An 82,313-nucleotide genomic window follows, 5' to 3' on the forward strand; every position below is an offset into this window, starting at 1 on the left:
CTGCGCCGCAGCGCGACCGACACTTAGCTTTTGTTCGGTGACCACGTCCTGCTCGACCGGCAGGATCAGTTGATCGGGCACTGTGCCGTGCCATTTTTTCGCACACACGTAATACAACGCTGCAGGAATCACCAGACCGATGATCCAGGAAATATCCACATCACCCAGAGCGGCCACCAGCGGACCGGTATAGAACTTGGTGGAAATGAACGGCAGCTGCACCAGCACACCGAACACATAGACGCTGATGCCGAGGATGTTCCAGCGGCCGTAGCGACCGTTCGGATCGGCCAGCGCCGGCACGTCATAACGCTCGCGAGTGATGCAGTAGTAGTCCACCAGGTTGATCGCGCTCCATGGCGTAAAGAACGCCAGCAGGAACAGGATGAAGGACTTGAACGCACCGAGGAACGAGTGCTGACCGAGCAAAGCCATCAGGGTCGCAGCACCGACGATGACCAGCACGAAGACCAGACGCTGCAAGCGCGTGACCTTCAGTTCACCACGGAAACCGCTGATGATGGTCGCAATGCACATAAAGCTGCCGTAGGAGTTCAGCGTGGAGATGGTGACCTTGCCGAACGCGATGCTGAAGTACAGCAGCGCAGCGGTGGCACCGGTACCGCCCAGACCCACGATGTAGGCCACTTCGTGACCGGCGAATTGCCCGTTGGCCGAAGCGGCGGCAAACACGCCGAGGATCATCGCCACCTGGGCGCCAATGACCGAACCTGCGCCTGCGGCGAAAAAGGTTTTCACCGAGGACGTCTTGCTCGGCAGGTAACGCGAATAGTCAGCCACATAAGGGCCGAAGGCGATCTGCCAGGATGCCGCGAGCGACACCGCGAGCAGGAAGCTGCTCCAGCTGAAGTGGCGGATTTGCAGGAGTGCGCCAACGTCAACTTGGCTCATCAGACGGCTGAACAGATAAACAAAGGCAATCACGCCAATGAGACTGGCAACACGGCCGATCCAATGGATCACCCGATAACCAAGCACCGTGACCAGCACGATGACACTGGCGAAAAGGAGGATGCCGACGGTGTCGCTGACGCCAAACAACTGGCCCAGCGCCTGGCCGGACAGCACGGTACCCGTTGCGGTGAAGCCCAGGTACATCAGGCAGACCAGCACGATCGGGATGGCCGCGCCATAGACGCCGAACTGGACCCGGCTGGAGATCATCTGCGGCAGGCCGAGCTTGGGCCCTTGCGCGGCATGCAGCGCCATGACGCCGCCGCCGAGCAGTTGACCGATCAACAGGCCGATCAACGACCAGAACACGTCACCGCCCAGCACCACGGCCAGGGCCCCGGTGACAATCGCGGTGATTTGCAGGTTGGCACCCATCCACAGGGTGAACTGGCTAAACAGACGACCGTGTCTTTCCGCTTCCGGGATGTAGTCGATCGAGCGTTTCTCGATCAACGGTTTGTTGCCTGCACGCTCGCTGTCAGCAGCCATGGTTCAACCTCTGTGGATTGTTATTGTGGGTTGGTGATCCCCTGTAGGAGCAAAGCTTGCTCGCGATGAGGCCGGCAAATTCAGCATCTGCATTGGCTGACACACCGCCATCGCGAGCAAGCATTGCTCCTACAGGTTTTGCGTTAAGCCGCGGTTTTTTATTTGCCGGTAATCATCGGCAGGTTCAGCCCTTGTTCCTTGGCGCAGTCGATCGCGATCTGGTAACCCGCATCGGCGTGACGCATAACGCCGGTTGCCGGGTCGTTGTGCAGCACGCGAGCGATACGCTCAGCCGCTTCGTCAGTACCGTCGCAGACAATCACCATGCCCGAGTGCTGGGAGAAGCCCATGCCGACGCCGCCGCCGTGGTGCAGGGAGACCCAGGTCGCGCCGCTCGCGGTGTTGAGCAGGGCGTTGAGTAGTGGCCAGTCGGACACGGCATCGGAACCGTCCTGCATCGATTCGGTTTCGCGGTTCGGGCTCGATACCGAACCGGAGTCCAGGTGGTCGCGACCGATCACGATAGGTGCAGACAGCTCGCCGCTACGGACCATTTCGTTGAACGCCAGGCCCAGCTTGGCGCGCAGACCCAGGCCAACCCAGCAGATACGTGCCGGCAGACCCTGGAAGCTGATGCGCTCGCGCGCCATGTCCAGCCAGTTGTGCAGGTGAGCGTCGTCCGGGATCAGTTCCTTGACCTTGGCGTCGGTCTTGTAGATGTCTTCGGCGTTGCCCGACAGTGCAGCCCAACGGAACGGGCCGATGCCACGGCAGAACAGTGGACGGATATAAGCAGGTACGAAGCCCGGGAAGTCGAATGCGTTTTCCACGCCTTCTTCTTGCGCCATCTGACGGATGTTGTTGCCGTAGTCGAAGGTCGGTACGCCCATTTTCTGGAAGTCCAACATCGCTTTAACGTGCACGGCCATCGATTGCTTAGCGGCCTTGATCACAGCGGCAGGTTCGGTCTTGGCGCGAGCGCGGTATTGGTCCCAGGTCCAGCCAGCAGGCAGGTAGCCGTTGAGCGGGTCGTGGGCGCTGGTCTGATCGGTAACCATGTCCGGGCGTACGCCGCGCTTGACCAGTTCCGGCAGAATTTCAGCCGCGTTGCCCAGCAGCGCGATGGAGATCGCTTTGCCTTCTTTGGTGTACTTGGCGATGCGAGCCAGAGCGTCGTCGAGGTCTTTGGCTTGCTCATCGACATAGCGGCTTTTCAGGCGGAAATCGATGCTGACCTGCTGGCATTCGATGTTCAGCGAGCAAGCGCCGGCCAGGGTTGCAGCCAGAGGCTGGGCGCCACCCATGCCGCCCAGGCCAGCGGTCAGTACCCACTTGCCTTTCAGGTCATCGTTGTAGTGTTGGCGACCGGCTTCGACGAAGGTTTCGTAGGTACCCTGAACGATGCCCTGGCTGCCGATGTAGATCCAGCTGCCGGCGGTCATCTGGCCGTACATGGCCAGGCCTTTGGCGTCGAGTTCGTTGAAGTGTTCCCAGCTTGCCCAGTGTGGCACCAGGTTGGAGTTGGCGATCAGCACGCGCGGGGCGTTGGCGTGGGTCTTGAACACGCCGACCGGCTTGCCGGATTGCACCAGCAGGGTCTCGTCGTCGTTCAGGTTGGTCAGGCTTTCAACGATCTTGTCGTAGCATTCCCAGTTACGTGCCGCACGACCGATACCACCGTAAACCACCAGCTCCTTTGGGTTCTCGGCGACTTCAGGGTCGAGGTTGTTCATCAGCATGCGCAGCGGCGCTTCGGTCAGCCAGCTCTTGGCGGTCAGCTTGTTACCGCGGGCAGCACGGATTTCAACGTCACGAAACTTAGTAGGTTTATTGTCAGTCACGAAAAGAACTCCTCAGCAATCAATCCAAACCAACCCAGGCAGTGGGCGAGCAAGCCAATGGGCATCAGTGCACACCGGCGAATCAGTGGACGATGGTTGAGTCCTCGTGACTCATACGCATACGTCTTTACTTGTACATACAAGCATATGCAATCAAGCGGCCAACTTATTGGATGAGCATTCAAGAAAACCTCCTGACAGGGCTGGAGAGCCCATGAATCAAGGGTTTTGACCAAGATGAAATTTTTCGCGGGGATTTTTTGATGGAGATGGATGCTGTTACCTGAGCGTGGTTTTGCGCCACGCTGGGGCGTTCGGTAACAAAGTGGTGCGCGGAGGGAAACGATCTGAGGGATAAAACAATATCGCGGGCAAACATGGCCCCCTGTAGGAGCCGAGCTTGCTCGCGATGGTCGTGAACGATAACGCGTGGAGCCAGATGCCCAGCGGTGCCCTTGGTTTTTTCGCGAGCAGAGCTCGCTCCTACAAGGGTGGTGTATCAGCGTGCGGACAGTTCGATCACGCAGCAGGCGCCGTTACTGGAGACTTCCAGCAGGCCAGTGTTACCGACAAGTTGCAGGCAATCATGACGCCCCAGCTGCGAAGCACTGTTACCAACCTTCACCTCCAGCGCATCGCTGACGCTGAACACCAGCAGCGTCCCGGTCTCACTGAAAAATCGCTGCTCGCCATCCAGCCATTGCAACCGAGCGCTATAACGCTGCGGTGCGTAAATCAGGTTGAAATCGCGGATCGGCCCGCCGAGCAAGGTGCAGGAGACTTGGCTCTCGCCACTGAAGGCAAACGGATCGATGGGTAACAATGGCCGCGTAACCTGTCCATCCACGGACAAGGTCATGCCCTCACCCTGCAGCACGGTGATGATCCGCTCGTAACCGGCGAAGGTGGAAAAGCCACCCGACTCACCGATGTCAGCAATCGACAGACGCCAACCGAAGCCATCCAGGCCGGTACCGGCGTCACGGGTGATTTCTTCAGTGCTGCCGCCGCCGTTCTTCCACGGCATGCGCGGGTAATCAACTGCGCGTAAAACCTTTGTATCAATCATTTATGAAACCGACCTTCCAGACGATGACGGGAACCGGGATGGATCAAACGGGCGGCGGTCACGGGCTGGCGACCGGACCAGGTACGCCGGCGAATCAGCAGGCACGGCTCGCCCTTTTCAATCTGCAGCAACTTGCATTCGGAGGGCTCAGCCAGGATGGCCTCGACCACGTGCTCGCCTTCGGTCAACGGCGCGACCTGGTTCAAGTAGGCGTAAGGCGTTTGCAGGGTGAAGTCCTGCTTGAGGTATTCCGGCGCCACCAGGGCGTTGACGAAACGGTCTTCGATTTGCACCGGAATATCGTTTTCGAAATGCACGATCAGCGAATGGAACACCTTCTGCCCTTCACGCATGTCCAGGGCCAGGGCGCGCTCGGAGCCTGCGGCCTCTTCTTCGAGGGTGATGACCTTGCACGTGTGGCGATGACCACGGGAGGCGATTTCGTCGGCGATGTTGTGCACTTCAAACAGCGCGGACTGGCTTTTCGGTTCGGCGACGAAGGTGCCGACGCCCTGCATACGCACCAACAGGCCGTCGGCGGTCATCTCGCGCAGGGCGCGGTTGATGGTCATGCGGCTGAAACCCAACTGGCTGACCAGCTCGCTTTCCGACGGAACGCGGTAGTGCGGCGGCCAGTTTCCACTGTCGATTTGCTGGGTGATCATTTGTTTGACGCGGGCGTACAAGGGCGCCGGACTGTCGCCCATGTTCGCGGCCAACGGAGAGACTGGAGGCGGAGTCGGCACGGTTAATCCTTGGTCGTTTAGGTGATGTTGCTAGCTTGCCGGAGTTTACCGGGCAGGCAAACGTCTGTATATGTATATACAAATAACACACGATGGGGTGCTGAACCATGTCCGCCTTCTTTGCCGAACGCGCGCTGCTGCCTAGTGGATGGGCCAACAATGTACGTCTTGAGGTCAGCGCCGATGGCGTATTGACCCATATCCAGGCCGATTCCCATGCAGATGGCGCCGAGCGGTTGAGCGGCCCGCTGCTGCCGGGCATGCCGAATCTGCACTCCCACGCCTTCCAGCGGGCCATGGCCGGGCTGGCGGAAGTGGCCGGCAATCCGAATGACAGTTTCTGGACCTGGCGCGACTTGATGTATCGCCTCGTCGGAAAAATCAGCCCGGAACAACTGGGCGTCATCGCCCGTCAGCTGTACATCGAAATGCTCAAGGCCGGTTACACCTCGGTGGCGGAATTTCATTACGTCCACCACGACAGTAACGGCCAACCCTACGTTGACCCGGCCGAACTGGCCTTGCGTATCAGCCAGGCCGCCAGCGCCGCCGGCATCGGCCTGACCCTGCTGCCAGTGCTCTACAGCCACTCCGGTTTCGGCGGCCAGACCCCGAACGACGGCCAACGTCGCTTTATCAACAGCACCGAGAACTACCTCAAGCTGCAATCGCGCCTGCAACCCCTGCTCGCTCAGCAGAAGGCCCAGTCGCTGGGCCTGTGTTTCCACTCGCTGCGTGCAGTAACGCCGCAGCAGATCAGCGAAGTGCTGGCGGCCAGCGACAAGCAGTGCCCCGTGCACATTCATATCGCCGAACAACAGAAAGAAGTCGACGACTGCCTGACCTGGAGCGGTCGTCGTCCGCTGCAATGGCTGTACGAAAACACCGAGGTCGATCAACGCTGGTGCCTGGTCCACGCCACCCACGCCAACCCGGAAGAAGTCACGCTGATGGCCAAGAGTCGCGCCATCGCCGGCCTGTGCCTGACCACCGAGGCCAACTTGGGCGACGGGATTTTCCCGGCGGTGGACTTCCTCGCCCAAGGTGGGCGCATGGGCATCGGTTCCGACAGCCATGTGTCATTGAGCGTGGTGGAGGAACTGCGTTGGCTGGAATACGGCCAACGTCTGCGCGATCAGCGGCGCAATCGCTTGTATGGTGCGGATCAGCCAATGGTCGGCCGTACCTTGTTCGACGCGGCGCTGGATGGCGGAGCCCAGGCGCTGGGTCAGCCGATTGGTGCGCTGGAGGTTGGCAAGCGTGCGGACTGGCTGGTGCTGGATGGCAACGATCCGTATCTGGCGACGGCGAGCGGTGACGGGATCCTGAACCGGTGGTTGTTTGCCGGTGGTGATCGTCAGGTGCGCGATGTTCTGGTCAATGGCCAGTGGGTTGTGCGTGATGGCCGGCATGCGGCAGAAGAAGAAAGCAACCGGGCTTTCACCCAGGTCCTGCGCGAACTTTTAGGCTGACACAAAAACAACTGTAGGAGCGAGCCTGCTCGCGATGGAGTATCAGGGACATAAATGTGTCTGACACACCATCGCGAGCAGGCTCGCTCCTACAGGGATTTTTGCAATCAGTTCGAAGTCTTCGCCATCTGCGTATCCGACGCCCGCCAGATCAGCCGCGTGGTGTCATAGCCCTGCTGACGTGCCTTGCTCAGCAATTCTTCACGCACGACACCGTTGACGGTCGGGGTGCGTGACAGCAACCACAGGTACCGACGACTCGGGTCGCCGACAATGGCGGTCTTGTAGTCATCGCTGACGTACAACACCCAGTATTCGCCCTTCGCCGTACCCGGAATCAGCCGGGAGAACCAGGTGTCGAACTCCACCCACAACTTATCGGACTTACCCGGCACCTGCGGATAAGCCGTACCCTTGACCTCTTCCCACTCCCACTGTGGCGTCAGGCAGCGGTTCAATACCGCCACGTTGCCATCGGGCTTGAGTGTGTAATGAGCTTCGGATTGCGCGCAGTCGCGCTGGAAGTACATTGGCATACGGGCCAACTCGTACCAGGTACCCTGGTAGCGCTTGAGGTTGACGCTGTTGACGGTTTTGGGCGCCAACGGATCCTGGCCAGAAGTGGCACAGCCAGCCAATACCAGGCTGGCAAAAAGCATCATCAATAACCGCTTCATTGTTTTTCTCCCGCGGGCGCGTGGCCCCGGTTTACTTCAGGCCTTGGCCGGAAAACATCAGCACTTTGTCACCGGCATACTGCACGCTGATAAAGCTGTTCTTGTCGCCCCAGGTGCAACTGGACATGCCGAGCGCACCCGAACAGTCGGCCGGTTTGCCCAGCAAGGTTTCAACCTCGGTCTTGGTCATGCCGGAAGAGAGTTTCGAGTAGTTTTCCTGATTGATCTTGCTGCACGCAGCCAACAACACGCAGAACGAAAGCAAGGCGATGGATCGCAGCGACATGGTGAAACTCCAGGGGCGAAGGGGATTGGCATGGCTGCCAAGCAGAACCTTAGAAGAGCAAACCCGTTTCTGGTTCCCTGGATGGCAGGGTATTTATAGGGCCGCTCGTCTGCCTTCCCGCGAATAATCAACCACTTTGTAAGGCTATTGGACATTTCGTCGGGTTTCGTCAAAAACGCCTAATCTTTGGCGCCATTCAGTCGAAATAAAAGGCAGCGCAATGCTCTATTCCGTGGCATTGCCCCCTTTTGTCGACACGCCTTTTCGCGGTAGCTCACTTAATGACCAGAAACATGAAGTTCAGCCACAAAATCCTGTTGGCTGCCGCCCTCGTGGTGGTTGTCGCATTCGCTTGTTTCATCCTGTTCAACGACTATCGCCAGCGCGAGACGTTGCGTAGCAGCACCGAAGCCTCGATGCAGGAACTCGGCAGCCTGACCACCAGTAACATTCAGACCTGGCTGGAAAGCCGCATCCAGTTGCTGCAATCGCTGTCCCAGCAGATCGCTGTGGATGGCAGCGCCCCGGCCAGCCTGAAACGCGCCATCGACCTGCCTGCCTATACCGGCAACTTCCAGCTGAGCTACTTCGGCGGCACCGATGGCGTGATGTTTTCGGTCCCGGCGGGCAACCGCGCGGCGGACTATGACCCGCGCGCCCGTGGCTGGTACAAGGCGGCCAACAGCGCGCAGCAGACCATCGTCACGGAACCGTACATCGCGGCGTCTTCGGGCAAGCTGGTGATTACCGTTGCAACCCCGGTGCAGCGCCAGGGCCAGATGATCGGCGTTGCCGGCGCCGACATTGACCTGTCCAGCGTCAGCGCGATCATTAACTCGCTGAATTTCGGTGGTCACGGCCATGCCTTCATCGTCGGCGCCGATGGCAAGATCCTGATCCACCCCGACAGCAAACTGGTGCTCAAGACCCTGACCGACGCCTACCCCAACGGTGCGCCCAAAGTCAGCCCGGGCATGAAGGAAGTCGAGATCGACGGCAAACGCCAGTTCATTTCCTTCACCCACGTCAATGGCGTGCCGTCGGCGGATTGGTATGTGGCACTGGTGCTGGACCAGGACACCGCCTTCTCGATGCTCAGCGAATTCCGCACCTCGGCGATCATTGCCATGGTCATTGCGGTGGTGATCATCATCGCCCTGCTGGGCATGCTGATCAGTTTCCTGATGCAGCCATTGCTGACCATGGGTCGTGCCATGCACGACATCGCCGAAGGCGAAGGCGATCTGACCAAACGCCTGACCATTCACGGTCACGACGAATTCGGTGCACTGGGGATGTCGTTCAACCGTTTCGTAGAACGTATTCACACCTCGATTCGCGAGGTGTCCTCGGCCACCGGTCAGGTCAACGAAGTGGCACTGCGTGTAGTGGCGGCGTCCAACTCGTCGATGTTCAACTCCGACCAGCAAGCCTCACGCACCAGTAGCGTCGCCGCAGCCATCAACCAACTCGGCGCCGCCGCCCAGGAAATCGCCCAGAACGCCGCCCTCGCCTCCCAGCATTCGAGCGATGCCCGCGCCCTGGCCGAAGAGGGTCAGCAGGTGGTGGATAACACCATCTCGGCGATGCACCAGCTATCGGCGAAGATCAGCGACTCGTGCGGCAATATCGAAACGCTCAACAGCAACACCGTCAACATCGGGCAGATTCTGGAAGTGATCACCAGCATCTCCCAGCAGACCAACCTGCTGGCCCTCAACGCCGCCATCGAAGCCGCGCGTGCGGGTGAAGCCGGGCGCGGGTTTGCGGTGGTAGCCGATGAAGTGCGCAACCTCGCTCACCGCACCCAGGATTCGGCGCAGCAAGTGCAGAAGATGATTGAGGAGCTGCAAATCGGCGCCCGCGAAGCCGTGGGCACCATGACCGAGAGCCAGCGTCACAGTGAAAGCAGCGTCGGTATCGCCAACCAGGCCGGTGAACGCCTGGGCAGCGTGACCCAGCGCATCAGCGAAATCGACGGCATGAACCAGTCCGTGGCGACGGCGACGGAAGAACAGACGGCTGTGGTGGAATCGATCAACGTCGACATCACCGAGATCAACACCCTGAACCAGGAAGGCGTGGAGAACCTGCAATCAACCTTGCGTGCGTGTGCCGACCTTGAGCAGCAGGCGGCGCGGTTGAAGCATCTGGTGGGTAGTTTCAGGATCTAAGGCGCTCTTGAAGGCCTCATCGCGAGCAGGGCTCGCTCCTACAGTGGATCTGTGTCGTTCACAAACCCCTTGTAGGAGCGAGCCTGCTCGCGATGGCGGCATCAGCAACAACAAAAAACTAGAAGCGAGACCCCGGCTTCGAAAGAAACTCCAACTCCTGCGCCGTACTCTCCCGCCCCAACACCGCATTGCGATGCGGAAACCGTCCAAACTGCGCAATCACTCGCTGATGCTTCTCGGCATAGTCCAGATAGTCGGCAAACAGCGCCCTGTCACTTTCCGGTTGTTGCTCCAGCAGTTCGATGTAGCGAGAGATGCATTCGTTTTGCACTTCGAGGTTTTCGCAGTGCTCGAACACCAGCAGGATGAACACCCGCTGGATCGGCTGCAGTTGCCGATCGAAATCTGCGGCAATGCCTTGAGCAACGAGTGCCTGGGCCCTGATGTCACCGGAAAAGGCTTTGGGGGTATCGCGAAAGAGCATGCGCGGCAATTGATCGAGTAACAGCACCAGGGCCAGCCAACCTTCGGGACATTGCGCCCACTCGGTCAAACCGCCGGCCAGGGCCTGCTCGACCTGGCCCCCGAAGCGCTCACGCGCTTCGAGGTCCTGGCTGTCACGCTTGCCGAACCATAACGTGCCCTTTTGCGCCGCCACTTCCTTCGATGATTCGCAGTTTCCGAACCACCATTCGAGCAACGGCTGCCAGGGCGCGATCATGATTTACTCCTTGTGGTACGCCGTGACGCGTGCAACTTCTTCCTTCGAGCCGAGGAACACCGCTACACGCTGGTGCAAGCCTTCTGGCTGGATGTCGAGGATGCGCTGGTGGCCGTCGGTGGACGCGCCGCCCGCTTGTTCGACGAGGAACGACATCGGGTTGGCTTCGTACATCAGGCGCAGCTTGCCCGGCTTGGATGGCTCGCGGCTGTCGCGTGGGTACATGAACAGGCCACCACGGGTCAGGATGCGGTGCACGTCCGCGACCATCGCCGCAACCCAGCGCATGTTGTAGTTCTTTTTCAGCGGGCCTGCGTCGCCTGCCAGCAGTTCGCTGACGTAACGCTGTACCGGCGCCTCCCAGTGACGCTGGTTGGATGCGTTGATCGCGAATTCCTGGGTGGATTCAGGAATGGTGATGTCTTCGTGGGTCAGTACGAAGCTGCCCATTTCACGGTCCAGGGTGAAGCCTTTGACACCGTCGCCCAAGGTCAGCACCAGCATGGTCTGAGGGCCGTAGATGGCATAACCGGCGGCAACCTGCTGGGTGCCTGGCTGCAGGAAGGCTTTTTCATTCAGCGCTTCGTTCTGGCTCAGGTGTTCGTTCGGGCAGCGCAGCACCGAGAAGATAGTGCCGACCGGGGCGTTGATATCGATGTTCGACGAACCGTCCAGCGGGTCGAATACCAGCAGGTAAGCGCCTTTCGGGTATTTGCCCGGGATCTGGTAGGCATTGTCCATTTCTTCGGACGCCATGCCGGCCAGGTGACCGCCCCATTCGTTGGCTTCAAGCAGGATTTCGTTAGAGAGTACGTCGAGCTTCTTCTGCACTTCGCCCTGGACGTTTTCAGTACCCATGCTGCCCAGAACACCGCCCAGGGCGCCTTTGGAAACGGCGTGGCTGATCTCCTTGCAAGCACGCGCCACCACTTCGATCAGGAAGCGCAGATCGGCAGGAGTGTTGTTGCTGCGGGTCTGCTCAATCAAATAGCGACTCAAGGTAACGCGGGACATGGAAGGCTCCGGAGAAATGGGGGGGCTAAAAACCCGCGCAGTTTAGCGCGAGTCGGTGCGCATTTCCTCCTATCAGACGTGATCGGTCGAAGAGAGTTCATGCGCGGGGATGAGCGTAGATGGAAATGGACCGAATGTGGGTCAAAGAGTAGTGGTCATTGCAGCATCTTTGTCGGCTGATCGACCGCTATCGCGGGCAAGCCCGCTCCCACAAGGACAGCGCTGTACCTGTGGGAGCGGCGGTGCGACGATTCGACTTGCCCGCGATCTGGCGCGCAGCGCCAGCCATTCTCAGGAGTTGGCTGGCGGTTTACGCAGCAGACTGAACGCCATCGCCGCCAGGGCCAGCACACTGAGCAGCAATACCGCCCACAGGCCAAATTTCTTCCAGTCGGTGCCAACCTGTGCCGGTACGGGCGCAACGACCGGGGTCACCATCGCCCCGCCACCGACCGAAGCCTTGCCCAATGTCGCCAGTTTCGCCGCGCTGTAATCCGGGATCAGCGTCGACAATGGCAGGCTTGCCGCCTTGACCGTCGAATTGCCCAGCACCAACGTATAAGGACCGGGCCCCCGCGCCAGAAACACCAGTTGCGTAGCGCGCACGGCAAATTTCAGCGTGGGTGCCTGCGTCCCTAACCCACCGCCACGCTCGTCCACCGCTAACTTAAGCTGCTGCACGGTTTGTCCCGATAACTGCAACTCGTTCTGCACCACATCCTGGCCGTTCTGGGTCAGGCGATACAGTAATCCACTGCTCAACGGCTGCCACGGCAGACTGCTTTCCCGCCGCCCGGACAAGTCTACGGGTGCCAGGCTGTTGGGCTGGTCCAACGTGACCTGAACGCGCTCGACATTCAGCCCCATCGGCAATTGCCAGATGTACTCACCGGCCTTCACGGCGCTTCCCGCCAACGCTTGCGACCAGACCAACGGCAGCGGCAGGCTGCGGGGGCTGGCGCTTTGCAGTTGCGCCGATGTCAGGATCGGCGCCGCTTGCGGTGTGTTCCACAGCAATCGCAGATAACGCGCCGACTGCCCCGGTAGACCGACTTCATGTTGCTCGACCCGTTCATCGGCAAGGGTCAACCGCGCCACTTGCCCTTCGCCCCAGGGCTGCCAATGCTGCAAATCGTCGCTGGCCTCGATGCTGAACCGCTGGAAACCGTCACGTTCACTGGTCCAGTCGAGAACCAGCTGCTGCAATGGCGCCTTGATAGCGCTGGCGTCGAGCAGCCAGCCACGCAACTCTTCTTCGCCTACTTCCAGCTGAGTGGATGGCTGAACTTCAACCAGCGTGCCATTGGCGCTCGATTGCACCCGTATGCTCGGTGCGCGCTCGGTGTCGTCCACCGAGTTGTACAGCGGAAACCATTTGACGTCGGTCAGCGTGCGATTTTCGTCGATCCGGGCGGTCTCCCGGGCCAGCGCGTAGGCCTGCACATCGCCGACAGCGTTGAACACGCGAACATCGCTGAGGTCGGTCTGCCGCGCATTCAGTTGCACCGCCAGGGGCAACTCAAGGCGATACCAAGGGCCTTCGCCGCTCACCGACAACGGTACCTGTGTGGTGAAATCCGCCGGTTTTTCCTGAGCGCCGACTGCCAGCGCCATGCCCATCGCAACAGCGCCCAACCAGCCCAGGTTCAGCTTCTGATTCAAGACGACACTCCTTCGGTTTTCGGGGCCGGTTTTTCAGGGACCGACTCAACCTCGATGCGTTTGGGCGGCAACGGGGCAAAATAACCCACCACCAGCAACAACACGCCAACGCCAATAAACGACACGATCCGCGCCAGCCCGCCACGGTTGCTCAATTCGACAAAGAACAGTTTGGCCACGACCACGCCGATCAGCGCGGCACCCATCAACCAGATCTCGCGACGGCCACGCAGATGACCGCCGATCATCAGACTCAGGGCCATCAAGGTCCAGACGATAGACAGGCCAGCCTGCACCCGCATGGATTCAAGTAGCGAATCGAGCTCGAACGGCACACCACTCCACTGGTGCGCCGTGCGCATGACCAATGCCGTGAAGAACGCGAAGAGCGAGACACCCGTGATTGCTGGTATGGCTTTAGCTGCAAATTCCCTGCCCACCCCAAGCTGGGCCACGACACTGCGGGACCAGACATAAACACCGAACAACGCAAACATCAGACCCAATTCCAGTGGGTTGACCAGCGGCACGTAAGGCAACGGTTCGGCTGCGCCGTTACTGAAGACGTTCGCCAACCAGAACCAGGCGAGCATCAACAACGCCAGCGGCGCAGCGGCGTACAGGCGGTATTCGCGGGCATAAGACGACACCGGCCACGGCCAGGCGCGGGGTGCGGCCATCAGCACCAGATACAGGCTTGGCAGAATGGCCCAGCCCAACCAGCGCCAGGCGTTGTATTGCTCGGACAACTGCAACAAGCCGTAACGCAACTCCAGGGCTAGCACCCCGATCAACAGCCAGCAGCCGAGTACATGAGCAGCACTCAATGCCAGCGTTGGCAACATCGACGCCAGGCGCCGCAGGGAGACGAAATGCACCCCGAACAGCGCCGGCCAGACCAGCCAGCCAAATTGGGCGGCCGGGTGATAACGCGAATGCCAGGCCCCCAGCAACACCAGTGCGCCAGCGGGTACCAGCACCGTGCACAGCAACCCCAGCGACGGCCATTTCAGACGCAGCGCCAATACCGTCCACAGCGCAACGCTCACGGCCACGACAATCAGCAACAACGTCGCTTGCAGCGGTAACGGCGCAAAGCGCAGCACTTCACTGGCCCACGCCAGCGCCCACCAGACCGCACCCCACACCAGCGATATCCGGGACAAACGCTGCAAACTCAAACGACCAAACCCCATGGCAGGATTGTCGATTTGCAAACGCCAGGCGCCCACCAACGCAGTCAGCCCCAGCATCAGCGGTGCCCAGAACGCGCCATGGGCCAATGGCCGCAACGCTTCACTGGACAGCGGCCACGATGCGAGGAACAACGCGCCACCCAACAATTGCACGGCAAGGGCGCAGAACAACACGGCCCGCGACGCGAGACGCAGGCTGACGAACAACGTCACCAACCCGGCCACGGCCCAACTGATCACCGTGCCGTGGCTAAAGAAAAACAGTGGCGCCAGCAAATAGAGGAACGCCAGGCCCAGACAGGCCAAAACCGGGATGCCTCGGCGCTCCCAGAGCCTGGTTTGCTCAGGCGACGCTTTGTGCAATTGGTAGAAACTGAACAACAGTGCGACACCCAGCATCAACGCGCCCAGTGAAGTGCCGTCCAGCAGGCTGCCCTCGCCGCTGCGCAGCTCGCTGAGAAACACCAGCGCCGAACCCAGTTGCAGCAACAGGGCAAAGGCCCGGGCCAACGACCGTTGCTGGCGCAGGCCGAGCCAGAAAATCCCTGCGCCTTCCACTGCCCATGCGGCGGTCGTCCAGCGCGCATCCAGCCCCAGCGGGATCGCCAGGCTGGTGAAAATCACCCCCAAGGCCAGGCAGGTTTCCCCCAGCAGCATTGCGCGGCCACCCATCAGCAAACGGGCCAGCCCCATGTAGATCATGCCCAGCGCCAAGGCACTGAACGCAGCAGCGAACTCCAGATGATGCACCAGGGCGAACTGCAACCCGAAACCCGCCAACGGCGGACCGAACAGCAGCGTGCCGTCGACGTAATCACCTTGGCGCGCCGACCAGCGCAACAGCGCTTCGCGGCTGTCACCCTCGGGCGCATCGCTCCTCTCCAGCAGCTTGCGCCGGGAGAACAGCAGGCCGATGGCCAGATACATCAGGAAGAACAGGATCAGGAACGGTTCGGTGCTCCACAGCAGCTCCGGTGCATAGGAACGCAAGCCCCAGGCGAAGCCGATGCCGAAGGTGCCGACAAAGCCGATGACATTCAGCAAGCGCCACGCCTTGAACCAGGCAATGGCCAGGATGCCGGCGTTGAGCAGGGCGAAGTAACTGAACAGTGCGATGTGGCTGCCGCTGCCAGTGGAGGCGAGTATCGGTGCGGCGAAGCCACCCAGTGCGGCAGCGGCCGCCAACCCGATGGCATCCTGGGTCACGGCGAGAATCGCCGAGAACACCGTGATTGCCACCAGAATGCCAAACGCCGCTGAAGGGTCGAGCAACGGATGCAGGCGCATCGCTGCAAACACCGTCAGGTACAACACAGCGACCCCGGCACCTTGCAGCATCAAGGCGTAGTTGTTGTTGCGTGCCCGCAACCACCAACCCAGCCCGAGCAGCCCCAGCGCCGCCGCCGCGACACCGGCGTAACGCAACTCGATCGGCACCACCATGCCTTCGGTGGCATAGCGCAGCAGGAAAGCCAGACCGAGGAACAACAGCACCACGCCGACCCGCAATACAGTGTTACCGCCAAACAGCCACCCGCGGGCAGCGCTGATGGCACGCTCGAAGACATTCGGACCGCGCGGGATGGCGGGTTGCTGCGGTTCGCGGGCGGCCGGCTGCGGTTTCCAGGGATCGATGGGTAGCGGACGGATGGCTTCGGCAGTGGAATCGAGTTCGGGCGGGAGTTCCCAGATCAACTCTGTGGGTTCGACAGAGGGATGCGCGACAACGGCGTCCGGAACTACCACGGTTTCGCTGACAACAGGTTCACTGGCTTCAGGAACGGTGACGCCCGGCATTTCCAGAAGGGCCAACCGTTGCTCGACCCCCTGCAGCGCCACCTGCGCCTGCTCCAGCAGACGACGTTGCTCACCGGCCTGCGATGCCAACCGGCCGATGCGAATGGCCTGGCCAATCGCCAGACCGAGCAGCGCACCCAGCAGCGCATCGCTGAACGACTCATCGAGTATCCAGCCCAGCACCAGGCCAATCAGCATGAACATCCATTGCATGGTCGATATCCCTAAGCGCAATCCAGAAAGATTAGCGTAAGCAGCCCCAAAAAGATTGCAGCCTTCGGCAGCTCCTACAGGGATTGTGCATTCCTGTAGGAGCTGCCGAAGGCTGCGATTTTTTCCGGCGCGCCTAGTATAGGGATCCGATCAGAGACTTACCCCAACGCCTTCCAGATATCCGTGGCGTACTCGCGAATCGTCCTGTCTGACGAGAACCACCCCATCCGCGCCGTGTTCAACACCGCTGAACGCCACCATTCCTTGGAATCATGCCAATGGGCCTCGACCCGCATCTGTGCGTTCCAGTAGGAATCGAAGTCGGCACAAACCAGGAAGCGGTCGTAGTCCACCAGTGAATCGATCAGCCCGGTGTAACGCGACGGATCATCGGGCGAGAACACCCCGCTGCGGATCGCCTGCAGCACGTCATTGAGCCGATGTGATGCAGCGATGTCCGGCACCGCGTTGAACTCGTGGTTCTGCTTGCGTGCTTCAACCTGCTGGGCGCTGAGACCAAAGATGAACATATGCTCGGCGCCGATGCGCTCGCACATTTCCACGTTGGCACCGTCCAGCGTACCGATGGTCAACGCACCGTTGAGACCGAACTTCATGTTGCTGGTCCCTGACGCTTCGAAGCCGGCGGTTGAAATCTGTTCGGACAAATCTGCCGCCGGAATGATGCTCTCCGCCAGGCTGACGTTGTAGTTGGGCAGGAACACCACTTTGAGCAGGCCGCGCACGGTCGGGTCGTTGTTCACCACCCGGGCGATGTCGTTGGTCAGCTTGATGATCAATTTGGCCTGGTGATAACTGGCCGCCGCCTTGCCGGCAAAGATCTTCACCCGCGGCACCCAGTCGATTTCCGGCTCGGCGCGAATCGCCTGGTACAACGCCACTGTGTGCATCAGGTTGAGCAACTGGCGTTTGTACTCGTGGATCCGTTTGACCTGCACGTCGAACATGGCCGCCGGATTGATCGCCACACCCAGCCGTTCATGAATGATATGGGCCAGGGCCTTCTTACTGTGCAGTCGTTGTTCGGCAAAGGCCTTGCGAAACGCGGTCTTCTCGGCAAACGGCTCCAGAGCGAGCAAGCACTCCTCGGGGTTGTCCAGCACTTCCGGCCCAAGGGCATCGACCAGCATCGAGGTCAATTCCTGGTTGGACTGATAGAGCCAGCGGCGGAAGGTGATGCCGTTGGTCTTGTTGTTGATACGTTCCGGGTAGAGTTTGTGGAGTTCGGAGAACACCGTTTTGCGCATCAGTTGCGTATGCAATCCGGACACGCCGTTGACGCTGTGGGAACCAAGGAACGCCAGGTTCCCCATGCGCACGCGACGGCCATTGTCCTCCTCGATCAGCGACACCGCGCGCAGCACGTCGAAGTCATGGATGCCTTTGGCCCGTAGCGAATCGATGTGCTGTGCGTTGATCAGGTAAATGATCTGCATGTGCCGGGGCAACATGCGCTCCATCAAGCCGACCGGCCAGGTTTCCAGGGCTTCGGGCAGCAGCGTGTGGTTGGTGTAGGACAGCGTATCGACTGTGATCTGCCACGCCGCGTCCCAGGCCACGTCATAGACGTCGACCAATTGACGCATCAGCTCGGCCACGGCAATCGAAGGGTGGGTATCGTTGAGCTGGATCGCTGCGTGGTCGCCGAGGGTCAGCACCGAGGTGTGCATGTTGCGATGGCGGCGCAGCAAGTCCTGCAGGGACGCGGCGACGAAGAAATATTCCTGGCGCAGGCGCAGTTCCTGGCCTGCCTCTGTGCTGTCTGCCGGATACAGTACCCGCGAGATACTTTCGGCCCGGGCAACTTCGGCGACCGCCCCCAGGTGGTCACCGGCGTTGAAACGCTCCAGGTGCAAGTCTTCCATGGCCCGCGCACGCCACAGACGCAACGTATTCACGCTCGCCCCGCGCCAACCGACCACCGGTGTGTCATAGGCAATGGCCCTGACGGTTTCCGCCGGGTGCCAGACTTGCCTGGACTTGCCGGCGTCATCGGTCACGGTCTCGACGCTGCCGCCAAAGCAGATCCGGTAAGCCACCTCCGGTCGCTCGAACTCCCATGGATTGCCGAAATCCAGCCAGTGCTCGGTCTGTTCCTGTTGCCAGCCGTCGACGATCGCCTGACGGAACAACCCGTGTTCGTAGCGAATGCCATAACCGTGACCGGCGATACCCAGGGTCGACATACTTTCCAAAAAGCAGGCCGCCAGACGACCGAGGCCGCCATTACCCAGCGCCGCGTCTGGCTCCAGCAGGCGAATACGCTCGATGTCGACACCGAGCTCTGTCATGGCCTCGCGCGCCACGTCAAGCAGGCCGAGGTTACTCAGGCTGTCGTAGAGCAGCCGGCCGATGAGGAATTCCAGGGAGAGGTAATAAACGCGCTTCTGACCTTTGCGGTAGATCTGCCGCGTGTGGTCCATCCAGTGCTCGACCATGTGATCACGCGCCGCCAGCGCAATGGCTTCGAACCAGTCATGGTCGAAAGCGTGATCCGGGTCTTTGCCCACCGCATAGGTGAGTTTGGTCAGGACGGCGTCGCGGAATGCGGCCACCTCTGCTTCGCGAACAAGTGGTTCTTGAGTCATCGATAGGACCTCGAGCGAGCTTGGAGTTGTCTGAGCCTAGACGGTCTGACAGGCGGTAGAGGCTCTGGTTCGGCAGTTTTTCCAGTTATGCGAATCGGGTCGGCAATTCATTGTCGGTTACATCAATCAATGCAGGGGCCGTGCCGGATTAGCGGTTCGTTGGGCGATGCAGAAAAAATCTGGCGAAAGGTTGTTCAAAAATCCACCAGTCCCGGTATGATCGCGCGCCCTGATGCATACGCCTGGTAAAACCCTCGATGATGAAGCCCAACCTGATTGCCGCAGCCGAGATCGACCGTCTCGATACCTGGGCCAAGTATTCGGCCCCTATGTGCGGCTCGTGCATCTCCAGCTGCTGCACGCTGCCAGTGGAAGTAAAGATCAAGGATCTGGTCCGTATCGGCGTGGTCGACGAATTCGAGCTGGGCGATCCACCGAAGAACATCGCCAAGCGCCTGCAGAAGGAAGGGTTGGTCGAACGCTTCAACCAGAAATCGGGCATCTTCACCCTCCAGCGCATGAGCAACAACGATTGCTACTACCTGGATCGTAAGAGCCGTCTGTGCACTATTTATGAAAAGCGCCCGGACACTTGCCGCAATCACCCGAAAATCGGGCCGCGGCCGGGGTATTGCGCTTATAAGCCCAAGGAAGTGGAGCGCGAGCGCAATTCGCGCTCCATCGAGCGGTTCTGATACATCCCAAGATTTTCGGCGGCTAATCGGCCGCCTTCGCTGGCAAGCCAGCTCCCACAGGGTTCAAGGTGAAACACAAATTGTGTGAACACCCATAATACCTGTGGGAGCTGGCTTGCCAGCGATGAGGCCGGCACAAACACCGCATAAACCCCAGACAAACAAAAACGCCCCCGGTCTCTCGACCGGGGGCGTTTTTTTAAGCCTGGCTAAATCTTACGCCTTGGCTTTCTTGGCAGCGCGGGTACGCTCGCTTTCGTCCAGGATCTTCTTGCGAAGACGGATGGACTTAGGCGTCACTTCACACAGCTCGTCGTCCTGGATGAATTCCAGAGCCTGTTCCAGGGTGAAGCGAACAGGTGGAACCAGAGCGATGGTTTCGTCTTTACCCGAAGCACGCATGTTGTCGAGCTTCTTGCCCTTGGTAGGGTTAACGCCCAGGTCGTTGTCACGGCTGTTCAGACCAACGATCTGACCGTTGTAGATTTCCTGACCGTGTTCAACGAACAGCTTGCCACGTGCCTGCAGGGTTTCCAGGGAGTAGGTCAGTGCCTTGCCGGTTTCAACCGAAACCAGAACGCCGTTCTGACGGCCGGACATGTCGCCGGACTTCATCACGTCGTAACGGTCGAAGATCGAGGTCAGGATGCCAGCACCGTTGGTCAGGGTCAGGAACTGGTTACGGAAACCGATCAGACCACGAGCAGGGATGTTGTATTCCAGACGTACACGGCCCTTGCCATCCGGCACCATGTTGGTCAGGTCGCCCTTACGCAGGCCCATCTCTTCCATCACCTTGCCCTGGGATTCTTCCGGCAGGTCGATGGTGACGTTTTCGTACGGTTCGTGCTTCACGCCGTCAACCAGACGGATGATCACTTCCGGACGGCCTACAGCCATTTCGAAGCCTTCGCGACGCATGGTTTCGATCAGTACCGAGAGGTGCAGCTCACCACGGCCGGAAACCTTGAACTTGTCAGCCGAGTCGCCTTCTTCAACGCGCAGTGCAACGTTGTACAGCAGCTCTTTGTCCAGACGTTCCTTGATGTTACGGGAAGTCACGAACTTGCCTTCTTTACCGCAGAAAGGCGAGTCGTTGACCTGGAAGGTCATGGAAACGGTTGGCTCGTCAACGGTCAGAGGCTTCATCGCCTCCGGGGTGTCCTGCTGGCACAGGGTGTCGGAGATGAACAGCTCGTCCATACCGCTGATGCACACGATGTCGCCTGCTGCAGCTTCTTCAACGTCTACACGGTGCAGACCGTGGTGACCCATCAGCTTCAGGATACGACCGTTGCGCTTCTTGCCGTCGGCGCTGATAGCCACAACCGGAGTGTTCGGCTTGACGCGACCACGAGCGATACGGCCAACGCCGATAACACCCAGGAAGCTGTTGTAGTCCAGTGCGGAGATTTGCATCTGGAACGGACCGTCACGGTCAACAGCCGGCGCCGGTACGTTGTCGACGATCGACTGGTACAGCGGGGTCATGTCGTCAGCCATTTCGTTGTGGTCCAGACCGGCAATACCGTTCAGGGCCGAGGCGTAGACGACTTTGAAGTCCAGCTGTTCTTCGGTGGCACCCAGGTTGTCGAACAGGTCGAAGATCTGGTCCAGAACCCAGTCCGGACGCGCGCCTGGACGGTCAACCTTGTTGATGCACACGATCGGACGCAGGCCGGCTTCGAACGCCTTCTTGGTCACGAAACGGGTTTGCGGCATAGGGCCGTCTTGAGCGTCAACCAGCAGCAGAACGGAGTCGACCATCGACATTACGCGCTCTACTTCACCGCCGAAGTCGGCGTGGCCCGGGGTGTCCACGATGTTGATGTGGTAGCCGTTCCAGTTGATGGCGGTGTTTTTCGCCAGAATGGTAATACCGCGCTCTTTTTCCTGGTCGTTGGAGTCCATCACGCGCTCGTCGTTGAGCTCGTTGCGCTCCAGGGTGCCGGATTGACGCAGGAGTTTGTCTACCAGGGTGGTTTTACCATGGTCAACGTGGGCAATGATGGCGATGTTGCGTAGATTTTCGATCACTTGTGTATCTCGATCAGAGGATTCGGTGTGCTGACAAGTCTTGGCAGCGATTAACAGTAGCGTCCGTGAAAGCCGTTACAGCTTGACGGTGGCATCGGGGGGCCGGTGACGCAGGCCACAGGCAAACAGCCCCGGGCACTTAGCTCGGTCGATAAACGCGCACATTGGCATGCCCCTCACTGAGCAAATGGTGGGCATGCAGGCGACTCATCACGCCTTTGTCGCAATACAGCAGGTACTGGCGAGTAGGGTCCAGTTCCTTGAAACGAGCGTTCAGTGCATAAAACGGCATCGTTTGTACCTCGATACCAGCGAGCTCCAGCGGGTCATCCTCGGCGGCATCCGGGTGGCGGATGTCGATGACGATCTGACCGGCCAGCGCGTCGCTGACTTCTTCAATCTGCAAGTCCTGGCCCAATTCATCGATCACGCGATCGATCGGCACCAGCTTGGCGTTCTCGAGCGCTCGCTCAAGGACAGCCATGTCGAATTCTTTCTCTTCGTGCTCCACGCGGTAGCGCTTGGCAGCGGTTTTCGGATTGACCGAAATGACCCCGCAGTACTCCGGCATGTGCCGGGCGAAATCAGCAGTGCCGATTTCGTTGGCCGTGTCGATGATGTCCTGCTTGTGGCTGGCGATCAGCGGGCGCAAGACCAGCTTGTCGGTCACGCAGTCGATCACGGACAGGTTCGGCAACGTCTGGCTCGACACCTGGGAGATCGCCTCACCGGTCACCAGCGCTTCGATGTGCAGTCGATCGGCAATCTCGGAGGAAGCGCGCAACATCATACGCTTCAATACTACGCCCATATGACTGTTATCGACTTTGCCGAGAATTTCTCCCAGCACTTCTTCGAAAGGCACACTGACAAATAACACGCGTTGGGAGCTGCCGTACTTCTTCCAGATGAAATGCGCGACTTCCATCACGCCCAGCTCGTGGGCACGCCCGCCCAGGTTGAAGAAGCAGAAGTGCGCCATCAGGCCGCGACGCATGATCTGGTAGGCCGCAACGGTGGAGTCAAAGCCGCCGGACATCAGCACCAGCGTCTGCTCCAGCGCGCCCAACGGATAACCGCCGATGCCATTGTGCTGGCTGTGGATCACGAACAACCGTTGGTCGCGAACTTCGATGCGGACTTCGATTTCAGGCTTTTTCAGGTCAATCCCGGCGGCACCGCACTGACGGCGCAACTGGCTGCCGACATATTTCTCGATATCGATCGAGCTAAATGGGTGCTTGCCGGCGCGTTTGCAACGCACCGAGAAGATCTTCCCGGCCAGTGCATCACCGTAGTGCTGCTTGCACTTCTCGACGATGTCGTCGAAATCGCCCAGCGGGTATTCGTCGATTTGCAGGAAATGCGCGATGCCCGGCATGCAGCTCAGGCGCTCGCCCATCTCCTTCAGGGCCTTGGGATCGCTGACGCGGGTTTCCAGCTCGAGGTTGTCCCACACGCCATTCACCACCACAGCCGGGTCCAGATCGCGGAGCACGGCACGGATGTTCTTGGCCAACTGGCGGATGAAACGCATCCGTACCGGGCGGCTCTTGATGGTGATCTCTGGGAAGACTTTTACGATTAATTTCATGGAAACAGCGCGCGCGAGGCCTGCCGAAAAAGGGGGGCGCGGATTATAGCGGAAATTGCTCAAGGTTTAACCAGTTAATGTACAGAAGGTTTTGCACGCACCAAAACAGGTCATTTTTCGATTTCGACGCTACATTAAGGGGCGAGATTTTCGGCTTTAAGACGCGTTGCACCTCTATAAGCGTGAAATTGGGGCAAAAAACCCATGCTGGGGCACTGGCATGCAATTTGCTCCCTTGTGAGGCAGGTTGCCTTGGCAGAGTATTCGCGCCGGCATCACAAACATTTAAGGGCATCCACTACCAGCCCTAATCCACCCGGAGGACACTATGTCGAAGTCGGTTCAACTCATCAAAGATCATGACGTCAAGTGGATTGATCTGCGCTTCACGGACACCAAAGGCACTCAGCACCACGTGACCATGCCGGCTCGTGACGGGCTGGACGAAGACTTCTTCGAAGTCGGCAAAATGTTCGACGGTTCCTCCATCGCTGGCTGGAAAGGCATCGAAGCCTCCGACATGATCCTGATGCCGGACGACTCCACTGCTGTTCTGGACCCGTTCACCGAAGAGCCGACCCTGATCCTGGTCTGCGACATCGTCGATCCTTCGAGCATGCTCGGCTACGATCGTGACCCACGCGCAATCGCCAAGCGCGCCGAAGAGCACCTGAAGGCCAGCGGCCTGGGTGACACCGTGTTCTGCGGTCCAGAGCCAGAGTTCTTCATCTTCGACCAAGTGAAGTTCAAGTCCGACATTTCCGGCTCGATGTTCAAGATCTACTCCGAACAAGGTTCGTGGATGTCCGACCAAGACATCGAAGGCGGCAACAAAGGCCACCGTCCTGGCGTCAAAGGCGGCTACTTCCCGGTTCCGCCGTTCGACCATGACCACGAAATCCGTACCTCCATGTGCAACGCACTGGAAGAAATGGGCCTGACCGTCGAAGTTCACCACCACGAAGTGGCAACTGCCGGCCAGAACGAAATCGGCGTCAAGTTCAACACCCTGGTGAAGAAAGCCGACGAAACCCAGACCCTGAAGTACGTTGTGCACAACGTTGCCGACGCCTACGGCCGTACTGCTACCTTCATGCCTAAGCCACTGTACGGCGACAACGGCTCGGGTATGCACGTACACATGTCGATCTGGAAAGACGGCAAGAACACCTTCGCAGGCGAAGGTTATGCCGGCCTGTCCGATACCGCCCTGTACTTCATCGGCGGCATCATCAAGCACGGCAAGGCCCTGAACGGCTTCACCAACCCGGCGACCAACTCCTACAAGCGTCTGGTTCCAGGTTTCGAAGCACCGGTAATGCTGGCCTACTCGGCTCGCAACCGTTCCGCTTCGATCCGCATTCCTTACGTGTCGAGCCCGAAAGCCCGCCGTATCGAAGCGCGCTTCCCGGATCCAGCAGCCAACCCGTACCTGTGCTTCGCGGCATTGATGATGGCTGGCCTGGACGGCATCCAGAACAAGATCCACCCTGGCGACGCTGCTGACAAAAACCTGTACGACCTGCCGCCTGAAGAGGCCAAAGAGATCCCACAAGTTTGCGGCAGCCTGAAAGAAGCCCTGGAAGAGCTGGACAAAGGTCGTGCGTTCCTGACCAAAGGCGGCGTTTTCAGCGACGACTTCATCGACGCTTACATCGCCCTGAAAAGCGAAGAAGAAATCAAGGTACGTACTTTCGTACACCCACTGGAATACGAGCTGTACTACAGCTGCTGATCCGGTAGCGCCTGCGCAAGCGGCGTGACAAAAAGAGGCCTCCTTCGGGAGGCCTTTTTTATACCCGCGATTCTATGACTGACAAAAATCCCTGTGGGAGCGGGCTTGCCCGCGATTGCGTATTGTCTGCCGCATTAATGCTGGCTGTGCCGACGTTATCGCGGGCAAGCCCGCTCCCACAGGGATTTGTGGTGATAGGGAGAGTTGGGCATATCCATATCCAATTGTTAACAAGCTGTGCCAACCACCGCCCCTGACCTATGCTGCCCCCCAATGCTTTTTCATTTCCGGTCGATTTTATGGGTCGTGGCTTTCTCTTCATCCTGCTGCTGATCGCCCTGCCCGCTGCAGCGCAGATCTACAAATACACCGACGCCGATGGCAATACCGCCTACAGCAGCCAGCCGCCGGATGGCGTAAAGGCTCAGCCGGTCGCATTGCCGCCACTCAACAGTGTCGAAACGCAGCCAACCGGCAAACCTGCGCCAGCCGAAGCCCGCGAACAGCCCCGCAGCGCCTACGAGGTGCTGGAACTCAGCGGCCTGCCCACCACTGAAGCCCTGCGCGCCAACAACGGCACGTTCACCGTCAACGTGCTGATCAAGCCACGCCTGCATGGCCCGCATCTATTCAGGCTGCTATTGGACGAGCAACCTTATGGCCAACCCGGCAACGTGCCGATCCTGCAACTGGTGAACATTGACCGCGGTCTGCACAGTCTCGCCGTGCAAGTGATCGATGGCGAAACCGTGATCCAGCAAAGCCCTACCGTGACCTTTACCGTGCAACGGGTGCACAAACCTTGAAGGCGTGGCTGCTGGTCACCTGCCTGATCGCACTGCCCGCATCGGCGGAGGTTTTCACCTATGTCGACGCCCAGGGCAATCGGGTTTTTACCGACCAGCCAAAATCCGGCAACGCCAAACGCGTACCGCTGACGACAAGCAATCGAATGCCCGCAACCGATATTGCCCCCGCCACCGCGACAGCAGGTAAACCCGAGAAGAAATCGCTGCCCCGCTACGACATGCTGCGCATCCTGGTGCCCGAACCAGACGCCACTGTGCGCAGCACCGCCGGCGAGATCATCGTCAGCGTCACCAGCGAACCAGGTCTGCAGCGGGGTCATCGCTATCGATTGCTGCTTGATGGTCAGCCCACCGCCGAACCTGGCCGAAGCCCGGTCTTTGCGCTGAACAACATCGACCGTGGCCCCCATCAGCTGTCCGTGGAGATCCTCGATGACCAGGGACGAACCGTCGAGCGCACCGCCAACCAGCCCTTCCACATGCAGCGCATATCCCTGGCCCAGAAACGCAAGGTCAATCCATGCGCCCTCAGTGACTACGGTCAACGGCCGGAATGCCCGCTCATCGACAAGCCCGCCGAAGAAAAAAACCATTTCCTGCCGTTCTTCTAACCTTGTTCAGCTTTGCGCACTATATTGGTGCGATTAGTTGCACCGCGCTCGAATTCCAACCCATTTTGGTTCGAAAGTACCCGCCAACGCTGACCGCACGCCACGCAATCGAGCGTCAAACGCCCGTTTCAGGCGCTGAGCGCTTCTTTTCGGAGCCTTGGTTTGGTTTTTGCAGTTTCCTCGCATCAGCTCTTTATTCATGCGCCAAAAGAGGTCCTGAATGACCATCAGCGACGCACTGCATCGTTTGCTACTCGACAACCTGACGACCGCCACCATTCTGCTCGACGCCGAATTGCGCCTGGAGTACATGAACCCGGCGGCGGAGATGCTCCTGGCCATCAGCGGCCAGCGTAGCCATGGCCAATTCATCAGCGAGTTGTTCACCGAATCCGCCGAGGCCCTGAATTCCTTGCGCCAGGCGGTTCAGCAGGCTCATCCGTTCACCAAGCGCGAAGCGATGCTGACCGCCCTCACCGGCCAGACCCTGACGGTGGATTACGCGGTCACGCCGATCCTGAGCAGTGGCGAAACGCTTCTGCTGCTCGAAGTCCATCCCCGCGACCGCCTGCTGCGGATCACCAAGGAAGAGGCGCAGCTGTCGAAACAGGAAACCAGCAAGATGCTGGTGCGCGGCCTCGCCCACGAAATCAAGAACCCGCTGGGCGGCATTCGCGGCGCGGCGCAATTGCTGGCCCGCGAGCTGCCGGAAGCAAGCCTGCGCGACTACACCAACGTGATCATTGAAGAGGCCGACCGCCTGCGTAACCTGGTGGATCGCATGCTCGGCTCCAACAAGCTGCCGTCGCTGGCCATGTGCAACGTCCACGAAGTGCTGGAGCGCGTTTGCCATCTGGTCGAGGCCGAAAGCCAGGGCTGCATCACCTTGGTGCGCGACTATGACCCGAGCATTCCCGACGTTTTGATCGATCGTGAACAGATGATCCAGGCCGTGCTGAACATCGTGCGCAACGCGATGCAAGCCATCAGCAGCCAGAACGAGCTGCGCCTGGGCCGCATCAGCCTGCGCACCCGCGCCATGCGTCAGTTCACCATCGGCCATGTGCGTCATCGCCTGGTGACCAAGATCGAAATCATCGACAACGGTCCCGGCATACCTGCGGAACTTCAGGAAACCATTTTCTTTCCCATGGTCAGCGGTCGTCCGGACGGTACCGGGCTGGGCCTGGCCATTACCCAGAACATCATCAGCCAGCACCAGGGCCTGATCGAATGTGACAGCCACCCCGGCCACACCACCTTCTCGATCTTTCTGCCACTGGAACAAGGAGCCACATCGACATGAGCCGTAGTGAAACCGTGTGGATCGTCGATGACGACCGTTCTATCCGTTGGGTCCTGGAAAAAGCCTTGCAACAGGAAGGCATGACCACGCAAAGCTTCGACAGCGCCGATGGCGTGATGAGCCGCCTGGCGCGCCAGCAGCCGGACGTGATCATCTCCGACATCCGCATGCCCGGTGCCAGCGGCCTGGACCTTCTGGCGCGGATTCGCGAACAACACCCCCGGCTGCCAGTGATCATCATGACGGCGCACTCCGATCTGGACAGCGCTGTCGCGTCCTATCAGGGCGGCGCATTCGAATACCTGCCCAAGCCGTTCGACGTCGACGAAGCGGTCTCTTTGGTCAAGCGCGCTAACCAGCACGCCCAGGAACAGCAAGGCCTGGAAGTCGCCCCGCCCCTGACCCGCACGCCGGAAATCATCGGCGAAGCACCGGCGATGCAAGAAGTGTTTCGCGCCATCGGGCGCTTGAGCCACTCCAACATCACCGTGCTGATCAACGGTGAATCGGGCACTGGTAAAGAATTGGTGGCCCATGCCCTGCACCGCCACAGCCCGCGCGCGGCTTCTCCATTCATCGCGCTGAACATGGCGGCGATCCCGAAAGACCTGATGGAATCCGAGCTGTTCGGCCATGAGAAAGGCGCGTTCACCGGTGCCGCCAACTTGCGTCGCGGGCGCTTTGAGCAAGCCGATGGCGGCACGCTGTTCCTCGATGAAATCGGCGACATGCCCGCCGATACCCAAACCCGTCTGTTGCGGGTGCTGGCCGATGGCGAGTTCTATCGGGTTGGCGGGCACGTGCCGGTGAAGGTCGATGTACGGATCATCGCCGCGACCCACCAGAATCTGGAAACCCTGGTGCACGCCGGAAAGTTCCGCGAAGACTTGTTCCACCGCCTCAACGTTATCCGTATCCACATCCCGCGCCTGTCGGACCGCCGCGAAGACATTCCGACACTGGCCAAGCACTTCCTCAGCCGCGCCGCGCAGGAACTGGCCGTCGAGCCGAAACTGCTGAAAAACGAGACTGAGGAATACCTGAAGAACCTGCCTTGGCCGGGGAACGTCCGCCAGCTGGAGAACACTTGCCGCTGGATCACGGTGATGGCTTCGGGTCGCGAAGTGCACATCGGCGACCTGCCACCTGAGTTGCTGAACCTGCCGCAGGATTCGGCGCCGGTCACCAACTGGGAACAGGCACTGCGCCAGTGGGCTGACCAGGCGCTGGCCCGTGGTCAGTCGAGCCTGCTGGACAGCGCGGTGCCGGCGTTTGAGCGGATCATGATTGAAACCGCTCTCAAGCACACCGCAGGTCGTCGGCGCGACGCTGCGGTCTTGCTGGGTTGGGGGCGTAATACCCTGACGCGCAAGATCAAGGAGCTGGGGATGAAGGTGGATGGCGGGGATGATGATGAGGGCGATGAGGGCTAAACAACCTTAGAGTTATCGTCGTACTTCAGATCCAATCGCGGGCAAGCCTTGCTCCCACAGGTGATACGCCAATTTTGAAATGGCGCCTCACCTGTGGGAGCAAGGCTTGCCCGCGATGCTTTTAAGGATCCAGTGCACCGCAGAAAGGCACCGTGAACCGCAATCGCGCACGATCACTGATCCGAAACCCCGCCTAAGTTCGCAACCGAACCCCTATCGAAAAAACACGAAAGCCCCGAATAACGGGGCCTTCAACGCATATACGCGACTTTTTGTTTCAGCTTGTTAAAACCTGGCACGCCCCCTGCAATAGTCTCATCAGTGGTTCAGATCACTACCCGGTTTCGGGGACCTTGGTACAGGCAGGCCGGGGATTCCCCTCTTTACATCGGGCTCACACCGCACAAGCGACGAGCCCTGCCGTTTTGGGGTCCTTGGTACAGGCAGGCCGGGGATACCCTCTTTTATTGCTCCCGGAGATGGATCTCCAGCCGCCAACGGTCATCGACCTCGCTGCCGGCCCAGTCGCCCTGCAGGGGACGGGCCGCCACCACCGTCAGCAATAAGCCCCCATCACTCAACCGCACTCGCCAGTTCACGCTCTTGTCGTTGAGCTTGAGTTGACCCTGCTGCGCCTTGCCTTGCGCTTCGAACAGCAAGGCGACGCTACCGTCGACGATCTCGCCATGGGTCTTGGGTTCGTTGTTGAACCACACCACCAGCCCGTCATTCGTCACCTCGACCTGCTGCAATTCGCTGGGGTCGGGCGTCGTCAGGCGACCGATCATCATCCCCACCATCACCCCGACAATCGCCAGCGAAGCCATCACTCGCGGGAATAGTTTCGAACGATTGTCGGGTTGCGGCGTAGAATGCCGCACATCTTTACCTTCGGAGCCGTGCATGTTTCACGTCATCCTTTTCCAACCGGAAATTCCACCGAATACCGGCAACGTTATCAGGCTGTGCGCCAACAGTGGCTGCCACCTGCATTTGATCGAACCGCTGGGCTTCGAGATGGACGACAAGCGCCTGCGCCGGGCCGGTCTCGACTATCACGAGTATGCCACCCTGCAGCGCCACGCGGACCTGGCCAGTTGCCTGGAAAGCCTGGGCAACCCGCGCGTATTCGCCTTCACCACCAAGGGCTCGCGGCCGTTCCACGACGCCAGTTTTGTGGAGGGCGATGCGTTCCTGTTCGGCCCGGAAAGCCGCGGGTTACCTGCCGAAGTCCTGGACGCCCTGCCCGCCGACCAACGCCTGCGCCTGCCCATGCGTGAAGGTTGCCGCAGCCTGAACCTGTCCAACACCGTGGCGGTCGCCGTTTACGAGGCCTGGCGGCAGAACGGCTTCAAATAGTCCGAAATCATTTTCGCCTGACAGAAACAATCGCGGGCAAGCCCGCTCCCACAGGTTTTGCACAATCCTGTGGGAGCGGGCTTGCCCGCGATTTTCAGCAGCGCAGATTATTGAACGGTCGGCGTCTCGCCCGCCGCCTGCATGCGCTGCAGCTCTTGCGCGTACAGCGCGTCGAAGTTCACCGGAGCCAGCATCAGTGCCGGGAACGAACCACGGGTCACCAGGCTGTCCAGCGCTTCGCGAGCGTACGGGAACAGGATGTTCGGGCAGAACGCGCCCAGGGTGTGGCTCATCGAAGCGTCGTCCAGGTTCTTGATCAGGAAGATCCCGGCCTGCTGTACTTCAGCGATGAATGCCACTTCTTCACCGTTCTTCACGGTGACCGACAGGGTCAGGACGACTTCGTGGAAGTCGTTTTCCAACGCCTTTTGACGGGTGTTCAGATCCAGACCGACGCTCGGCTCCCACTGCTGGCGGAAGATCGCCGGGCTTTTCGGGGCTTCGAAGGACAGGTCACGCACATAAATGCGCTGCAAGGAGAATTGCGGTGCAGTTTCTTCTTCGTTCGCAGCAGTGTTCTGTTGGTCAGTCATCGCAGATCCTTCTTGATCCAGGGGTCTTTTAGGTTTGCTTATTTTGGGTAAGGCAGTCAGGCCTTGAGCAACGCATCGAGCTTGCCGGCGCGCTCAAGGGCGAACAAATCATCACAACCACCTACATGGGTGCTGCCGATCCAGATCTGCGGCACGGACGTACGTCCGGCTTTCTGAGCCATTGCGGCGCGCACCTGTGGCTTGCCATCGACCTTGATCTCTTCGAAGGCCACGCCTTTGCTTGCAAGCAGGTGTTTGGCTCGCGAGCAATAACCGCAGTAATCGCTGGAATAGACGACGACGCTGCTCATATCACTTCACCAGCGGCAGATTGTCGGCTTTCCAGCTGGAAACGCCACCGGACAGTTTGGCGGCGGTGAAGCCGGACTTCATCAGTTCGCGAGCGTGGGTGCCGGCGGTCTGGCCCAGGGCGTCGACCAGAATGATGGTCTTGGCCTTGTGTTTTTCCAGTTCGCCGATGCGAGCGGCCAGTTTGTCCTGGGGAATGTTCACGGCGCCGACAATGTGACCGGCGGCGTAATCCTTGCTCGGACGGATGTCCACCACCACACCGGCGTCTTTGTTGACCAGAGCGGTCAGCTCGGCGGTGCTCAGGCTGCGGCCACCGCCTTGCATCTGATAGGCAATCAGCAGGGCCAGCAGTACGACGAAGATACCGACGAGAATGTAGTGGTTAGTGGCAAATTCAATCAGGTGAGCAACCATCGAAGGAGGTTCCAGGGCGTTAAAATGTCGGCCAGTATACACAGCCCCCATGGTGGGCCAAACCCCGTCCGGCGGTGACGTGGCCGGAACTTCGCTTTAAACTGCGACTCCCTTTTTCCATCGCCCCTTTTTAACTCAAGCCAGAGCGGATTCCATGACTACCACGCCCAAACCTTTGGTCCTGATCATTCTCGACGGCTTCGGTCATAGTGAAAGCCCTGAATCCAACGCCATTTTTGCGGCGAAGAAGCCCGTACTGGACCGCCTGTGGGCCACCGTGCCGAACGGCCTGATCTCGGGCAGCGGCATGGACGTCGGCCTGCCGGATGGCCAGATGGGCAACTCCGAAGTCGGCCACATGAACCTTGGCGCCGGCCGCGTGGTGTATCAAGACTTCACTCGCGTGACCAAATCGATCCGTGACGGCGAGTTTTTCGAGAACCCGACCATCTGCGCCGCGGTGGATAAAGCCGTGGCTGCCGGCAAAGCCGTGCACTTCATGGGCCTGTTGTCCGATGGCGGCGTACACAGCCATCAGGATCACCTGGTCGCCATGGCCGAACTGGCTGCCAAACGCGGCGCGGAAAAAATCTACCTGCACGCCTTCCTCGACGGCCGCGATACGCCGCCGAAAAGCGCGCAATCGTCGATCGAACTGCTCGACGCCACCTTCCAGGCGCTGGGGAAAGGCCGCATCGCCAGCCTCATTGGCCGTTACTATGCAATGGACCGTGACAACCGTTGGGACCGCGTGTCCCAGGCATTCGGCCTGATCGTCGACGGCAACGGCGAATTCAACGCCGCCACCGCCCAGGAAGGCCTGCAAGCCGCGTACGAGCGTGGCGAAAGCGACGAATTCGTCAAAGCCACTTCCATCGGCGAACCGGTGAAAGTCGAAGACGGCGACGCCGTGGTGTTCATGAACTTCCGCGCCGACCGTGCCCGCGAGCTGACCCGTGTCTTCGTCGAAGACGATTTCAAGGAGTTCGAGCGCAGCCGTCAGCCAAAACTGGCCGGTTTCGTGATGCTGACCCAATACGCCGCCAGCATCCCCGCACCGTCGGCCTTCGCCGCCGGCAGCCTGGAAAACGTGCTGGGCGATTACCTGGCGAAGAACGGCAAGACCCAGTTGCGTATCGCTGAAACCGAAAAATACGCTCACGTGACCTTCTTCTTCTCCGGCGGCCGCGAAGAACCGTTCCCGGGCGAAGAGCGCATCCTGATCCCGTCGCCGAAAGTCGCTACTTACGACTTGCAACCGGAAATGAGTGCGCCGGAAGTGACCGACCGGATCGTCGATGCCATCGAAAACCAGCGTTACGACGTGATTGTCGTCAACTACGCCAATGGCGACATGGTTGGTCACAGCGGCGTGTTCGAAGCGGCGGTGAAAGCCGTCGAGTGCCTGGACCTGTGCGTCGGCCGTATCGTCGACGCCCTGGAAAAAGTCGGTGGCGAAGCGCTGATCACCGCCGACCACGGCAACGTGGAGCAAATGTCCGACGAAACCACCGGCCAGGCACACACCGCGCACACCACCGAACCCGTGCCCTTCATTTATGTCGGCAAGCGTGACCTCAAGGTTCGCGAAGGCGGCGTACTGGCGGACGTGGCGCCGACCATGCTGAAGCTGCTGGGTCTGGAAAAACCGGCGGAAATGACCGGGAGTTCAATCTTGGTGTAATCGCCCGTCAAAACACTGCAAAACCCTGTGGGAGCTGGCTTGCCAGCGATAGCAATCTAACATCCAACATCTATGTTGAATGATCAGACGCGATCGCGGGCAAGCCCGCTCCCACATTGGTTTTGCGGTGTTTTTGAGGCCAGTTATCACACAGCCCCAATTGGGCGTTTTTTTTGCAGCGTGGGGCGGGCATACTAGGCTGTCCCTTTCCCTGGTGTCGCCCGCCTCTATGCTTCGCGTCCTGATAGCCCTTGCTCTGACTTGCCTGCTCCAACCGGCCTTCGCTGACGAGCGTGCGCAAACCCAACAACAGTTGGACGCCACGCGTCAGGACATTGCCGAGCTGAAGAAACTGCTGGGTAAGCTGCAGGAAGAGAAGTCCGGCGTGCAGAAGGACCTCAAGGGCACCGAGACCGAGATGGGCAAGCTCGAGAAGCAGGTCGACGCCCTGCAGAAAGAGCTGAAGAAGAGCGAATCCGAGCTGCAGCGACTCGATGCCGAGAAAAAAAAACTCCAGAGCGCGCGCACTGAACAGCAAAGACTGATCGCCATCCAGGCCCGGGCGGCCTACCAGAATGGTCGCCAGGAATACCTGAAGCTGCTGCTCAACCAGCAGAACCCCGAAAAATTCGCCCGCACCCTCACCTATTACGACTACCTGAGCCAGGCCCGCCTGGAGCAGCTGAAGAACTTCAACGAAACCCTGCGCCAACTGGCCAACGTCGAGCAGGACATCGCCAAACAACAGGCGCAGTTGCTGGTGCAGAAAAGCAGCCTCGACAGCCAGCGCGACGAACTCGACAAAGTCCGCCAGGAACGCCAGCAAGTCCTGGCCAAGCTCAATGACGACGTGAAGGCCCGCGACCAGAAACTGGCAGCCCGCGAGCAGGATCAGGCAGACCTGTCTAAAGTCCTTAAAACCATTGAAGAAACCCTGGCCCGACAGGCTCGTGAGGCAGAAGAAGCGCGGCAAAAAGCGCTGATAGCCCAGCAGGAAGCCGAAAAAAAGCGTTTACGTGAGGCCCAGGCGCAGGCAGATGCCAGCGACGATGCCCCACGCAAACCGGTTAAATCGACACCTGGCGCATTGGTTTCAAGCTCCGGCGAGACCTTTGGCGGACCTTTTGCGTCAACCCGCGGCAAACTTCCATGGCCTGTCGACGGTCGACTGTTGGCACGCTTCGGTGAAAGCCGTGGCGACGATGCCCGGACCAAGTGGGACGGTGTGATGATCGGCGCATCGGCCGGCAGTGCGGTGCATGCGGTGCACGGCGGTCGCGTGGTCTTCGCCGACTGGTTGCGTGGTGCGGGGCTGCTGGTGATTCTCGACCACGGCAACGGTTTTTTGAGTCTTTACGGTCACAACCAGACGCTGCTCAAGTCTGCGGGTGACGTGGTAAAAGCCGGTGAGTCCATCTCCACTGTCGGTAACAGTGGCGGGCAGGACACACCAGCGCTGTATTTTGCGATTCGTCAGCAGGGTCACCCGAGTGATCCGGCGCAATGGTGCCGCGCGCAAGGATAAGCGTGCCGCCTAATTCAGGAGTTCGTTCGACATGCTGCATTTGTCCCGCCTTACCTCGCTGGCCCTGACGATCGCCCTGGTGATCGGCGCGCCTCTGGCGTTTGCCGCTCAACCGGCCCCGACTGTCGCGCCTGCGGGTACTGCTGCGACCACCAAGGCACCATTGCCTCTGGAAGAGTTGCGCACCTTTGCCGAGGTCATGGATCGGATCAAAGCGGCCTATGTCGAGCCGGTGGACGACAAGACCCTGCTGGAAAATGCCATCAAGGGCATGCTCAGCAACCTTGATCCGCACTCAGCCTACCTGGGACCGGAAGATTTCGCCGAGTTGCAGGAAAGCACCAGTGGCGAATTCGGCGGCCTGGGCATCGAAGTCGGCGCCGAGGACGGGTTCATCAAGGTGGTATCGCCAATCGATGACACCCCTGCCTCCAAGGCGGGCATCCAGGCGGGCGACTTTATCGTCAAGATCAACGGCCAGCCAACCCGCGGCCAAAGCATGACCGAAGCCGTAGACAAGATGCGCGGCAAGATCGGCCAGAAAATCACCCTGACCCTGGTGCGCGACGGCGGCACACCGTTCGACGTGACCCTGGCCCGTGCGATCATTCAAGTGAAAAGCGTGAAGAGCCAGTTGCTGGAGTCCGGCTACGGCTACATCCGCATCACCCAGTTCCAGGTCAAGACCGGTGACGAGGTTTCGAAGGCCCTGGCGAAACTGCGCAAGGACAACGGCAAGAAGCTCAACGGCATCATCCTCGACCTGCGCAACAACCCGGGCGGTGTACTGCAAGCGGCGGTGGAGGTGGTCGACCATTTCATCACCAAGGGCTTGATCGTCTACACCAAGGGTCGTATCGCCAACTCCGAACTGCGCTTCTCGGCCACCGGCAAGGACGAAAGCGAAGCCGTGCCGATGGTTGCGCTGATCAACGGCGGCAGCGCCTCGGCTTCGGAAATTGTCGCCGGTGCCTTGCAGGATCAGAAACGCGCGGTCGTCATGGGCACCACCAGTTTCGGCAAGGGCTCGGTGCAAACCGTGCTGCCGCTGAACAACGAGCGCGCATTGAAAATCACCACGGCGCTGTATTACACACCGAACGGCCGCTCGATCCAGGCCCAGGGCATCGTCCCGGACATCGAAGTACGCAAGGCCAAGATCACCAGCGAGCAGGACGGCGACTACTTCAAGGAAGCCGATCTACAAGGCCACCTGGGCAATGGCAACGGCGGCGCCGACAAACCGACAGGTTCCAGCGGCAAGGCCAAGGCAATGCCGCAGGATGACGATTACCAACTGGCCCAGGCCCTGAGCCTGCTGAAAGGGCTGAGCATCACGTCCGGCCGTTGAGGATGGGTCTGCGCTTCATCCTCGTCCTGTTGTGCTGCCTGGTGGGTTCGGTTCACGCCGAACCCGCCGTGTCGACGCCTCACAAGGCCTACCTGAGCCTGATCATCGATGACCTGGGACAGAACCTGCCTCGGGATCGCCGCGTGTTGGCCCTGCCTGGCCCGGTGACCACGGCGATCATGCCCGACACACCCCACGCCACCGAATTCGCCCGCGAAGCTCATCGCGCCGGCAAAATCGTCATCCTGCACATGCCCATGGACCCGGCCACCGGTCCGTTCGCCTGGCATCCCGAGCTTTCCATCGAAGAGCTTGAGAAACGCCTCAACGCAGCATTCAAAATGGTGCCCTACACCGCTGGCATTAATAACCACATGGGCAGCCGCATGACCGCTCAGCCGGTCGCCATGGCGTGGCTGATGGCCGAGTTGCAGCAGCGCCACAAGTTTTTTGTCGACAGCCGAACCAGTGCGCAGACCGTGGCCGCACAACAGGCGCAGAAGATAGATCTGGCAAGTGTTTCGCGGGATGTTTTTCTCGATGACGAGCGTACCGAAGTAGCGATCTACACCCAATTGCAGATCGCGATCGACCTGGCGCGCAAGCAGGGTTCGGCGGTCATGATCGGCCATCCGTATCCGCAGACACTGGCGGTGCTGGAACGGGAATTGCCGAAGCTCAAGGCGCAAGGGATTGAGTGGATCGATATCCGGCAGATGATCAGCGTGCGCGGCAATCGCGCCATGAACGCTCACGGAAAAGACGGAATTTATCGGTAATAACCGGTTATACACCTATACATAGTTACCGCCTGGCGCCTTATCCGACTCCCGATATTGAGACCTGCAACAGGTCGCGGCCCTAAGCCGCTTTTCAATATCAGGAATGACTATGACCACCGAAAACAGTGTTACAACGCCTCCAAGGCAAATGGCGTCGATAAAAGTCGATAACCTGCTGATCAACTTTACAAGCGAGTTCCGGCAGGTCTGGGATTCCACGGGCTCCCGCTCAGAACCCGCAACCTTTTGGCATCCAACCCCTGCCCCTGATTTGCTGCCGGGCTTTTTCCCTTTGGGAGACGTCATTGTTCCCGGACACGAAGACATCAACGGAGTCAAAGTGGTGGCCGTTGTGCGCGAGGGAGATTCGCCGAGCGAAGACCCGGCGCGAGGTAGCGCGCTCAGCCGACCCAATGACTATGAACAGGTTTGGAATGATTCAGGTTCAGGGGCGAATAAAAACTGCATCCTGTGGCGCCCGATCCCTCCCGATGGCTATGTGGCACTTGGACTGGTGTGCTCTATGGGCCCGGAAAAACCTTCAGTGCACGCGGTACGTTGCATGCGGGCGGACCTGGTGATCGCGTCCTATGTCGGCGACTTGATTTGGAGCGAGGGTCGCGGCCTCATGCATAACTTCAGCGCCTGGGGCATCTCACTTCCGGCCGCAAAAGCAGGTGAAATCTACTTTGCGCCTGGCACCTTTGTCAGTGACGGCAGTGGCAGCAAACCTGCGGGAAATCTCACCTATGCATTACGCATGAAAATCCAGGTCCGAACCAATACCGCACCTGTAGCGCCAGTCATCTCGGACTTCGAGGCTCCCACACCACCTGAGACATCCCAAGCCACGCAGGCTGCGATGATTCCCTGGTTTGCGGTAGACCAGTACCCCACGTCAGCTTTCGATGATTTAAGCCAATTAACGCATTACCGCCTGGAAAGAAAAGACCAATACAGACTTATAGGACATGGCCATAACACTGCAGACCAGAGCAAGCTGTTCAAATGGACAGCGCCTCGAACGCTGAGTCACGAGGACGTGCGGATATTCAGCGGCATCACCTCTATCAAGTTCGACACAGAATGGCGAGCCGAAGCCTCGGATACCCACCGCCCCATTCAATTTTCGGCAAAATTGAGCAAGGCGTTCACACGCACCGAAACCTCATCCAACGGATGGGAAACTTCGAATACGGTAGCCGTCGCCGCCATCGTTCCAAAAAACAAAATGCTGGCGGTTTATCAATTAGCGAGTCGCTACGATCTGCTAAGCGAAGACGGTGAACAAGAGGCAATCAGCGTCGTTTACGCCGATAGCGACAGCTTGCACTGGATCGAGTATCCAAGCGCTACAGATACCGCGCCATGATGTCGTCCACCACACCTTCCTTGCGCAGTTGATCCAGCGCAGCCTGCAGCTTGGCAACGGTCTCGTCCGGCACGTCCTTGTTCAGCGCCAGATAAAGTTCGGCGCTGTTGAAGCGCAACACCGTCTTGAGCCCGGTCACGCCGTCCTGTCGAGCCAGGTAACGGCCGGCCGGGTCACCTGTAGCCCAGAGGTCGATCTGGCCGTTGACCAGTTTCTTCGCGTTGTCCTGATCGCGCAGCACGACGATCGGATTGAGCCCCTGTTTGGCCAGCGTCTCGGCGATCGCATCGCCCTTGTAGGCGCCAATCTTGTATTTGCGTGCGTCATTCAGGGTTTCGAGAGTGATCTTGCTGTCGGCCTTGGCCAGCATGATCCAGTCGTCCGGGCCGATGGGGCCGACCCATTTGAAAAGCTTTTCGCGATCCGGAAGCCGCGCCATGACGAATACGCCGTAACCGGGTTTTTCCAGGGTGAGTTTGTAGATTCGCTCCCAGGGGAAACGCAGTGTCAGGCTGTAGCTAATGTCGGCGCGCTTGAAGATTTCACGGACGATATCGGTGGCGATGCCATTGATGTTTTCGTCTTGAGCGAAGTTCTTGCCGTTCTTCGCCATGTTGTACGGCGGGAAGTTTTCCGTCAGCAACACCATCTCGGTGTCGGGATTGTCTGCAGCTTGCACTCCACTGACGAACAACAGGGAAGCACTGGCGAGGGCTAGAAGAAGGCGTCTAAGCATGTCTGGCTACCGAAATCCATGGCGTACCCAAGAGTGCCTTGAGCCCGCCATGATGTCCACTGGCCTGTATCGGTTTGTTTAACGCATCACGATGCCGCGATGAGCCATATAAGCCTTGGCTTCCTGCACGGTGTATTCGCCGAAGTGGAAAATACTGGCCGCCAGCACTGCACTGGCGTGGCCTTCGAGAATGCCATCGGCCAAATGCTGCAGATTGCCGACACCGCCGGAAGCGATCACCGGAATCCCCAGTGCATCGCTGATCGCACGGGTGACGCCAAGGTCGAAGCCGTTTTTCATGCCGTCCTGGTCCATGCTGGTCAGCAGGATTTCACCGGCACCCAGGCCCTCCATTTTTTTCGCCCACTCGACAGCGTCGAGGCCGGTCGGCTTGCGACCGCCATGGGTGAAAATTTCCCAGCGCGGGGTTTCGCCAGGACCGGAAACTTTCTTCGCGTCGATGGCAACGACGATGCACTGCGAACCGAAATGCTGCGCCGCTTCGCCGACGAATTCCGGGTTGAACACCGCTGCGGTATTGATAGAAACCTTGTCCGCACCGGCGTTGAGCAGGTTGCGAATGTCCTGCACCGTGCGCACACCACCGCCGACGGTCAGCGGAATGAACACCTGGCTGGCCATGCGTTCGACGGTATGCAACGTGGTATCGCGGCCGTCGACGCTGGCGGTGATGTCGAGAAAGGTAATCTCGTCGGCACCCTGCTCGTCATAGCGACGGGCGATTTCCACCGGGTCACCGGCGTCGCGGATGTTTTCGAATTTCACACCCTTGACCACCCGGCCGTTGTCCACGTCCAGGCAAGGGATGATGCGTTTGGCCAGCGCCATGGTCAGTCCTCAGCCTTTGTACGAATCGCAGAAAGCTTGCGCTTCGGCGACGTCGAGGGTGCCTTCGTAGATCGCACGACCGGTAATGGCACCGATGATGCCTGGCGCCTTGGCGTCGAGCAGGGTCTTGATGTCACCCAGGTTGTGGATGCCGCCGGAAGCAATCACCGGAATCGAAGTGGCAGCAGCCAGCGCGGCAGTGAACGGTACGTTGCAGCCCTGCATCATGCCGTCTTTGGCGATGTCGGTATAAACGATCGCGGACACGCCGTCGGCTTCGAACTGTTTAGCCAGGTCGATCACCTGAATGGTGCTGATTTCAGCCCAGCCGTCGGTGGCGACGAAACCGTCCTTGGCATCCAGGCCAACGATCACCTTGCCCGGGAAGGCGCGGCAGGCTTCGGCGACGAAGGCCGGATCTTTCACGGCCTTGGTGCCGATGATCACGTAGCTCACGCCGGCTTTCACGTAGTGCTCGATGGTTTCCAGCGAACGGATACCACCACCGATCTGGATCGGCAGGTTCGGGTAGCGCTTGGCAATGGCGGTGACCACTTCGCCGTTGACCGGCTGGCCTTCGAATGCGCCGTTCAGATCGACCAGATGCAGACGACGGCAACCGCCCTCCACCCACTTGGCAGCCATGCTCACCGGGTCATCGGAGAACACTGTGGAATCTTCCATGCGGCCCTGGCGCAGACGAACACAGGCACCGTCTTTGAGATCGATAGCGGGAATAATCAGCATCTGGCAAACCTTCAAAATTGAATGTTCAGCTTGGCTCGGAAATCAGTTTTTCTCGAGCGCCCACAGGTCGCTTTCGATGCTTTCGAACCTCTCTTTGAGGTGCGTCTGCACATCGAAAATCGCCCTGTTGTAATAGTGCGGAGCAATTTCACGGGTAAACAGCTCAAGAATTTCCGCCGCTTCGAACGAACCCAGGTCCAGTTCGAAGCGCTCCTCCATGAAGCGCTTGATCTTGTGATTGGCCTCGCTCTCTTGTTCAGGAGTGAGGGTCAGGATCGGCGGCTTGGATTTCTTGGCGGCCATTTACCAGCGACCGTCCCACGCGGCGAAGTTCTGCAAGAGTTGCAGGCCATGGGTATGGCTCTTCTCCGGGTGGAACTGCACGGCGAAACGCGAGCCATCGGCCAGCGCTGCGGCGAAATCGACACCGTAGTGACCGCCACCCACCACCTGGCGGGCGTTAGCGGCCGCGATGTAGTAGCTGTGCACGAAGTAGAATCGGGCCATGTCCGGAATGTCGTGCCATAGCGGGTGATTCACCGTCTGCTTCACTTCGTTCCAGCCCATGTGCGGGACTTTCAGGTGCTCGCCGTCTTCACGCAGGTCCTTGCCGAAGAATTTCACCGCGCCCGGGAACAGGCCAATGCAGTCGACGCCGTCGTTCTCTTCGCTGGTGTCGAGCAAGGCTTGCATGCCGACGCAGATACCAAGGAATGGACGGTCCTGGCTGACTTCACGCACCAGCGAATCGAAGCCCAGGCGACGAATCTCCGCCATGCAATCGCGAATCGCGCCAACGCCGGGGAAAACCACCCGGTCGGCTTCGCGAATCACGCTCGCATCGCTGGTGATCAGCACCTTGCCGGCACCGACGTGCTCGAGGGCCTTGGCCACCGAGTGCAGGTTGCCCATGCCGTAATCGATAACCGCAACTGTCTGCATTACAGGACGCCCTTGGTCGATGGCATCTGACCGGCCATGCGGTCATCCAGCTCCACAGCCATGCGCAGCGCGCGGCCGAAAGCCTTGAACACGGTTTCGATCTGGTGGTGGGTGTTGTGGCCACGCAGGTTGTCGATGTGCAGGGTGACGTTGGCGTGGTTGACGAAGCCCTGGAAGAACTCCTGGAACAGGTCAACGTCGAAGCCGCCGACCGTGGCACGGGTATACGGAACGTGCATCTGCAGGCCGGGACGGCCGGAGAAGTCGATCACTACACGCGACAGTGCTTCATCGAGCGGCACGTAGGCATGACCGTAGCGACGGATGCCTTTCTTGTCGCCGATGGCTTGGGTGAATGCCTGACCCAGGGTGATGCCAACGTCTTCCACCGTATGGTGGTCATCGATGTGCAGGTCGCCTTTGCTGACGATATCCAGGTCGATCAGCCCGTGACGGGCGATCTGGTCGAGCATGTGCTCAAGAAAAGGAACACCGATATCAAACCGGGCCTTTCCGGTGCCATCCAGGTTGATCGAGGCTTTGATCTGGGTTTCCAGAGTGTCGCGCTCGACTGACGCCTTACGTTCGGCCATCACCAGCTCCGCAAAATCATTGGGCGAAAAAGGCAGCCATTATAGGGGTGCGGACGCCAAACAGAAACACGGGAGGTGATATCACTGACGGATAGAACCCCATGCCGTCGGGGATAGACATGTCCATACAAGCCATTTCGGACACCCCAAAACAACTGTAGGAGTGAGCCTGCTCGCGATGGGGCCCTCACATTCAACATTTCTGTCGACTGTCAGACCGCTATCGCGAGCAGGCTCACTCCTACAGGAGTACTGCCTTTACTTAGTGGAACAGGACCGCAGTCTTCTGCAGCGTCACCCAGACACCCCACGCCAACGGAATACCCACCACCAGCCACGCAGCCACCGCCAAAGGCTTGGTACCCGCAGCCGCTTTCCACTCCAGCACGGTGCTGCTGTCAGCCCCCTTGTCGTGACCCAGCGCCTGTTCGGCAGCCAGTTCAGCGTCCGTCATGAAGTACTTGTCGGCCACCGGGCGTACCAGCAGGTTGCAGATGAAACCCAACACCAGCAGACCCGCCAGGATGTACAACGTGATGTCGTAAGCCGCGGCACGTTCAACGCCGATGCTCAGCTGATACTCCCGCAGGTAGTTCACCAACACCGGACCCAACACGCCTGCCGCCGCCCATGCTGTCAGCAGACGACCGTGGATCGCGCCGACCATTTGCGTACCGAACAAGTCGGCCAGGTAAGCCGGAACGGTGGCAAAACCGCCGCCATACATCGACAGGATGACGCAGAACGCCGCCACGAACAGCGCGATATGGCCCAAATGACCAAGGTTCGGAATCAGCGCATACAGTGCGAAGCCCAGGGCGAAGAACGCGAAGTAGGTGTTTTTACGGCCCAGGTAATCCGAGAACGAGGCCCAGAAAAACCGGCCACCGATGTTGAACAGGCTCAGCAAACCGGTGAAGCCGGCAGCGATCGCCGCGATCGAAGCCAGTTGCGCGGCATCCAGTTGGCCGAACGCCAGGTCATTACCCAGCAACTTGCCACCGAAGACTTCCTGCAATAACGGTGAGGCCATGCCGAGGATGCCGATACCGGCCGATACGTTCAGGCACAGCACCAGCCATACCAGGCGGAATTGCGGCGTTTTCCACGCAACGTTCACGTGCACGTGACGGTTGGTCATCATCGCGTTCGAGGCTTTTTTCGCCCCGGCGGTCCAGCCCTCAGGCTTCCAGCCGGTTGGCGGAACCCGATAGGACAGCGCGCCACCGATCATGAACACGAAGTAGATCGCCGCCATCGCCACGAAGCTTTGCCATACGCCAACGCCTTCTGACGAGCCGAAGTGGCTCATCAACGCCGTTGCCAAAGGTGCACCGACCATCGCGCCACCGCCGAAGCCCATGATCGCCATGCCGGTCGCCATGCCGCGTTTGTCCGGAAACCACTTGATCAGGGTCGACACCGGCGAGATGTAACCCAGGCCCAGGCCGATACCGCCGATGACCCCGGAGCCGATCCACATCAGCCAGATCTGGTGGGTATAGATACCCAGCGCCGAAATCAGCAGGCCGCCACACCAGCACAGCGCCGACACGACGCCAGCCTTGCGCGGCCCGGCATGTTCCAGCCAGCCACCCCAGATGGCTGCCGAGCAACCCAGGAAAATGAAGAACAGGGTGTAGATCCAGCCGAGCATCGAGATCGGCCAGTCGCATTGCGACGAAAAGACTTGAGCGATGAAGCTCATGTCCGGCGCGCAGGTTACCGCTTTGGTGATGCCCAGCGCCTTGGACAGTGGCAGCCAGAACACCGAGAAACCGTAGGCCATGCCGATGCACAGGTGGATGGCCAGCGCGGCCGGTGGCACCAGCCAACGGTTAAAACCGGGCCTGGCGATGATCCGCTCCTTGGACAGGAACGAGGGCTGGCCGGCATAGCCGTCCACCGCGATACTCGTGGTCATTGTTTATCCCCCAATTATTAGTATGGTTCGCCAGCCATTCTTCACTCCCAGCCTTGATGCACGCAGGCATGACCGTTTTTTCAGGGTGAAGCTTCATTTCGGTGCGACAGAAAGTCGCAGAAGCGACCGACGAACGGGCGAAGGTTAGCATTTGCACGTGACATAAAAACCAAACTGACATCACGTTTTGTACGTTATCTGATCTCTTATCCTGTAGGAGCTGCCGAAGGCTGCGATTTTTTAGAAGATCAAAAGATCGCAGCCTTCGGTAGCTCTCACACAAGCTCACAGGAATCTCCATGCCCATCGTTGTCGAGTTGTTGAACGAAGCCACTGCTCAAGATCAGCAGGATCTGCAGAAAATCTACCGGGACGCACCCCAGTGGCTGTTCGAGCCGTTTACAGGAGACGCACAATTGATTGAAACCTGCCTGCTGGAAGGTTCGTTGATTGCCGGACGTTTCAATGATCGACTGCTGGGTGCGGCCCGCCTGGAACGGCACCCGGACGTTTGGCATTTGTCTCAATTGTGTGTGCGAAAAATCACTCGGCGTCGTGGTGTCGCGGAACGCCTGGTGCGAGAAGCACAAACCATGGCTGCGCAATCAGGCGCCACCCTGCGTCTATTGGCACCCGCCGGGCACCTGGAGGCCCAGGCCCTGGCGGCGAAGTTGAAGGTGCCACTGGATACGCTGCCCGAGTGATCGCTGACCGGTCGTCCGTTTTGGAGCGCTATACTCCTCGGCTAAATTTCGAATTCGACTAACTACAAGGACTCGCCCATGAAAGCGTTCGGCAAAATCCTGGGTCTGGTACTTCTCGGGTTGTTGCTGATCATTGTGGCGCTGGGCTTTGCCCTGACCCACCTCTTCGATCCCAACGACTACAAAGACGAGATCCGCCAGATTGCCCGCGACAAGGCCCACATCGAGCTGACGCTCAATGGCGATATCGGCTGGAGCCTGTTCCCGTGGCTGGGCCTTGAGCTGCATGACGCCGCTGTGGCGACCCTGGCCAAACCCGCCGAGCCGTTCGCCGATTTGCAGATGCTCGGCCTGTCGGTCCGCGTGCTGCCGCTGCTGCGCCGGGAAGTGCAGATGAGCGACGTGCGCGTCGAAGGCCTGAACCTGCGCCTGAACCGCGACAAGGACGGTCATGGCAACTGGGAGGACATCGGCAAGGTGCCCACCGCTGCGAACACCACTGGCACACCTCCCGCCACCACCGGCGCGCCTGAAGCACAAACCACCGCTCAAGCAGAGAAACCGGCTCAACCGGTTCGCCTGGACATCGACAGCCTGACCGTCAACAACGCCCGCGTCGAATACAGCGACGAAAAAACCGGCCGTGAGTTCAGCGCGGAAAGCATCCAGTTGAGCACTGGCCCGGTGCATGACTCCACCAACATTCCAGTCAAGCTCACTGCATTTCTGGGCACCAACCAACCGGTCCTGCGGGTGCGCACCGAACTCAACGGAGAGCTGCGTTTCGAGCGCGCGTTGCAGCGCTACAAGCTCGAAGACATGAAGCTGTCCGGTGAAGTCGCCGGCGATCCCCTGCAAGGCAAGACCATGACCTTCGCCGCCCAGGGCCAACTGCTGCTGGACAAGGCCGCCAATGTCGCTGAATGGACCGGCATCAAGATCTCTGCCAACCAACTGCGCGCACTGGGCGAGCTGAAGGTCAATGACCTCGACAAGACCCCGCAAGTCAGCGGTGGCCTGTCGATTGCCCAGTTCGACCTGGCGAAATTCGTCGACAGCATTGGCCAGAAACTCCCGGCGATGGGCGAAGGCAGCCTGAGCAAGGTCGAACTGGTCAGCCGCGTCGCAGCTAACCCCACCAGCCTCACGCTGGATGACATCAACCTGAAGGTCGACGACAGCACCTTCAGCGGCCGCATCGCCGTGGAGGATTTCGCCAAGCAATCGCTGCGTGCAACCCTCAAGGCGGACACCTTCAACGTTGACCGTTACCTGCCGCCAAAGTCGGCCGAAGCCAACAGCGCGAAACAGGTGCGCCAGGCCGAAGTCGCCAGCACCGAAGCCAATGCCTTGGCGGGCGCCGGCAGCACACCGCTGCCGCCAGCGCCAACCAAAGAGGCGTGGAGCAATGAACGCCTGTTACCGGTGGAGCGCCTGAGCAAACTGGATGTGGACGCCGATCTGACGTTCGGCCAGTTGACCCTGGAAAAACTGCCGATCCACAACGCCGCGCTCAAAGCCAACGGCCAAGGTGGCTTGCTGACGCTGACGAACCTGCGGGGCGATCTGTACGAGGGTAACTTCGAAGCCAAGGGCACTCTCGATGTGCGCCAGCAGGCGCCCGTGCTGAACATGCAAACGCAGATCAGCCGGGTACCGGCGGAGAAAATCCTCGAAAGCCAGGGCAAAAATCCACCGGTCAAAGGCCTCGTCACACTCAACAGCACCTTGACCGGCAGTGGCAACAGCCAGAAAGCACTGATCGAAACCCTCAACGGTAACGCCAGCTTCGTCATCAACAATGGCGTGCTGCTCAACGCCAACCTCGAACAACAGCTGTGCAAAGGCATCGCCACGCTCAACCGCAAAACCCTCAGCAGTGAGCCGCGGGGCAAAGACACACCCTTTCAGGAACTCAAGGGCAACCTGAGTTTCCGTAACGGTGTGGCGAGCAACCCGGACCTGAAAGTGCGCATCCCGGGCATGACCGTCAATGGCGACGGAGATGTCGATCTGCGGGTGCTGGGCATGGACTACCGAGTAGGCATCATCGTCGAAGGCGACAAGAGCGACATGCCCGACCCGGCCTGTCAGGTGGGCGAGAAATTCGTCGGCATCGAGTGGCCGCTGCGTTGCCGCGGCCCCCTGGAACTGGGCGCCAAGGCCTGCCGACTGGATAACGAACGCATGGGTCAGGTCGCAAGCAAACTGGCTGGCGAGCGGATCAGCGAGAAAATCGACGAAAAGCTTGGCGACAAAGTCAGCCCGGAACTCAAAGATGCACTCAAGGGGCTTTTCAAGCGATGAGATCCGAGCAGTTTTCAACGGCGGTGCTGGACTGGTTCGACCGCCACGGCCGTCACGATTTGCCGTGGCAGCAAGACATCAACCCCTATCGGGTCTGGGTCTCGGAAATCATGTTGCAGCAAACCCAGGTCAGCACCGTGCTGAATTACTTCGACCGTTTCATGGCCTCGCTGCCGACGGTCGAAGCCCTGGCCGCTGCGCCAGAGGATGAAGTGCTGCACCTGTGGACGGGGCTGGGTTACTACACCCGCGCGCGCAATCTGCAAAAGACCGCGAAGATCGTCGTCGAGCAGTACGGCGGCGAATTTCCCCGGGACGTGGAAAAGCTCACCGACCTGCCGGGCATCGGCCTGTCCACCGCCGGCGCCATTGCCAGTATCAGCATGGGCCTGCGCGCGCCGATCCTCGACGGCAACGTCAAACGGGTGCTGGCGCGCTTTACCGCGCAAGAGGGCTACCCCGGCGAGCCGAAAGTCGCCAAACAGCTGTGGGCCAACGCTGAGCGCTTCACACCGCATAATCGGGTCAACGCCTACACCCAGGCGATGATGGACCTCGGCGCGACGCTCTGCACCCGCAGCAAGCCGAGCTGCCTGCTCTGTCCACTGGAAAAGGGCTGCGAAGCGCACCTGTTGGGCCTGGAGACCCGTTACCCGATCCCCAAGCCGCGCAAAGCCATCCCGCAGAAGCGCACGCTGATGCCGATGCTCGCCAACGGGGAAGGTGCGATCCTGCTTTACCGTCGCCCTTCCACGGGCCTGTGGGGCGGCCTGTGGAGCTTGCCGGAACTCGACGACCTCGACGACCTGCAACATCTGGCTGCGCAGCATTCGCTGGAACTGGGCGCGCAGCAGGCGCTGCCGAGCCTGGTGCACACCTTCAGCCATTTTCAGTTGTCCATCGAACCCTGGCTGGTTCAGGTCCAGGAGGTTGGCCATCACGTGGCCGAGGCCGACTGGCTCTGGTATAACCTCGCCACCCCGCCGCGCCTGGGCCTCGCCGCCCCGGTCAAAACCTTGCTCGAACGCGCGGCCGTCGTATTGAACGCAGGAGAGTCGTCATGACCCGCACCATCATGTGTCGCAAGTACAAAGAAGAATTGCCCGCCCTGGAGCGCGCGCCCTTCCCGGGTGCCAAAGGCCAGGACATTTTTGACCACGTCTCGGCCAAGGCCTGGGCCGACTGGCAGAAACACCAGACCCTGCTGATCAACGAAAAGCGCTTGAACATGATGAACGCCGAAGACCGTAAATATCTTCAGGGCGAAATGGACAAGTTCTTCTCCGGCGAGGAATACGCCAAAGCCGAAGGCTACGTTCCGCCTGCCGAGTAAGCCCGTGAAATCGGGGGTTGGATCGTAAGCGACGGTAATAATTAAATTTTTTTTGAAAACTTGCTTGACGACCCCCTGAAAAACCCGTTTAATGCGCCCCGTTGCCCAGATAGCTCAGTCGGTAGAGCAGGGGATTGAAAATCCCCGTGTCGGCGGTTCGATTCCGTCTCTGGGCACCAAATACCGAAAACCCTGAATCGCAAGATTCAGGGTTTTTTTATGCCCGCAGTTTAATGGCGACCACATCCAGCCTTAGCTGTTCCAGTGGAACACCAGATTACGGGCTGCGCCGCTGCCAATATCGGCAACATCGTGCCGTACCTCTCCATTACGCGTCGCGGTGACGGTGTATTTGCCGGCTGGCAGTTGCACATAAACCAGCGGACCGGCGTTATTCAGCGTCAGTACGGGTTGCCCTTTAGCCTTCTCGATAACCAGCGTCACGTCGGGTATGTATTCATTCAGAGACCCGACCGAGAAGGTCATGTGCAGGTTGTAACCCGTGGTCTGCTGAATGGCTTTCGACTCGTCCTGGCCAATCCCGCCGGACAAATAAGCGACTCCATTCTGCTCTTGCCGCTGGACCTGCACGCCCGAGCTATCAACAGGCTCAAGACTGGCAGCAGGCAACACACCGGAACACATCAACACGCCGACCGTGGCGAGGGGCAACATCAGTGAACTAAAGCGCTTCATGATGACGACTCCCGGGCTCCACAGAACCCAATCGTTACATAATTTTGATTTCTGGCGCGGTGGTCGTGTTTTAGATCGATTTGTACTTGGGTCCAGTACGAAACGTACTACGTGATTTGATCCATATCCCTCACCTGCCATCAGGTTGGTCCTGCTAATACGTCCGGCATTTCCTTCCGGGTTTCAGGCAGCGCCCTGCATCTTTGACTCGTGCGTTCTTGGCACCCTTTTCTGCCTGTTCAATCACACGCGGAAACCAAATGAGCGCTATAACGCCTGCAAACACAGAAGATCAAAATATCGCGTCGCTGCTGGGCGACCTTGGCAACTTGATCCGCCAGGCGCGGCTTACAGTTCAGCGAGCCGTCGATAGCGCCCAGGTACAAACCTACTGGCAGATCGGGCGACACATAGTGGAATTTGAACAAGAGGGCGCTAGGCGTGCGGTATACGGCAAGCAGTTGCTGGCATCGCTTGCAAAGGTACTGACAGTGGAGTTCGGAAAGGGGTTTGACGAGACCAATTTGCGAAAAATGCGACTGTTCTATCAAGCGTTTCCAATTCGAGACGCACTGCGTCTCGAATTGAGCTGGACGCATTACCGCAGGCTTTTGCGAGTGGACAGTGAAAAAGCACGCAAGTGGTACATGGACGAAGCCGCCACCCAGAACTGGTCAAGTCGCAGCCTGGAGCGCCAGATCAACACGCTCTATTACGAGCGACTGCTGATGAGCCGTGACAAGCCTGCCGTCATGGAAGAAGCCGCCACCAACATCCATGCAATGAACAACGACCCCAGGGATTTCATCCGGGACCCCGTGATGCTGGAGTTTCTTGGACTGCCCAATACTGGAGTTGTTTTGGAAACCAGGCTCGAACAAGCCCTGATCGAACAGCTTCAGGGTTTCCTGCTTGAGTTGGGCAAAGGGTTCGCTTTCATTGCCCGTCAACAGCGTATCAGTACCGAAGGGCGAGACTTCTACATTGACCTGGTGTTCTATAACTATCTGCTCAATTGTTTCGTCATCTTCGATCTCAAACGCGGTGAATTGACACATCAGGATGTCGGACAGATGGACATGTATGTGCGTATGTACGACGACCTCAAACGCAGAGAGAAGGACGGGCCTACCGTCGGCATTATTCTTTGCGCGCAAAAAAACGACTCTGTGGTGCGCTACTCGGTACTGCAGGGCAATGAACAACTCTTCGCCAGCAAATATAAGCTGGTACTCCCGAGCGAGGATGAACTGCGGGCGGAACTGAATCGGGAACGGGCGCTGATCGAAGAGCGCCTGCTCAATCAAATGCCCGAATAAAACGGGCTGATTGTTCATCCACAACACAAAGACTATCGTTGGCAGCTACCCGCAAAGGTCCGAAGACGATGAATTTGCAGGACATGCCTCCACTGGCCCCCACTCAAATCGAGTTGCCACTGGCAACAGACGCCGTTGCCGAGCCCTTCAGGCAACCCGCCGCCGACGGCTTCACTCTCGGCGGCTTCACGTGGCGGCATACCGATACGGACCTCACTCGCCCAGTGGTGATCATCAACGCCGCTACCTCGGTCCGCTGTCGGCACTACTCGCGTTTCGCCGACTACCTGTTCGCCAACGGCTTCGATGTGATCACCTACGACTACCGTGGCATCGGCGAATCGCGCCCGACTTCGCTCAAAAGACTTCAGGCCTCGTGGACCGACTGGGGCGCGCTGGATTTTGAAGCGATGCTCAAGCGCGCACAGCGCGAGTTTCCCGGGCAGCCGATCGATGTCGTCGGTCATAGCTTTGGCGGCTGTGCAGCGGGGCTGGGGGCGTCAGGGACGCTGATCCGGCGCCTGGTGACCGTTGGCGCACAATTCGCTTACTGGCGCGATTACGCGCCCGCTCACCGCTGGCGGATGTTTGGCAAGTGGCATGTGGTTATGCCGATAGTGACGATGATCTGCGGATATTTTCCCGGCAAGCGCCTCGGCTGGCTCGAAGACACACCCGCCGGCGTGGTCCGTGACTGGAGCACGCCCACTGCCCGCTACGAAACGCGCCCCAGCGGCCGTGCAGCCCACGCAACCACCGGTCGCCTGCCCTTCGCCACCGTCAATGCGAAAATCCTGGCGATCAGCATCAGCGATGATCCCTACGGCACCGTCCCGGCCATCGAACGCCTGCTTGGTTACTTCACTGGCAGCCTCAATACCCACCTGCGCATTGCGCCCGAAGACATCGGCGAAGCAGAAGTCGGACATTTCGCCTTTTTTCGCAGCGCATACCAAGCCACACTATGGCCCATTGCATTGTCCTGGCTGCAAAACGGCGAGCTGGCCCCCGGTACACCCGGGCGGACAGTGCCACGCAACTGAGTCACTGCCCTTTCAACGAATTACGGAACGACGCTCATGGCCTCCGCCAACAAGCAGCAAAAACGCGCCTCGCGCGCCAAGGCCAAGGCCAAGCAGAACCGCACCCAACGCGCCGCCACGCCGGTCGAACTGGACCCGAATGACGACCGCATCGATTTCGAGTCGGTGGACCTGACCGAACTGTTCAAGAAAATGATCGACGCCGAAAAGATCAGCCAGCAAGCCATGTGCACGGCCTTCCTCGAAGACCCGCTGCTGGAACTGGTGTACGAGCAGGAAGGCGAAGAAGGCGCGATGGACTTTATCCTCGCCGCGCTGATCGAATATCGCCAATGGTCCACCGAAACCGACGAAGCCGGCGCCCTGGCATGGATCGAATCACCGGCCTTCCAGGCTGACTACGTGGCGGCGTCCGACGCCATTGCCGCGCAAACCCAACAGAAACCGAACTGAGCTCCCATGGCCTCCCTGAACAAGCAACAGAAACGCGCCAAACGCGCAAAAGCCAAAGCCAAGCAAATCAATATCCACGGCAGAAAACCCGTCGCGCTGGACGATGATCTCGGCCATCTCGCCGAGCCAATCCCGGAATACACCCTGGCGATGTTCAGCAAAATGCGCGACGCGGAAGCCATCAGCCGCAGCGAAATGCTCTCCGTGCTGCTGACGAACCTGGCCTTCATCATCATCGATCATCCAGAACTGCTGGACATGGAAAACGCCGACGACGAAGGCATGGCCGCCACCCACCTGGCCGCCGACATGCTGATCGATTACCGCATGTGGGCCGACGGCATGGACCGCGACGCCGCCCAGGCATGGCTGAGCGAGCCGCAGTTCATCGCCGATTTCGGCGCTGCACTGGATGTCTACCGCGAGTCGCTGGAAGCGCCGGAAGAAAAAGCCAAGTAAGGGATACGGCTCAAACAAAAACGGCCGCTTGTCATCACTGACAGCGGCCGTTTTGCGTTACGCGGTATGAATCAGTTCAACACCACCGCGCCACTTTTTTCCAGCTTGCGACGGCGAGCAACCAGCAAGCCGGCAGCAACCACCAGAGCGCTGAGCAGACCGGTCGCGAGGATTTCCACGCGATGGGCTTCCTGGAACAGCATGATGGTCAGGGCACCGACGATGAATACGATCACCGCGTAGGTCAGGCCCGGGAACAGCCACATGCTGAAGACGATTTTCTCGCCGCGAGCCATACGCTGTTTACGCATACGCAGTTGCGAGATCGCGATCACCAGGTACACCAGCAGTGCGATGGCACCGGAGCTGGCCAGCAGGAATTCGAACACCGCAGCCGGGGCCACGTAGTTGGCGAAGGTTGCCAGGAACGCTGCGCCAGTGGACAGCATGACAGCCCAGTATGGCGTGCCGCTTTTGTTAGTGCGCGTGGACATGGCCGGTGCATCACCACGCTTGCCCAGGGAGAACAGCATGCGCGACGACGTGTAGAGCGCCGAGTTCAGGCAGCTGGTCACAGCAACCAATACCACGATGTCGACGATCATCTTGGCGTTAGGGATACCCATGCGCTCAAGCACAGTCTGGTAGGAACCCAGGCTGGCCAGTACCGGATCGTTCCATGGCACCAGGGCCACGACGATGAAGATCGATACGAGGTAGAACAAGCCGATCCGCCAGATCACCGAATTGGTGGCCTTGGAGATTTGCTTGCCAGGGTTCTTCGATTCCGCGGCCGCGATGGTCACGATCTCGGTACCCATGAAGGAGAACATGGTGGTCAGGATGGCACCCAACACCGCGCCCATGCCGTTTGGCAGGAAGCCCTGGGTGTCGAACAGATGGGAAACACCGCTGACCTGGCTGCCCGGCAGGAAGCCGAAGATCGCCATGACGCCCAGAACGATGAAGCCGATGATCGCCAGGACCTTGATCAGGGCGAACCAGAACTCGAACTCGCCGTAGTTCTTCACGCTGAAGAGGTTGGTCACGGTCAACAGCATGGTGATCACCAGGGCGAAGGCCCAGATGTCCACGCCAGGGAACCAGGCATGCAGGATGGTTGCGGCGGCGTTGGCTTCCAGCGGGATTACGAGAACCCAGAACCACCAGTACAGCCAGCCGATGGTGAAACCGGCCCAGTGACCGATCGCGCGATCGGCGTAGGTGGAGAAAGAACCGGTGTCTGGCGAAGCAACTGCCATTTCACCCAGCATGCGCATCACCAACACCACCAGCATACCGGCGGCGGCATAGGCCAACAGCACGGCCGGGCCTGCAGCAGCGATAGCGTGGCCCGAGCCTACGAACAGGCCGGCGCCGATAACCCCGGCGATCGACAGCATGGTCACATGACGCGGTTTAAGCCCCTGTTCGAGGCCATTAGAGCTTTGGGTACTGCTCATTGAAACTACCTTTGTAAGGAAAAGCGAATGCGTGCGTCCCGCCTGAATTTCCCTTCTGTAAAAAGAAACCAACGGAGCGTTCCGGAATCTGCACGCAATAAATGCGCCAAAATGTTTCAAAAGCGTCTACCCCGGCGATTTCGACCGGACCGGACAGTCATCGCAAGTCATTGAAAGTAATGGCACTTTGCCAAAGCGTTACCCTGCGACCCACTTCGGGAACGAATCTGCGCACCGGAAACACATCTAAAAACGACATGACGCACAATAAAAGTGCAGATCTGGAACGTTCGGCCGGTTAGCGCTTCCAACACCCCACCAAAGCTGGCAACATCGCGCCCTTTTTTACGCGACAGCACCGCGCTTTTACCCGCTTGCAGGGTTCAAACGGCTGTTCGGTTGTTGATGGGGCGACAGTCTGCTGTGCCGATGCGACAACCTGCCACATGCCACCCGTTTACTGCCCGTAGCGCTGTTGGCTGCCTTTGAAACGCTATGCTAGCTTGGCCGCCTCGCCAGGAAGGCCACCAACAGCAGGAGCGCAACATATATGAGGAACGACATGGCAGAGGCCACGCCCGCGCTTGAAATCCGCAACTTGCACAAACGCTACGGTTCGCTGGAGGTGCTCAAAGGCATCTCGCTGACCGCCCGCGACGGCGATGTGATCTCGATCCTGGGTTCGTCTGGTTCCGGCAAGTCCACGTTCCTGCGTTGCATCAACCTGCTGGAAAACCCGCACCAGGGCCAGATTCTGGTGGCCGGGGAAGAACTCAAGCTCAAAGCCGCAAAGAACGGCGAACTGGTCGCTGCCGACGGCAAGCAGATCAATCGTCTGCGTAGCGAAATCGGTTTTGTGTTTCAAAACTTTAACCTGTGGCCGCACATGAGCGTGCTCGACAACATCATCGAGGCGCCGCGCCGCGTGCTCGGCCAGAGCAAGGCAGAAGCCATCGAAGTGGCCGAGGCCTTGCTGGCCAAGGTCGGCATCGCCGACAAGCGCCACGCCTACCCCGCGCAACTGTCCGGCGGCCAGCAACAACGCGCGGCCATCGCCCGCACCCTGGCCATGCAACCCAAGGTCATCCTGTTCGACGAGCCCACCTCCGCGCTTGACCCGGAAATGGTCCAGGAAGTACTTAATGTCATCCGCGCACTGGCCGAAGAAGGCCGCACCATGCTGCTGGTCACCCATGAAATGGGCTTTGCCCGTCAGGTCTCCAGCGAAGTGGTGTTCCTCCACCAGGGCCTGGTAGAAGAGCAAGGATCGCCACAGCAGGTGTTTGAAAACCCGCTTTCGGCACGCTGCAAACAATTCATGTCCAGCAACCGCTAACGGAGCTACCCACATGCAGAACTACAAAAAGGTCTTCCTGGCTGCCGCCGTCACCCTGGCCTTCAGCGCCGGTGCCATGGCTGAAACCCTGAAGATGGGCATCGAAGCAGCCTACCCGCCGTTCAACAACAAAGATGCCAGTGGCAATGTCGTCGGCTTCGACAAGGAAATCGGCGACGCCCTGTGCGCCAAGATGAAAGTCGAATGCACCGTGGTCACCTCCGACTGGGACGGCATCATCCCCGCCCTGAACGCCAAGAAGTTCGACTTCCTGATCTCGTCGATGTCGATTACCGACGAGCGCAAGCAAGCGGTGGACTTCACCGACCCGTACTACTCCAACAAGCTGCAATTCATCGCGCCTAAAAACGTCGACTTCAAAACCGACAAGGACTCGCTCAAAGGCAAGGTGATCGGCGCCCAGCGTGCGACCCTGGCCGGTACCTTCCTGGAAGATCACTTCGGTGACGACATCACCGTCAAGCTCTACGACACCCAGGAAAACGCCTACCTCGACCTGACTTCCGGTCGCCTGGACGCCATCCTCGCCGACAAGTACGTCAACTATGAGTGGCTGAAAAGCGACGCCGGCAAGTCCTACGAATTCAAGGGCGACCCGGTGGAAGAAAGCGACAAGATCGGTATCGCCGTGCGTAAAAACGACCCGATCCGCGACAAGCTGAACACTGCGCTGAAAGAAATCGTCGCTGACGGCACCTACAAGAAGATCAACGACAAGTACTTCCCGTTCAGCATCTATTGATACTGACCTGCCGGACCGGCGGCGCCCTATGACGGCGCCGGTCCCGGCCTTGCCTGCCGCGATTTGAAAAGAAATCCATGATTATCGACCTCTACGGATTCGGCCCGGCGCTTGCCGCCGGCGCGCTGATGACTGTGAAACTGGCACTCTCGGCCCTGAGCCTGGGGCTGGTGCTCGGTCTGCTCGGCGCCTTGGCCAAGACCTCCCCGTACAAGCCGCTGCAATGGCTTGGCGGCACTTATTCGACCCTGGTTCGCGGTATTCCGGAATTGCTCTGGGTGCTGCTGATCTACTTCGGCACGGTCAACCTGATGCGTGCCCTGGGCGAGTTCTTCGGCAACCCCGACCTGGAACTCAATGCCTTCGCCGCCGGCGTGATTGCGCTGGGCTTGTGCTTCGGCGCCTACGCCACGGAAGTGTTTCGTGGCGCAATCCTCGCCATTCCCAAAGGCCATCGTGAGGCCGGCGTGGCCCTGGGCCTGTCGAAATGGCGCATCTTCACCAAGTTGATCATGCCGCAGATGTGGCGCATCGCCCTGCCCGGCCTGGGCAATCTGTTCATGATCCTGATGAAAGACACCGCGCTGGTATCGGTGATCGGCCTTGAAGAAATCATGCGCCACGCACAAATCGGCGTGACCGTGTCCAAGCAACCGTTCACCTTCTATATGGTGGCCGCGTTCATGTACCTGGGCCTGACGATTCTCGCCATGACCGGCATGCATCTACTGGAAAAACGCGCCGCTCGCGGCTTCGCGAGGAGTGCTCAATGAACTGGGAAGTCATTATCAAGTGGCTGCCGAAACTGACCCAGGGAGCAACCCTGACCCTGGAACTGGTGGCCATTGCCGTGATTGCCGGCCTGTTGCTGGCGATCCCCCTGGGTATCGCCCGCTCGTCGCGCCTGTGGTGGGTGCGGGCTTTTCCCTACGGCTACATCTTCTTTTTCCGTGGTACGCCGCTGCTGGTTCAACTGTTCCTCGTCTACTACGGCCTGGCGCAGTTCGACGTCATTCGTAATAGCTCGATGTGGCCGTACCTGCGTGATCCGTTCTGGTGCGCCACAGCCACCATGACCCTGCACACCGCGGCCTATATCGCCGAGATCCTGCGTGGCGCCATCCAGGCGATTCCACCAGGTGAGATCGAGGCGGCACGAGCGCTGGGCATGTCCAAGGCCAAGGCACTGATCTACATCATCCTGCCACGGGCGGCGCGCATCGGCCTGCCGGCCTACAGCAACGAAGTGATCCTGATGCTCAAGGCCAGCGCCCTGGCCAGCACCGTGACCCTGCTGGAACTGACCGGCATGGCCCGCACCATCATTGCCCGCACCTATCTGCCGGTAGAGATCTTCTTCGCCGCTGGCATGTTCTACCTGCTGATGGCTTATGTGCTGGTCCGTGGCTTCAAGCTGTTGGAGCGCTGGTTGCGCGTCGATGCCTGCCAAGGGCGTTGATGCCCGCGTGTTGACGGGCGAGGACCTGCTCGCCCGTTTCACTGCGCTGGATGCTTTTCTGATACAGCATCAGGCGCTGTGGAAACCACGGCCGTTCACCCATCTGCAACTGCCTTGGGAAACTTCCTACCCCGAGTTGGCTGCCTGGCTACGCAGCAGATCGCTGGAAGACGCGGAAAAATCGCACAACGAACCCGCTCTCGTGGATGCGCCAGAACCGTTTTCGACCTTGGCGGCGATGTCCCTCGCGCTGAGCGCTGTGCATGAATTGCCCGCCCATGCGCTGGAAGCAGCAGGCCATCGACTGAATGTTGATGTGCCGGGTCGCAAGTGGCAGCAGATCGAAGCCTTCGCCAGTCGATTGCAGTTTGCCGATGCGCCGACGCATTGGCTGGACTGGTGCTCAGGTAAAGGTCACTTGGGGCGAAGGCTGCTGCAAACAGGCCAACAGCTGACTTGCCTGGAATACGATCCGGCGCTGGTCGCCAGCGGTCACGCCCTCAGCCAGCGCCATCAACTGCGTGCGCTGCATGTCGAGCAGGATGTTCTTGCGGCCAACGCGGCTTCTTTATTGAAAGCTGAACACACCCCCGTCGCGCTACACGCCTGCGGTGACCTGCATGTGCACTTGATTGAACTCGCCAGTGCGGCTGGCTGCAAGCAACTCGCCATCGCCCCTTGCTGCTACAACCGGATCAGTCTTCCCCGATACTCGCCCGTTTCCTCGGCTGCACACGCCTCTGACCTACAGCTGTCCCTCGACGATCTCGCGCTACCGATGAGCGAAACCGTCACCGCCGGGGCTCGCGTCCGACGCCAGCGTGATAGCTCTATGGCCCGGCGCCTGGCCTTCGACCTGCTGCAACGTCAGTTGCGGGACGTTGACGAATACCTGCCGACCCCGTCACTGCCAAGCGCCTGGCTGGACAAACCCTTCGCTGACTATTGCCATCATTTGGCCCAACTCAAGGAGTTATCCACAGTAGGGTCGCAGGATTGGTCAGCACAGGAAGCCGCTGGTTGGCGACGCTTGGCTGAAGTACGTAATTTGGAGCTGCTACGCGGACTTTTCCGACGCCCACTGGAGCTTTGGCTGGTGCTCGACCGAGCGCTTTTCCTGCATGAGCAGGGTTATACGGTTCGCCTCGGCACCTTCTGCGAAACCCCGCTCACCCCGCGCAATTTCCTGATCCTGGCGGAACGCGCTTAAAGCACCCAACCTGTGGATAACTCTGTTGATGAAATATCGTGGATCCAAATATTTACAGCTGTTTCAGGGGTGAAACGTCACTGTTCAGTTTTCGTACACTTGAATAAAAAACCCGAAAAACAGTGATTTGCGCACAGATGAGAACGGATCCACAGTTTTGCTCTTGACTGCATGTACCTGATTTCCCCGTTGTGCATAAGCGTTAAGCCAAAAGAACATAATCGGCGCTGAAAACCTCAACTATCTTTGCCAAGCGTCAGAATTCTCTGACGCCAGTACAGCAAGGAGCTGGGAAAACATGAGCACATTGAACAGTGCGCAGGAAGCTGTCGATACCGTCGCCAACCAAGCCATTTACGCTGCACTGCAGCAAACCTTCGCAGTGGGCGGCGCCATCATCAACAACACAACCGGCGAGGTCATCGCTGCGCTGCACAACAACGTGCTGATGCCATTTCCCGGCAGCGGCACCACCTACTTCCTGCCCCATGACCCGACCGCCCACGGTGAGCGACAACTGGTGGACTGGTACTACGAAAATGTCGCGCCACTGAACCTGCCACCGCCCAACCAATTGACCGTCGTGACCACGCTTGACCCTTGCGCCATGTGCGCCGGTTCGCTGCTGACAGCAGGATTCAATGTCGCCGTCAGTGCGATTGATGACTACGCGGGCATCAACTACAACAGCCAGTTCACCTTTCCATCACTGCCGCCGCGGATCCGCCAGCAGGCTCAAGCGACCTGGGGTTATTACGCGATTGCTGCGCCGGTCAGCCGCGCCTATCAAGGCTCGACCAGCCCGGTGTTCGGCGGCCAGACGATTGATTCAGCGGCGTACTTCCTCTGCAGCTCGATCTTCTCCGCCAGCGTCAACACGGTGCGCGAGGCCAGTAACAACAGCGGCCTGCCTCCGGATCAACTGCAAAACCCGGCCACCCTGCCAGCCAACAGCAAAGTGCGTCAGGCACTGACGGCGCTCAGCCCGTTCGCGTTGACCGTGAAATCAACCAACCCGCGTGATCCCGGCGCTGAACTCGCCCCGCCATTGCTCAAGACCGCGCAGCAAAGCGCGGTATTCAACTCGGTAGCGCTGATCGATCCGTTCGGCAACCTGCTGGTGTGCCTGGGAGGCGTGGAGAATCAGTCGCCGATTCGTACAGCATTCATGGAAACCACCCGCAACTATGCGGTCATGCGCTGGACCCTGATGAACGACCCAGACCCGGCGGTTCGCGCACAGGCCGAGCAATACCTGACGCATCCGAAGTACGGCACCTTCGTCTTCCTCTATGCCCCCGACCCCACCACGCCACAAGCCGTGATGACGTTTGGCGCCTACGGTTCGACCATGGAAGGCACCGTGCCCCAGAGCTACCCGTCCAACCTGCAATACGTGCTGCTGCCGGGCAATACCACCGCGCAAGCATTGTCGACACTGGCCCAGAACCTGCCGCCGTTCTACACCCAAAGCGTGCAAGTCGCGCCTGCGCAGGTGCTGAGCCAGGACCTGATCAACGCCGTCAAAAGCGGCGTATAACCCTGTAAATAACTCGCACCGGCCAGTCCCGTACAAGACGTCGCGGGACTGGCCGTTCACCCGCGCAAAAATAGTCAGAATTCAGGGGTTTACAGAACCTGCCCAATCGCTATAATCGTCGCCCTGACACGCCGGTATAGCTCAGATGGTAGAGCAACTGACTTGTAATCAGTAGGTCCCGGGTTCGATTCCTGGTGCCGGCACCATACAAAACAAAGCCCTCGTAGCAATACGAGGGCTTTGTTGTTTCTGCCGTTTGAAAACCCGGATCTTAGTGACCCGCGCTCTGACCACCATCGACGTGCAGGATTTCGCCAGTGACAAAGTTGGCGCCGTCCAGGTACACGACTGCGTTGGCAATGTCTTCGATCTCACCCATATGCCCGACCGGGTGCAGGGCGCCCAGCGCGGCGTGGGTTTCTTCGCTGTGCATCGGGGTTTTGATGATGCCAGGCGAAACCGCGTTGACCCGAATGCCGCGCTTGGCGTATTCGATCGCCAGGGATTTGGTCGCCGCGTTCAGGCCACCCTTGGTCAGCGAAGCCAGTACCGATGGCACGCCGTCGATAGCGTGATCGATCAGGCTGGTGGTGATGTTGACGATGTGGCCGCTGCCATTTTTTTCCATTTCGGCGATGGCCAACTGAGTAATGTAGAAGAAGCCATTGAGGTTCACCGACAACACATTGGCATAGTCTTCAGCGGTGTACTGGGTGAATGGCTTGGCAATGAAGATCCCGGCGTTGTTGACCAAGGTGTCGATACGGCCGAAACGGGCGATCGCTTCACGAATCACGCGCTGGGCGGTTGCCGGTTCGCCGATGTCGCCGGCCACGGTGAGGATGTCCGGGTCGGTGGATGGTTTGATCGAACGCGAGGTTGCGACGATCTGGTAGCCGAGTTCACGGAAGGCCTTGACCATGCCGTCGCCGAGACCTTGGGATGCGCCAGTGATGACGATGACTTTTTTCGAGTTGCTCATGATGAATACCTCTGACAATAGTGGGATTTGAAATTCGATGAATCAGGCGTCGGCGGAGGCCGTCGCCATTTGTCTCAACATTTGTTCGTAGTACTCGACCGACTGCGAACCGGACACCAAGTGACGGCCGTTCAACACCATGGCCGGGACCGAATTGATGCCGCGCTGGCGGTAAAACTCCTCAAGCTCACGCACCTCGTCGGCAAACGCACCGGACTCCAACACGTTGCGTGCCTGAGCCTCATCCAACCCGGCTTCACCCGCCAACCGCACCAGCGTCTGCTGATCACTCGGGTTCTGGCCTTCGCTGAAGTAAGCGCGAAGCAGGATTTTCTTCAGTGCCACCTGACGCCCTTCCTCCAGCGCCCAGAGCAACAACCGGTGAGCGTCAAAGGTGTTGTAGAAGTGGCTGCGCTTCTCCAGGTCGAACTTGAAGCCGATGGCTGCCCCCCGTTCGATCTGCATCTTTTTGCCGGAAGCGATGTCTTCGGCCGTGCGCCCGTATTTGCGCATCAAGTGCTCGACGGCTTTCTCGCCTTCGGGCGGCATGTTCGGGTTCAGTTCGAAAGGCTTGTAGGTCAGCTCGACCGACACTTCGCCTGCTACGTTCTCGATCGCCTGCTCCAGCGCGGTCGCGCCCAGTGCACACCAGGGGCACACCACATCGGAGACAAAATCGATGGTCACCGACGCCGTCATGACTGCCCCTCTTCCGCCAGTTGTTTGCGGTACTGGGTGGTGGTGATCCCGGCATAGCCCCAGTTATCGGTGTCGACTTCCTCGATCACGATGTGGGTCAGGTCAGGGCGTTTGTTGAGGACGCGTTCCAGTGTTTCAGTGATTTCGGCGATCACCTGAGCTTTCTGCTCAGTGGTAACCCCGTCGCGGGTGATGCGGACACTTACGAAAGGCATTGAGGAATCTCCAGTGACCTTCCCGTCGGGATGATGGGAGAGGCGTTGGAGCTCAATGTAGGGTGTTCGCTGGAGGGGATAAAGGTGGGGACGGGAACATCATTAGTTACGTGGTGTAATTGGTGTCACGAGGGTAAGCAAAAAAACGGTTGCATCAATCGATCAATCAGCTAACCTAAATTTATCTTAAATTTTATATAAAGTTCCAAGAGGAATGCCCATGGCAATTCAATTCTTCGATAGCCCATTCCATGTCACGCATGACGACGAAGTCGCCAGCAAAATGGCTTTGAAAATGGAGTTGTCGATATTCATCACCCATTGCATCAAAAAGCTGGGTCTCAAACAAAGCGAAGCCGCGACTGTGTTGAACGTGACTCAATCACGTGTTTCTGAGCTCACCACCGGCAAGATCGAAAAATTTACGATCGATGCGATGATGGACATGTTGGATAGACTCGGCTTTCGCACCACGTTTACTTTATCGCCCAACGATACCGGGGCCTTGCCTCAGATAGTCATTTCACAGGTTCGTGCTGGCTAGGCGTTGAACCCCAGTTTGCGAAGCTCCGACTTGAGCTCCTTCAATCGGTTTTGCGCAACAGCCATAGCGTGACGATCCGTCCCGTTCGTTGTTTTAACGAACGAATGAAGGACAAAAATGGTGTCCGCATACTTCGCAATGTAGATGCATCGGTAGGCAGGACTACCGTTGATAATCAACTCAATTGCGCCAGCCCCAATTGAACTCAGCTGCTTTATTGCCAGCTCTGGGTCCGCGCTGTATTGCACCCGCATCAGGTCTTTCCCAAACTCATCCTGTACCCATTCAGGTAGTTCCTTGTACTCACGAGTTGCCGCTTCATTTACAAAAGCAAATCTCTTCAAAAGATGAATTCCTACCTGAAACAAGGCGATGCTCTTCAACACCCCAGTAGACGATTGATTGGGCGTTGTTTAGAAGTCACCGCTGGCTTTTTCCGCGGTAGGACGCAGATTTTTTTGATGTAGTCCGTTTTGTTACGTGTCGAAATTTTCCACTTTTTGCGACACGTATTGAGGACGTGTCGCTGCGGGCGACATGTTGGCGACACGTGTTACCAAAATCGAGTTTCGGTGACAGGAGAATATCAACAGCACGAAAAAGCCCCGAAACATTCGGGGCTTTTGTTGTTTGGGCTCAAGCATGTAAACGCTTTTCGTAGGAGCCCGGCTTGCCGGCGATAGCGTTCTTGAAGGCGCTATCGCCGGCAAGCCGGGCTCCTACAGTTCGATTAGTCGCTACCGACGATCACGGTTTCCACCGTGATTTGCGCAATGGCACGAAACGGCGCAAGCGCAGCTTCATCAGCAGTGGCACCGGTGATCAACCGCCACTCCCGCTCAATCGGTGTCCAGTGTTGCTGGCGAGCGCGCCCCAGTTTGTCGGTGTCTGCGAGAACGATGATCTGCGCAGCCCGCTTGATGATGCATTCCTTGAGATAAGCCTGCTGCGCACTCGCCTCGCACAAGCCGAACTCCGCAACAACACCGTCCGCACCGAGGAAGGCTTTGTCGACGCTCAAACGGCTCAGCGTCAATTCCGCCAATGGCCCTAACGTGCTCATGCTCGAACCGCGCAGATCGCCGCCGATCAAGGTCAGGCGCACACCGGGTGCGTTGGCCAGGGTCATCACGGCGAGCAGGTTGTTGGTGACCACGTGCACGTCCTGGCGCGAGCACAGGTGATGAGCCAGCGCCGCGCAGGTGGTGCCGCCGTCGAGCAGGACGGTGTCGCCGTCCTGAACATGGGCTGCCGCTGCAAGGGCGATGGCATCTTTCTGTTCCCACTGGCTGGTCTTGCGTTCTTCCAGCGACGCTTCCGGCTCATGCACGCCCACCACGGCAGTGGCACCGCCATAAGTGCGCACCAGATGCCGCTGCTTGGCGAGCATGGTCAGGTCGCGCCGCACGGTCGCTTCCGAAACCCCGAGCGCCGCGCTCAATTGCTCGACGTTGGCATCGCCGATGCGCACGAGTTCGAGGATGGCGCGGTGGCGTTCGGACACTTTCATGGCGGGTCTCGTTGTTTGGACGGTGGTCGATCTTACACGACAGCGCCGCTGCACCTCATCCCCGTCGCGTGGCCAGTTCCGCGCCCTGGCGCAATGCTTCGAGCAAGCTGCGCTCATCGGCGATGCCCTTGCCGGCGATATCGAAAGCGGTGCCGTGATCGACCGAAGTGCGGATCACTTCCAGGCCGACGGTCACGTTCACCCCGGCTTCGAGGCCCAGCACTTTGACCGGGCCGTGACCCTGGTCGTGATACATCGCCACCACCAGATCGAAGTCGCCGCGACCGGCGCGGAAGAACAGTGTGTCGGCCGGCAATGGCCCGGTCACATCGAGGCCGCGCTCCTGCAACAGTTTCACCGCCGGGATGATTTTTTCTTCCTCTTCGCCATAACCGAACAGGCCGTTTTCACCGGCATGCGGGTTGATCCCGCACACGCCAATCCGCGGGCGGGCGATGCCTGCCTTGATCAACGTGGCGTTGCCGCGTTCGATGGTGCGCTGGACCAGGCCCGGCTCGATCTTGCGGATCGCGTCGATGATGCCGATATGGGTCGTGACGTGAATCACCCGCAGCTGCGGCGCCACCAGCATCATCGACACTTCGTCGACGTGGGTCAGGTGCGCGAGCATTTCGGTGTGGCCGGGGTATTTGTGGCCGCCGGCGTGCAGTGCTTCCTTGTTCAGCGGCGCAGTGCAGATCGCATCGATCTGCTTGGCCTCGGCCAGCTGTACGGCGCGGGCGATGTATTGATAAGCGGCGTCACCGGCAATGGGCGACAGCTCGCCGAACGGCAGGTCGTCGGGGATCAGATCGAGGTCGATGCAATCGATGATGCCGGCCTCGTAAAGCGCTTGGGAGGCATCTTCGATACGGCGCACTTTGGCGCTGCCACCGACGATCACATTGGCTTGTTCCAGGCGTCGCGCATCGCCGATTACCAGTGGCCGGCATTGTTGGTAGACGATGTCGTGGGTCAGGCTCTTGACGATGATTTCCGGACCGACACCCGAAGCGTCGCCCATGGTGATGCCAATGATGGGGAGGTAGTTGCTCATAGTGTTCATTCGAGTCCCTGGATTCGTGGGCGTTTGGGCTGGGAGCGATCGTTGGTTTCGCTCAGGTGTTGCCATGCCGCATACAAGGCGCGGTCGGTGCCGAACGCGCCTGCCTTGGTAATGATTGCCGGGCGATAGCCATGGCGGGAGGCGGAGGGTCGACCGAAGGCCACCCCGGCTTCGACTTCCGTCAGCAGTTGCAGGCTGTCGATGCCGACCGTGGTCAAAATGGCCCGCGCTGTTTCACCGCCCGTGGCGATCAAGCCGCCGACCTTGACGAAGTGCGGTTCGACCAGCGCGGCCAACATTGTCGAGAGGTGCGCACCTTCATGCGGATCGAACGCCTCATCGCGGCCAATGCGCAGCAGCAGGTCGCTCCAGCCGTCGAGCTGTTCGCCGATACGTGCCTGCCAGGTCGCCCAGTCTTGATGGCTGATGCCTTGGCGCAGAACCGCGGGCGGAACGATCAATTCGCTCAGCCCACCCTGCTCTTTAAGTACCGTGCATTGACGTTCGCAGACACCGGAGAGACTGCCAACCAACACGAGAATCGGCGCCTGACTGCTTTCGCTGTCGGTGGTTTCGACACGCGGGGCTGGCGTGTCGAAAAAGTCGGACAGCCGCGCGATTTCGCGGGCCAGGCCGCCCGAGCCGATCCAGAACAGCGCCTGGTCCAGCGTCGCGGTCAGCCGCGCCAGGGTCAGCAAATCGTCTTCGGTTTGCGCGTCGACAATCACTGCCTGCGTCCCACTGCGGGCGAGTTCAGCAAAATGATGCACGAGTGCATCCAGGTTGCCGCGCAAGGTGTCGAGGTCGAGCTTGGCCGTGCTCAGGCCGGCGGCGACGAGCATGGACTCCACATCCGCAGGACGATCGGCGTTTTCCAGCTTCCAGGTATCGGTGGATTCCAGCGGCTGGCCGTTCACAAATACCCGGCCACCGCGCAATGTGCGCCCGGTAGCAGGAAACGCCGGGGCGACAATGGCCAGACCTGCCAACGGTTGCAGGGCGGCGACTTCGGCTGCCCAATTACCGCGCAAGGTCGAATCGATTTTCTTGTACAGCCGCTGCCCGGGTTTATGCAGGGCCTTGAACGCCGCGACGGTACGCTCGGCGGCCTGTTCGGGAGACAGGCGTCGCGTGTCGGTATCGGCGGCAATCACCTGCGCATCAGGCTGGTCACTCAAGGCGTCGAGCGTCACCACGGTCTGCAACCCGGCGCTGGCAAAGCCGATGGCGCAATCCGCCGCGCCGGACAGATCGTCTGCGATGATCAGAATACTCATCGCAAGGCTTCCCGCTTTTGCGGTTCGATACTCGGCTCGGGTATGACGACAGGGTTGCGCTGTTGCACGCGTTTGGCGACTGCTGCCGTGAGCACCGGGGCGAGGATGGCGGTTACCACAACGCACGCTGCGACCAATATGGTCGCGCTCTTGGCAGCCTCGGCATACACCGGATTGGCCGCCGCAATCAGCGCAGGCACGGCGGCGGCATTCCCGGCGGTGGTGGCCGCCGCAACACCGGCGACGCCAGTGCCGCCAGTCAACCGATCGGCGAAGAACAACGGGATACCGGTCAGCACGACAACCGCCACACCCATGCCCAGACCCAGCAAACCGGCCTGCCAGACGTTATGCAGATCCAGGCTCGCACCGAGGGCCAAGGCGAAGAACGGGATCATCACTGGCACGGCTTTGGCCAGGAAGTCGCGCATGTCACGGTCGAGGTTACCCAGCAACATGCCGAGAGCAAGCGGCAAGATGCTGCCGACCAGCGTTGGCCAAGGGAAGGCCGACAAACCGGCGATGCCGAGAGTCACCATGGTCAGAAAAGGGCCTGACTCCAGCGACATCACCGAGTACGCACCGACGTCTTCGGAACGACCGTATTGCCCCATCAACGCCATGTACAAGCCGCCGTTGGTGTCGTTCATCGCCGCGACCACTGCCAATGTAGAGACGCCGGCGAAGAGCCCCGAGGAAATCGGCTGCTCACCCAAAAAGTGCCCAAGCACAATGCCGATGAGCACGGCGATGCCGACTTTGGTCGCCAGCAGCGTACCGCCTTTTTTCAGCAGGTAAGGCGTGGATTTGATGTTGATGCTCGCGCCCATGCACACATAGAACACCGCCAGAATGGGCAGTGCACCGGTGAACAGCGCATTGGTGAATGAACCGAAAAATTTGGGGGTGTCGGGCAGGAAGGTTGCCACCAGCGAACCGATGAGCAGAGGCACGATCATCATGCCGCCGGGGATGCGTTCAATGGTGCGCTTGATTGGGATCTGGGCCACGAGGGTCTCCTTTTATAATTGTTTGGCAAGACGTGCATCACCTCGAAACTGACTGAACCGATCAAATCATGATTGGCTCAGTCAAATTTATCTTAGGTCATCGCTTCTATTTGCGCAAATCAATCATTCCAGATGATCAATTCAATCATTTTGGATGGAAGACTCGTTCAATCAGCTGACTCAAGTCCCTCCCGCGGCGCGGGCCAGAGCCTTGCAACACGCAAAAAAAGCCCCGAACCAGTCGGGGCTTCTTCTTTCTCAGCCTTTGAATCAGGCCTCAACACCACAACCGATCATCAGAAAATGTTGATCGGGTAATCCACAAACACACGCACTTCGTTACCACCGACGTTGTACTCGCTCGACTTCTGCGACACACGCAGGATCGAGCTGCGCAGTTTCACGCTCAGGTCTTTGGCCGGGCCGCTTTGTACGACGTATTTGAACTGGTTGAAGATTTCGCGCTCGGTGCCACCATCGCTGGTGGAGGTTGTGATGTTGTCACCGCGTACATAGGCGAAGTTGTAGCTCAGCCCCGGAACACCGAAGGTGCTGAAGTCCAGGCCGTAGCCCAGTTGCCAGCTGCGTTCGTCTTCGGCGTTGAAGTCGGACCAGTAGGAGTTGGCCAGGTAAATGGTGTTGCCACCGTCGCCGACGCGGTTCTGGTCTTTCTGGTAGCCGCCGTACGGGTAGCCCAGGTTGCTGTCGCCTGTGCTGCGCTGGTAGCCGAGGGTGAACGAGTGCGCTCCCAAGGCGTAGATGGCTGCCAGGCTCCAGATTTTGTTGTCGTCGCCGGTCGCCCCGACTTCGCGAACATAGGCATCGTCCAGCTTGGTGCGGTAGCCGTTGAAGTCCAGGGTCAGGGACTGATCCTTGGCCAGCGGGAACACGTAGTTGGCGTTCACGTATTGCTTGTTCAGCACGTCTTCGACGTCGGACGCGTACAGGGCAGCCTTGAACTGTTCGGTGAACTGGTAGCTGCCGCCCAACACGTTGATCGACTTCAGGCCACCGCTGTCTCGGCCTTCGGCGCTTTTACGCGATTCGGCGGTGAAGCGACCGGCGTTCAGCTCCAGGCCTTTGATCTCCTTGGAGGTGATCAGGGTACCGGTGTAGCTTTCCGGCAGCAGACGCCCGTTGTCGTAGCTCAGCACCGGCAGGGCCGGCATCTGGTCGCCGTAGGTCAGCGTGGTGCTGGACAGACGGAATTTGACTGCTGCGCCACCTTTGGACAGGTCATCAGCCGGTTCGCCGCTATCACCTCTTTTAAAAAAGTCGATCCCTTGCGCGCCGCTGCGACTCTCGTTGCGCTCCAGATTGAGTGCGTATAGGCCAAAGGCATCGACGCCCACCCCGATGGTGCCTTGGGTGAAGCCGGACGAGAATGTACCGATGGCCGCTTGGCCCCACTCGGACTTATCGGCGTTGCCGTCTTTGAAGTCACGGTTCATGTAGGCGTTGCGCAGCAGCACTTTGAGGCTGCTGTCTTCGACAAATCCCTTGGATTCGGCCTGGTCGTTAGCCATGGCCTGTGAAGCGCTCAAAATCCCCAGAGCGATCAGGCTGATTCGCTTGTTCAACATTTTGTTTTCCTTATTACGAAGTTGAAACGCGCTGTGTCGAACGACTGAAATGGCACTATCGCGCTCTTTTTTCACTCCGCAATCAAAAAGGCCCGCCCACGATCACTCGCGGCGGGCCTTTTTATAATTTTTGGGTCATGGCGGTCTGCCACAGGCGTTGGCGCGAATCGTAGCCGCGCCCTTAATGATGTGTCAATTTCATGAATCGTCTGTAATCAGGCGAAAAACGTCTAAGAAAACACTTTACGTGGCAGGAATAGTCAATTGGCGCAGCCGGTGAGCCCACACATTTGCGCGGAAGCGGATGAGGTTTGAGCAGGCAACGACTGACTTAACCACGCCGCAAAATCTTGCGGCTTGCCGAGCCATGGGCCGATGTCGATCAAAGTGAATTGACCATCATGCTCCAGGGCAAAGGTCGGGAAACCCTGCCCGCCCACTTTGCCCAGGAGTGCTCGGCTGTCCTTGATATGCGCCTCAGTGTCGACGGCGTTGTAAGCAACTTCGAAGGCCTGAGGTTGCAGGCCGATGCCGTGGGCGAGTTCAAACAAGACCGCTTCGTCAGCGATGCGCCGACCTTCCACATAGTGGGCCGCCTGCAAACGCCCCAGCAATTCCAGCCCGCGTCCGGCCATTTGCTCGGCGGCCAACACGGCAGCAATGGGCGGTGTCGAATCAAATACCGCCGTGTGATCGCGCAGCAATCCTTCGAAGTACGCCACGCCAAATGGCTGGCCGGTGTATTCGGCAATGCGTCGGTCGTGGGGCATGACGTAATCGCGCAGTTGCGCCGAAACGATTTGCCGATTGGTGCCACTCATCATGCCACCGCCATGGGCGACCACTGGCAATACCGCTTGAGCGGCCTGAACCAGCGGTTCTGCGCCGTAGCACCAGCCGCACAACGGGTCGTAGATGTAATGAAGGATCATGGAAAGCTCCGGCAGGATCAGGTAACGGGATGCCGGCAGAGTAGTCCTGTGCTCGCTTCAGAAAAACGCCGCAATGGTTCTCAGTCTGTTCCGTGAATCGGACGAATGAGGCTGGAATAATCTCCTGTAACAAACTCGACACAATTAGAAACAATCAATCGAGGGAACTTTTCAAGAATAATTAACCGAAGTAAATGCAAAGCATTACCATTCGCGACCTTGAATTTCCCACCCTCTCGGATGCGTTTTTAAATGCCTGCCCCCTTGCGCCTCACGCCCGTCACACTTGGGCTTTCTGCTGTCCTGTCTGCCGGTTTCGCTTGCGCTACGCCTACCACATTACCCGCCACGGCCATCAGCGCTGAAGCTGAGGCGGATGATCCGCGTGTGCAAGAAACCAACACCGCAACCCGCACCAACACGCCGGTGCGCTACGTTCCCCAAGCCATCGATTCGATCAAAACCGCGAACGTGGTCGATTACGGCACCAACGATCTGGGCACTGCATTGAGTGGCATTCCCAACGTCAGCAGCGGCGCCGACACCCGCTTCGACAGCCTGCGTATCCGCGGCTTCGACGCCAGCAACGATTTCTACCTCGACGGCATCCGCGACGACAGCCAGTACGTACGCGATTTGCACAACATTGAACGCATCGACGTGCTCAAGGGCCCGGCTGCGGTGTTGTATGGCCGTGGTAGCCAGGGCGGCATCGTCAATCGGGTGAGCAAGTTGCCGGAGTTCGGTCGCCGTTCGACAATCGAAGCCCAGGGTGGCAGCGACGATCTGCGCAGCCTGTATGCCGACCTCAGTACCGATCCCTCCGAGAACATCAGCCTGCGCCTGAACATGGGCAACATGGATCAAAACAGCTTCCGCGATGGCGTGAGCGGCAATCGCCAATTGTTCGCGCCGTCGATGAGCTGGCAATTGACCCCTGACCTGAACTGGCTGGTGCAGTACGAATACAGCCGTTACAACCGTACGCCGGATCGCGGTATCCCCGGGGTAAACGGACGACCGGCGGACGTGGGGCGCGATACGACCTACGGAAGCGAACACGATTTCATCGACGACAAGTCGCAATCCCTGCGCTCGAAACTCACTTATGAGCTCAGCGACAACTGGCAACTGCGTCAGACCCTCGGTGTATTCAAGCTCAACAGTGATTTCGACAACACCTATCTCACCGGGTACATCCCGGCAACCAACCAGGTCACGCGTCAGCACTGGCAACAGGACCTGAGCACCCGCAACATCTACAACAACGTTGAGCTGGAAGGCGGTTTCGATACCTTCAGCCTGGAACATCGCCTACTGACCGGGATCGAAATCGGCAGCCAGCGGCGCGATCCGACCTTGTACACCGCCGCTACGTCCGGGCCGGGCAGCTCCCCCGTACCGTCGCTGGACCTGAATAACCCCAACCGCGACTTACGCCACACTGGGCGCATGCAGGTCAGCAGCAGCTCCCACACTGAAGTCGAAAGCCGTGCAGTGTATGTGCAGGATCAGCTGCAACTGAACGATCAATGGCAACTGCTCGCCGGTTTGCGTTACGACACCTTCGACATCGAGTCGACCAACAAGCTGCGAGACATTTCCGAAGACCGTGACAGCCATAGCACCAGTCCACGTGTAGGACTGGTCTGGACGCCGCTACAGAATCATTCCTTCTACGCCTCCTGGTCGAAGACGTTCTCGCCGGTCGGCGGTGGCTTGATCGGCATTACTCCGGGCGCAGCCGGTAACACCAACGACCTGAGCCCCGAACTGACCAAGCAGAAAGAAATCGGCGTGAAGAGTGACTGGCTGGACGATCGCCTGAGTACCACGCTGGCGATCTACGAACTGGAACTCTACAACCGCCGCACCAGCGATCCGAACAACCCCACCGTCACCTTGCTCACCGGCCAGCAACGTTCCCGCGGGATCGAGCTGACCGCCAGCGGCAAGATCACTGGCAACTGGTATGTGCGCGGCGGTGTGGGCGTACAGGATGCAACGGTCGAAAAGGACAACAATGGCTTTGAAGGCAAGCGCATCAGTAACGTGGCCAAGCACAACGGCAGCCTGTTCCTGACCTGGAAACCGGAAATGGGCTGGTACGCCGAGACCGGTTTGACCCTGGTGGGTGACCGTTATGCCGATAACCTCAACACTACCGTGTTGCCAGGATATGGCCGTTGGGACGCCCTGGCCGGATTCCGACAGAAGGATTGGGATTTGCGTGCGGCGCTGAACAACATCAGCGACAAAACCTACTATTCGTCGGCCACCAGTGCGGCGCAGATCCAGCCGGGTGAACCACGGAGCGTGGTGGTGACAGGAACCTACAGCTTCTAAACACCAAGCCTGCCGCCCTGTAGGAACTGGCTTGCCAGCGAAGGCGGTTTTTCATCCAGCATCTGTGTTGAAGGTGATGGCCTCTTCGCTGGCAAGCCAGCTCCTACAGGGGGGCGGTGTCCCATAAAAAAAGCGCTGCCATCCTGGCAGCGCTTTTGTTGATCAATCCGTTGTTTTTCTTCTTATCCTTCCATCACATCCCACAACGCATCCAGCTCCGCTTCGCTGAATAAACCAGCGGGGTAGCGCTCGATCATCGTCCGGCGCGGATCAGTCTCGCTGATCTGACGCGTTCCATTGGACTTGAACCAGTGCGCCAGGATCTGGAGCGATTCGCCATTGACTGCCAGGGGATGCAACGCCCGCTCGCTCACAACATTCACTTCGGCGTTCATTTCAGCGCTCTCTCCTGGTTTGTGAGCGGCTAACTTATCCAAGGTTTATGACAGAACGACTAAGTTCTCCCCCTCCCTGTTTTGCAGCTTGAGCGATACAAGAGCTATGCCAACCTGGCTGAACTGTCGACCAGCGGATACAAAAAAGCCCGCAGTCCTGTAGGGCTGCGGGCTCTGTGCGAGGAAACCAGTGAAAACGTTTGCCTGAATGATTTCGCAATCAACTCAAGCTGTTACGAGCTCACTCACTCTTTGTGCGGCGCTGGTTGCTGTTGGGTAAGGCAGTGAATGTTGCCGCCACCCAGTAACAGTTCGCGGCCGGGCACCATCACCACTTCGTGCTGCGGGAACAACGCCTGCAGGATCTCCTTGGCGGGACCATCCAGTGGATCGTCGAAACTTGGGGCAATGATGCCGCCGTTGACGATCAGGAAGTTCACGTAGGAACCGGCCAGGCGCACCGACGGATTACGCTCCTGGGTGCCATCCACCGGATCGACACCGGCGCACTCTTCCTCGGTCGCGTACAGCGGCCCCGGAATCGGCATTTTGTGCACCGTGAACGGGCGCCCCTTGGCGTCGGTGCTGCCTTGCAGCACTTTCATCGCCGCCTGGCAGCGCGGGTAGTTCGGGTCCTGCGGGTCGTCGGTCCACGCCAGCAGCACTTCACCCGGACGCACGTAGCAACAGAAGTTATCCACATGACCGTCGGTTTCGTCGTTGAACAAACCGTCCGGCAGCCAGATGATTTTATCCACAGCCAGATTGTCCTTCAGCACCGCTTCGATTTCCGCACGGTTCAGGTGCGGATTGCGATTGCGGTTGAGCAGGCATTCTTCGGTGGTGATCAGCGTGCCTTCGCCATCGACGTGGATCGAGCCGCCTTCGAGCACGAAGCCCTCGGTACGATAACGTTGGCTGCGTTCGATCTCGAGGATCTTGCCGCCCACCTGCGAGTCGCGGTTCCACGGCGAGTACAGGCCACCGTCGAAGCCGCCCCAGGAATTGAACTCCCAGTTCACGCCACGGACTTCGCCGCTGTTATTGATGACGAACGTCGGGCCGGTGTCCCTGACCCAGGCGTCGTCGCTGGACATTTCCACCACGCGGATATTCGGCACGTCCAGGCGGGCACGGGCGTTTTCGTACTGGCCGGCAGAAACCGCCACAGTGACTGGTTCGAAACGGGCAATGGCCTTGGCCACCGCCACATGCGCGGCTTGCGCCGGTTTGCCGCCCAGGCGCCAGTTGTCCGGGCGCTCTGGCCAGATCATCCAGGTCTGGGTCTGGGGTGCCCACTCGGCCGGCATGTAAAAACCGTCGGCGCGAGGGGTGCTATTCAAAGTGGTCATGTCGATCAGGACTCCAGGGTTCCGTCGAGGGTTTTCAGCGCGCCGTACAGGTTCGGACGACGGTCGCGGAACGAGCCCCACGCGCTGCGGATGTGTTCCAGTTGGTCGAGGTCGAAGGTGTGAACCAGGATGCCTTCTTCGGTTTCGTTGAGTTCCTGCACCTTCTCGCCGAACTGGTTGGCGATGAACGACGAACCATAAAAGGTAATGTCGTAGCCGTCTTGTTCTTCGTTGCCGATGCGGTTACTGGCGATCAGCGGCATCAGGTTAGCGCCGGCGTGCCCTTGTTGCACGCGTTGCCAGTGATCACGGGACGAAATGGTCTTGTCGTGGGGCTCGCTGCCGATGGCGGTCGGGTAGAACAGGATTTCCGCGCCTTGCAACGCCATGCTGCGCGCGGCTTCCGGGAACCACTGGTCCCAGCAGATGCCCACACCGATTTTCGCGTAACGGGTGTTCCATACCTTGAAACCGGTATCGCCCGGGTTGAAGTAGTACTTCTCGTGGTAGCCAGGGCCATCCGGGATGTGGCTTTTCCGATAAATCCCGAGGTTGCTGCCGTCGGCGTCGATGATCGCAATGCTGTTGAAACGTGCACGGCCCGCCAGTTCGTAGAAGCTGATCGGCAGCACCACTTGCAGTTCTTTTGCGACTTTCTGGAAGTGCTTGATGGCGACGTTGTTTTCTACCGTCGTGGCCAGTTGCAGGTAATCCGGGTTCGGCTTCTGGCAAAAGTACGGCGCCTCGAACAGTTCCTGGATCAGGATGATCTGCGCGCCTTTGGCGGCGGCTTCACGGACCAGTCTTTCAGCGACCTCGATGTTGCCTTCAAGGTCCCAGGAACAGGCCATCTGGGTGGCGGCAACGGTAACGATACGGCTCATGGATCATCTCCGGGCAAGTGCTTGACGGTCGGGCATGGCTCATCCACGCCCAAGCATTGGCGACTTTATAGCCGATAAATATCGGCTTTTAAAGCAATCAATTTACCTTCCGTCTTAAATTACGCACTTAAAGCCGATAACAATCGAATTAACACCCCCGTCCCTGTGGGAGCGAGCCTGCTCGCGATGAGGTCGTATCAGTCACAGAAATTTTGACTGAAAGACCGCCATCGCGAGCAGGCTCGCTCCTACAAGGGACCCGTGTTTACAGGTCTTCCGCGAGCACCTTCGAAAGCATGTCCACAAAGAAATCCACGCTCCGGCGCGACGTCACCATCGGCGGCTTGATCTTGAGCACATTCAGGTAATCGCCGGTCGGTTGCATGAAGATGCCCAGGTCCCGCAAGCGATTGCACAGTGCAGTTGTTTCCTCGGTGGCCGGCTCCAGGGTTTCGCGGTTGCGGATCAACTCCACCCCCAGATAGAAACCCGAACCATGCACCGCCCCCACCAGCGGATGAATATCGATCAACGCTTCGAGGCGCTCCTTGAAATACCCGCCAACGACCTGGGCGTTTTCCCAGAGTTTTTCTTCTTCCATCACATCCAGCACCGCCATGCCGACCTGGCAACTGACCGGGCTGCCACCGGCCGACGAGAAGAAATAACCCTCGGCCTCCAGCGCTTCGGCGATTTCCCGGCGGGTGATCACCGCGCCCAGTGGCTGGCCATTGCCCATGCCCTTGGCCATGGTGATGATGTCCGGCACCACGCCCTGCTCTTCGAAACCCCAGAAGAAATGACCCATGCGCCCGTAACCGACCTGTACTTCATCGGCGATGCACACGCCACCCTGGGCGCGCACCTTGGCATAAACCTCTTTCAGGTAACCCGCTGGCAGCGAGATACCGCCGGCATTGCCGTACACCGGCTCGCAGATGAAACCAGCCAGTTGGCGTTTTTGTTCGGCGATTTTCGCCAGGTTGTGCTCAACGCTGCGCACGTAGTCCGGTGCACTGTCCGGGCCACGGAATTCGCCACGATAGGTGTTCGGCGCGGTGACGGGATGCACCCAGTCCGGGCGGCTTTCCAACGCCCTGGGGTTGTCGGCAATCGAGGTCGACACCGCATCGGCGCCCACGGTCCAGCCGTGATAGGCCTCGAGCACGCTGATGATGTCGCGCCCGCCGCTGTAGGCCCAGGCCAGGCGGATCGCCAAGTCGTTGGCCTCGCTGCCGCTGTTGACCAGGAATACACGGTCCATGGAATCCGGCGCCAGCTTCAGCAACCGCTCGGAAAATTCGGCCACGGCGGCGTAGTTGAACCGTGAGTTGGTGTTGAGCAACGACCACTGCCGGCTGGCGACCGCAGCCATGCGCGGATGACCGTGGCCGAGCACCGCGACGTTGTTGAGCATGTCGAGGTACGAGCGGCCTTGCATGTCGATCAGATGGTTGCGCCAGCCCCGTTCGATGCGCGGCGGATCGACGTAATAGTGTTTTTGCGTACGGGCGAAACTGGCGTCGCGACGGGCCAGCAACGTTGTCGAATCGAGTTCCTGTTCAGCATCGCAAGCCAAACCCAGCAGCGCTGCCGGCGATGGGCACAACGCTTGCCAGGCTGGCGCGTGGGTCGGTGTGCAAAACAACGGCGCGGTGAACGACCCGCCCCGGCACAGTTGCACGATCAGCGGTCCGCCGACCGAGCCCAGCACCTGGCCTTTGACCAGTGCAGCGCCGACATGCAGCGATGGCATCACGCCCCAGAGACGCACGCTCAGTTGCGGGCCATCCAGTTGCAGCACACCCGGCAACGGCTGGTGCAACACCCCGGCAAACGGTACCTCGACCGTCGTGCCAAGCGGCACGCGCAATTCGACGTGCAACGGGCAGGTGTCTGGCTCGGCCGCGCTGTCCGGGCGGGTTTGGGACAAACGGTATTGCCCGTAGCGGCTGGCCGCCAGACCGTGAGCTGCGGCGGCTTCGTCCAGCAGCCGCTGATCGATACCCTCCTGTTCCCAGTTACCGGCCTCGAAGTGCGGGCTCAGCACGCCGAGGTCGATCAAGGCAAACTCACGCCCCACCAGGCTCGGCAGCAACGGTGCAAAACCTTCGCTGGAAATGCCCGGCAGGTGCTGGCCGACCGATTCCAGAATCGCGGCCTCCATCAACGCCAATGGCACCGAGGTCGCCACGCGGAAAATCTCCCACTCGTGGGTCAGGTTGTCACGGCTATACGCGTTGCCCGGATCGATGCTGACCTGCTGTTCACCGCTAAGCACCAACACCGCCGCACGGGCGACGATCAGCGGCCACAGCGCCAGCAATTCTTCATGCTGCAAGGGATTGACCGCGTGATACGCCTGCACCGCCGGCAAAATGCAGAATGGATCGCCATCGGCGTGGTGCAGCAAGGCCGCGCACGTCACCGACAGATCGGTGATACGCCAGGTACGGACCAGGTCGCCGAAATCGATCACGCCCTGCAACTGCCATTGGCGCTCTGAATCGCGCTGCCACACCACGTTATCGTCGGTGATGTCCATGTGGATGGCCTGGATCGGCAACTTGTCTTCCAAGGGCTGCAAGTGACGCTCGGCTTGCTCCGCCGCTTCAGCGATCAGTTTGCGCTGGGTGTCATCCTGGATGACCGGCAGCAGATGCGCGATCAGTGCCTGGGCATGGCGCGCGTCCCACTGCAGCGTGCGCACCAGCCCCGGGTGATCGAATGCCTCCAGTGCGAGATCCATTTCGCCACACAAGCGACCGAAACCGGCCACCACTGTGCGGGTGAAATGATCGAGGTGCGTCAGGGACTGGCCTTCGATGTAATCCAGCAGGCGCACGTGCACCGCTTGACCGCCGACGTCCAGGGACAGCAGGTCCGCACCGTTTTTCGCGGGAATCACTCGCGGCACATGCACTTGCGGGTGTTCGCTCAAGTGCTTGAGCCCGGCATGTTGGGCCTGCAACTCCAGCGCCGAATAATCGCCCCGGCAGATTTTCAGGACGAAACGGCCCTGATCGCTGTCGACGCGATAATTCAGATCCTGTTGGCTGCCCAGGGCCTGCAACCTGCCGCCAAGCCCGTAATGCTCCTGCAACAGCTCAAGCGCTTGCTCCGCAGAGACTTGCGGGCTGGGCAAACTGGCGCGATGAATCAACGTGGCGAGCGGCATGGAACGGACCTCTTCTATGAAGGTGTTAAATTTATTAGGCGCCTATATCGCCACTGCGCGAGTCGATACGCAACCCCCCGTTCACCCGCCTGATGAACAACCGGGGCGTATCAACGGTTCGCAGACTGCGCCCACAAGCCTAGGCATAATGTGCCCGTACCCACAGGCGCTCGATGCTCATGACCCCGACCCTCCCCCGCAGACCCCGCTGGCGCAGCCTGGCCCTGCTCGCGCTGTGCCTGGCACCGTTGCTGTGGCCGCTGGAGCATCTGGCCGAGCGCTATTACCGCAGCGAACTGGCCGGGCAGAACCGTCAGACCCTCGACCTGTATGTCGCCAACCTGCTGGGGACCCTGCATCGTTATGAAGTGTTGCCGCAAATCCTCGGCGACCTCCCGGCCCTGCGCGCCGTGCTTGGCGCACCGGACGATGGCGTGACCCAGGGCAATGCCAATCGCCTGTTGAAAAACATCAGCACCCAGACGGGCGCTGAAGTCATTTACCTGATGGACACCACGGGCAAGACGCTGGCGGCGTCCAACTGGGACAAGCACGACAGTTTCGTCGGACGCAATTTTTCGTTCAGGCCGTATTTCAGCGAAGCCATGGCCGGACGGCTAGGACGGTTTTTCGGACTCGGCACCACATCCGCCAAACGTGGTTACTTCTTCGCCGCTGCCGTGCGTGACGGCGAAAAAGTCAAAGGCGTGCTGGTGGTCAAAGTCGACCTGGACCACACCGAAAGCCTCTGGGGCAAAACCCCTGAACAACTGCTGCTGACCGATCACAACGGCGTGGTGATCCTGACCTCGCGACCTGAATGGCGCTTCCGCTCGACCCGCCCGCTCAGTGAAGAAGAGGGAAGGGCTATCAGCGCGATCCAGCCCTATCCAACCCGCGAACCGAAGCCGTTGAAGCTCAATCCCAATGCCTGGCTGACCCAGACCCAGCAGATTGCGGAAACCGGCTGGAACGTCAGCATCCTCGCCCCACGCACCTTGATCGACCGCCCGGTGCGCACCGTGGTCGCCGTCGGTGGCGCGACACTGTTGGTGGTGATGCTGTTGCTGGGTCTGATGATGCAGCGCCGCCGTCACTACCTGGAACGGATCGCCTTCGAGGCCAAGGCCCGGCGCGAGCTGGAAGGCCGGGTCGCCGAGCGCACCAGCGACCTGGAAGGCCTCAACCGTCGCCTCAAACAAGAAGTGCTGGAGCGCGAGCAGGCCCAGCAAGAGCTGGTGCGCGCCCAGGATGATCTGGTGCAGGCCGGTAAACTGTCGGCACTGGGGACGATGTCGGCGAGCATCAGCCACGAACTCAACCAGCCACTGGCCGCCATCCGCAGCTACGCAGAAAACGCGGAAGTGTTGCTCGACCATCAGCGCACCGACGATGCCCGCGGCAATCTGAAGCTGATCAGCGAACTGACCGGGCGCATGGCCTCAATCATCGCCCATTTGCGGGCCTTTGCCCGGCGCGATCGCCATGCTCCCGAAAGCGTCGCCCTGCAACCGGCGCTGGACGACGCCCTGGCCTTGCTGGCCAAGCGGCGGCGCAGCATGGAAGTCGAGCTGATCCGTGATTTGCCCGCCGCGACCTTGTGGGTCGAGGCCGGGGAAACCCGACTGCGCCAGGTGCTCGGCAACCTGCTGGCCAACGCCCTGGACGCCCTGACCGAAAAAGGCCCGCCGCGTAAACTCTGGCTGAGTGCCCAGGCCAGCGCCGATGGCGTCAACCTGTACATTCGCGACAATGGTCCCGGCTTCTGCATGGAGGCCCTTGGCCGCGCCAGCGAGCCTTTCTACACCACCAAGACCCGCACTCAAGGGCTTGGCCTGGGGTTGGCGATCTGCGAGACCCTGATGCGCGCCTTCGGCGGTGAACTGTCGTTCGCCAACCACAAGGAGGGCGGCGCCCTGATTACCCTGAAACTGCGCGCAGGCGCGCCGGGCGTGAGCCTGCAACCGTCCGAGGACCGAAGTGCATGACCATCGACAATCGCATCCAGGTTGTGTTGATCGACGACGATCCCCACTTGCGTCAGGCCCTGGGGCAGACCCTCGATCTGGCTGGCTTGAAAATTCTGCCGTTGGCCGAGGCCAAGGGCCTCGCCGCGCAACTGGAACGTGATTGGCCAGGAGTGGTGGTCAGTGACATTCGCATGCCCGGCATGGACGGTCTCGAACTTCTGACGGAACTCCACGCTCAAGACCCGGATCTGCCGGTGTTGCTGATCACCGGTCACGGCGACGTGCCGCTGGCGGTGCAAGCCATGCGCGCGGGCGCCTATGACTTTCTGGAAAAACCCTTCGCCAGCGACGCCCTGCTCGACAGCGTCCGTCGCGCCCTGGCCTTGCGCCGACTGGTGCTGGATAACCGCAGCCTGCGTCTGGCCCTGAGTGATCGCAATGAGTTGAGCGCCCGTCTGGTCGGACAATCGCCATCAATGCTGCGCCTGCGCGAACAAATCGGTGCCTTGGCGGCGACCAAGGCCGATGTGCTGATTCTCGGTGAAACCGGCGCCGGCAAAGAAGTGGTGGCGCGGGCGCTGCATGATTTGTCGAGCCGCCGTAACGGCCCGTTCGTGGCGATCAACGCCGGGGCGCTGGCCGAGTCAGTGGTCGAGAGCGAGCTGTTCGGCCATGAGCCGGGCGCCTTCACGGGCGCGCAGAAGCGACGCATCGGCAAGTTCGAATTCGCCAACGGCGGCACGCTGTTCCTCGATGAAATCGAAAGCATGAGCCTGGACGTGCAGGTGAAACTGCTGCGTTTGCTGCAAGAGCGGGTGGTCGAACGCCTGGGGGGCAATCAGTTGATCCCGCTGGACATCCGCATCATCGCCGCGACAAAGGAAGACCTGCGCCAGGCCGCTGATCAGGGGCGTTTCCGCGCCGACTTGTACTACCGGCTGAACGTGGCGCCACTGCGCATTCCACCGCTGCGTGAGCGTGGTGAAGATGCGCTGGTGCTGTTCCAGCATTTTGCCGATGAGGCCAGCGCCCGCCACGGCTTGCCACCCCATGAATTGCAACCGGGCCAACGTGCCCTGCTGCTGCGCCACACCTGGCCCGGCAACGTGCGCGAACTGCAAAACGCCGCCGAACGCTTTGCCCTCGGCCTGGAGCTGGCGCTGGATAACAGTGAGGCGCAAAGTGCCGTCGGCACCTCGGTGGAAATGGTCAGCGGCGGACTAAGCGAGCAAGTGGAAAACTTCGAAAAAACCCTGATTGCCGCCGAACTGGCACGCTCTCACAGCTCGGTGCGCAGCGTCGCCGAAGCCCTGGGCATTCCACGCAAGACCTTGCACGACAAATTACGCAAACACGGGCTGAGCTTCGCCGACAGCGGTGCCGCCAGCCACACTGACGAACTCGATTAAGCTAACGTCAATCATCCACCACACAAGAGGCCGCTGAATGAGCCGCGACAGTCGTCAACTGGAATCCGTCCTCCACCACGACATCCCCCTCACCCGGGACATGGGCCTCAAAGTGCTCGACTGGCACGATCAGCAACTACGCCTGCACTTGCCGCTGGAGGCCAACGTCAACCACAAGAGCACCATGTTCGGCGGCAGCCTGTATTGCGGTGCGGTGTTGGCCGGTTGGGGCTGGCTGCATTTGCGCCTGAAAGAAGAAGGCATCACGGACGGGCACATCGTGATTCAGGAAGGGCAGATCCACTATCCGCTGCCGGTGACGGGCGATGCACACGCCCTTTGCCAGGCACCGAGCGTGCAGGTGTGGAAGAAATTCCTGGCCATGTACCAGCGTTACGGCCGTGCTCGCTTGAGCCTGCATACACGAGTGGTGAATGCAGGCAGCGATGAGGATGCGGTGAAGTTTATCGGGCAGTACGTCCTGCACCGCTAGACATCAGAACCCCAAAAAACCTGTGGCGAGGGGATTTAT

73 protein-coding genes, 2 tRNA genes and 1 pseudogene (1 of these 76 only partly in view) are annotated in these 82,313 nt (G+C 59.6%); 36 read left to right on the forward strand and 40 right to left on the reverse strand.

The features are described from left to right. From GPL81_RS04185 to hutC, 4 genes are all read right to left on the reverse strand, one after another. On the reverse strand, positions 1–1,464 hold the 5' portion of the coding sequence (locus tag GPL81_RS04185; RefSeq protein ID WP_160105316.1) for a purine-cytosine permease family protein. It extends 6 nt beyond the left edge of the window; only the first 1,464 of its 1,470 coding nucleotides appear in the window; its start codon is at positions 1,462–1,464; its stop codon lies beyond the left edge, outside the window. Positions 1,465–1,622: 158 nt separating this feature from the next. Continuing rightward, positions 1,623–3,305 carry a urocanate hydratase gene (gene hutU, locus GPL81_RS04190; RefSeq protein ID WP_096513837.1) on the reverse strand — a complete coding sequence of 561 codons (1,683 nt, stop codon included), beginning with the start codon at positions 3,303–3,305 and terminating at the stop codon, positions 1,623–1,625. Between the two features lie 499 nt (positions 3,306–3,804). Next, positions 3,805–4,374 (reverse strand): HutD/Ves family protein, encoded by a 570-nt coding sequence (locus tag GPL81_RS04195; RefSeq protein WP_160105317.1) that lies wholly within the window; start codon positions 4,372–4,374, stop codon positions 3,805–3,807. Beyond that, positions 4,371–5,081 carry a histidine utilization transcriptional repressor HutC gene (hutC, locus tag GPL81_RS04200; RefSeq protein WP_170948611.1) on the reverse strand — a complete coding sequence of 237 codons (711 nt, stop codon included), beginning with the start codon at positions 5,079–5,081 and terminating at the stop codon, positions 4,371–4,373. The genes GPL81_RS04195 and hutC overlap by 4 nt, the downstream gene beginning before the upstream one ends. Positions 5,082–5,227: 146 nt before the next feature. Here hutC and GPL81_RS04205 point away from each other — a divergent pair, with 146 nt between their 5' ends. Next, on the forward strand, positions 5,228–6,592 hold the full coding sequence (locus GPL81_RS04205) for a formimidoylglutamate deiminase (protein WP_160105318.1): 1,365 nt from the start codon (positions 5,228–5,230) through the stop codon (positions 6,590–6,592). Positions 6,593–6,699: 107 nt separating this feature from the next. Here GPL81_RS04205 and GPL81_RS04210 read toward each other — a convergent pair whose 3' ends face one another. Both GPL81_RS04210 and GPL81_RS04215 read right to left on the reverse strand, forming a co-directional pair. Further along, entirely contained in the window at positions 6,700–7,269 is a 570-nt protein-coding gene (locus GPL81_RS04210; protein ID WP_096513840.1) for a lipocalin family protein, read from the reverse strand. A 31-nt stretch (positions 7,270–7,300) separates the two neighbouring features. After that, positions 7,301–7,555 carry an outer membrane protein assembly factor BamE gene (locus tag GPL81_RS04215; protein WP_096513841.1) on the reverse strand — a complete coding sequence of 85 codons (255 nt, stop codon included), beginning with the start codon at positions 7,553–7,555 and terminating at the stop codon, positions 7,301–7,303. 293 nt (positions 7,556–7,848) lie between these two features. Here GPL81_RS04215 and GPL81_RS31890 point away from each other — a divergent pair. Together GPL81_RS31890 and GPL81_RS31895 are read left to right on the forward strand one after the other, a co-directional pair. Then, positions 7,849–8,871: pseudogene (locus GPL81_RS31890) on the forward strand (HAMP domain-containing protein); the annotation flags it as partial. Between the two features lie 93 nt (positions 8,872–8,964). Then, the gene (locus GPL81_RS31895) at positions 8,965–9,729 is read left to right on the forward strand and encodes a methyl-accepting chemotaxis protein (RefSeq protein WP_372237735.1); all 765 of its coding nucleotides are present in this window, start codon (positions 8,965–8,967) and stop codon (positions 9,727–9,729) included. A gap of 118 nt (positions 9,730–9,847) precedes the next feature. Here GPL81_RS31895 and GPL81_RS04225 read toward each other — a convergent pair whose 3' ends face one another. From GPL81_RS04225 to GPL81_RS04245, 5 genes are all read right to left on the reverse strand, one after another. Continuing rightward, positions 9,848–10,450, reverse strand: coding sequence for a DUF924 family protein (locus GPL81_RS04225; protein ID WP_160105320.1), 603 nt, complete (start codon positions 10,448–10,450; stop codon positions 9,848–9,850). Positions 10,451–10,453: 3 nt separating this feature from the next. Beyond that, positions 10,454–11,464 carry a class 1 fructose-bisphosphatase gene (locus GPL81_RS04230; protein ID WP_096513844.1) on the reverse strand — a complete coding sequence of 337 codons (1,011 nt, stop codon included), beginning with the start codon at positions 11,462–11,464 and terminating at the stop codon, positions 10,454–10,456. Between the two features lie 291 nt (positions 11,465–11,755). Further along, on the reverse strand, positions 11,756–13,126 hold the full coding sequence (locus GPL81_RS04235; RefSeq protein WP_160105321.1) for a DUF3999 domain-containing protein: 1,371 nt from the start codon (positions 13,124–13,126) through the stop codon (positions 11,756–11,758). Beyond that, complete coding sequence (locus tag GPL81_RS04240) at positions 13,123–16,332, reverse strand: DUF2339 domain-containing protein (RefSeq protein ID WP_160105322.1); 3,210 nt, start codon at positions 16,330–16,332, stop codon at positions 13,123–13,125. Before GPL81_RS04240 ends, GPL81_RS04235 begins: the two co-directional genes overlap by 4 nt. A 158-nt stretch (positions 16,333–16,490) precedes the next feature. Continuing rightward, entirely contained in the window at positions 16,491–18,941 is a 2,451-nt protein-coding gene (locus GPL81_RS04245) for a glycogen/starch/alpha-glucan phosphorylase (RefSeq protein WP_160105323.1), read from the reverse strand. Positions 18,942–19,198: 257 nt separating this feature from the next. Between GPL81_RS04245 and GPL81_RS04250 the strand changes: the two genes are divergently transcribed. Next, on the forward strand, positions 19,199–19,636 hold the full coding sequence (locus GPL81_RS04250; RefSeq protein WP_096513848.1) for a YkgJ family cysteine cluster protein: 438 nt from the start codon (positions 19,199–19,201) through the stop codon (positions 19,634–19,636). A 216-nt stretch (positions 19,637–19,852) separates the two neighbouring features. Here the strand turns inward: GPL81_RS04250 and typA are convergent, their stop codons facing one another. Together typA and thiI are read right to left on the reverse strand one after the other, a co-directional pair. Next, positions 19,853–21,673 carry a translational GTPase TypA gene (typA, locus tag GPL81_RS04255; RefSeq protein WP_096513849.1) on the reverse strand — a complete coding sequence of 607 codons (1,821 nt, stop codon included), beginning with the start codon at positions 21,671–21,673 and terminating at the stop codon, positions 19,853–19,855. A 139-nt stretch (positions 21,674–21,812) separates the two neighbouring features. Continuing rightward, on the reverse strand, positions 21,813–23,267 hold the full coding sequence (thiI, locus tag GPL81_RS04260; protein WP_160105324.1) for a tRNA uracil 4-sulfurtransferase ThiI: 1,455 nt from the start codon (positions 23,265–23,267) through the stop codon (positions 21,813–21,815). A gap of 328 nt (positions 23,268–23,595) precedes the next feature. Between thiI and glnA the strand changes: the two genes are divergently transcribed. From glnA to ntrC, 5 genes are all read left to right on the forward strand, one after another. Then, positions 23,596–25,002, forward strand: a complete 1,407-nt coding sequence (gene glnA, locus GPL81_RS04265) for a type I glutamate--ammonia ligase (RefSeq protein ID WP_160105325.1) — start codon at positions 23,596–23,598, stop codon at positions 25,000–25,002. A 299-nt stretch (positions 25,003–25,301) separates the two neighbouring features. Next, positions 25,302–25,808, forward strand: a complete 507-nt coding sequence (locus tag GPL81_RS04270) for a DUF4124 domain-containing protein (RefSeq protein WP_160105326.1) — start codon at positions 25,302–25,304, stop codon at positions 25,806–25,808. Continuing rightward, positions 25,805–26,422, forward strand: a complete 618-nt coding sequence (locus tag GPL81_RS04275) for a DUF4124 domain-containing protein (RefSeq protein WP_246218881.1) — start codon at positions 25,805–25,807, stop codon at positions 26,420–26,422. Before GPL81_RS04270 ends, GPL81_RS04275 begins: the two co-directional genes overlap by 4 nt. Positions 26,423–26,642: 220 nt before the next feature. Then, positions 26,643–27,728 carry a nitrogen regulation protein NR(II) gene (gene glnL / locus GPL81_RS04280; protein ID WP_160105327.1) on the forward strand — a complete coding sequence of 362 codons (1,086 nt, stop codon included), beginning with the start codon at positions 26,643–26,645 and terminating at the stop codon, positions 27,726–27,728. Beyond that, complete coding sequence (ntrC, locus tag GPL81_RS04285) at positions 27,725–29,161, forward strand: nitrogen regulation protein NR(I) (RefSeq protein ID WP_160105328.1); 1,437 nt, start codon at positions 27,725–27,727, stop codon at positions 29,159–29,161. Before glnL ends, ntrC begins: the two co-directional genes overlap by 4 nt. A 464-nt stretch (positions 29,162–29,625) precedes the next feature. Here ntrC and GPL81_RS04290 read toward each other — a convergent pair whose 3' ends face one another. After that, a complete protein-coding gene (locus GPL81_RS04290; RefSeq protein ID WP_160105329.1) occupies positions 29,626–30,066 on the reverse strand; it encodes a hypothetical protein in 441 nt (146 codons plus the stop codon). Here GPL81_RS04290 and trmL point away from each other — a divergent pair. Continuing rightward, positions 30,065–30,520: a tRNA (uridine(34)/cytosine(34)/5-carboxymethylaminomethyluridine(34)-2'-O)-methyltransferase TrmL gene (gene trmL / locus GPL81_RS04295; protein ID WP_096513857.1), complete on the forward strand. Its 456-nt coding sequence runs from the start codon at positions 30,065–30,067 to the stop codon at positions 30,518–30,520. The genes GPL81_RS04290 and trmL overlap by 2 nt on opposite strands. A gap of 107 nt (positions 30,521–30,627) precedes the next feature. Here trmL and secB read toward each other — a convergent pair whose 3' ends face one another. Genes secB through GPL81_RS04310 form a run of 3 tightly spaced genes read right to left on the reverse strand, consistent with a single transcriptional unit; the run spans position 30,628 to position 31,839 of the window. After that, entirely contained in the window at positions 30,628–31,113 is a 486-nt protein-coding gene (secB, locus tag GPL81_RS04300) for a protein-export chaperone SecB (protein ID WP_096513858.1), read from the reverse strand. Positions 31,114–31,169: 56 nt separating this feature from the next. Next, positions 31,170–31,424: a glutaredoxin 3 gene (gene grxC, locus GPL81_RS04305; RefSeq protein ID WP_085725502.1), complete on the reverse strand. Its 255-nt coding sequence runs from the start codon at positions 31,422–31,424 to the stop codon at positions 31,170–31,172. 1 nt (position 31,425) lies between these two features. Next, the gene (locus tag GPL81_RS04310) at positions 31,426–31,839 is read right to left on the reverse strand and encodes a rhodanese-like domain-containing protein (RefSeq protein WP_096513859.1); all 414 of its coding nucleotides are present in this window, start codon (positions 31,837–31,839) and stop codon (positions 31,426–31,428) included. 154 nt (positions 31,840–31,993) lie between these two features. Between GPL81_RS04310 and gpmI the strand changes: the two genes are divergently transcribed. From gpmI to GPL81_RS04335, 5 genes are all read left to right on the forward strand, one after another. Beyond that, positions 31,994–33,523 (forward strand): 2,3-bisphosphoglycerate-independent phosphoglycerate mutase, encoded by a 1,530-nt coding sequence (gpmI, locus tag GPL81_RS04315; protein ID WP_160105330.1) that lies wholly within the window; start codon positions 31,994–31,996, stop codon positions 33,521–33,523. 229 nt (positions 33,524–33,752) lie between these two features. Next, positions 33,753–35,048: a murein hydrolase activator EnvC family protein gene (locus tag GPL81_RS04320; protein WP_160105331.1), complete on the forward strand. Its 1,296-nt coding sequence runs from the start codon at positions 33,753–33,755 to the stop codon at positions 35,046–35,048. Positions 35,049–35,079: 31 nt separating this feature from the next. After that, positions 35,080–36,399: a S41 family peptidase gene (locus GPL81_RS04325; RefSeq protein WP_160105332.1), complete on the forward strand. Its 1,320-nt coding sequence runs from the start codon at positions 35,080–35,082 to the stop codon at positions 36,397–36,399. A 2-nt stretch (positions 36,400–36,401) separates the two neighbouring features. Continuing rightward, positions 36,402–37,178, forward strand: coding sequence for a divergent polysaccharide deacetylase family protein (locus GPL81_RS04330; RefSeq protein ID WP_160105333.1), 777 nt, complete (start codon positions 36,402–36,404; stop codon positions 37,176–37,178). A gap of 112 nt (positions 37,179–37,290) precedes the next feature. Further along, positions 37,291–38,553, forward strand: coding sequence for a Vps62-related protein (locus GPL81_RS04335; protein ID WP_160105334.1), 1,263 nt, complete (start codon positions 37,291–37,293; stop codon positions 38,551–38,553). On the opposite strand, the gene GPL81_RS04340 is transcribed toward GPL81_RS04335, so the two are convergent. The 7 genes from GPL81_RS04340 to GPL81_RS04370 all read right to left on the reverse strand — a co-directional run bounded on the left by GPL81_RS04340 (position 38,534) and on the right by GPL81_RS04370 (position 44,344). Beyond that, positions 38,534–39,289, reverse strand: a complete 756-nt coding sequence (locus GPL81_RS04340) for a substrate-binding periplasmic protein (protein ID WP_160105335.1) — start codon at positions 39,287–39,289, stop codon at positions 38,534–38,536. The genes GPL81_RS04335 and GPL81_RS04340 overlap by 20 nt on opposite strands. Before the next feature lie 78 nt (positions 39,290–39,367). Beyond that, positions 39,368–40,138, reverse strand: a complete 771-nt coding sequence (gene hisF / locus GPL81_RS04345; protein ID WP_007897430.1) for an imidazole glycerol phosphate synthase subunit HisF — start codon at positions 40,136–40,138, stop codon at positions 39,368–39,370. A 9-nt stretch (positions 40,139–40,147) separates the two neighbouring features. Then, complete coding sequence (hisA, locus tag GPL81_RS04350) at positions 40,148–40,885, reverse strand: 1-(5-phosphoribosyl)-5-[(5-phosphoribosylamino)methylideneamino]imidazole-4-carboxamide isomerase (protein ID WP_015093076.1); 738 nt, start codon at positions 40,883–40,885, stop codon at positions 40,148–40,150. 42 nt (positions 40,886–40,927) lie between these two features. Beyond that, positions 40,928–41,188: a DUF2164 domain-containing protein gene (locus GPL81_RS04355; RefSeq protein ID WP_096513865.1), complete on the reverse strand. Its 261-nt coding sequence runs from the start codon at positions 41,186–41,188 to the stop codon at positions 40,928–40,930. Further along, positions 41,189–41,827 (reverse strand): imidazole glycerol phosphate synthase subunit HisH, encoded by a 639-nt coding sequence (gene hisH / locus GPL81_RS04360; protein ID WP_160105336.1) that lies wholly within the window; start codon positions 41,825–41,827, stop codon positions 41,189–41,191. Next, positions 41,827–42,420: an imidazoleglycerol-phosphate dehydratase HisB gene (hisB, locus tag GPL81_RS04365; RefSeq protein WP_024778052.1), complete on the reverse strand. Its 594-nt coding sequence runs from the start codon at positions 42,418–42,420 to the stop codon at positions 41,827–41,829. Before hisB ends, hisH begins: the two co-directional genes overlap by 1 nt. Positions 42,421–42,682: 262 nt before the next feature. Beyond that, a complete protein-coding gene (locus GPL81_RS04370) occupies positions 42,683–44,344 on the reverse strand; it encodes an OFA family MFS transporter (protein ID WP_160105337.1) in 1,662 nt (553 codons plus the stop codon). Positions 44,345–44,643: 299 nt separating this feature from the next. Between GPL81_RS04370 and GPL81_RS04375 the strand changes: the two genes are divergently transcribed. The 5 genes from GPL81_RS04375 (at position 44,644) to GPL81_RS04395 (ending at position 48,867) form a co-directional block, all read left to right on the forward strand. After that, positions 44,644–45,048, forward strand: a complete 405-nt coding sequence (locus tag GPL81_RS04375) for an acetyl-CoA sensor PanZ family protein (RefSeq protein WP_160105338.1) — start codon at positions 44,644–44,646, stop codon at positions 45,046–45,048. Between the two features lie 78 nt (positions 45,049–45,126). Next, positions 45,127–47,355, forward strand: coding sequence for an AsmA family protein (locus GPL81_RS04380; protein ID WP_160105339.1), 2,229 nt, complete (start codon positions 45,127–45,129; stop codon positions 47,353–47,355). Further along, positions 47,352–48,419 carry an A/G-specific adenine glycosylase gene (gene mutY, locus GPL81_RS04385; protein WP_160105340.1) on the forward strand — a complete coding sequence of 356 codons (1,068 nt, stop codon included), beginning with the start codon at positions 47,352–47,354 and terminating at the stop codon, positions 48,417–48,419. Before GPL81_RS04380 ends, mutY begins: the two co-directional genes overlap by 4 nt. After that, positions 48,416–48,688, forward strand: coding sequence for an oxidative damage protection protein (locus GPL81_RS04390; protein WP_007897448.1), 273 nt, complete (start codon positions 48,416–48,418; stop codon positions 48,686–48,688). The genes mutY and GPL81_RS04390 overlap by 4 nt, the downstream gene beginning before the upstream one ends. Before the next feature lie 103 nt (positions 48,689–48,791). After that, positions 48,792–48,867, forward strand: a tRNA-Phe gene (locus GPL81_RS04395). A gap of 73 nt (positions 48,868–48,940) precedes the next feature. Here the strand turns inward: GPL81_RS04395 and GPL81_RS04400 are convergent. Next, the gene (locus GPL81_RS04400) at positions 48,941–49,384 is read right to left on the reverse strand and encodes a carboxypeptidase regulatory-like domain-containing protein (RefSeq protein WP_160105341.1); all 444 of its coding nucleotides are present in this window, start codon (positions 49,382–49,384) and stop codon (positions 48,941–48,943) included. Between the two features lie 260 nt (positions 49,385–49,644). On the opposite strand from GPL81_RS04400, the gene GPL81_RS04405 reads away from it, so the two are divergent. The 4 genes from GPL81_RS04405 (at position 49,645) to GPL81_RS04420 (ending at position 52,658) form a co-directional block, all read left to right on the forward strand. Beyond that, the gene (locus tag GPL81_RS04405) at positions 49,645–50,703 is read left to right on the forward strand and encodes a PDDEXK nuclease domain-containing protein (protein ID WP_160105342.1); all 1,059 of its coding nucleotides are present in this window, start codon (positions 49,645–49,647) and stop codon (positions 50,701–50,703) included. Between the two features lie 68 nt (positions 50,704–50,771). Then, entirely contained in the window at positions 50,772–51,746 is a 975-nt protein-coding gene (locus GPL81_RS04410) for an alpha/beta hydrolase family protein (protein ID WP_160105343.1), read from the forward strand. 36 nt (positions 51,747–51,782) lie between these two features. After that, positions 51,783–52,199, forward strand: a complete 417-nt coding sequence (locus GPL81_RS04415) for a hypothetical protein (RefSeq protein ID WP_096513874.1) — start codon at positions 51,783–51,785, stop codon at positions 52,197–52,199. Positions 52,200–52,205: 6 nt separating this feature from the next. Then, positions 52,206–52,658: a hypothetical protein gene (locus tag GPL81_RS04420; RefSeq protein WP_160105344.1), complete on the forward strand. Its 453-nt coding sequence runs from the start codon at positions 52,206–52,208 to the stop codon at positions 52,656–52,658. 71 nt (positions 52,659–52,729) lie between these two features. On the opposite strand, the gene gabP is transcribed toward GPL81_RS04420, so the two are convergent. Further along, a complete protein-coding gene (gene gabP / locus GPL81_RS04425; protein ID WP_160105345.1) occupies positions 52,730–54,121 on the reverse strand; it encodes a GABA permease in 1,392 nt (463 codons plus the stop codon). A 562-nt stretch (positions 54,122–54,683) separates the two neighbouring features. Here gabP and GPL81_RS04430 point away from each other — a divergent pair. From GPL81_RS04430 to GPL81_RS04460, 7 genes are all read left to right on the forward strand, one after another. Continuing rightward, positions 54,684–55,457 carry an ABC transporter ATP-binding protein gene (locus GPL81_RS04430; RefSeq protein ID WP_007972784.1) on the forward strand — a complete coding sequence of 258 codons (774 nt, stop codon included), beginning with the start codon at positions 54,684–54,686 and terminating at the stop codon, positions 55,455–55,457. 13 nt (positions 55,458–55,470) lie between these two features. Further along, positions 55,471–56,220 carry an ABC transporter substrate-binding protein gene (locus GPL81_RS04435; protein ID WP_096513879.1) on the forward strand — a complete coding sequence of 250 codons (750 nt, stop codon included), beginning with the start codon at positions 55,471–55,473 and terminating at the stop codon, positions 56,218–56,220. 77 nt (positions 56,221–56,297) lie between these two features. Then, positions 56,298–56,993, forward strand: coding sequence for an ABC transporter permease (locus GPL81_RS04440; RefSeq protein ID WP_096513880.1), 696 nt, complete (start codon positions 56,298–56,300; stop codon positions 56,991–56,993). Then, on the forward strand, positions 56,990–57,679 hold the full coding sequence (locus GPL81_RS04445; protein WP_096513881.1) for an ABC transporter permease: 690 nt from the start codon (positions 56,990–56,992) through the stop codon (positions 57,677–57,679). The genes GPL81_RS04440 and GPL81_RS04445 overlap by 4 nt, the downstream gene beginning before the upstream one ends. Next, the gene (locus GPL81_RS04450; RefSeq protein ID WP_160105346.1) at positions 57,660–58,889 is read left to right on the forward strand and encodes a methyltransferase; all 1,230 of its coding nucleotides are present in this window, start codon (positions 57,660–57,662) and stop codon (positions 58,887–58,889) included. Before GPL81_RS04445 ends, GPL81_RS04450 begins: the two co-directional genes overlap by 20 nt. Before the next feature lie 298 nt (positions 58,890–59,187). Further along, complete coding sequence (locus GPL81_RS04455; RefSeq protein WP_160105347.1) at positions 59,188–60,429, forward strand: nucleoside deaminase; 1,242 nt, start codon at positions 59,188–59,190, stop codon at positions 60,427–60,429. A 130-nt stretch (positions 60,430–60,559) separates the two neighbouring features. Further along, positions 60,560–60,635: transfer RNA gene (locus GPL81_RS04460), tRNA-Thr, on the forward strand. Positions 60,636–60,700: 65 nt separating this feature from the next. On the opposite strand, the gene GPL81_RS04465 is transcribed toward GPL81_RS04460, so the two are convergent. Genes GPL81_RS04465 through GPL81_RS04475 form a run of 3 tightly spaced genes read right to left on the reverse strand, consistent with a single transcriptional unit; the run spans position 60,701 to position 62,325 of the window. Further along, positions 60,701–61,411, reverse strand: coding sequence for an SDR family NAD(P)-dependent oxidoreductase (locus tag GPL81_RS04465; protein ID WP_160105348.1), 711 nt, complete (start codon positions 61,409–61,411; stop codon positions 60,701–60,703). A 42-nt stretch (positions 61,412–61,453) separates the two neighbouring features. Next, positions 61,454–62,110, reverse strand: coding sequence for a DsbA family oxidoreductase (locus GPL81_RS04470; protein ID WP_160105349.1), 657 nt, complete (start codon positions 62,108–62,110; stop codon positions 61,454–61,456). Then, positions 62,107–62,325, reverse strand: a complete 219-nt coding sequence (locus tag GPL81_RS04475) for a tautomerase family protein (RefSeq protein WP_056852134.1) — start codon at positions 62,323–62,325, stop codon at positions 62,107–62,109. Before GPL81_RS04475 ends, GPL81_RS04470 begins: the two co-directional genes overlap by 4 nt. Positions 62,326–62,545: 220 nt before the next feature. Here GPL81_RS04475 and GPL81_RS04480 point away from each other — a divergent pair, with 220 nt between their 5' ends. Beyond that, complete coding sequence (locus GPL81_RS04480; RefSeq protein ID WP_160105350.1) at positions 62,546–62,869, forward strand: helix-turn-helix domain-containing protein; 324 nt, start codon at positions 62,546–62,548, stop codon at positions 62,867–62,869. On the opposite strand, the gene GPL81_RS04485 is transcribed toward GPL81_RS04480, so the two are convergent. The 7 genes from GPL81_RS04485 to GPL81_RS04515 form a co-directional block, all read right to left on the reverse strand. Continuing rightward, the gene (locus tag GPL81_RS04485; RefSeq protein WP_246218882.1) at positions 62,866–63,255 is read right to left on the reverse strand and encodes a type II toxin-antitoxin system RelE/ParE family toxin; all 390 of its coding nucleotides are present in this window, start codon (positions 63,253–63,255) and stop codon (positions 62,866–62,868) included. The two genes, GPL81_RS04480 and GPL81_RS04485, sit on opposite strands and share 4 nt — an antisense overlap. Before the next feature lie 344 nt (positions 63,256–63,599). After that, on the reverse strand, positions 63,600–64,379 hold the full coding sequence (locus tag GPL81_RS04490; RefSeq protein WP_160105351.1) for a DeoR/GlpR family DNA-binding transcription regulator: 780 nt from the start codon (positions 64,377–64,379) through the stop codon (positions 63,600–63,602). 55 nt (positions 64,380–64,434) lie between these two features. Then, a complete protein-coding gene (pdxA, locus tag GPL81_RS04495) occupies positions 64,435–65,436 on the reverse strand; it encodes a 4-hydroxythreonine-4-phosphate dehydrogenase PdxA (protein WP_160105352.1) in 1,002 nt (333 codons plus the stop codon). 5 nt (positions 65,437–65,441) lie between these two features. Further along, positions 65,442–66,722: a four-carbon acid sugar kinase family protein gene (locus GPL81_RS04500; protein ID WP_160105353.1), complete on the reverse strand. Its 1,281-nt coding sequence runs from the start codon at positions 66,720–66,722 to the stop codon at positions 65,442–65,444. Then, positions 66,719–67,732 carry a 2-keto-3-deoxygluconate permease gene (locus GPL81_RS04505; RefSeq protein WP_096513889.1) on the reverse strand — a complete coding sequence of 338 codons (1,014 nt, stop codon included), beginning with the start codon at positions 67,730–67,732 and terminating at the stop codon, positions 66,719–66,721. The genes GPL81_RS04500 and GPL81_RS04505 overlap by 4 nt, the downstream gene beginning before the upstream one ends. A 296-nt stretch (positions 67,733–68,028) precedes the next feature. Next, on the reverse strand, positions 68,029–69,315 hold the full coding sequence (locus GPL81_RS04510) for an OprD family porin (RefSeq protein ID WP_160105354.1): 1,287 nt from the start codon (positions 69,313–69,315) through the stop codon (positions 68,029–68,031). Between the two features lie 260 nt (positions 69,316–69,575). Further along, positions 69,576–70,247 carry a DsbA family protein gene (locus GPL81_RS04515; protein WP_160105355.1) on the reverse strand — a complete coding sequence of 224 codons (672 nt, stop codon included), beginning with the start codon at positions 70,245–70,247 and terminating at the stop codon, positions 69,576–69,578. A 252-nt stretch (positions 70,248–70,499) separates the two neighbouring features. Here GPL81_RS04515 and GPL81_RS04520 point away from each other — a divergent pair, with 252 nt between their 5' ends. After that, complete coding sequence (locus GPL81_RS04520) at positions 70,500–72,593, forward strand: TonB-dependent receptor (protein WP_160105356.1); 2,094 nt, start codon at positions 70,500–70,502, stop codon at positions 72,591–72,593. A gap of 182 nt (positions 72,594–72,775) precedes the next feature. On the opposite strand, the gene GPL81_RS04525 is transcribed toward GPL81_RS04520, so the two are convergent. The 4 genes from GPL81_RS04525 to GPL81_RS04540 form a co-directional block, all read right to left on the reverse strand. After that, the gene (locus tag GPL81_RS04525; protein ID WP_096513893.1) at positions 72,776–72,988 is read right to left on the reverse strand and encodes a hypothetical protein; all 213 of its coding nucleotides are present in this window, start codon (positions 72,986–72,988) and stop codon (positions 72,776–72,778) included. 245 nt (positions 72,989–73,233) lie between these two features. Further along, complete coding sequence (gene aguA / locus GPL81_RS04530; RefSeq protein ID WP_160105357.1) at positions 73,234–74,340, reverse strand: agmatine deiminase; 1,107 nt, start codon at positions 74,338–74,340, stop codon at positions 73,234–73,236. Positions 74,341–74,345: 5 nt separating this feature from the next. Beyond that, positions 74,346–75,224 carry an N-carbamoylputrescine amidase gene (aguB, locus tag GPL81_RS04535; RefSeq protein WP_096513895.1) on the reverse strand — a complete coding sequence of 293 codons (879 nt, stop codon included), beginning with the start codon at positions 75,222–75,224 and terminating at the stop codon, positions 74,346–74,348. Positions 75,225–75,489: 265 nt separating this feature from the next. Continuing rightward, on the reverse strand, positions 75,490–78,402 hold the full coding sequence (locus tag GPL81_RS04540; RefSeq protein WP_160105358.1) for an aminotransferase: 2,913 nt from the start codon (positions 78,400–78,402) through the stop codon (positions 75,490–75,492). Between the two features lie 179 nt (positions 78,403–78,581). On the opposite strand from GPL81_RS04540, the gene GPL81_RS04545 reads away from it, so the two are divergent. The 3 genes from GPL81_RS04545 to GPL81_RS04555 are packed head-to-tail and all read left to right on the forward strand — an operon-like array spanning position 78,582 to position 82,274. Further along, positions 78,582–80,390 (forward strand): sensor histidine kinase, encoded by a 1,809-nt coding sequence (locus tag GPL81_RS04545; RefSeq protein ID WP_160105359.1) that lies wholly within the window; start codon positions 78,582–78,584, stop codon positions 80,388–80,390. Further along, positions 80,387–81,781, forward strand: coding sequence for a sigma-54-dependent transcriptional regulator (locus tag GPL81_RS04550; protein ID WP_160105360.1), 1,395 nt, complete (start codon positions 80,387–80,389; stop codon positions 81,779–81,781). Before GPL81_RS04545 ends, GPL81_RS04550 begins: the two co-directional genes overlap by 4 nt. A gap of 37 nt (positions 81,782–81,818) precedes the next feature. Further along, positions 81,819–82,274 carry a YiiD C-terminal domain-containing protein gene (locus GPL81_RS04555; protein WP_160105361.1) on the forward strand — a complete coding sequence of 152 codons (456 nt, stop codon included), beginning with the start codon at positions 81,819–81,821 and terminating at the stop codon, positions 82,272–82,274. Positions 82,275–82,313 lie beyond the last annotated feature (39 nt).

The organism is Pseudomonas izuensis, assembly GCF_009861505.1.
GTDB classification, from domain to species: Bacteria; Pseudomonadota; Gammaproteobacteria; order Pseudomonadales; family Pseudomonadaceae; genus Aquipseudomonas; species Aquipseudomonas izuensis.

What these genes read in the sequence shown, in the direction of transcription:
- GPL81_RS04405 (WP_160105342.1), top strand. Translation starts at nt 49,645, where the DNA reads ATGAGCGCTATAACGCCTGCAAACACAGAAGATCAAAATATCGCGTCG.
- gpmI (WP_160105330.1), top strand. Translation starts at nt 31,994, where the DNA reads ATGACTACCACGCCCAAACCTTTGGTCCTGATCATTCTCGACGGCTTC.
- GPL81_RS04310 (WP_096513859.1), bottom strand. Translation starts at nt 31,839, where the DNA reads ATGGTTGCTCACCTGATTGAATTTGCCACTAACCACTACATTCTCGTC.
- glnL (WP_160105327.1), top strand. Translation starts at nt 26,643, where the DNA reads ATGACCATCAGCGACGCACTGCATCGTTTGCTACTCGACAACCTGACG.
- trmL (WP_096513857.1), top strand. Translation starts at nt 30,065, where the DNA reads ATGTTTCACGTCATCCTTTTCCAACCGGAAATTCCACCGAATACCGGC.
- GPL81_RS04245 (WP_160105323.1), bottom strand. Translation starts at nt 18,941, where the DNA reads ATGACTCAAGAACCACTTGTTCGCGAAGCAGAGGTGGCCGCATTCCGC.
- GPL81_RS04330 (WP_160105333.1), top strand. Translation starts at nt 36,402, where the DNA reads ATGGGTCTGCGCTTCATCCTCGTCCTGTTGTGCTGCCTGGTGGGTTCG.
- GPL81_RS04270 (WP_160105326.1), top strand. Translation starts at nt 25,302, where the DNA reads ATGGGTCGTGGCTTTCTCTTCATCCTGCTGCTGATCGCCCTGCCCGCT.
- GPL81_RS04465 (WP_160105348.1), bottom strand. Translation starts at nt 61,411, where the DNA reads ATGAGCAACTCGAAAAAAGTCATCGTCATCACTGGCGCATCCCAAGGT.
- pdxA (WP_160105352.1), bottom strand. Translation starts at nt 65,436, where the DNA reads ATGAGCAACTACCTCCCCATCATTGGCATCACCATGGGCGACGCTTCG.
- GPL81_RS04400 (WP_160105341.1), bottom strand. Translation starts at nt 49,384, where the DNA reads ATGAAGCGCTTTAGTTCACTGATGTTGCCCCTCGCCACGGTCGGCGTG.
- GPL81_RS04555 (WP_160105361.1), top strand. Translation starts at nt 81,819, where the DNA reads ATGAGCCGCGACAGTCGTCAACTGGAATCCGTCCTCCACCACGACATC.
- GPL81_RS04215 (WP_096513841.1), bottom strand. Translation starts at nt 7,555, where the DNA reads ATGTCGCTGCGATCCATCGCCTTGCTTTCGTTCTGCGTGTTGTTGGCT.
- GPL81_RS04230 (WP_096513844.1), bottom strand. Translation starts at nt 11,464, where the DNA reads ATGTCCCGCGTTACCTTGAGTCGCTATTTGATTGAGCAGACCCGCAGC.
- GPL81_RS04390 (WP_007897448.1), top strand. Translation starts at nt 48,416, where the DNA reads ATGACCCGCACCATCATGTGTCGCAAGTACAAAGAAGAATTGCCCGCC.
- GPL81_RS04380 (WP_160105339.1), top strand. Translation starts at nt 45,127, where the DNA reads ATGAAAGCGTTCGGCAAAATCCTGGGTCTGGTACTTCTCGGGTTGTTG.
- GPL81_RS04340 (WP_160105335.1), bottom strand. Translation starts at nt 39,289, where the DNA reads ATGCTTAGACGCCTTCTTCTAGCCCTCGCCAGTGCTTCCCTGTTGTTC.
- aguB (WP_096513895.1), bottom strand. Translation starts at nt 75,224, where the DNA reads ATGAGCCGTATCGTTACCGTTGCCGCCACCCAGATGGCCTGTTCCTGG.
- hisF (WP_007897430.1), bottom strand. Translation starts at nt 40,138, where the DNA reads ATGGCGCTGGCCAAACGCATCATCCCTTGCCTGGACGTGGACAACGGC.
- GPL81_RS04475 (WP_056852134.1), bottom strand. Translation starts at nt 62,325, where the DNA reads ATGCCTTTCGTAAGTGTCCGCATCACCCGCGACGGGGTTACCACTGAG.
- GPL81_RS04470 (WP_160105349.1), bottom strand. Translation starts at nt 62,110, where the DNA reads ATGACGGCGTCGGTGACCATCGATTTTGTCTCCGATGTGGTGTGCCCC.
- grxC (WP_085725502.1), bottom strand. Translation starts at nt 31,424, where the DNA reads ATGAGCAGCGTCGTCGTCTATTCCAGCGATTACTGCGGTTATTGCTCG.
- aguA (WP_160105357.1), bottom strand. Translation starts at nt 74,340, where the DNA reads ATGACCACTTTGAATAGCACCCCTCGCGCCGACGGTTTTTACATGCCG.
- glnA (WP_160105325.1), top strand. Translation starts at nt 23,596, where the DNA reads ATGTCGAAGTCGGTTCAACTCATCAAAGATCATGACGTCAAGTGGATT.
- GPL81_RS04410 (WP_160105343.1), top strand. Translation starts at nt 50,772, where the DNA reads ATGAATTTGCAGGACATGCCTCCACTGGCCCCCACTCAAATCGAGTTG.
- GPL81_RS04435 (WP_096513879.1), top strand. Translation starts at nt 55,471, where the DNA reads ATGCAGAACTACAAAAAGGTCTTCCTGGCTGCCGCCGTCACCCTGGCC.
- GPL81_RS04480 (WP_160105350.1), top strand. Translation starts at nt 62,546, where the DNA reads ATGGCAATTCAATTCTTCGATAGCCCATTCCATGTCACGCATGACGAC.
- GPL81_RS04240 (WP_160105322.1), bottom strand. Translation starts at nt 16,332, where the DNA reads ATGCAATGGATGTTCATGCTGATTGGCCTGGTGCTGGGCTGGATACTC.
- GPL81_RS04440 (WP_096513880.1), top strand. Translation starts at nt 56,298, where the DNA reads ATGATTATCGACCTCTACGGATTCGGCCCGGCGCTTGCCGCCGGCGCG.
- GPL81_RS04375 (WP_160105338.1), top strand. Translation starts at nt 44,644, where the DNA reads ATGCCCATCGTTGTCGAGTTGTTGAACGAAGCCACTGCTCAAGATCAG.
- GPL81_RS04515 (WP_160105355.1), bottom strand. Translation starts at nt 70,247, where the DNA reads ATGATCCTTCATTACATCTACGACCCGTTGTGCGGCTGGTGCTACGGC.
- GPL81_RS04510 (WP_160105354.1), bottom strand. Translation starts at nt 69,315, where the DNA reads ATGTTGAACAAGCGAATCAGCCTGATCGCTCTGGGGATTTTGAGCGCT.
- hisB (WP_024778052.1), bottom strand. Translation starts at nt 42,420, where the DNA reads ATGGCCGAACGTAAGGCGTCAGTCGAGCGCGACACTCTGGAAACCCAG.
- GPL81_RS04450 (WP_160105346.1), top strand. Translation starts at nt 57,660, where the DNA reads ATGCCTGCCAAGGGCGTTGATGCCCGCGTGTTGACGGGCGAGGACCTG.
- thiI (WP_160105324.1), bottom strand. Translation starts at nt 23,267, where the DNA reads ATGAAATTAATCGTAAAAGTCTTCCCAGAGATCACCATCAAGAGCCGC.
- GPL81_RS04325 (WP_160105332.1), top strand. Translation starts at nt 35,080, where the DNA reads ATGCTGCATTTGTCCCGCCTTACCTCGCTGGCCCTGACGATCGCCCTG.
- GPL81_RS04335 (WP_160105334.1), top strand. Translation starts at nt 37,291, where the DNA reads ATGACCACCGAAAACAGTGTTACAACGCCTCCAAGGCAAATGGCGTCG.
- GPL81_RS04320 (WP_160105331.1), top strand. Translation starts at nt 33,753, where the DNA reads ATGCTTCGCGTCCTGATAGCCCTTGCTCTGACTTGCCTGCTCCAACCG.
- GPL81_RS04550 (WP_160105360.1), top strand. Translation starts at nt 80,387, where the DNA reads ATGACCATCGACAATCGCATCCAGGTTGTGTTGATCGACGACGATCCC.
- GPL81_RS04545 (WP_160105359.1), top strand. Translation starts at nt 78,582, where the DNA reads ATGACCCCGACCCTCCCCCGCAGACCCCGCTGGCGCAGCCTGGCCCTG.
- GPL81_RS04210 (WP_096513840.1), bottom strand. Translation starts at nt 7,269, where the DNA reads ATGAAGCGGTTATTGATGATGCTTTTTGCCAGCCTGGTATTGGCTGGC.
- ntrC (WP_160105328.1), top strand. Translation starts at nt 27,725, where the DNA reads ATGAGCCGTAGTGAAACCGTGTGGATCGTCGATGACGACCGTTCTATC.
- hutC (WP_170948611.1), bottom strand. Translation starts at nt 5,081, where the DNA reads ATGGGCGACAGTCCGGCGCCCTTGTACGCCCGCGTCAAACAAATGATC.
- GPL81_RS04490 (WP_160105351.1), bottom strand. Translation starts at nt 64,379, where the DNA reads ATGAAAGTGTCCGAACGCCACCGCGCCATCCTCGAACTCGTGCGCATC.
- hisH (WP_160105336.1), bottom strand. Translation starts at nt 41,827, where the DNA reads ATGCAGACAGTTGCGGTTATCGATTACGGCATGGGCAACCTGCACTCG.
- GPL81_RS04500 (WP_160105353.1), bottom strand. Translation starts at nt 66,722, where the DNA reads ATGAGTATTCTGATCATCGCAGACGATCTGTCCGGCGCGGCGGATTGC.
- GPL81_RS04225 (WP_160105320.1), bottom strand. Translation starts at nt 10,450, where the DNA reads ATGATCGCGCCCTGGCAGCCGTTGCTCGAATGGTGGTTCGGAAACTGC.
- GPL81_RS04355 (WP_096513865.1), bottom strand. Translation starts at nt 41,188, where the DNA reads ATGGCCGCCAAGAAATCCAAGCCGCCGATCCTGACCCTCACTCCTGAA.
- mutY (WP_160105340.1), top strand. Translation starts at nt 47,352, where the DNA reads ATGAGATCCGAGCAGTTTTCAACGGCGGTGCTGGACTGGTTCGACCGC.
- GPL81_RS31895 (WP_372237735.1), top strand. Translation starts at nt 8,965, where the DNA reads ATGTTCAACTCCGACCAGCAAGCCTCACGCACCAGTAGCGTCGCCGCA.
- GPL81_RS04195 (WP_160105317.1), bottom strand. Translation starts at nt 4,374, where the DNA reads ATGATTGATACAAAGGTTTTACGCGCAGTTGATTACCCGCGCATGCCG.
- GPL81_RS04540 (WP_160105358.1), bottom strand. Translation starts at nt 78,402, where the DNA reads ATGCCGCTCGCCACGTTGATTCATCGCGCCAGTTTGCCCAGCCCGCAA.
- GPL81_RS04420 (WP_160105344.1), top strand. Translation starts at nt 52,206, where the DNA reads ATGGCCTCCCTGAACAAGCAACAGAAACGCGCCAAACGCGCAAAAGCC.
- GPL81_RS04520 (WP_160105356.1), top strand. Translation starts at nt 70,500, where the DNA reads ATGCCTGCCCCCTTGCGCCTCACGCCCGTCACACTTGGGCTTTCTGCT.
- GPL81_RS04430 (WP_007972784.1), top strand. Translation starts at nt 54,684, where the DNA reads ATGGCAGAGGCCACGCCCGCGCTTGAAATCCGCAACTTGCACAAACGC.
- GPL81_RS04370 (WP_160105337.1), bottom strand. Translation starts at nt 44,344, where the DNA reads ATGACCACGAGTATCGCGGTGGACGGCTATGCCGGCCAGCCCTCGTTC.
- secB (WP_096513858.1), bottom strand. Translation starts at nt 31,113, where the DNA reads ATGACTGACCAACAGAACACTGCTGCGAACGAAGAAGAAACTGCACCG.
- GPL81_RS04290 (WP_160105329.1), bottom strand. Translation starts at nt 30,066, where the DNA reads ATGCACGGCTCCGAAGGTAAAGATGTGCGGCATTCTACGCCGCAACCC.
- GPL81_RS04250 (WP_096513848.1), top strand. Translation starts at nt 19,199, where the DNA reads ATGATGAAGCCCAACCTGATTGCCGCAGCCGAGATCGACCGTCTCGAT.
- GPL81_RS04205 (WP_160105318.1), top strand. Translation starts at nt 5,228, where the DNA reads ATGTCCGCCTTCTTTGCCGAACGCGCGCTGCTGCCTAGTGGATGGGCC.
- GPL81_RS04415 (WP_096513874.1), top strand. Translation starts at nt 51,783, where the DNA reads ATGGCCTCCGCCAACAAGCAGCAAAAACGCGCCTCGCGCGCCAAGGCC.
- hisA (WP_015093076.1), bottom strand. Translation starts at nt 40,885, where the DNA reads ATGCTGATTATTCCCGCTATCGATCTCAAAGACGGTGCCTGTGTTCGT.
- GPL81_RS04525 (WP_096513893.1), bottom strand. Translation starts at nt 72,988, where the DNA reads ATGAACGCCGAAGTGAATGTTGTGAGCGAGCGGGCGTTGCATCCCCTG.
- gabP (WP_160105345.1), bottom strand. Translation starts at nt 54,121, where the DNA reads ATGAGCAGTACCCAAAGCTCTAATGGCCTCGAACAGGGGCTTAAACCG.
- GPL81_RS04455 (WP_160105347.1), top strand. Translation starts at nt 59,188, where the DNA reads ATGAGCACATTGAACAGTGCGCAGGAAGCTGTCGATACCGTCGCCAAC.
- GPL81_RS04445 (WP_096513881.1), top strand. Translation starts at nt 56,990, where the DNA reads ATGAACTGGGAAGTCATTATCAAGTGGCTGCCGAAACTGACCCAGGGA.